The following is a 115343-nucleotide window of genomic DNA, read 5'->3' as shown; positions in this document are numbered from 1 at the left end:
TTTTGGGTGATGTAAGATAGACTTTGTACCATGTTGAAATGGATCATGAAAAAGAGGAAGAACGATGGCCTCAGTTTTGAATGTCCACTACCATTAGACACCAAAAAACAATGAAAGATGGAAATGATAGGACTATTAACATACGAAAAAATGATAATAGTTTAGTACAATGAAAATTATGGAACTTTTCTGAACTAAAGGAGGAAATTAAGGTGCCTCAAACATTATTATCTTCTAAAATAACAATGCCACATCATTCACCCACTTTAATAGAAAGAACTCAATTATTCGATTTATTCGATCAACATATACATGTTAAATTAACGATTTTACGAGCTCCAGCGGGTTATGGGAAAACCAGTATACTAACTAGCTGGTTGAAAAATAAAAAAGAAACCACTGCATGGGTTTCCCTAGATGCTGCTGATAATGATCCGATACGTTACTGGACATATATTTTACACGCTATTGCTAGGTCTTCTAAAAGTGAAATAGATCAGATTCTTGCACCGCTACTCAACTCGCAGGACCCTGCAACACTTGAATTTTTTATCTATTCTCTGTTAGAAGAAATGAATGCCATCCAACAGCCCATCTCGATTGTACTAGATGATTATCATGTCATAGAAAATCCAGTGATACATCAACTCATGACACAATTCGTAGAATATTTACCTAGTCATGCACATATCTATATGTCCTCTCGTTCCGTCCCTGCACTACCAATAGCTAAGTGGCGAGTTAAGCAGTGGATACATGAAATCCATTCGGGACATTTACGCTTTACGTTACAGGAGGTGAAGCGATTTTTTTCCTGCAAACATTTACCTGCTCTCAACCACCAACAGTTGCAAGCTATTTTAGATAAAACTGAAGGTTGGGTAGCCGGATTATTGTTAACTAGCTTTGCACATGACCCTGATATAGAAGCTTTGGAAGAAGCTGCACAGCCCTTTATTTCAGAATTTTTATGGCAAGAAATTATTCATAATCTACCTTCTGAAACACAACAATTTTTGCTGCGCACTTCCCTATTGCAGGAGCTGGACCCTGCTATTTGTGATCAATTGACCAAACAGACAAATAGTCTTGAACAATTGGAACATTTAGAAGCAAAAGGACTTTTCACCATTCGGTTGCAATCCAAACAGCCCATATTCCGTTACCATCATTTATTAGCGGAAGCATTGCAAATGGAATTAACAAGACAATTTTCGAAGCAGGACATACGTAATCTTGTTCTCGAAACATCTCAATTCATTTATGACCAAGGGGATTATATTTCTGCTATTGAATTAGCACTTAAACATGGACAATATGACCTAGCGACGCCATGGATGACCGATCATCTTGTTCAGCTTTTTTTATCAGGTCAAACAGCAACGTTTATGCGGTGGTTGCACCAGCTTCGTCGTGACCAATATAAAGTCTCTTATGAAATGCTAGTCATTGGCTTTTTGACATCGATTTCAACCACGGAAGTTGAAGCAGCGTCATCTCTTATGGAGGAACTTGAATTGCGGCAGCTGACTGAACAATGGATGGAGCAAGAGGAGCATGCGGCCATGACCTATATTTATGAAAGTGCAAAGGCTTTTGCTATCGTTGCCGCTGGTGGTGATTTACAGTTAGTGGAACAAATTATGAGAAAACAGCTCGCCAAAGGACATATCCCCTCTAGATGGGATCATGTGCCTATTCCCTATAATAGTTTTGAATATAAGCTTTTACGAACAAGCATTGGCTCAAAAGGAAAACTTCAAACAATGGAACAAGGAACAGTCATAAGTGAGCTTTTTCGAGAAACGTCTTTACAAACAGCTAATGTAACTGCTTTTAGCTATGGTGTTGCCGCCGAATCATTGTATGAACGCAACCTAATACCGTTTACCCATAAAGAAATCGAAATGGCACTTAAGCTTGGCCATCAGTTACAAGATCCTGGATTATGTATCCCCATGTATCTCCTGAAAGCAAAAATCTATATCCAGCAAAATCAAATAAGTTCAGCTGTTGCTATGCTGACCCAGCTATTAGAGGATGTGACGGAAAAGCACTGGCGTACATCTATACAAATTATGCAAGCCTACTGTCATATTATTGCAGGCGATAGTCATCAGGCTGAGTTGATCTTACAGTCTATCCAATCAAAGCAACCATTCTGGCTCTTAGTACATGCCCGTTTACTATTATTGAAGGAAAAGCCGAACGAAGCCTTAACGAGCTTAATTCAGATAAAAATGAAAGGTCAGCAGGAAGAGCAAATTGCTACAATTATTGAAGCCACAATTCTTGAAGCTATTTGTCAATACCGTCTAGGTCACCAAGAACTCGCCTTAGAATCTTTACACGAGGCTTTCGAACTCGCAGCACCCTTCTATTATGTTCGATCCTTTTTAGATGAAAAGGATTTAGAGCCGCTATTAGAAATTTATTTCGAACAGCTTCATCAACGATGGGAATCCATACCGACAGTTTATTTTAGTTACCTAAAAGAAGGGACCGCATTTCCTGCCAAAGCTCCATCAATGCTGACACAACGGGAAAAGGATATTTATGATTTGCTAGTAGATGGTATAACTAATCGTGAAATAGCTAAACGTCTGCATTTATCAGAAGGCACTGTTCGTGTTTATTTATCTACAATTTATAGTAAGCTAGGGGTTAACTCCCGAGCCAAGGCGATTGCCCTCAAAAAACATTAAAGCTCCTAAAAGGCACACTGATGCCTTTTGCTATAAAGATTCATTTATTTATAGTTGTACAAAATAATAATTTACCGCTCTTAGAAGATCTGGATATATTTAAATAAATTCCAAAAAAACTGCCCAAACTCAGTCTTACCTGATTGGGGCAGTTCTTCTTTTATTTTTGTATAAACATTTGCGTCCAGTAGTTGCCATCTGCTACATAACCTATACCGATATGTGTATAGGTTTTGTTGAGAATATTCGCACGGTGCCCTTCACTGTTCATCCAAGCTGTAACGACTTCTTGTGCAGAGCGTTGACCTTTGGCAATATTTTCACCGGCTGATCGATATGAAATACCGAAATTTTTCATCATCGTAAATGGCGTTCCATACGTTGGACTTGTATGGTCAAAGTATTTTTTATCATGCATATCTTGAGATTTGTATTTAGCTACTCTTGATAACTCCCAGTCGTCTTGTAATGCTGAGAGACCTGCTTTGGCGCGTTCCGCATTCACCAGTTTAATGACTTCTTGTTCAACGCTTGCTTGTTCCTTTACAGGGACATTTATTTTTTGTCCAGGATAAATTTGATTTGGATTGGCAAGCTGTGGGTTTACATCCATTAATTCTTGTACACCTGATTCCGTTTTCAATGCGATTTTCCAAAGAGTGTCACCAGATGAGACTGTATAGGATTCAGCCGCCATTGCCCCCACTGGTACTAATAATGAAGCTGCAATAACTGAAGCAAGTGCCGCTTTTTTTACTTTTTTCAACATGTCTATCATCCTTCCTGTTTGCTCTCCTATTATGGTAAATAGTTTTTGAGCAATAATCATCACAAAATATTTGGAAGGATTTTTACAAATACATGACAGATGAACAACAAAAATTTACGAATCCCAATTTAACACCATTTATCATGATGCACCTTGTCATCAAGTTGCAATCTAATTGTCATTAACAAACATTACCAACTAAATTAGTCTTCCATATTTACTGAAGAAACCCTACTTCGCTACTAATTTCCTCTTCATTTGGTAAATTAATAGAATATAGAGACAGTCATAAAAAAAGGTAGCTATAGAAATAATGGTAATAAACGGCGTACGGAAATAAAGATAAAAGCCAACTGCAGCAAACAATGTTCCAATCATCTTACAGACAGCAATGCCCATGGATTGACCATCTAAATTCCCTCTTCGTAATAATAAACCGATAAATAATCCTGACATCATGAGGTTTTGCATAAACGCTGCGTACTTCCCTTCAAAATCCTGAAATTGATGAATAATCCCTAAAATCATTAACATGCTGAAAATTAAAGTGACCAAAAAAGAGGCATATAATAATTTTTTAGACAGGATTCTCCGATATTCTGGTGGTGCAAAACGTAAAAATTGCATCAGTATAACGACATCTAATATGAGCCAAGTGAGCGTAATCAATCGTTGAAGGTCATTTTGTGGGTAAAGAAAAGTAAAGATAAATTCCCATGCAATATTGGCACAAATAGCAACCATAGGCATGCCGTATTTTTTATCCTTCCACCCTTTGTAAATAACTAATATATATGTAATAATCCAGAAAAGGCCCATGCCTATTTGGCAAATTAATAAAATATCTAGTTGAGCCATTTTTTACTCTCTCCCTCCACATATGATTCCTCATACTATATGTGAAGAAATCTATTCATTATGTCTAAAAGTTTGCTAGTAGAGTAAGGGAAAGTAGTAACAAATATTCAAGGGAATGGAACCTATACATTCGTAGTGGAATCCTATATAGTAAAGCGGGGTGATTGAATGAAATCAAAAATATATGTAGATAATGATCAATTTATCGCTGGCACTACCTTAAAGGATACGATGGAATTAGAGCATAATAATATGGCGTTGCATGTTTGCGATCATATCCATGATGTCATTGACAATCGTCAACAATTAGCAACAGCATTGAACTGCGACCTACAAGATTTTATTTGTACAGAACAAACACATAGTGCCAACTTCCATCGAGTGACCTTAGCCGATAAAGGACGTGGCGCCGTGCAAATGGATACGGCTGTGAAAAACACAGATGCTCTTTATACAGTTGAGCCTAATTTATTATTATGTAGTTTTACGGCAGATTGCGTTCCTGTGATTTTTTATAATGTGGCCAATGGTTTAGTGGGCGTCATTCATTCAGGGTGGCAGGGCACTATTAAAGAAATTACTCCTAAACTGTTCCAGCATCTGTTGGAAGAAGAACAATGTCGACCAGAGGATTTTCACGTTCAAATTGGTATGGCATTAAGCCAGCAAAAATTTGAGGTAGATGCTGATGTGTATGAGAAGTTCCACAGCCTTGGTTATGCAGAGGAATTTATGTATTTGAATACCGAGACGAATAAATACCATATTGATAATCAAAAAACGGTGAAAAAACAATGTGAACTTGCTGGTATTCCATCTGAGCAAATCCAAGTTGATGCCACTTGTACATTCCTTAGCCCTGATGGCTTCTCCTATCGTCAGGACAAACAGGCAGGCAGACATTTAAGCTTTATTATGCGAAAATCTTAAACAAACGAAAAGGACAATCCACTTCAGCATAAGGATTGTCCTGTTTATTTTAATGTACCAGTACTAATAATTGACGTCTCAACATGTACCTCTGTTTGTAATTTACTTATGACTTCCCTCGTTTTTTTGGTCGTCCACTTTCCATGATAGTACATTCTAAATTTTTCACTTAACCCACTAGGATCGACATCCATATTTTTTAGTTTATCTAAAAACTTGGTAATATCCACTTCTAGCTGCTTATTTACATCCTTCTCTAACCGACTAATGCTTTCAATCGTATTCAACTCGTATTCTCTCGCCCCTTTGTATTCACTTAACGTTCCTTTAATTTGTAGGTGAATGATGAGCTTAGGTGAGTCAATATTTTTATTACTTTGCATTTTAATAGAGCTCTCAATTAAATCAATCATTAATTTTTCCTCCCCATATCCCTCATGTAGATCTAAATGGAGAGGTGCTAGACTTTTTCTTCCTAGTAATGCTTGAACAATGAGTGCCTCCTCTGGCTTAATCACTTCATGCATATGGTTCCCCTTAAAAACAGCAACACCTTTAATTTCAATCTTCTCATCGCGTTTTTCAAGATATGGAATAATCGTATCCGTCACAGGATTCGTTATTGTATACATAAAATCATGGATATTCGTATTCGGATTAAATGCTGTATTTATACTGGGTTCCAATAAATCATTAATGTAAATATTAATGTTTGGTTTATCCGGGTAATTTCCCTTTATAATGGCTTCTGCTTTGTCCTTCACAATAGCAATGAGGACTTTATTGCCCACCTCAGCATTTCTGTATAGATGCTGAATGACATTTTGTATCTCACCTTTTCGTGCAAAATCTTCATTAACCAACACAACTCGTAATTGGTTAAAGACAATTTTTTTATCCGAAAGCTTTTCGATTTCTACGATGCCATTCGATACAAGATCTGTAGACACCGAAAAAATTTGTGTGTTTTGTTGTGCCTCTGGTGAATATTGAGGAATAGCGACCGTTAATTTCATTTGATCTTCATCAATATAATCAAACGCCATTGTTCCAACCATCCCTATATCCTCTAAAGGTACCTTCAGCTCTTTTCTTGAACAACCAGCCAATAACAATAAAAGCGCAAGTGTGATACTTAGTAGAAGCTTTCTATTCATTGTTGCACCTTCTTTTTTCGAACTATATAGATCATGCTTAAGAAGATTGGCCAAATAATTAGCATATAACCAATGTAATTACTTGCTGTAAAAAGTTTCTCTTGGAATTCTCGAGAAAATGGCATTCTAATAATCAAAAAAATGATAGCAGCAATCACATATAATTGATAACTATTTTTCTTTTTAAACAGCGTATCCACGCCTAATTTAGCACACCATACATAGGCTGTGGCTGTCGATAATATTAAAAATACCCATAATGTTATACCGATAATATCGATTCGTTCCACGAAGGTAAGTTCGCCGGCTTTAAATAAATTCAAAACGGAAAACTCTACGTTTTTCAACTGCCATTCAGAATAATAGATGACGCTTACTACTGTCGTGAAAAAACAAAGGAAAATACTAATCCAAATACCAATCAATGAATGACGAAAGGCTTTTTTCTGATCGATAATATATGGAAAGTAAAACATAATTAATTCATAGCCAAGGACTGATAAATAGCCTTCTTTAAATGCATTAAAGAAATCTAGCCCACTAAAATTGAATAAAGGGAGTAAATGACTTACCTCCCCTTTTTCAATAGCCCACTGTGTAAAATAGAACATGCCGATTGTAATAAAAAAACTCATCATGCAAAATCTAGCAATGGATTTGATACCACCACTTACAATATATATCAGTAACAGTAAGAAACACAGCACAGGTAAAGTGATGGTTTGCTCTTGTAACGCTGTACTTTGTATGAGATGCATATAGTTGCTAATAATTCCTGCACTAAAGATAATAAATTGAATGACAAACAAGAGATTAAGGCTTTTCCCTAAAACTTTCCCGAAAAGAATTTCATTGATACGAAATAGATGTTCATTCGGGTATTTCGAGCAAAGCCAAATCATGGGCCAAAGAGTTAAGGTAGCAATAATACCGAACAATACGGGCATAAACCACTCGGTATAACCCATAGCACTTAATTTTTGCGGCAATGATAGTATTCCTGTCCCTACCATAATACTCTGGGCCAAAAAAATGACGTGATAGCGATTTAACATCTTTACGTTAGCTGCGCCCAAGTCTTTTACCTCATTTCTCCTCTGTCGGTTTTTTCTGAGCACTTGATATGCCTGATTTTTTCGTTAAATAGTTGATAGGAAATCTGATGACATTATCTAACAAATCTGTTGGATTTCTCGGTATACCTGGTGTCATATAATGAGTTCCTAATGATTTTAAACTTAGTAAATGATGAATTAACCAAGCAAAGGCAAGCATTTGCCCAAATAGACCAAATAACCCAGCGGATAAAATGAAAATATAACGCACAAATCGGCTAGCATTACTCATCAAGAAAATCGGTGGTAGGAAAGATAATAGTGCAGAAGTGGCCACCAACACAATGAGAATATTACTAAGTAATCCTGCCTGCACAGCCGCAGTCCCAATGACAATACCTCCTACGATACCGATTGTTTGTCCTACTTTTGCCGGCATTCGAGAACCCGCTTCCCGTAATACCTCTACAATCAATTCGATAAATAACACTTCGATAAGAGGTGGAAAAGGCACTTTACTTCTCGATTCTTGAAGATTTAACAAAAGCTCATATGGCAATATTTCTGGATGAAAGGTTAAGGCAGAAATATACATGGGCGTAATCATGATCGTTAAGAAAAAACCAAAGAAGCGCAGCATCCTTAGTAATGAGGCTGTTGTCCATCGGTTATAATAATCCTCAATCGACACGAACATTTCAAAAAACGAGGTCGGACAGACAATCGCTAATTGGCTATTATCCATAAACATGACAATCCGGCCGTCAATTAAGTATCGACAAATACTATCAGGGCGTACCGTCATATAATATTGGGGAAAAGGGGATAGCGGATTATCCTCAATTAATTGCTTCAACACCGAAATATCTGTAAATAAAGGGAATTCCACCTGATCAATACGATTCCTAAGATCGTCTAAGTTTTTATGGTTCACAATATTATCCATATACATAATGGAAATTTTAATATTAGCCTCAGAACCAACAATACGATTTTCATTTTTTAGCTGAGCGCTTTGAATTCGTCTTCTCACTAGAGAAATATTGGTCTCCAAAGATTCCGTAAATGCATCCTGAGGCCCTATAACGGTTGATTCTGTTTCAGTATTTGTAATGGCCCTTGTAGGTGCACTATACGTATCCATACTTAAAAGTGCATTGGTTTCATGAAAAAACAGCAGTGTTTGCCCAGAGTTCAATTTTTTAATGACGCCTTGTATATCTTTAGGGTCCACATATTGAGCCATTTGATGAATTTGTTTGATATTATTGGTTAACGGAATAGATACCATTGATTGTAACGTCATTTTTTCTATAAGAGAGGAAAAATATATAAGGGTAACATCCCCTTCTTCTGTTGCAATCATATTTAGCTTTACATCATCTACATCATTTATTTCCTTCTTTAATTTAGCAACAAGCTGTTCAGGTATTTCGTGCATTCCGTTCAACCCCTTTTATTTCAACGAATACCAGTCTCCACACGTAGTTTTTTATAGTTTGGCATGTTTACGAATGTTTATGTAAAAAATATGCTAGCAAAAATAGGCAAAAAAAGATGCCTCTCTTGTTAAGAGAAGCATCTTTTTGCTATTCGCCCTGATCCGTACTGTAGCGATTTTTGCCAATACCAAATGCATAATAGCTAATAGTTACAATTACTAAAAATACAATTCCTACGATTAATGATATACGCGTATCGTCATTAATCCACATGCCAACCAGCACCATCATTAAGAAGATAATTGTTAAATAATTCGTAATAGGGGCTAGTGGCATTTTAAACGGGTGATTCGCTAATTGTTCACCTTTTACTTTTCTAAATTTCATTTGGCTAATTAATATAATGAACCATGGTATCATTCCTGGTAAAACACTTGCACTATACACATAGACAAATAAATTCTGTGGTGCAATATAGCTTAAAATGACACCAATCACTAAACCAATTAATACGCCAGCTGTACCAAATAAAGGTACACCATTTTTAGAAAGCTTCGCGAAAAATTTCGGTGCTTGTCCATTCATCGCAAGAGTATATAACATACGTCCTGCACTATAAATACCACTGTTACAGCCAGACATAGCAGCTGTAATAACGACAAAATTAATAATACCTGCAGCAGCAGTAATACCTACCTTGGCAAATGTCGCAACAAAGGGACTACCGATCGTACCCAATTCATCCCACGGATACACTGTCACAATGACAAAAATAGCTCCGATATAGAAAATTAAAATGCGCCAAATAATACTTTGAATAGCATTCGTAATTGTCTTTTGTGGATCTTTTGCTTCCCCTGCTGTAATACCAATAAGCTCTACACCTTGGTAGGCTGCAACTACTAACGATAATGCAAAGAAGAAGCCTGTCCAGCCACCAGTAAAGAAGCCACCATGACTCCATAGATTTGATAAGCCAATCGCAATACCATCATTACCAAAGCCAAAGAAGATCAGTCCAACCCCTGCTACAATCATTAATATAATGGTTACGATTTTAATCATGGCGAACCAAAATTCAAATTCACCAAAAGATTTAACTGAGATAAAGTTTGCCACACCTAATATGATCATTGCAATGAGACCCGGTATCCATGCTGGTAAATCAGGATACCAATACTGCATATACGTTCCCACGGCTATAATTTCAGACATCCCAACAATTACCCATTGGAACCAGTTGCTCCATGCTGTTAAATAGCCTGCTAAAGGGTGAATGTATTTATAGCCAAATGTTGCAAAAGAGCCTGTACTTGGCTCCATATAAAGCATCTCACCCATTGCTCTCATAATGAAAAATATAAAAATACCTGCAATTCCATAGGCAAGGAGTACTGAAGGTCCTGTCCATTGGATGGCACTTGCAGAACCCATAAATAAGCCCACACCAATCGTACCGCCTAGCGCGATCATTTGGATGTGACGTGCCTCTAATCCTCGTTGTAATTCTTTGTTGGCCACTCCATAACGCCTCTTTTCCTGTTGTTCTATCTACGTTGAATATACTTTAAAATCATAATCAATTTTTCTAAAAAAGACAATTGTATTTTTAGGAAAAACAAAAAATAATGTTTTTTTGATAGATTTAGCATATGGAGTAGCTCCCTTACTATTATTGTTCTAAAAATTCTAAATATATTAGTTTTTTCACTTTATTTCGACAAAAAGATTGACCTAATTATCAAAAAAGTATAATATTTTTACATATTTCTAAGAAAAAGAGGATTGAGCGTGAGTAAAATATTATTTAGAAGAAAGAAAATCGAGGAACTATTACAAAATAGCGGGACTATTCAACTAAAGAAAACGTTAGGTGCCTTTGATCTTATATTATTAGGAGTTGGTGCCATCGTCGGCACTGGTATTTTCATCTTGCCTGGAACGGTGGCAGCAACACATGCTGGGCCTGGGATCGTTTTTTCCTTTATTATCGCCGCCATTGTTTGCGCTTTTGCAGGCATGTGTTATTCCGAATTTGCATCAAGTGTCCCCGTAACTGGGAGCGCCTATACGTATGGCTATATTGTCTTTGGCGAGATTATCGCGTGGTTAGTAGGATGGGCTTTACTTTTGGAATATGGACTGGCTGTTGCCGCTGTTGCGACAGGTTGGTCATCTTACTTAACCTCACTTCTTGCCGGCTTTCATATCGTTTTGCCCCAAGCAATTTCAGGAGCCTTTAATCCTGCTGCTGGCACATATATGAATGTACCTGCGATTTTGATTATTTTTGCTACGGCATTTTTATTAACGCTTGGTATTAAAGAATCCACTCGATTCAATACTTGGATGGTTTTCTTGAAGGTCGCTGTCATCTTACTATTTATTGGCGTAGGGGTATTTTATGTAAAGCCTACTAACTGGGAGCCCTTTCTACCATTTGGCATAAGCGGCGTCTTCAGTGGAGCAGCACTTGTATTTTTTGCTTATTTAGGTTTTGATGCGGTATCTTCGGCTGCTGAGGAAGTTAAAAATCCACAGCGGAATATGCCCATTGGCATCATCGGTTCTTTACTTATTTGTACGGTGCTCTATGTTGTTGTATCAATGGTTTTAACAGGTATCGTTCCCTATCATGCGTTAAATGTAAGTGACCCTGTTAGCTATGTGATGCAGATGGTCCACCAAGATTGGATTGCGGGAATAATCTCATTAGGTGCCGTAGTTGGAATGATGACTGTTATATTAGTGATGTCTTACGGAGGAACACGACTATTGTACGCATTAGGCCGTGATGGTTTACTGCCAAAAAGTATGGCTGAGCTCAGTCCTAAATTTAAAACTCCCGTGAAAAACACATGGATTTTCGCAATATTAGTTGCCTTTTGTGCAGGATTTGTGCCACTTTCTAAGCTTGCCGAACTAGTCAATATGGGCACATTAGTCGCATTTACTATTGTATCCATCGGTGTGGTGTATTTACGTAAAAATAAAAATATCCCTTCTGGGGGCTTTAAAGTACCGTTTTTCCCAGTCCTACCGATTTTATCATTCCTATTATGTCTCTTTTTAATATCACAGCTTTCTGTCCTTACATGGGTTGCATGTGGTATTTGGTTCATCATCGGTTTGATTGTTTATTTGGTTTATGGTCGAAAGCATAGCGAAATGAATAAAGAATAAGAAAAAGGTGTCTCTCATAGGGACATCTTTTTTATTTTAATTGATGTCAATTCCCATAAAACTAAAGGCTTGCTCTGTTGTTACATAAAGAACTGGCAAACAAAAAACCTCTATCCATCCTTGGCGAATGAAATAGAGGTTACTTCGTTATTATAGTAAGGTTTGTTCCTGTAATTTTGCTGTGAAATACTTTCGTGCATCTGCCGTTAGAATTTGTAGTAAGGTCACTTCTTCCTGACGAGCAAATTCTACAAACATCCCACTTAAATTTTCGTAGACATATTTGATTTTAAAGCCGCTATCTAAATAAAGATCCACTTTTTGGATTTCCTCTTTGCTTTGTTGGAATTCAGACATGCCATCACCTCACCTTCATTTGAAAATGTCTTGATGTAGTGTCACTTATTCGGCACCTTTTATTTCTAGCAGAGGGTCTGGTTGCTCCACTAGCTCATCTTCCTCTTGATCTGTCAGTGGCGCATGTGCTTGTTGGCCAAATAATTCATCCAAATTATGTCCGACTGTAATACCTAAATACTTCGCATCACTTGGATCTACTAGCTCTGCTTGAGGGTATTTTTTAAACCACCAATACTTCGCTAAGACATAATAGACAATTGCTCCTACAAAGAACCCTACTAAAGAAGAATAAGTTGAAAAAATATTGGCGATAGCACCACCGATTACCCAGGCCACTAACCCGGCGATATTAAAACCTTTATAGTATTTAAATTGCCCATCTAATTCATAGAGTTCCTTGACATGTACACGTCGTTTGCGAATGAGATAATAATCCGCAAATAAAATCCCTACAATCGCCGTTAATATTCCACCTATAATCAATAAAACATTGACCATTACATCAAATAAATTCCATGGTTGAGCAAGAATACCAATAATCCCCGCAATAACAACCCCTACCCAAAAAGGTACTTTGGGGCCACCGATATTTGAGAAAATAGTAGCTGCTGGTACGACATTAGCAGACGTATTCGTTGACCATTGTGCTAACACAATCATCAGCAAAAGGATACCTAAAATAAAACCACTCGCACTTTGTTGTAAAGCATTGATAGGGTCAGCAGATGCTACCGCCATATAACAAACTGCACCAATTGTAACAATAAATGTGTTCGTTATTGGCATAACAATTAATGAGCCCACGAGCTGTGTTTTATTCCGTTTGAACCAATTGCGTTCATTTTTAGGTGCTTTAAAAAAGCGAGATAATGATGGCATATCAGCTGCCAGTGTTGACCAAAAGCCCATGTTTGCCATGACCACTACCATAAAAGCTGTAAAGGCAGCAAAGCCCGTTGTTGGCGTTTCTACCCACGTCCATATATTTTTCCCTTGGGACGTAGCATTATCAGCTAATGTGTAATACATCCAGCAAGAAATCAAAATAATGACAGGCGCTGCTAGATCAGCGAAGCGCTCAATGGACTTAATGCCGAGTGATGTATTAAAGAGCTGAAGCGCCGCAAATACAAGGAAACAAATGAACCAATTATCAAAATCAAACAATAAATTTAAAATGCCGTTTATGGCTAATGCGCCAAAATACGTATTAAGACCAAACCAACATGCGGCTGTTATGCCCCTTACAAGAGAAGGAATATGAGTGCCAAATGTGCCGAATGGTGCACGCATATAAACAGGGAATGATAATCCATGCTCAATACCTATATCACCAATTAACGTCATAAAGACACCGATCAAACAGGAACCTACCAACGTAGCTAAAATAACCATAGGTAAGGATAAATTCATAATGGCTGAACCGCCAATTGCAAAAGCCGCTAAAACAATCGCCATCCCTATCCAAATCACCGCAAAACCAAATGTTCCAATATTTCTTTGTTGATGTGTCACTGGAAGTAAATCTGGGGATTTTAAATAATTCCCTTCACGTTCCATAAAGTTTCTCTCCTTTTTTTCTAATTTCCGTGACAACCTACTTGAAGTTTTTCCCTCCTCCATCGCCACTTGATGAAGGAAGGTGGAATTTCGATTTTATTCATTTATCTTCATTCAGTTGGTGTTCGATAGGCTATAGCTCATCCCTATAAATGTCTACTACTGAATAAAGATGAAAAGTCTTTATTTTGAGAGACTGCTAATGAGCGATTGGCGTTCATTCCATGTCATCGGTGGAACGGTTGATTTACGTTCAACCATAGAAATGGCACCATCTACTGGACAAACAATAGAGCATAGATTACAACCAACGCAGTCTTCTTCACGAACTTTTAGCAATGGACGTCCATTTTCTGTATAAAGATCAATACATTGATGTGACGTATCCTCGCAAGCAATATGACACTTGTTACAATTAATACAAACATCATTATTAATTTCTGCGACAATTTTATAATTTAAGTCTAAATCACCCCAGTTTGAATATCTTGAAACGGAGCGACCTACTAAGTCCATGACGGAAGCTAAACCTTTATCGTCTAAATAATTGTTCAACCCATCAATCATATCCTCCACAATACTAAAGCCATGGTGCATCGCTGCTGTACAAACTTGAACGCCTGTTGCACCCATTAATATAAATTCTGCGGCATCCTGCCAATTAGAAATTCCGCCAATGCCCGAAATCGGTACATTGACTAATGGATTACGAGCACATTCTGCTACCATATTGAGTGCAATCGGCTTTACAGCTGGACCACAATAGCCACCATGCGCCCCTTTACCAGCAACATGAGGAACTGTATTCCAAGTATCTAAATCTACACCTGCCAAACTATTGATCGTGTTTATCATACTTATGGCATCTGCTCCACCTCTTTTAGCTGCTTCTGCCGTAACTGTAATATCCGTAATGTTTGGTGTTAATTTCACAATAACAGGTGTACGTGCCGCTTCCTTTACCCAGTACGTTTGTTTTTCCACCAGTTCAGGGACTTGACCAGAGGCAGAACCCATGCCTCGCTCTGCCATCCCATGTGGACAACCAAAGTTAAGCTCAAGACCATCAACCCCCACATCTTCTACACGTTTTACGATTTCATGCCACTTTTCTTGCTTTGGCTCCACCATTAAAGAGGCTATAATCGCGTGATTAGGAAATTTCTTTTTTGTCTCATAAATTTCTTGTAAATTTACTTCTAACGGTCGATCTGTAATTAATTCAATATTATTGAAGCCCGCTACACGCTGGCCGTTAAAACTAACAGCCGCAAAACGGGAGGATACATTTAAAATTGGATCCCCCAATGTTTTCCATACAGCACCACCCCATCCTGCTTCAAATGCGCGTTGTACTTGATAACCAGAATTTGTAGGCGGTGCGGATGCCAACCAAAATGGATTCGGCGATTGGATGCCTGCTAAGTTAATGCGTAAGTCTGCCATGTAAGTTCCCCCTTTATGCAATCTCACTTGGTTTTCTTAAACGTTCGTGAATCTTGTATGCTGCATCTTTTCCTTGCTGTACAGCAGTCACCACCATCGCTTCTCCCTGTCCATTGCCAAAGACAACGTCTCCACATGCAAACACTTTGTCATTGGACGTTTGCATCGTCGTCTCATCTATATCAACAACGCCATTTGTATGGGCTAAACCAAATGCTTTAATTAATGAAACAAAACGAGTTTGCCCAATGGCTTTAATGACCGCATCCACTTCAATAATAAAATTAGAGCCCTGTAATTCCTCTGGTCTTTGTCGACCATCAGGCCCAGGTTCACCAAGCTTCATTTTCACGCATTCAATACCTGTTACCCTGCCATCCTCATTGCCAATAATCTTCTTTGGTGCTGTGAGCCATTTAAATTCCACACCATCCTGCTTCGCAAATTCATATTCAAATTGATAGGCAGTCATTTCTTTTTGCGTTCTTCGATAAAGTATTTGGACATTCTCTGCCCCTAAACGCACTGCACTTGTAGCACCGTCTATCGCTGTATTTCCGGCACCAATAACAGCAACACGTTTTCCTACAATCTCATTTGTAAGCGGTCCCATTTTTGTTTTTCTGACAAACTCAATAGCATCGTGGACACCATCTAAATCTTCTCCCTCAATGCCTAGATTGGGAACAGCCCCCATACCGACAGCTAAAATAACATGGTCATATTCTCCCAAAATTTCATCGGCAGTAATATCGACGCCAACCGTCATATTAGTTTGAATATCCACTCCAAGCTGTTCAATTTGCTCGACTTCCCAATCAACAACATCATTAGGTAATCGGAACGCTACAATACCAAAACTACCTAAGCCACCTGCCTTCGCTTCAGCCTCATAGATAGTTACTTGATAGCCAAAACGACTTAGTTCACGTGCAGCCGATAAACCAGCAGGACCAGCTCCAATAATGGCTACCTTATGACCATTACTTGGCCCCTGTTTAAATAGCTGAGCATTCGTTTCCATTGCCCAATCCGTTGCATAACGCTGTAACTCCCCAATTTTGATTGGCTTTGTTGAAGAATTTAAGACACACGCTCCTTCGCATAATTCTTCTGTTGGACAAACCCTTGCACAGCTTGCACCAATAGGATTTGCTTCTAATATAGTCGTAGCAGAGCCCTTCATATTACCAGATGCGATTTTTTTTATGAAATTTGGAATTTGAATACTTGTCGGACAAGCTTTAATACATGGTGCGTCATAACAATAAAGACAACGATTGGCTTCCTCAATAGCCTCATTCTTTGTCATCTTGTTTTTTAATTCCACAAAATTACGTTTAAGCTGCAAGGTCATCGCATTTTCTTGAATCGGAACCATTCCACATCCCCCTCATGTGTTCTTTTTTCCGTGCACCAATTACGAGACCGATTGTTTTGTTCTCCAGCCAAAACAATCGGTCCTAAACTGAAGGAAGCTAAATCTTCAAGGCTTCCGCAGCTACTGTTTTTAATGGACGTTTAATATATTGTCCGCTACCTAGTACACCAACAAATTCTTTATTTTTAATGACATATTCGCCACGTACTAGCACACTAACAGGCTCGCCAGTCACTTCCCATCCCTCATATGGGTTATAGTCGACGTTCATATGATGTGTTTTAGCCGAAATTTGGCGTTTTGCCTCTGGATCAAAAATAACGATATCTGCATCAGAGCCGATGGCGATTGTTCCCTTTTGCGGGAATAAACCAAATATTTTTGCAGCACTTGTTGAAATCATATCGACAAATTCATGAATCGAAATTCTACCTTTGGCAACGCCTTCAGAATATAAAATACTGAAACGATCCTCAATGAAAGGCCCTCCATTTGGAATTTTTGAGAAATCATTTAGGCCTAACTGTTTTTTACCCTTAAAGCTAAAGGAGCATTGGTCAGAGCCAATTGTCTGAAGCTGTTTCGCCTTTAGGGCATTCCATAAATGTTCTTGATGATATTTCGGGCGAAGAGGAGGTGACCAAACATACTTGGCTCCTTCAAAGCCTGGCTGGGCAAGAGCTGATTGATCAAGTGTTAAATAGGGTGGACATGTTTCACCATAGACGTCATAGCCCTTTTCACGAGCAGCAATAATTTCATCCACCGCTTCTTTACATGTTACATGCACTACATATAGCTTTGCTCCAGCAATATGCGCTAATTCGATGGCACGTTTTGTTGCCTCTCCCTCTAATTCAGCCGGACGTGTTAATGCATGATAAATCGGCTCCTTATGGCCTGCACGTCTTGCTTCCTCGACAAGTTCATCAATCACAGAGCCATTTTCACAATGTACCATCACCAATGCTCCAAGATCTTTGGCAATTTTAAACGCCTTAAAAAGTGTTCGATCTGAAGCCTGGAACTCTTTAGCATATGCCATAAAGACTTTGACAGAGGTAATTCCCTCTTGCTCTAAAATTTGAGGTAATTCGGCTTCGGTTTCAGGCGTTAAATCACCAATCATTAAATGGAAACCATAATCAATAGCAGACTTTCCTTTGGCTTTGTCATGCCATCTTTCTACGGCCGCTGACAATTTTTCTTCACCAGCTGTTAAACAAAAATCTAAAATAGTGGTTGTCCCACCAAAAGCCGCCGCAATCGTTCCTGACTTCCAATCATCATCTGTCACTGTATTATTGAATGGCATATCTAAATGCGTATGAGGATCAATCCCCCCTGGCAACACATATTTCCCAGTTGCATCAATGATTTCAGCGCCATCCTCACTTAAATTTTGCCCGATTTGCACAATCTTGCCATTATCTATTAAAATATCTGCCTCATATGCATCCGCAGCAGTTGCTACTCTTCCACCTTTAATCATTTTTTTCACTGTGCCCCTCACCCTTCATCACAAAATTAGAGAATACTTCATGTTTAATGCAATGTATAAGTTTCGCCCATACTAAATTTTGTTTGTAGCGTTAGAACCGTTTCTAGCAAAATATCTGCTCCCTTTGCACAATCCTCAAAGGTTGTTTTCTCTTCCTCACAATGACTCTTCCCTTGAATACTTGGAACAAAAATCATTGCCGATGGAACCATACTCGCCATATACTGGGCATCGTGTCCTGCTCCACTAAACATGCGATGTACAGTATAACCGAAGCTCTGACAGGCTCTTTCTACCTCATTACAAATAGCTGTATCAAAATACACGGTGTCCCTACCCCATAACTTTACTGGGTGGATATTACATCCTCCTGCAGTTTCGGGTAGCGCAAGAAGAATATCCTCAACTTGTTCCATCACCTCAGGATTTTGATGACGAGAATCAATCGTAAATGTCACCTGATTAGGGATGACTGTGTGAATATTTGGAGAAACATTCAGACGGCCAAATGTAAACACTAATTGCTCATCAATCTTTCCTAATTGCTCATGTAACTCAGTTATGATCGTTGAGGCAACAATCATTGGGTCTTTCCGCATTGTCATGGGAGTCGTACCAGCATGATTCGATTGCCCTGTAATTGTAATTTCGTAGCAAACCATGCCAAGCACACCTTCTACAACCCCAATTTCATGTTGTTTCGCTTCTAACACTGGCCCTTGCTCAATATGCAATTCGATATAAGCAAGTGCTTCCTTCAGACGATTGGCTTGCTCTCCCTCATACCCACTTGCTTGTAACGCTTCGTGGAAACGAACACCATTTTTATCTGTGGATTGTAGCATCTTTTCTTTGTCAAATTTCGAGGTGATAACCCCCGAACTCATCATTGCTGGGTCAAAACGAGCCCCTTCTTCATTCGTAAAATTGACAATCATGAGCGGAATATCCACTTCAATTTCATTTTCTTTAATCGTTCGTATTGCCTCGATAGCAGTTAATATGCCTAATACACCATCGAATCTTCCACCCTTTTCCACCGAATCTAAATGGGAACCCATAACGATTGGTGGCACATCCTTTTTCCCAGCAAGAGTCGCATAAATATTGCCCATATCATCCACATGAATATCCATACCTAAAGCTTCACAACACTCACAAAAATAGTTTCGTGCTAATACATCCTCATCCGAAAGAGACAAACGTGTGACGCCACCATTTTCAGTAGCCCCAAATTGACTAAATTGTTCAATTAACTCTCGCAATCGTCTACTATTACATTTATACATATGCAAGTCCTCTCTTTCACAGTAGTTATTAAACATTCTAAAATAGATAAAATTTGAGAGATATGGATAGAAAACTAAAAAAATATGTGCAACTGCACATCATATATGGTAAGTTATGTTCATAATTAAGGGGGGGGAATATGGGTACGATTCGTAAAATCGTGGAGGGAGTTCAATTCCCAATGCTCACATTAGTCGCTGGACATAGTGGTACGTATCGAAGAGTTACTGGTATTAATGTTGTTGAAAGCAATGATTTAATCATGTTTTGTAGACCCAATGAATTAGTCGTCACAACTGGTATTCATTTAAATGCAGATGTAAATTCATTAGAACAACTTGTGAAACAAGCCTACGCCAAAAAAGTAGCTGGTTTTATTATTAATACAGGTCCATTCATTCCTAATATTCCAGAGGCCGTCATCTCATTTGCCAATCAATATGATTTCCCTATTTTTCAAATGCCATGGAATTATCGAATTGCCGATCTATTAAAAACGACCTTTCAGTTTATCGCCAACCACCATCAGGAGCTATCCATGGAAGAAAAAGTTCTGTTCAATTTATTATTCCATTACAAACAAAACGCTAACAGCATGAAGGATCAACTAGCACAGCTTGGTTTTCCTCAAGGAAGAGAATTAGCCATCATTACTTGCACAACAGTCGGCACTCAAGCCTCCATTGATCGATATGAGGTATTGGTGCAGTTCGCTTTTCAAAATCGCTATCAACGCTTCTTAAAATTAAAACATAAAAACTACCTCATCTTTTTAATTGATAAAACACAGATCAATACACCAAATATACCCTTCTCAAAAATCGTTGAAGAAATCTATGAAAAAATTACGTTAAAAAATGGTTGCTTGGATATGATTATTGGAAAAGGCAACTATCATAAAGAGCTTGAAAATGTCCGAAAAAGCTATGATGAATCATTAACGGTCATTCATTTAGCGCAGCTCCACAACAATCGTTTTTTATATAAATATAAAGAAATAGGTGCCTATAAAATTATTATGGCTGTGCAAAATCAAGCACTCATGAAATCCTTCAGCCAGGATATTCTTGGTCATCTCTACCACTATGATGATGTGCACAACACAGATTATGTACCATTTTTACGCATTTTTCTTGAGGAAAACGGCAGTACAAGTAGGATTAGTGAGCGTCAGTTTATTCATCGCAACACGGTTCTTTATAAAATAAAAAAAATTGAAATGCTTTTAGATATGGACTTGAGTAATCCCTTTACTAAGACAAATTTGTATATTGCCTTTTTAATAGAGGATGTTTTAACACATCAATAATGGCTATGTAGTCATTTAATTATCAGAATTTTCTATCACAAAATATTCCTTCTAAAACTGGTAAGGCATACATATAAAGTACAAATGGGGACGACTTTGCATTTTTTGTTGTCCACATCTGACTTAAGACGTATGCATGTTCAGCCATTACTTGTTTAAGGAGTGAATGTAGTGACCAATGTAACAAGACCAAATTGGCAAGTCAAAGATGAACAATTTGTATGGCACTCCATGAAGCCATACAACCCAAAAGCAACGATGATTGTCCAATCTTCTAAGGGTGCCTGGATTACCGACACTGAAGGAAAACGCTATTTAGATGCTATGGCAGGCTTATGGTGTGTAAATGTTGGTTATGGTCGAGAGGCAATTGCTAAAGTTGCCTATGATCAATTACTAGAAAATACGTATACACCGTTATCTGTTGGACATATCCCTGCCATTCAATTAAGTGAAAAGATTAGTGAACTATTAGGAGATGATTATGTCGTCTTTTACTCGAACAGTGGTTCTGAAGCGAATGAAGCTGCCTTCAAAATCGCTCGACAGTATCATCAACAAAAAGGACATGTCAATAGAACGAAGATTATTTCTCGTTATCGTGCTTATCACGGGAGCTCAATGGGGGCTTTAGCGGCAACTGGACAAGCTCAGCGAAAATACAAATATGAGCCATTGGCACCTGGTTTTATCCATGTCACGCCACCTGATTCGTATCGTGCCAATGAAGACCATATTAAAAGTAAAGATCCATGTGCATTGCCATCTGTGCAAGCGATCGACCATGTCATGACCTGGGAAATGTCTGATTCTATTGCTGCTGTCATTATGGAGCCAATCATTACTGGCGGCGGTGTGATCATGCCCCATGAGAATTACTTACAAGGGGTTAAAGCAGTTTGTGAAAAACATGGTGCATTATTAATTGTGGATGAAGTGATTTGTGGCTTTGGACGTACAGGCAAAGCTTTTGGTTTCCAAAACTACGGCATACAGCCTGATATTGTGACAATGGCTAAAGGCTTAACAAGCGCTTATATGCCACTATCTGCTACTGCTGTTCGACGTGAAATTTATGAGGCTTTTGCAGGGAATGACGATTATGATTTCTTCCGCCATGTTAACACCTTTGGTGGCTCGCCAGCTGCTTGTGCCGTAGCATTAAAAAATATTGAAATAATGGAAGAGGAAAATTTATTTAACTATTCCGCTACGTTAGGAGAAACGCTCCTTAAAACTTTACAAGAGCAATTAAAGGAACATCCATATGTCGGGGATATTCGTGGAAAAGGGCTTTTGATCGGTATAGAGCTTGTACAAGACAAAAAGAGCAAAGCCCCACTAGATGTCACACTCGTTAATAAGGTTATTGCGCAATGTAAGGAGCAGGGGCTAATTATTGGCAAGAACGGTGTAACTGTTGCAGGCTACAATAATGTTTTAACGCTATCTCCTCCACTAATCGTCTCCTCTGAGGAGATTAACTTCCTTGTGGAAAAATTCACACAAGCCTTACATGCTATAAAATTGTAGGAGGACAGCTCAATGATAACGAATACGGATATTCAAGAATTAGGCCATTTCATTAATGGACAAACTGTTTTAGGAAAAAGTGGACATTTTTCTGATGTATACAATCCAAGCACGGGTTCTGTCATTGCGCGAGTTCCCCTAGCAACACAAGAAGAGGTAAAAGAAGCGATCAATGCTGCCCAAAAAGCATTCCCTGCATGGCGCGCATTATCCGTTGGGAAACGAGCAGAAATAATGCTCAAGTTTCGACAATTACTGACAGACAATATGGATGAACTCATCGATATGATTTGTAAGGAAAGCGGCAAAACCAAAGAAGATGCGAAGGGCGAGATTACACGTGGTTTAGAATCGGTTGATTTAGCCATCAATGCCCCACACTTACTAAAAGGTGAGTATTCCGTTAATGTGGGTGGTCAAATTAATGCTTATTCCACAAAAGCACCATTAGGCATAGTGGCTGCCATTTCACCGTTTAACTTTCCTGTTATGGTCCCACTAGCCATTACAAGCATGGCTGTCGCTGTTGGAAACTGTGTAATTTTAAAGCCATCCGAGCGTGTCCCTTGTTCTGCGCTATATATATCAGAGCTATGGACAAAGGCAGGCTTACCAGAAGGCGTATGGACGGTCATTAACGGTGATAAAGATGCTGTCAATGAGCTTTTATCCAACCCACTAATTGAAGCAGTTTCCTTTGTAGGGTCCACTCCTGTTGCAGAAGCTATTTACGTCACGGCTTCTAAACATGGGAAACGTGTGACTGCGCTTGGCGGTGGGAAAAATAATATGGTTGTCATGCCAGACGCTGATTTAGAGCAGGTCGCAAATGCCTTTTTAGGTGCAGCCTATGGGGCAGCTTCTCAACGGTGTATGGCAATCTCTACCATTATCCCTATAGGGGAGGATACGGCAAATAAATTAGTCACGATCCTAGCTGATAAAATTGCCAAATTAAAAGTGGGACCTTATACAGACCCCGACGTTGATTTCGGTCCAGTTATTACAGAGCATTCGAAGGAAACGATTATTGGCTATATTGATCGTAGCCTACAGGAAGGCGCAACCATTGTTTGTGATGGACGACATCCGGAAATTGCCAAACAATCAAAAGGGTTTTATCTAGGTCCTACTCTCCTCGATCATGTTAAACCAGGTATGGAAATTTATGAGCAGGAGGTTTTTGGACCAGCCCGCAATATGGTTCGTGTGGATTCATTGGATGAAGCGATTGCCTTAATCAATGCACATGAACTGGGTAATGGCGTGACAATTTTTACGAATGATGGTGCAGCTGCTCGTAAATTCACCACTGAAATTGAAGTAGGGATGGTTGGCGTGAACGTACCTATCCCCATTCCAGTAGGCTATCATAATTTTGGTGGCTGGAAACGCTCAAGATTTGGTGAGGGACATATGTTTGGACCAGATCAAGTACGCTTCTTTACAAAAACAAAGACCATTTCAGAAAAATGGATCACACAAGATCATGACACTACATCATCCTTTGCCTTCCCAAGCAATCAAGCATAAAGATAACTTGCGTAGTCATTAAATGGACTACGCAAGTTTTTCACCTATTTGAAAAAAACTGACGAACCAAATATGGCCACCAGTTTTTATCATAAGCTTACATATTGTCTTTCTTGTCCACTTTTTTCACTTCAGTTGTCTTCTTTACTTCAGTGAAATCCGCTTCTTCCCCAGCCTCCATGCCATAGCTAGGATTTCGATCGATACGCGTATAAGTATCTATGTCTTCCTCGTCTTCAAATCGCTTCACCAAAATTGGTAAAGTAATTAAACCAGCGATTCCGACTAGTGCGTAAATCCATCGCGATAAAACCGCTGTTTGCCCGCCAAATAAATAAGCCACTAAATCAAACCTAAAGAATCCAATGAGTCCCCAGTTGATTGCCCCTATAATGACTAACACTAATGCGATTCTATAGAGCACGCTCATGAGTACACCTCCTTTATCATTTTTACTCCTAGCTAATTTTTTAGCAGAGAGGTGTCATAAGAAGCGATAAAATGATAAAGACTAATCATTAAAACCGCCATATTGACGGTCTTATTTTTTGCAATAACCACTTTTTTATACAGGTCGAGGTGGCCAGATGGACTAGGTGTAATTAGCCTTTTTTGGCATTGCCCTTTAATTGATGAGATTGTTCATGTTGAAGAAGCCATTCTTTACGCCACATTCCACCACCATATCCAGTCAAAGATCCATTAGAACCAATAATTCGATGACAAGGAACGACGATACTAATATTATTTTTACCATTGGCACTACCAACTGCTCTCACTGCCTTTTCATTGTGAATAGCCACAGCAATATCTTTATAGGAAGCTGTTTCACCGTAGCCTACGCTAGGTAAAGCATGCCAAACGGCTTGTTGAAAGTCTGTTCCTTTAAAAACATAGGGAAAAGTAAACTCACGTCGTTCACCAATAAAATATTCATGTATTTGCTTAGCACATTCTAGTAGCACTGCAGGTGTGTCTTGTTGATGAACATGGATGAGCTCTTGTCGTTCTGCAAAATTAATGCCATCAATTGCTTCTTCATTTCCTTCGATTTCAATCATGCCAATCGGTGATTTATAATCTAATTTAAACTGTTTCATATAGTGACCTCCATAAGTAAAAAGTTGCATAAGCCTGCCATCCTTGCCAATGTTGCGAATAGTGGGTAATTTCCTCAATCTTAGGTTTTCGTTCTAACCCTAATTGCCTTTTTAGAGCATTATGTAGACCCACATCTGCAATGGGAAACGCAGATAGCTCTTGGTAAGATTTCATTAACACATAGTCAGCCGTCCATGCCCCAATGCCCCGAATAGCCATTAAACTTTTTTTCATGTCCTCGTAATCCTTTTTTTGGCGTAGCATTTCTTTGGTCAATTGACCGTTTGCTATACTTTTCGCAATATCAATGATGTACTCTGCCTTTTTTTGCGTAAACTGAAGGTTCCTTAAATCCTCCACTTGAATAGTAGCTATTTTTTCGGGTGTTGGAAATAACCAGTGGCTTTCCCCTTCAAAGGTAACACTGTGTCCAAATTGTTCAACGAAGCGCTTTTTAAGTGTATAGGCAAACGTTAAATGAATTTGCTGTCCAATAATAGCCCACACGAGAGCCTCGAATAAGTCAGGTATTCCCAATAAACGTAATCCTCTATATTTTTCTGCCAATGGCTGTAAAATATTATCCTTGTTAGCCATCTGATAAAAACAAGCCAAATCCGTTTCTAAATCAAACCATTCTATAAGATAGCGTACAATTCCTTCTCTGTCATGGAGTGATGGCTGATTCATCGGAAATTCTACTTTCATTTTATAAGCTTGCTCACTTATTCTACATAAAATTAGCTGATCCTTTATTTTTAGTAATTTAAAGAGAACATCCTCTTTTATTTGGTGGAGAATTTCTTGATTGGATCGTTTTAAAAACATCCAACACTCTGTAAAATCAAATTCCGCTGGAGGTTCGATTTCTACAAAATGAGCGTGATTCATCCAGTTCATAGCCTTCCCCTTCCTATGAAAGATTTCGATATTGTGTGGGCGAGCAATTTTTTAATCGTCGAAACACTTTATAGAAGTTAGACGGACTTTGAAACCCAGCTTCATAGCAAATTTCCAAATTTGTATAGTCTGTATGTTTTAAAAGGTGAGCCGCCTTATCAATTCTTATTTTTTCAAGATAGGCTCGAGGCGTCTCCGCTGTCACTTGTTTAAATAGTCGCTCAAGATGGAATGGACTAATACCAACATGCTCTGCCATATCCTGCAAGGTTACCTTTTGTTTATACGCACTAATGATAAAAGCTGTTACCTGTTGAATCAATTGTGTATGCGGTGAACATTCGATTTCAGGCTGACATCGTTTACATGCACGATAGCCCGCTGTCTCGACTTCTTGAATAGATTCATAAAAATCAACATTCATCTTTTTTGGCTTTCTTGATTTACAGGAAGGACGGCAATAAATTTTAGTCGTTTTAACCGCCGTATAAAATAGGCCATCATAGGTTTGATCACAGGCTATAATCTTTTCCCACTTCTCCTCAAAGGATAAATGGATTGCATTGTCCACGAATGGCTCACCTCATTTTCATAGATTACACATATAAAGAAGAAGTATCTTGGTCTTTTACTAATTGTGCAGTATGCGCTGTCAAATAGGCAATGATTTTATCCGAAAGTGCATTGCCAAAACTCATGCGTCTTACCCCTAATTCTTTTAATGTTTGGCAATTTGTTAAACCTGGTAAAGAAAGGAGATTGATCGGTGCATCCACATTGCTTGTGATAGCTCTTATTTCATCCACATTTGTTAAGCCTGGGATAAAAACACCACTTGCTCCGCTCTCGACATAAGCCATTGCTCTAGTCATCGTTTCTTGATATGGCTGTTCAACTTGAAAATACGTATCTGTTCTAGCATTAATAAAAAAATTTTGATAACCACGATTATCTAACATAGACCTCATATTTGTAAGCAAATGACAGTGTTCTGTAAGACTTCTTAAGCCTACTTGATGTTTGAATGAATCTTCAATATTAATTCCTGCTACTCCAACATCAGCCGTCCTTAACACATTGTCAATAATGCTTTGTTCATCATGACCATATCCCGCTTCAATATCCGCTGATACGGGGATATTTACTTGCTCTGTTATAGCTTGAATAATGGCCAAATGACGCTGAAAATCAATCAGTTCCCCGTCTGCATAGCCCAGTGAATTCGCAATCCCCCAGCTAGTTGTACCAATCGCCTGAAAACCTGCTTTTTCTAATATGAGCGCTGATAACACATCCCAAGCATTCCCTAAAAATAAAAGCTCCTGCGATTCATGTAAATCATTGAATTTCTGAATGTTTGACATATTGAAAGCCTCCCTATCATTTACTAGACCTCATATTATCAGGAAGTTTCCATTTATTTCGTCCTCAATCTTGCTGTTATAGTCTATAATAAGGAGGTATCAATTAACTTAAATTTCTAAAAAGAGAAAATTAAACAAATGTTGTAGCTATTCAACTTCACCTAGTAATGGTAGAATGGGAGCAATGAATTTTTGATGAAAAACAAAAGGATCAGAAAAACACTGTTTTTGATTTGTTTTACCCTTTCTTTTATCATCCTTATACCACCTGTAAGTGCTATGAGCCCAACAGATGAGCTAGTAGACCCTATTATAGTAGGAGAGCATTATGAAATTTTTCGAGATCCATCAAAAAAGGTCCCTATTGAAGATATATTGAACGGCACTTATGACCATCTCTTTGTGGCCAGCAATCAACCCTATCCATTCTTTTGGCATACTCAAGATACCATTTGGTTACGCTTACCTATGGACAAGATTTTATTAGATAAAGAGGAACCTTATTGGCTAGAGGTGACAGATAAATTAGATAGCATTGAGTTGTTCTCGGTAAAAGCGGATGGCTCCTATGATGTGCAACGAAGAGGCATTGCTAATCTAGGGGAACAATCTCTTCCATCTCGTTCTAATTTATTTCACATCCAAGACCCTTCTATTCAAGAAATTTTTATTAAGTTAGATGGGACATTACCACTAAGTATTACCTCCTTTTTATATACGGAAATAAGTTTTACAAATAAGATGAGTGAATATAAATTTTTAACTGGCATTTTCTATGGTTTTTTATCAGCTCTTTTAATTTATAACTTATTTTTATTTTTTTCACTGAAGGATAAAGCTTACTTTTTCTATGTTTTATATATGTTAAGTTTTATTTTTTATCAAGCAACGTTAAATTCACTAGACATAGAATTATTAGGCAATTGGTTGTCGCAAGAATTTTTTATTAAATCATTAACAATTAGCGGCAATCTACTGCTTTTATTTATGCTCCTATTTTGTCTTCAGTTTTTGGAGTTAAAAAAATTTCTACCGTCATTCCATACAATCGGAAAACTACTCTTATGGATCACCATCTGTTCTTTAATGGCATCTTTTATACTCCCTGATGTTGCATTTATTAATAATTTCACAACTACCTTTGCGGTAGTAGTCTTTATCTTTCTATGGCTGTCTGGCATTTTCGTTTTCAAAAAAGGGCAAAAGATGGCTCGATACTATATCATTGGCTGGACAGTTTTACTAAGCTCCATCATTGTTCAAGCGCTGGCCTTTTTAAGTATTATTCCATTCCATCCACGAGTTTTTGAGGAAGTACCAGCCATTGGTGCTATTTTTGAATCCATTTTTTTATCTTTAGCATTGGGCGATAAAATCAACATTATAAAAAAAGAGCATCAACTCATGCAAGAAACACTAAATGAAACATTAGAATATAAAGTTCAAGAACGGACAAAAGAGCTTGAAGCAGCCAAACTTGAGCTTGAAGCATTAGCAAACACAGACCGACTCACTCAAATACCAAATCGTGTACGCTTAGATGACGTATTAGAAAAAGAATTTAAGCAAGCTACAGGAAACGGCACACCCCTATCGATTATCTTGTTGGATATTGATCATTTTAAAGCTGTGAATGATGAATTTGGACATCAAGTGGGTGATCTTGTGTTACGTCATGCAGCAGACATTTTAAAAAATCATGTACGAGTAGAAGACATTGTTGGTAGATGGGGCGGCGAGGAATTTTTAGTTGTTTGTCCAAACACTCGCTTAAAGGATGCTGTGCAACTGTCTGAAAATCTACGACAGCAACTTGAACAACATTCATTTCCAGTTGTTCATCAAAAAACGAGTAGCTTTGGTGTGACAAGTTTTGTCATTGGCGATACGATTCATTCCTTATTATCAAGATGTGATAAAGCTTTATATCAGGCAAAGGAATATGGTAGAAACCGCGTGGAATTTTTACAGAATGATATAAATTCAGAGACTAATCAAGAGGCGTCCACCCTGTGATATCTTTTGACGAAAAAGATGACTTCGGCTTATACCAAAGTCATCTTTTATTTCAGTGGAAGACATTCTATGAATTTTTTTTGATGCTAAATTAAGTAAGCACCTGTTCCTTCGCAAGCTTTCTTTGCAATGCAATCTCCTTGCGTTTTTCTTTCGTTACACGTTGCCAAATGACTACTGTAACGAATCCAATTATAGCTAAACCTAATAATATACCGAAGAATACTTTATAGCCTGCTGTGCCACCCCAATAATCTAAACAAGCGCCTGCAATGATTGGCATAAAGATTTCCCCACTATAGCCAATAATCATTAGCGGCATGGATACTGTTCCTGTTGATTCAACAGGATAATCCCCTTCTACTAAAATAGCAAAATGCATCGCCTGCAAAGCATACATTGATGTATAAATAATCCCGATAAATATTAAAAGCATCAGGATAAAGGAAGCTTTGCCTGGTAATAAGATAAGTCCCACTAAGCCTAGTGCTAATAATATATAGCCGATTAACACCATATTAGACACACCTATCCGGTCACCAATAATGCCTGCACTAAAACTGCCGATTGGTCGACAATACTGAGAAAAGTAGCCTAAAGCAGCAGCAATTAACGTAGATGCACCAAATGCGGCTGTTGCATAAGGTGTGATGTAATAATAGCTAATGATCATCGCATAAGACGTAAAAATAAGAATAGTTGCAAGCCAAGTTGTTGGCATCTTTAACACTTTCCAAAGGACGGCCCAATCAAATGATTTACTACCATCTTTATCCTCACTAGCTACAGTCCCTTGATCGGGGTCTTTATAAAGCATCATAATCATGAACCCCAACAAAAGACAAATGACAGAATACACCGTAATAACCGCTGAGAGTGCCATTTTATCACTCATATGCTTCGCAAAAAAAGCAAATATCCCTAAAATCACAGCAGATTGAATAATATTGGTTACGCCACGGCCACCTTCAAAAAATCCAAAAGCTTTTCCTTGTTCATTTTCAGAACCTAAAGAACGTACTGCTTTTACTAGTGCTCCCCAAAATGTCATAATGGACGTGATTCCCCAAGCAGCATGGATGAGGAGAAGCACTGGATATGGTGGATACAGTAATAATGTAAAACCTAATAACCCTGTGGCCACTAGAGAAATAGTTAATAAATATTTCGTTTTCCAACGATCTGCACAAAATCCTCCAAAAATATAGGAAATTAAACAACAAACACCGTATGCACTACCAAGTGTCCCCATTTGAGTATTCGTCAAATGAAATGCATCGAGAAAGACATCATAATAGTAATTTCTAAAATACGGTAATGCATAAATTAATGCACCTGAAACAGCTAAAATAACTAAAGTAGCTGTATTCTTTTTTAACTTAGCTTCCATATGTTTACCCCTTATATGTTATTTACAAGCCATGACGTTTAATTTTTTGATCCCATTCCTTATGGAAGACCTGTTTGTCATTTTCTTTGATCGCCATTTCCCCAGCAATTTGGAAGTTTTCTAGAGTAGATGTTTTAGTAACCGTAATATCAGCATCAATCCACCAACCCTCACGACCTATTTTCATTTTTTGATAGATTGTATACTGAGCTGACAATGGATCAGCATTCGTTAAGGTTAATTCCCGCTTCAAATTATGTTCTACCGTGACATCAATGTCATCAAAGCGATATATCCCTTCACCAAAAACGCCTCCAACCCCATCTGTAATACATGTCCATGTATCTGTTAAAATATCGTATGAAATAGAACGATCCACTCTTCCTTCTTGGAGAGTTGTTATAGGTGTTAATGGTGCACTCTCAGGATTCATATTTGGCCCAGCTATTTGATGTCCATGGAAGGTTGGTAATGTGAAAGTAGCTGTTTCAAGATTTAATGTCAATGTAGCATCTTCTGGCATCGGCCAAAACATAGGCCAAAATGTTGTTGCTAATGATAAGCGTAAACGGTGACCTGCTTTAAATTGATGTCCACAGCAATCTAATTGCACAAAGGCTTTTACTTTTTCACCAGGAGTTAACAGTTCTACATGGTCATGACCATTCAAATGTGTTAAATTCATCACCCCATAGGATACACGAGTAACAGCTCCATTTGGTGCTACATCTGACAACTGCGTAAATAACATCGCATGTGGTTTATCACTCATTAATTCCACTTCAAACTTCGGATAACCTACAATCTCTAGTGGATTCTCTAGCATGTCCGTTTCAAAAACCATAGCCATTCCATCATCAATTCGTTGATCTGCTGGACTTTCACCTAGTACTCCAGCACCCATCCATTCTCCCGATAATAGTCCGTGGTTTTGTGGTGTTTTTAATTGCACCTGTTCTTGTTGATCACTACGATGCTCTACTAATTTCCCGTGTGTCAGTTGATACGCTTTCGTTTGTACCTCTTCCGCTGTTGGCCATGATTCTAGTCCAATCCAATAGCCATGGCTGACTGGTTTCTTAACAGAAGGTTCCATGCTTTCTTCAACCCAAACATTCACCATTGGTCCATCCATTACATCATTGTCAATCCCTTTTAACCAATGATCCCACCATTTCACGGCCTCTTGTAAAAAGCCCATTGCTGGACCAGGAACTCCATCATGTGGGTAAACATGTGCCCATGGGCCAATAATGCCCTTTCTAGGAACAGAAAGCCCTTCCATTAAACTTAAGACTGTGTTCGTATAGGAATCTTCCCAACCATCTAGTGCAAAAACAGGGATTTCGATGTCATCGTAATTCTCACAAACTGAACCATGCTTCCAGTAGTCATCTCTTGTTTGATGCTCCATCCACTGTGCCATCCATAAGGGCATATTTTCTAAGCGCTCCATCCATTTCTCACGCCAGCTATCGCCAACAATGTGAGGATCAATCGGACGGAGTTGATACGCTAACATAATAGAGCCCCACCAGAAATTATCATTTAATAAACAACCACCCTTATAGTGAATGTCATTATTATAGCGATCATCCGTGAAGCCTACTGTAATAATCGCCTTTAATGCCTTTGGTCTGCGAGCAGCTACTTGCAGAGAGTTAAATCCGCCCCATGATTTCCCCATCATCCCGATATTGCCATCACACCAGCTTTGATTAGCGATCCATTCAATTACTTCAAGCGCATCATCCTGCTCTTGCTTTAAATACTCATCTTTTAATAAGCCATCTGACTCACCAGAACCTCGCATATCTACTCGTACAACAGCATAGCCATGTCCTGCAAAATACCCATGCATAGGCTCATCTCTCGCTCTCGTTCCATCTGTTTTGCGATAAGGAATATACTCCAGGATAGCCGGTACTTTTTGTCCTGCCGCCACGATCGGTAACCAAATTCGGCTAGAAAGCTTTGTGCCGTCTGCTATTTCAATCCATGTGTTTTCAATCGTTTCATATGTACACTCAAATTGTGTCACAATTTTTTTACTCATTAAATAAATCCTCCCCTTGTGTTTAAACTTTTTGTTCTTGCATCCACTTCGTCTAATTATTCCGAATCTTAATTATTTAGTAATCATGATTATAAAATAATTGTGATTAGTATATCATCTGAAAATCCAATGTACAACACTGAAAATGCTAAAAGCTAATGCTATAATGGGAGATGGAAATAAAAATTGTTATGCTATAATAAGGTTAAACTAGCTTATAAATGGTAAATATATGAATTAAACTAATAATTTTACATGACCATTGTACGTCGGGGGGATATTACTTTGAAAAAAAAGGAAATACAAAGGAGTCGTATGTGGAAATACTTTGTAGACGCCACAGCGGAAATTATTGAAGAAGAAGGAGTGGAAAATGTCACGATTAGAAAGGTTGCCGATAGGGCTGGTTATAACAGTGCAACCATTTACAATTATTTTTCAGAAATCTCTCATCTCCTCTTTTTTGCATCGATGAGATGCATGCAAGACTATACAAACGAAGTTGCTCGTTACATAGAAAGAGGCAAGGACCCTATTGATAAATATTTATTAGCCTGGGAATGTTTTTGCCAATACTCCTTCAAACAGCCACAAATTTTTCATGCCGTCTTTATTATGGATTTAGGGGAAACACCTGAAAAACTATTGGAAAATTATTATAACTTTTACCCCAATGATTTAATTAATATTCCTGAAGATTTAAAGACTATACTGTTTCAGCACAGTCTGACAAAACGGGGACGTTCTATGTTAGAGATCGCTTTAAAAGAAGGCTATTTAACCGAGGGTAATGTAGATGCCATTAATGAAATCACACTCTTAATTTGGCAAGGTATGTTTACTAATCTTTTAAATAATCGAAAAAGCTATGATGCCCAACAAGCAACAGAAATCGTTATGAGCTATATTACTAAGATTGTTCGAAATGCCAATCTTTTTGATGAGGAACATAACAACAAATAGTCATAACCCTCATCATAAATGTATAGGCAACCACTTAAAAAAACCCCTTCTAGCTCATGCTAAAAGGGGTAATTTTTATTTTTGCCAATGATTCAGTTCTTTTAATAATTCGGGTAGCTGCAATTTCTTTACATCGATTGGCGGTAGTGCTTTAATAAATTCTTTCCCATAGGATTTGCTAGTTATTCGACGGTCTAGGACGATAAATGCTCCTTTATCCTGAGAGGAACGAATTAAGCGACCAAAGCCCTGCTTAAAGCGCATAATAGCCTCGGGCAATGACAACTCTGTGAAGGAATTGCGTCCTTGCGCTGTAAGATGCTTCGCTCTCGCCTTAAAGACAGGCTCTTCTGGTGAAGAGAATGGCAGCCGTACAACGATAACAGAGGCAAGAGCATCTCCAGGAACATCGACACCCTCCCAGAAACTGTTTGTTCCAAAAAGAACAGCATGGCTAAATTTTTGAAATGATTTTAGAATGCGCATACGGCTACCACCTGTAACACCTTGCGCAAAAAGCATATAATCATCTAAAAGTTCACTATCTTGAATGAGCTCGACTGTTTTCCGCAGCATATCCTGAGCTGTAAAGAGCACAAAGCAACGACCTTCCGTCATTCTAACAGTCCTCGTAATCGCATGAGCAACTGCCTCAATGTATTCTTCTTGGCTGACATGCTGAATATCTGGCATATCCGTGACAATAAATGCTTTTGCACCTCCGTAATAGGCTGGCGGTGCCTGTAGTTTTATAACTTCAACGCTATCAGAAATTCCTAATTGTCGTGTAACAAAACGCTCATTGCCTGGTACCATTAATGTACCTGATGTCCATACAATGCTCGCTTGCTTGCGAAGAGGTGCTAGCACTTGTTCAATAATCGGTGTGACATTGGCTGGCTTCTTAAAAACATGTAAACTGCCAGGAACACTTCGAACATCGAATTCTAGCCAAACCGAACTTCCATCGTGCGATGACAGGAAAATGTCTTCCCACTCTGCAATTTTAATTTTCACTTCTCGAATCCAATAATGCCATTCGGATAAAATATACCTATCATTTTTATCTAATTGCTCAATATTATTTTCAAATCCTTGAGCTGCTTCAGTCGCAAGATCAAGCCATTGCTGCGTTAATTTGCTTACTTGTAAAAATGACTCTTTGGCAAGCGTTACATCCTCTATAAATAAGGTACACTTACTACTAGCTCGCTTGCCTTTCATCTGTTGTTGCATGCTTTGTGCCGCTCGTTGAATAGTCTCATCAAATGCACGTTGTAACCGTATAAATTGAGCATCCAGTCGCTGTAAACTTTGCATGGACACACGTTGTTTCTTCTTCGCCGCTTCACAAAAAAGTTGATAAAGTCCTGTGTCTTCCATTGTGCCAATTTGACCAAAAATATATTTCCATTGCGTATAGGAGAAGACAATTTCATCCTGTTGCATCGCAGCCTGTATAAATTGATGTGCCTCATCAATGACCCAGCCATCTATTTGTGTAAATATCGGCGTTTGACGAACTAAATCACTTAACACCATAGCATGATTTGTCACTATACAGTCAGCAAATGCGCTGTTCTTTAACGCTTGTTCATAGAAATCAAACCCTTTAGATGGTTTGTCATTTGGTATTTTGCGGATTTTCTCTAAAAACAGTTGTCCCCCACCTGAAACATTCAGCTCACTTAACACACCGGTCTCTGTTTTCGTCAGCCAAACGAGAATCTGTAAAATAGAAAACGTATCATCATAGGATTCGTCCGCATATGCCATGGATTGTTCAAAACGATCTAGATCAATATAATGCTGCATCCCCTTGAGTACACAAATATTTACTTTTGTTCCCAAGATTTTTTCTATCTTTGGTAGCTCTTCCTCTACAAGCTGTTCTTGCAGATAGGATGTATAGGTACTAATGGCGATTTTTTTATGGACAGTACGAGCATATACGATGGCTGGCAGTAAATATCCCGCCGTTTTGCCAATACCCGTAGAGGCTTCAATTACACATTCCTTTTGTTCATGTAGAGCTTGCCAAATCGTATCCATCATCTTAAATTGAGCTGGACGTTCCTCAAAATTGGGGAGGGCCTTTGTCATTAATGCCGTTTTATCAGCCACTGTTTGCGGATAATCAATCGTCTCTGATGCATGGTCATGTTTATTACGACCATTACAAATCGCAAAATTCCGGTAATAATGCACATTCTCATCGCTTGTTTTATGTTGACGTTTTATTTGCAATGCCTCGAAAAAAAGCTGAGAAATATTCGATTTTAAGCGAAATGAACGCTTATGCATTTGTTCTAATGTTAATTGAGGAAGATTTAAAAGCTCTTTCCAACAACATTTGAACAGCTCAGCAGTAGCACGGGCATCGTCGTCTGCTCGATGCGCATTGGCCAACTCTATATTTAAATCTGCCGCCAAGTCTCCTAGCTTAAAGCCGAGTGACATCGGAAACAAAATTTTTGCCAGCTCTACTGTATCCATTTTTTTACCTTGCCACTTTGGAAGGCCAGCCCGTTTAAATTCCGCCTGTAAAAATGATAAGTCAAAATCGGCATTATGGGCTACAAACACACAATCAGCCAGTAGCTCATATATGTAATCCGCATGTTCCTCAAAAGGGTATGAATCCTTAACATCCTCATTCGTTATATGCGTTAAATCTTGAATGAACGATGGAATGGCTTTTCCCGGGTTAATAAATTTCGTATAGGTACGCTCAATTTCCCAATCCTTCATAATAACAATGGCAATTTGAATCATCCGGTCCCCATTTGCTGGTGAATGACCCGTTGTCTCCAAATCCACAATGGCATATTTTTGACTTTCCATCATACATCTCAACTCACAGTCACATTAGATAAGAAGAATTTTATCATATATTTAGTTCAGCGGCATCCTTTCTCCCCTATATGCCGTCTAATATTCAATCCCTTTTACTGCCGTACAATAAAAAACCGCAACCTCAGGGTTATCCTTAAGGTTGCGGAAATAGCGATGTGACATAATTTAAAGCGAATGTCGTTTGTAAGCTATTCTTTCGAAGGGATTATTGCTTTTTAGCAACATCAACAATACGACCTTCTGCTGTTGTTTTCACTTCTTTTAATGATAGTAATTGCTCTTGTAGGTTTTCCCAATCAGATAAGCCTAAATCTGTTACACGACCTTCTTCATATGCTTTAGCAAACATATCAAAGCCGTCTCCACCTTTAGCTGTGAAGGCATTTGTTGCCACAGTATATGTTTTACCATCTTCTAGTGCAACATACTTGCCAGTTGCTTTATCTAAATATTCGATTGAAACAACACGTGAGCCTGCTTCTTTTGATGAATCATATTGTAATTTTGCTCCACCAATGTGTAGGAAACCACCATTTTCTTTAGGTGCATTTTTCAAGGAAACTTCAAATGCTGCTTTAAGCTCAGCTCCTGTAGCATCCATTAATGCTAATGTGTTACCGAATGGTAATACTGTAATCACTTGTCCAACAGTTATATTGCCGGCTGGGATCGCTGCACGAATACCACCACCATTTTGTAGTGCCATGACAACTGTTTTATCCGTATATTTTTGTGCTTTTGCCAACATACCATCTGTAATGATATTACCTAGAGCTGTTTCATTGCTACGTACACTTTCTAAGTTTGTTTCAGTTGCACGTGGATTTGCTAACTCCTCAGTAATTTTCACACCTATTTCCTTGTTGTTGACTTCATCAATTTTTGCTTTATATGGCGCTAGTAATTTTACTAATGCTGCATCTTCAGCAACTTTACCAAGGTCGATTAATTCGCCACCGTACTTAGTGACAACACCTTTGCCATCAAATGTTACATCCAGTGTTCCTAAATATTTTACATACTCATTAGCTTGTACGATTAATGTTGCATCTTTTGCTTCGCCTACAGTGTTCGTATCTACAACAAATGGCTCGTCTAATTTTGTATGGTCATGTCCACCAACAATTATATCGATTCCTGGTACGTTTTTAGCTAGTAAAATATCATTATCTACATTTGGATTATCATTGTAACCAATATGCGTTAAAGCGATAATTTTATTAACGCCCATACCCTCAAATGCAGCTACTGCCTTTTTCGCTTCTTCAATATAGTTAGTAAATTTCACTTTACCTGGAGAAGCAATATCCAAAGTTTCTTCTGTTGTTAAACCGAAGATACCGACTTTTTCTCCATCAATTTCTTTTACAATACCTGAATAGATTTTACCGTTTTCAGGCTCACTTGAAACTAAATCTGTAAATAAACCTTTAAATTTATCATCCGCTGAGAAATCTGTATTGGCACCCACAAATGGGAATTTAGCACCTTTAACAAAGTCTGCAAGTGCTTGATGTCCTTCAGGTGATGAACCTAAATCAAATTCATGGTTACCAAATACCATAGCATCAAAGCCAATTTCATTTAATAGCGCTAAATCTGCTTGACCATGGAATTCGTTGAAGTATAAAGTACCGCTAAATGCATCGCCAGCATGTAATGTTAAAACATTTTTCTTTGTTTCACGTTGCTCTTTTACAGCAGTTGCTAGTTTCGGTAATTCATTTGCGCGTGCATGTGTATCATTCACATGTAGAACTGATAATGTAAATGCATCTTCCGGTTTTTCAGGCGTTTCTGTGTTTAATTTTGTGAGAGCTTCTGCAATCAATGTTGCTAGTTGTCCACGTGTTACGCTTTTACTAGCTTCGTGATTTTTAGCACCTTCTAATTCTGGTAAGTTAGGAATAGATGATAAGATTTTTGCCAAATCACCATGTGTAATCGTTTGGTTTGGACGGAATGTGTTGTCTCCATAGCCTGAAACAACTTTTAATCCTACTAATGCAGCGATTGGGCCGTAATACGTATTAGCTGTATCAATATCCTTAAAGTTTGGATTCACAACTTCTTTCGTGTCTAGCTTTAATGCGCCTGCAATCATTTTTGCAGCTTGTCCACGCGTGACATTTGTATCAGGTTTGAATGTACCATCTGGGAATCCACTAATAATACCTGCCGCATAAAGTGTCGAAATGCCCTTATAATCCGCATGACTTTCCTTTACATCCGAAAATGGACTAGCTGCTGATGCTGGTGCCGCTGCTACCGCTGTGATAGCCAATGCTGCTGCAGTAGCTGTTAAAAATTTATTACGTTTATTTTCCATTACAAATGATACCTCCACTAGTAAAATGATGTACTAACAACTAAATTCTACATAAATATCTCATAAAATACTAGAACATTTGTAAAATTTTAATTTCACAAACTAGTTTAATAGTTAGAAAAACAAAATTTTACCAGTACTTTTGTAGTAGTTTTAATCACATAAAAAAGGAGGATGGCTATTCGGCTACACTAATTGAGCCTTGCCATCCTCCTATTTAATTCAATTTCCAGCAACTTTCCTCATTGTTGATTCTGGACAATTCTCTTGTCTTACATCACCGTTGCTTCAGGCTCATAGGAAATCATTTCTTTAATCGTATTGCTTTCTCCCATAATGGCCACAGTCGGTTTATGATTCTTTGCCTCATCATTATCCACATACGCATAGGAAATAATGATGACAATATCGCCACGCTGTACGAGTCTTGCTGCCGCTCCATTCACACAGATTACACCTGAACCACGCTCACCTGCAATAATATACGTTTCAAAACGAGCGCCATTATTATTATTAACAACATGTACCTTTTCGTTTGGCAGCATACCGACTGCATCTAAAATATCCTCATCAATTGTTATGGACCCCACATAATTTAAATCCGCCTGAGTCACTGTTGCACGGTGGATTTTACTATTCATCATCATTCGTAACATATTTATAGTCCCTCTTTCAAAGTAAAGATACTATTATCAATTAAGCGAGTCTGCCCAATATACACAGCAGCTGCCAGCAATACTTGTTGTGTCGTTTCAGTCACTGGTATCAAATCTGGGTAGGCTAATAATTCAATATAGTCAATTCGGCCATGAGTTCGTGCCTGAATATGGGCTTTGGCCTTTGCTAATGCGTACCCAACCTCTCCAGTCGCTAAAAAGCTATCCTGAGCCAATTGTAGTGCTTCTTGTATGGCAGGAGCCTCTTCTCTTTCCGATTCGCTTAGATAAATGTTGCGAGAAGACTTCGCTAGCCCATCTTCCTCACGAACGATAGGTACAACACGCATTTCTAACGGAAAATTAAAATCACGTACCATTGTTGTAATAATGGCCACTTGCTGGGCATCTTTTTGACCGAAATAGGCTCTTGTTGGAAGTGTAAGGTGGAATAGTTTGGCTACAACCTGTAACACACCATCAAAATGACCTTGACGACTCGCGCCACAAAGAATCATGGCCTGTTCACCAGCATGGATACGAATTCCGCCATCCTGCGGATACATTTCTTCTACACTTGGAGCGAAGATAAGATCAACACCGACAGACTCTGCCAACGCAATATCTCTTGGCAAATCCCGTGGGTAACTTTCAAAATCTTCATTTGGCCCAAATTGTGTGGGGTTAACGAATATACTCATAACAACTAAATCATTTTCTGCACGTGCTGTTTGAGCCAATGTTAAATGGCCTTCATGTAAATATCCCATAGTTGGAACAAGGCCAATAGTTTTATGGGCTTGTTTTGCTGCCTGAATTTCAGCTGTTAATGCTTGTATCGTTGTGATGACTTTCATGATTTGATGCCCCCATATAGCTGGTCTAGCGCATCCTCTTTCATTGTGAAGAAATGCTTTTGAGCTGGGAAAGCACCCTCTTTGACTGCTTCCACATAGCGAACCATTCCTTCACTTGCCTCTTTCCCCATATCCGCAAATTGTTGAACGAACTTTGGCACATGGTGTGAGCCATAGCTTAACATGTCATGATAAACTAACACTTGGCCATCTGCTTCGACACCCGCTCCTATACCAATAGTTGGTATTACTAGACTAGCAGACACCATTTCTGTTAACTGATGTGGGATACATTCTAAAACGACCGCACATGCACCAGCCTTTTCACACTGCTTGGCATCCTCAATCAGCTGCGTTGCCTGTTCTGCCGTTTTCCCCTGTACCTTATAGCCACCAATTACTCCCGCTGATTGTGGCAACAAGCCTAAATGAGCAACCACTGGAATTCCTGCAGCTGTTAGCTTTCGAATGACCGGAATGACATCACCAGCCCCTTCCACTTTTAAAGCGTCAGCACCTGTTTCTTGCATCATATAAATGGCTGTTTTCAATGTTTCATTGACATCACCATGATAGGAACCAAATGGCATATCCACTACAACAAAAGTGTCCTTTGCCCCACGTCGCGTTGCTTTCGCATGATGGATCATATCTGCTACAGTCACTGGCATTGTTGAATCATAGCCAAGGACAACCATTCCAAGTGAATCCCCTACAAGAATCATGTCTACATTAGCAGCCTCTGCAAATTGAGCGGCTGGATAATCATAGGCAGTCACCATCACAATTTTCTCGCCTGCCACTTTCATCTTTAAAAAATCTGTTGTCGTTCTCATTTTGTAGTCCTCCTTTTTAAGGGAAGAAAACAGAAAAAACCCTCGGTTCCAAAATGGACAGAAGGGTTGTGTTTCATTCGTTAGCAAAAAGCCTCTGCATAACTCAGCAAGAGGTACTAGCTTCACTTAGAAAGTAAGCTACTTTTTGAACGCATTGTTTTCTTCCGTCCCTGTCATATAGATCAAGGCAGATATTTGTTAGTATGAGATCTTACGTTTTGAAGGTGCCGTTCACAATGGATACTGCCCTTCAGCACATACTATAACAATAAAACTTGTAATCTTCAAATATTATTTTCTAATAGTAAAAACATTTATTTATAAAATTTGACAATCAATGCTATACGTCATATACTATCCACATACTATATGGCATATAATATAAAATGAAGTATAAGTAATGAATGTGAGGTGGAAAGATGACATTTCAGCTTGGCTCAGCTTTACTGGATGCTTGTGTATTGGCCATTGTTGACAAAGAGGATGCTTATGGCTATTCCTTAACGCAGCAAGTACAATCAGTCATGGATATTTCAGAGTCTACATTGTACCCCGTATTACGTCGCTTACAAAAAGCAGATTACTTAACTACCTACGATCAGCCCTATCAAGGTAGAAATAGACGCTATTATCAAATTACCGAGCATGGCCGTATACGCTTATTAGAGCTTTTAAAAGAATGGCGTGTCTATAAGGAAAAGGTTGATTGTGTACTTTTAGGAGGGAATATAGATGGATAGAGCTAGTTATTTGAAAAAGCTACGAGGGAAATTACGGCGCCTTCCTGCGCAAGAGCTAGAGGCTGCTCTTGCCTATTATGAAGAATACTTTGATGAAGCAGGAGAGAATAATGAGCAGCAGGTTATTTCAGAACTAGGCTCCCCTTCTCATGTTGCCTCACAAATATTGGCTGATTTTGCCTTAAAAGATTTAGAAAACACTTCGGAGAAATCGACTAAAAAGAATATGACAGCTTTATGGCTTATTATTCTTGCTATACTTTCTGCACCACTTTCTTTACCACTTCTTGCAACAGCTATCGCCCTTATATTATCATTTGGTGCTGTCATTATTAGTTTGATTTTTGCGATTGGAGCAGGTATTTTAAGTATTTTTATTGGGGGAATTGCAGCCCTTATTTCAGGCCTCTTTATTTTAACAGAGCATTGGCCAACCGCCTTATTATTTATGGGTATTGGCTTAATCATTACAGGGTTGAGTGTCTTACTCTTTCCATTCGTTGCCTGTTTTATTAAGAAAACCGTCCTTCTCTCTGTAGAAACATTGGGCAGATTGTTCCACAAAATAACGAAAACAAGGAAAGGGGGCTTGTAAATGGCTTCTAAAAATTCCCTTATTGCGATGACCATCATTGCGTTAGGTGTTTTACTAGCATTGGTCGGCTATTTTTCAGGCGGTCGATGGTTCATTATCAAAGATGAGGATGGCATTCACGTGCCAGGAAGCAATAAACTAGTTAGTGAATCGTATAACTTAGATAAGTTTACTAGTATAAATATAGCGAATGATTATGGGGATATTACCGTTGTCGCCACTGAAGACCAATATAAACTAGAAACGAATGTACTCGAACAACAAGACGTCTCATATCGTATTGAAAATGGAACTTTACAGATTGAAACAAAGGCTAAGAAAAAAAACGGGTTTGAATTTGGTTTCTCAAGCTTTTCTTCTCCCTCTATCAAAATCTATGTTCCAGCAAATACTAACCTCAAGTCGATTGTAATAGATAGTGATTTTGGCGATACAACACTTCGTGGTTTGCATTATCAACAGCTGAATCTGATGCAAAATTATGGAGATATTACCTTTAACAACATAACTGGAGAGAACACAGAGATTACACAAGACTTTGGTGATTTAACTTTCAAGCAATATTCTAGTAATGGTGTAAACATCGAAAGTGAACATGGTGATATTCATATTGCTGGAACTTTAAATGGGACATCAACCATTACATCTAGCTTTGGGGATGCAACACTTCACTTACAAAATAAACAAAGTGATCTTGGTTATGAAGTAAAAACAAGTTTTGGCGATATAACGGTTAATGGTACAGAAGAAAATGGCTCAATCACTCAGCTTTATAAAGGCGATGACCAGCTGAACGTTTCTTTATCTCACGGTGATGTCAATGTTTCACTCAAATAATAATAACAATTGAAGTCATCAAAAAAGCTGCAGGTACGCACCTTGCAGCTTTTTTTTTATAGTATTTTGATATCTCCTGCATAAATGGTTCGGACCAATCCATCATCTTGTGTAAGCTGTAGCACCCCATCATCTGTAATTCCACTAGCAATTCCTTCAAATCGCTCTCGTATAGTCGTCACCTCAATACGTTGACCAATTGTACAAGACAGCTGCTCCCATAGGGTTTTAATACTGGCAAAGCCTTCTTCGATATATAACTCTGTAAATTGCTCTAGATACTGTAAAATTAAGGCTACAAGTGCCGCACGATTAATTTCTTCTCCTGCTTCTAATCGTAGTGAAGTAGCAATATCCGCAATATCCGGTGAAAAATCAGCCGCCCCCTGGTTAACATTTATTCCAATCCCAACTAGCAATGCCTGAACCAAATCTGCCTCTGCCTGCATCTCCGTCAAAATACCTGTACATTTTTTACCATTAATTAATAGATCATTTGGCCATTTAATAGTTGGCTCAATATCGCTATATAGTGTTTTAATGGCCATTGTGACAGCGACTGCTACGACAAGCGTAAAAGAGGATGCCTGTTGAGGTGTGACATCAGGTCGAACGATAACGGTCATCCAAATACCACTACCATGAACTGATTCCCATGGACGAGCCATCCGACCGCGTCCTGCTGTTTGCTCTTCACCAATAATGACTGTGCCATGTGGTGCGCCTTCCTGTGCCAGCTTATGGGCAATCGTTTGTGTTGAATCTACGACATCGAAATAATGAATTTCTCTTCCGAAATGCTCTGTTTTTAAAAAAAGTTCAATTTGTGTGGGACTTAAACTATTTGGTACACCCGTTAATACATAGCCTTTTTTCTTTATTGTTTCAAATGTGTAGCCCTCTTCTTGTAACGTCTGCATATGTTTCCAGACAGCCGTCCTTGAGACTCCAAGAGAATCCGCTAATTCTTGACCTGAAACAGCTTCTCCATTGGCAGCTAGTATTCTTTTTAAAATTTCATCTTTCATGGACATTGTCATGTTCACATCAATCCTTTTGTAAACTCTGCTTTTTATGTAACTAAATTTAATCATACTGTAAATCAATTGAAATGACCATCAGTGATATAAAAAACAAGCCGTCCCACACTTTCCTGAGACGGCTTGTTGTAAGGTATATATACTCATGTTTCATGGAAATAGTTATGCTCCAGCCATTTTTTTATCTGCTGTTGATCATTTGCAAGCTCATTATGAATAATCGCTTCGAGTATGTCCTCTAATGCTTCTTTTACCCAAGGGCCTCCTTTTTTGCCAGACCATTTAAGTAAATCCGCCCCATTCACCGCAATTTCTTGCTTTTGTCGAATCGGCAGCTTGTCCTGCAATATACGAATAGGCTCACTTGGTAAACAAACGTCCGCTTGGAGCAGTTTTGCAAAATATATCGCTGCTTCCAGCTCCTGTTCTTTATAGGTAAAATAATGGGAGTTTGTCCAGCCACTTTTTAACGCTCCATATGCTGTCAAAACAGATTTAACAAACGCCATTTCTTTATTGGACAATCGATAATCCCCCAAAATCTCGCGCCAGTTTGCTCCTTGAAGTAGCGCAAAATAGGCCCAGCCCACATGCTTGTCCTCAGTCTGAAATTCATACCAGCGATCAGCCTGAAAACTCCCTTGTAAATACGCTGCCAAGCCACTTTCCTCTAATTTTTGTAGGCCACTAAAAACAGTCGTTCCTAGCCATAGCTTATCTAGCTCTGCCTTGATTCGCTCTTTGGCAATAAAAGCGATATCGGCCGCTCTATGTTGTATCGCCATCAATGTATCTTCCGCTATTGTGAAATCAAGCTGCGCTGAAAAACGGATTGCTCGTAACATGCGCAAGGCGTCCTCAGCAAAGCGTTTTTGAGCATCTCCAACAGCTCGAATAATACGAAGATCAATATCTTGACGACCACCATAATAATCAACAAAAGAGCCATCACGTCGCATAGCGATGGCATTCATTGTGAAATCACGGCGTTGTAAATCATCTTGTAGAGAGCGAACGAATTGCACTTTATCTGGTCTTCGATGGTCTGTATATTCCCCATCTGTACGATAAGTAGTTACTTCAACTGGCCCAGCAGGTACGATAACAAGTACCGTCCCATGCTGAATTCCAATATCAACTGTTCGTTGAAAAACTGTTTTTACCTCTTCAGGCAACGCATTTGTCGCTACATCGACATCATGTGCAGGACGATTCAGTAAAGCATCTCTAACAGCTCCACCTACAATAACCGCCTCAAAGCCTGCTTGTTCTAATTGTTCTATTACTGAATAGGCTGTTTGCCATTCTTTATTGTTTTGCATGATTTCTTTCCGCAACCTTCTCGTACAGATTTTCGTATTGTTCTACAATTTTGGACGAGTGGAATTTGTCACTGACTGCATGAATGGCCGCTTCTCTGAAACGCAGTAATTTTTCCTCATCTTGCAATAACTGAACAGCATATTCAGCGACGGCTTCCGTATCTCCTAATTCCACAATAAAGCCGTCCACGCCATGTTCAATGACTTCCGGGATACCTCCTACATTTGTTCCAATACAAGGCACTCCACAAGCCATTGCCTCTAATAAAACCAATCCAAACGATTCCTGCTGAGATAGTAACAGCTTTAGGTCACTAATTGCATATAGTTCAGCTAAATTTTCTTGCTTCCCTAAAAATAGAACATCCTTCATATATGGACTTTCCTTTACTTGGTCCATTACACGATGTTTTTCTGGCCCATCACCGACTAATAAGAGTTTCGCCTTCACATTAGTACGTATTTTCATAAAGGCGTCAATGATATGCGGAAGATTCTTAATTTTACGGAAGTTAGAGACATGGATGAGGACTTTTTCATCTTCTTGTATACCAAATTGCTCTTTTAGGTTTCCTGAATTACGAGGGAAGTACTCCCGTTCATCCACAAAGTTATAAATTGTTTCAATGGGCTTAACTGTATCAATTAATTCATAAGTTTGTTCTTTTAATGCATGTGACACGGTCGTCACAATATCAGATTTATCAATCCCATACTTAATGGCCTGTGAAAGCGTAGAATCCTGCCCAAGCACCGATATATCTGTGCCATGAAGTGTTGTAACGATGCCAATATCTCGCCCACTCATTTCACGTGCTAGCACAGCACATACTGCATGTGGAATTGCGTAATGCACATGCAACACATCCAACTCTTCATCCTTGATGACGTCTGCCATTTTACTCGCTAATGCAATATCGTATGGTGAATATTGAAACACTGAATAATTATTAACTTCGACTTCATGGAAAAAGACGGTTGGATAAATTTTATTCAATCGAAATGGTACGCTTGAGGTAATGAAATGAATTTCATGTCCTCTTTCTGCAAGCATTTTGCCTAATTCTGTTGCTATTACACCAGAGCCTCCAACTGTTGGATAACAGGTAATGCCGATTTTTAGCTTTTTCATTCGATGATCATCCTTTCTAAATCACGTCTTTTATTAGTTACGTCTTTCTTGTATCAGTCTCCAATCCACAAAGCCTTCTTGTAGGCCTTTTAATAATATTTCTGCTGTCCCCATATTTGTCGCCAGTGGCACTTGGTAAACATCACAAAGACGGATAAGTGCAGAAACATCTGGCTCATGTGGTTGTGCTGTTAATGGATCACGGAAAAAAATAACCATATCCATATCATTGTTGGCAATCATTGCGCCAATTTGTTGGTCGCCACCAAGTGGACCTGAACGAAAACGTGTTACCTCTAAACCAGTGGCTTCAATGACACGCTGTCCTGTTGTACCGGTAGCATAAAGTGAATGTTCAAGCAAAATTTCTTTGTAAGCAATAGCAAACTGTACTAAATTATCTTTTTTACGATCATGTGCAATTAATGCGATTTTCATATAGCTTCCATCCCAATCTTTAGATGATGTTTTCTAAACCATAAACAAGCTGATCCATTTTCATAACCTCTTCTACGCAAAAGGCAATGCCTGACATAAAAGAATTTCGATTCAATGAATCATGGCGAATCGTTAAAAGCTGCCCATCTCCACCAAATAATACTTGCTGGTGTGCCACTAAACCAGGTAAGCGAACAGAGTGAATGCGCATGCCTTCAAAATCTCCACCTCTTGCACCTTCAATGGTTTCTTTTTCTTCTGGATGCCCCTGAGTCTTTTGCGTACGTACCTCTTGAATTAGTTGAGCAGTTTTCACTGCTGTTCCAGATGGTGCATCCAGTTTTTGATCATGATGCATTTCAATAATTTCTACATCTGGTAAGTATTTGGCCGCTTCTTTCGCAAATTTCATCATCAGGATAGCGCCAATCGCAAAGTTTGGTGCAATAATGCAGCCCAACTCTTTTTCTTTAGCAATGGTTGATAATTCTTCTAGTTGTGCGTCAGTAAATCCTGTTGTACCAATTACAGGTCGTACATTTAAATTCAATGCTTCTTTAGTATGATTATATACAGCATGTGGGTTCGTTAAATCCACTAATACGTCTGGAGAAGTTGCTTCTACAAGATCATGCATTTCCGTAAATAAAGGTACTGTATAGCTCGCTGGGAACATGTCTAAATCAGCTAATGTTCTTCCTACTTCCTTATAATCTAGTACAGCTACTAATTCCATTTTGTCATGTTTCATGACCGTATGTACAGCCTCAGCCCCCATTTTTCCTCTTGCTCCTGCAATAGCTACACGAATCGACATCATTCTTCATCCTTTCTCGTCCAACGATCCTTATCCCTTGTTTCAAATTTATGTATGACTCTTAATAGAGCTTCATCTAATTTAATGCCCTGAGCATTGGCAAAGCATACTAAAACAAAGAAAAAGTCACCAAGCTCTTCTTCAATACTGTTTATTTCCTCTGTATTCTTTTTCTTTTTTTGTCCATATACATCCTGAACCTCGCGAGATAGCTCTCCTAATTCCTCTGTTAAACGAGCTAGCAGTTCGAAAGGTGGGAAATATCCTTCTTTAAATTGTCCTATATAATTATCAACACGCTGTTGTAATGCTTGCATAGTTAGTTGATCGGTCATTTAAATCACACTCCTATTTACCATCCTATATAATTTACACCGTTGTTGTCAAAACCAATAAAATGTCAGATAATAGATATCACTACTTCATTTGTTTGGAACTACAGGAGGTCAAATGTTAAAACAGATTAAAATACGTAATATTATCGCAATAATGCTCGGAGCAGCCATTTTTAGCTTCGGCTTTGTTCACTTCAACATTCAAAATCAGCTAGGTGAAGGTGGACTAAGTGGAATTACACTCATACTATACTTTACATTAGGATGGGACCCCGCCTTAATGAACCTATTATTAAATATTCCCATGTTTATAATTGGTTATCGATTACTCGGAAAGAAATCTTTTGTCTATACGCTTGTTGGCACTTTATCTGTTTCTCTTTTTCTAAAGATTTTCCAGAAATATCAGTTTACCATTCATTTAGAAGATGACATGTTACTCGTTGCTCTGTTCGCGGGTATATTCGTCGGTCTTGGCCTAGGAATTGTCTTCCGCTTTGGTGGCACTACCGGTGGCGTCGATATATTGGCACGACTTGGGCATAAATATTTTGGCTGGAGTATGGGTAAAACGATGTTTGTCTTCGACGCCATCGTCATCATCCTTTCATGGCTTACATTCTTAGATGCGCGTTCCATGATGTACACATTAGTCGCTGTATTTGTTGGCGCTCGTGTTATTGACTTTGTACAGGAAGGTGCCTATGCAGCGCGTGGTGCTCTCATTATATCCGAGAAGTCAGGTGTTATTGCGGAAACAATTGCCCTACGAATGGAGCGCGGGATCACTATATTAGAAGGTCATGGACACTTTACTAAACAGCCTAAGGAAGTTATTTATTGTGTGATCGGTCGCAACGAAGTTGTACGCCTAAAATCCATTGTTCATGAAGTGGATCCGCACGCTTTCGTTTCTATTATAGAAGTACGTGATGTGGCAGGAGAAGGCTTCACTCTTGATGATCAAAAACAACCGCTTCATTAAGTGTTTGAAGATAAAAAACTTGTTATAGTGGTGTACCACCATAACAAGTTTTTTTCTTAGTCATCGCTACGCATATTCGTAAAAATTAAAATTAAACGTAATAACTCTAGTACAGCTACCGCTGCCGCTGCTACATATGTTAATGCTGCAGCACTCAATACTTTTCGTGCTGGTCGTTCTTCTTCATTTGTAATAATGCCAAGCGAATTCATTTGAACTAATGCTCGCTTTGAAGCATCAAACTCCACTGGAAGTGTCACTAATTGGAAAACAACACCTGCTGCTAATAATATGATACCTAAAAGCAAGAAATTCGTACTACTTGCAAAAATACCAATCATTACAAAAATCCAAGACGCATTAGAAGAAATATTTGCCACTGGGACTAGCTTACTACGTAATGTAAGCATAGAATAAGCTTCTTTATGTTGGATGGCGTGACCTACCTCATGGGCAGCTACCGCAGCACCTGCAACACTCGCTTCATAAAAGTTACTTTCTGATAAAGCAACTGTTTTGGTTGCCGGATTGTAATGGTCAGACAACACACCTTGTGTTGGCACAACTCGTACATCATATAAGCCGTTCGCATCTAAAATCGCACGCGCTACCTCTGCACCTGTTTGGCCCTTCATTGTACGTTGTTTCGCAAATTTATTATACGTGCCTTTTACTTTCATTTGTGCATAAAGTGGCAGCAGCATAATAATAATAAAATAAACAATATACATGCTTGTTGACAATATTCTAACCCCTTTCTACCTCGATACTATAATTCTATAATTTATACCCTAATTCGGCAAATATTTACGCCACCTAATTGAGAAAATCGCAAGGAGAATACATGCAATTGATAACCAAAATGTAAAGTAGCCAATATAGCTTGTGTACTTGACTAAATCCCCATACATAGGCATTTGTCCAAACACATAGTCAATGACATCATTATGGAGCGTCCAGACAGCTGCTATCACTACATGCGAATAAGTGAATACATATTTCTTCATATATAATATAGCTTGAACGGCCATTGCAAAATGTGAGCCAACTAGCATCCAACCTTGCCAACCGATCGATCCTGTTTCAACTAATGTCCAAATATTCATGACATCAGCCCACAGACCGTATTTCACTAATGTTACAAGCGCTAATACTTCCATTAGCGGCCATCTTTTTCCCATAATCCAAGCCATTAACACAAAGCAAAAGAATAAGCTAGCTGTCGGGCTATCAGGAACAAAAATATAAAAAATAGGCTTAGTCATGGCTAGCTGCCATCCATACCAATAATAGCCATAAATTGTGCCTAATAGATTAATAATAAGTAGCGCAATTAAGAATGACTTATGGTTTAGAAGATACCAAAGATTTGCACGTGTTATTTGCATAAATTCAACTCCTTGCGCTTTACTAATAATTCTTTGTTATGTATAGGGAAAATTCTTATTTCCAGGTGAAATTATTTCCACAACTTCAATATGTGCTAATGGATTGAATTCATTCGCTTTTATCTATTTTTCGACATTTTTCGCTAAATTACTGAGGACAAGGGAACCTTTTCGGCTAGCTTTCAGTCCCAATATTATAACAAGGTCGAAAAAAAAGAGCCAGTTTCCTGACTCTTTTACTATTACTCAGCTTTTAAACTTTCGATAAATTCAGCAAGTTTCTGAAGATCTTCATCTGAACCTGTCCATAATCCTGGTGGCATGTTACCACGACCATTATGAGCAATGTCCTTAATTTCATCAGCTGTTAATCCAGTGTTCATTAGAGATGGTGCACCTGCTCCACCTTCTAAGCCTTCACCGTGACATGTAATACATGCTGAACCAGCGTATAGTTTATAACCTTCTGATTCTTTATCGAATTCAACTGTTTCTACGATTGCACCCATAGCTTTTTGAGCTTCCCAGTCGTGGTTAACAACTGACTCCCAAGTTAGGTAGAACATAGCAGCTAGAGTTAATAACATAAACGCTGTCGGTAATGGACGTTTAGATGGACGACGTTCTGGACCCTTGTCTAAAAATGGCATTAATAATAGCGCTCCAAATGCAAGACCTGGAATTACAATTGCTCCAATTACATTGTATGGACCAGAAGCAAATGAGTATTTTAAAAGTTGATACATGAATAAGAAGTACCAGTCCGGTAGCGGTGTATATGCTCTAGTTGGATCTGCCGGCCCTTCAAGTGGTGACGGGTGAGCGACAGTTAATAATAAGTATCCAATTAAAAATACAGCACCTACCATCCATTCCTTCAGTAAGAAGTTCGGCCAGAAAGCTTCCGTCTTACCTGGATATTCGGAATAATCCTTTGGAACGTTCGGCATTCTGTGATTCGCTTTAATACGAGAATCGCCGACAAATTTCATTCCTTTTCCGCGATGCATAGTGTCCCCTCCTTTTAAAGATCATCGAACCGTCAAGACAATCACAACGGCCCTGAAATTCCTTGACGACGAATCATGATAAAGTGTGCTGCAAGTAACCCAAACAATACTGCAGGCAAGAAGAATACATGAATCGCAAAGAATCGAGTTAACGTTTGAGCACCAAGAATTGTAGTGTCACCCGCTAATAATACTTTAATCATCGAACCGATAAACGGTACAGATGCTGCAATTTCGATACCTACTTTAGTAGCGAATAATGCTTTCATATCCCATGGTAATAGGTATCCTGTAAAGCCAAGACCCATCATTACACCAAAAATACCTACACCAACCATCCAGTTTAACTCACGAGGTTTCTTATAAGAACCTGTGAAGAATACACGAAGTGTATGTAAGAACATCATTACGATAACTAATGAAGCTCCCCAGTGGTGCATACCGCGCACGATTTCACCAAACGCTACTTCGTTTTGTAAATAATAAACTGATTTCCAGGCATTCACAACGTCTGGTACATAATACATTGTTAGGAACATACCAGATAGAATTTGAATTACTGTGATGAAGAATGTTAATCCACCGAAGCAGTAAACGAATGCTGAAAAATGATGTGCAGGGTTAACGTGCTCTGGCACTTCGTGGTCGGCAATATCACGCCAAATAGGTGTAATATCTAGGCGTTCATCGACCCAATCATAAATTTTATTTAGCACTGTTGTCGTACCCCCTTACTTATTTAACTAGAGTATTTGCTTTAGCTGGACCAATCATTAAATAGCCATCTTGTTCTTGTACTTCAAATTCATCCAACGGACCTAGAGGCGGTGTACCTGCAATGTTTTTCCCGTTTTTCTCATAACGTCCTGCGTGACATGGACAGAAGAATTGACCTGGGTGTGCAGAATCTCCATTCCAGTCAACCATACATCCTAAATGCTTACAAACAGGTGAAAGGGCAATGATTTGATCGCCACTTTTATAAACCCAAGCTACATCTGTAACCTGTGATTTGTACCATGCATCCACTTGTTCATATGAAAAGTCAACTTTTACAGGCTCTTCAGTCAAGTCAGCGATTTTATGCTCTGTTTTTACAAAATCTCCACCCTCATGCTTTTGTAGCACAGGATCAATTGCAAAGCGAAGCATTGGCATTAGCATACCTGCCGCCATAAATCCACCTACACCAGTAAGAGTATAACTTAGAAATTGACGACGTGAAACTCGATTATTACTCATTATTTTCCCCCCTCTAACTTAAAGGTCAGTCCAACGGACATACTTTTACAAATAGTAATACTAGGACATATATATGATATATCAAGTCCATAGCTTGGTCAATATAGCATTCTGTGGAAAGCTGGAGAATGTGAACATTTATTGAAACTAATTGTTAAATCTGTGCCCATTTGGTCGAAAGCATCGGAACCACTTGTCGTAATTGATCTTCGAGAATGGATTTTTTCACACCTGCATCCATACTTTCTAACGGAATTGCTGGTAACCAAATAATATTTACTATATCTCCAATATTTGTCCAAGAGTGGTCACAAGTAATGAAGAACACATGCTTAAAGCCAGCATTATGTAATTGTGTTTCAAATTGCTTCGGTAATTCTTCGTTTTTTAAAGAAGCCATATAAGAAAAAGGTGGCATGACTAGTAAACGGCCTTTAAACTGTTGTTCTATGAAAGAAGTTAAAGACATTAGAAAATCTACCTCAGCACCACTTTGTTTCATTTTCTCAGGAGCCAAATCGATGGATATGAGCGGAACTATCGCAGTATCGATGAAATCCTTCTGTCCCAAAAACGATGTCACATCGTTTGCATTAAAGTACATTCAACAAACCTCCTTTGTCGCATAATAAAAAATGCCCTTTTCCACTCTTCAAATAGGATACCCAATTAAAAGTGAAAACAATCATTCATTCACTAGTAATGTTACCATATTGAAGTGGGTAAAGGACATTCAATTTTTACCTATAACTAAGGTAAATTAGCCGTTTCCTTTAATGCTTGTAACAAATTAGACAATTCATAAAAACGTTCTTCATCTCCCTGATCGAGGGCTTCATCAATTTGTGCAAGTAATTTTTCTTCTTGGAATACGAGTAAGCTATTGGAAAGCAGTTCTTCTGCCAGTAAACGATCTTTTTCACTAACTAACAGTGTCTCTGGCATATAAGGGTTTTCTTCTAGAACTGCTAAGTATTGTGCACTTGGTGGTATATTTGGAAAATTCAACTGTATATACATATCTTCTTGCTCGTGTAAGCGTAAATCATGGAAAGACTTTTCGGCGTCTGCTGTCATTACATTGCCTTTATAGAAACGAAAAGGAACACCTGTTGAATCAACTGTTGACATCACCATTGCTCTCGGACAATAGTGAGCTTCTTCCACGAATCGGATTCGTTTTAATAAGTCATCATTGCTAAGTAAGTAATTTAAAATCCAAACACACTCACGACGTTTCAATTGATAATTTTTTAAAAACCATCGAACAAATGCTTTTTTATCAACAACTGATACAGAAGCAGTCATACCCACTCCCTCCTTTACTCAAATTCTAAGGCTTCTAACTTCTCTTGCCATTCTGGTTCACCTGGTTGAATGTTCATTAATTGTTCAAGAACCACTTTCGCCTCTGAACGTTTTCCTTCCTCTAATAAAAAGTACACATATTTTTCTAAAAATGTTGCGTCTTCCTTAAAATCATTATATGCCAAACGGTAAAATTCGTATGCACGGTCGTACAATTCTAAATTTTCATATGCCTCCGCCGCAAATGGGTATAACGTGCTCCATTCAAAATCATTTTGCTGTAGAGTCTCAAATAATTCGATAACATCTTCATTCCGTTCTTGTTGACCTAACACAGAAATAAGTGCTAATACGGCTTCCATATATTCAGGATCTAACGCTATTGCTTCTCGTAAATATTGCTCTGCATCTACTGGCAAACTATTTTTCAATGCCATTTTCCCAGCAAATAAATAGAGTGTTTTATCATATTCATCGCGCTTTAATCCCTCTTGGATTGCCGCATAGGCTTTTGGATTTTCCTCTGTCATCGCATAGCTTTCTGCCAGCAATAAGTAAGCTGAGAAGTAATCAGGATCTAACTCTTTCAATTCCTCTAATTGTTTAATAGCCATCTCGTATTTTTGGGATTGGAAGGCTGAATACGCAGCACCAAATAAAATATCCGGTTTTACCTCATCGTCAAGCGCCTTTAAATAGTAATCCAATGCCGTTTCGTAGGCAGCCCCGGCACGATAAACCTCCGCCAATCGCTCCACAAGATGAATACCAGCAAATTCAGCTTGTTGTTCATATAATTCTTCATACAATCTTGCAGCTTCTAAAAAACGACCTGTTTCAAATAACAGCTCAGCTTTGGCAAAATGCAGTAATGGCTCGTCTGGTAAAATTGCTAGTGCTTCATTTATACGTATCTCAGCTACTTCAAATAACCCCTGCATCTGATAATAATCAGCTAAAACTAATAATGCTTGAGGATATTCTGGTGATGCTTCTTCAATTTCAAGCAATAAATTTAATGCTTCATCTTCATCACCAAGCTCCATTAAAACATTTGCACGATCTATTTTTAACTGTGCCTCTTCTGGGAATAAAAATTGTAAATGCTCCAGAACGCGGTCAGCTTCTTTCATGTACCCATATTGCATAAAAATTTCTGCAAGTGCGTAAATTTCCTCGGGTAGCTCCTTCACTAAAAATGTTTCAAGTAGCTGATCTATTAATGCTAAGTCTCCCTGTTCAAGTGCTTGCATCATTTCAGTCATCGCATTGTTCACAGTCATTCACCTATTCTTTCTTTGATACCTTTATGCTACAAAACATTTACCACCGAAACAAGAAAAAACTCCCCAAAAACTTGGAGAGTCAATCTTCAATTGTTACCTTACTGCCTCAATATGTTCAAAGAATGATGGATACGATACAGCAATACACTGTGCATCATCTAAAGTGACTGAGCCTTCGGTAATTAAAGCAGCCACAGCACCCATCATGCCAATTCGATGATCGCCATATGTTTTGAGACTTGCACCTTTCAATGGTGTTGGCCCTTCAATAATCATACCATCATTTGTTGCTTCGATGTTAGCACCCAGCTTTTTTAATTCAGTTACAACCGCTGTAATACGATCTGTTTCCTTTACTTTTAACTCTTCGGCATCTTTAATAATCGTTTGACCGTGTGCCTGTGTAGCAAGTAAAGCAAGGATTGGTATTTCATCAATTAAACGAGGAATCAATTCTCCCTCGATTGTTGTACCGGATAAAGTAGATGTTTGAATTTGAATGGTCGCTGTCGGTTCAGCTTGACGATCATCATTTGGGATCACTGTCATCGTTGCGCCCATTTTTGAAAGAACCTCGATAATTCCATCACGCGTTGGATTAACGCCAACATTTTCAAGAGTTAATTGACTAGTATTGCAAATTGCCCCTGCCACTAAGAAAAAGGCTGCTGACGAGATGTCCCCTGGTACAGAAACATGGGTCCCACTTAATGTTTGTCCACCCTCTAATGAAACGACTCCATCCTTCACTTCGACATCGGCACCAAATTGACGCAGCATTCGTTCAGTATGATCTCTTGACACTTCTGTTTCTCTAACAATCGTTGTACCCTCAGCACGCAAGCCTGCAAGTAATATAGCAGATTTAACTTGAGCACTTGCTACTGGCATTTTGTAATCAATGGCCTGTAGTTTTGTACCTTGAATGGCTAATGGTGTATATTGACCGTCTGCACGTCCCGTAATATGGGCTCCCATTTGACGCAGTGGATCAATGACGCGTCGCATTGGTCGCTTGCCGATTGATGCATCCCCTGTCATGACTGAATGAACTGTAGAGCCTGCTAAAATTCCAAGCATTAAACGTGTAGTTGTACCAGAGTTACCTGTATATAACACGTCAGTAGGCTCCTGCCAGCTATTCATCCCTGGACTTTCTATCGTTACATTCGTTCCTTCCACCTCAATATGCACACCAAGCTTCTGGAAGCAATCAATGGTACTTAAACAATCTTCCCCAAGTAAAAAACCTTCTACTGTTGTTGTCCCAGTAGCAATGGAACCGAACATCACAGAACGGTGAGAGACCGATTTATCGCCTGGAACAGTTAGTGATCCCTGTAAAGATGGCTTATTGTATTGTAAAACTTTTTCACTCATTAATTTTTCCCTCCAATATGAAGACAGAAAGCGCCGTAAAGCCGACGCTTTCTTTTTCTATGAAATATACGTTTCAAAATTGGCACGTTTTTGAATACATGCTGCGGCACGTTCACGGTCATTTTCGCTTTGGAAACTAATGACCAAAATACCGAAAACATCCTCTCTTGACTCGACAATCCTTAAATTCGTAATACTTATTGCCTCATCAGCCAGCAAACCTGTTACCTCGGAAATGACACCTGGATAGTCTGGAACATCTACGTATAAGTCGAACGCTGTATACATAGCTCCTGCGCTAATTGGTAATTCATCTCTCAGTTCTTTGGCAATAGAAAAATAGTCTTCAATATCCCGAGAAGTACCATTCGTCAGCAATTCCTTAATACGGCCCATTTCTTTTTCCCAGCCTTCTAGCTGAGTCAGTAGCTCATCACGATTTTGTAAAGTGATATCTCGCCATAAAACCGGGTTGGAAGAAGCTATACGCGTGACATCACGGAAACCACCCGCGGCAAGGGAGCGAGTCATAGGGTATTCCCCATTCTCCTCTCCTAATTGATGCACAAGGGAAGCTGCAATGATATGTGGGAAATGACTTACCACAGCTGTCATATGGTCATGCTCATTTGCAGAAACACTAACCACTTTTGCATGCGTGAATTTTAAGAGGCTTTCCAGCTGTGCCATATGAACAATTTCTTCACCAGCAAGCGGTGTAAGCATATAGTATGCATTTTCAAAAAGATGCGCCTTTGCAGCTAATACGCCACTTTTATGTGAACCTGCCATTGGATGTCCACCAATAAACGTAATGCCAAGTTCACGTAATTCGCCAGCTTTTTGCATAATTAATTTTTTTGTACTTCCTGTATCTGTTACGATGACTTTATTTTTTAATGGCCATGATTTTAATTGCTCCATCCATTCAAGCGTTGCATTAACTGGTGTACCGAAAATAATGATATCGACATCACCTGCAATTGCCTGTGGATCCGTTACAGTGTCATGTACAATATTTAATGCTTGCGCATGCTCACGCGTTTGAGCATCCATGTCATAGCCAATAATCCTTGTGTCTGGTGCCTTCTGTAAAGCAAGGGCGATGGAACCACCGATTAATCCTAGCCCAATAACGAGCACATTGCGTGTCATGCAAATACTCCTTGCTCTTTTAATACATTGTCAAGTTGAACTAGCAATGCTGCATTTTGGGCTTCAGTACCGATTGTAACACGGATAAATCCTGGTAATCCTAAAGCATTACCACTGCGCACAATAAAGCCCTTTTTCATAAGCTCTTGGAAAATGACATCACTATCAGCCTTTGTATCAAAGAAAATAAAGTTCGTATCAGATGGGAAGTATTTTAGATTATGTTTTTCACAGAATTCAACATATTGCTTTTTACCATTTTCATTTGCTTCACGACATGCTTCTATATATTCCTGATCGCTTAGTGCAATAGCAGCTACAGCTTGGCTTAAACTCGTATTATTAAACGGACCTCTGACCGGATCAAGCTTTTCAATGACAGTTGGCTGTCCAATCGCATAGCCAACTCGGAACGATGCCAAACCATATGCTTTAGAGAATGTACGTAATAAAAGAACATTTGGATATTGATCGATGATTGGTAGAGTATCCTTATGTTCAGGATGTGTCACGTATTCAATGTACGCTTCATCTAATACGACAAGTACATCATTTGGTACCTTGGCAAGGAAGGCACGTAAAGCCGTATCTGGAATTACAACACCAGTAGGATTATTCGGACTACATACCCATACGACAGCTGTTCGATCATCAATTGCAGCCGCCATTGCATCTAGATCATGTGCACCCTCTACACAAGCAATTTTACGTATTTCAGCACCTTCAATTTCAGCATTATGCCAGTATTGGGAGAATGATAGATCAGCCATAATGGTATTTACCCCTGGATACAACAATGCACGAGTAATAATAGCAATGATATCGTCAGAGCCGTTACCAAACAGAAGCTGTGTCTCTTGAACGCCTAGATGATTTGCAACAGCTGTACGTAAATTTTGTGCATAGCCATCTGGATAAAGGGCATGATTCACTGCATTATTTTGTAAATATGCTGTCACCTTAGGTGAGCATCCAAATGGATTTTCATTTGATGCCAATTTAATCACTTCTTTTAAGCCATATTCACGTTGCACTTCTTCAATTGGTTTTCCTGGTTTATACGCTTGCATACCGTCCAATTGTTGTTTCCACTTCATCTAAAACATCTCCTCTACTTATTTAGCTTGTGCTAAATCTGGTCTTAATTTCACTGCATCATTGAGATACAAGTGCTTCACGTCTTTTTGTGCTACCTCTACATTTGCATGAATTAATACTCGAATACATAATGGTAGTGCATTCGGCACATCCATTTCATGTGTACACATTACTGGAACATATTGCCACCCTTCCATCAAGCGTACTGCACGAGCAGGAAATGCTGAGGTAATATCCGGCGTAGTAGAAATTAAAATGGATGCAATATCATCTATTTCTACATTATTTGCTGCCACAACCTCACGCACTAATCTTGCTGTCTCATCCCATACAAGCTCTGGCTTGTCAGATTCAATTGTAATTGCCCCTCTAAGTCCACGAATCATACAAGCACCTCCGCTAATAACTGTCTATATTCGGCATCTACTTCTTGGCATTCTTCTAAATCAATTGCCCGCACAAATGGTTTACCAATTTTTTCCAATAAAACAAATTGTAAAATGCCATATTCCGTTTTTTTATCTTTCATTAAATAGCTTGTTAATTGTTCAAATGTATAGTCATTAACAGCCTCAAAAGGATAGCCATTTTTAACTGCAAATTGTAAAAACGCTTTGCTAAACGAACGATCTAGCTCCCCATAACGTTCACTCAATAATAAGCAATACACAAGACCAATCATGACTGCCTCACCATGAGCTACTTTTCCGTAGCCTGCAGCTGCTTCAATCGCATGTCCATATGTATGGCCCAAGTTTAAAAACTTTCGAACAGATTGCTCTGTTTCATCCTCGGCTACAATTTTTGCTTTAACCTCAATCCCTTTTTTTAACTGACTCGCTAATTCCTGCCGATTAAAATGTATAACGGAATCTACTGCCATTAATTCCTCTAACCATGCTGGATCAGAAATCATCGCATGTTTGATTAACTCAGCTGTTCCTGAACGGATCTCGCGTACAGGTAAGGTTTCAGAGAAAACTGTATCGTAAATAACACCTTCTGGCTGATAAAATGCACCAATCATATTCTTTCCTAATGGATGGTTAATAGCGGTCTTCCCGCCTACTGCTGAATCATGCGCCAAAATAGTTGTTGGAATTTGAATAAATGGAACTCCACGCATATAGGTTGCTGCAACAAACCCCGTTAAATCTCCAACAGCCCCGCCACCAAAAGCAAAAATAAATGATTTCCGCGAGCATTTTTGCTCTAGTAAAAAAGTTTGAGCTGCATAATATTGCTCAAAGGTTTTGCATGCTTCGCCACCAGGCAAAATAAACACTTCAAAATCATATGGGAAATTTGCCTTGAAATAGTCTCCCTGTGCCTCCCATACATGAGCATCTGTAAAGACAAACAGTTTATCTGCTTTTTTTAGCTGATCCGCAAATGTTTGAATAGCTTTAGTAAGAAATCGATGGCCAAGTACAACCTCATAATGATGTGATTTTGTTGCAACTGGAACACGCATAAATTAGAACCCCTTCGTATATTGACGATGTTCATCAATTTGAGCTTTTAGTTGTGGTAATTGATCACTATGGAATTGCTCCAAAATAACATTCGCTATTTCCCAGGCAATAACATGCTCAGCTACTACTGATGCCGCTGGTACCGCACAGCTGTCAGAACGCTCAACGCTTGCTTTAAATGGCTCTTTTGTTTCGATATCCACACTTTGTAATGGTTTATATAATGTAGGGATTGGCTTCATTACACCGCGTACAACAATTGGCATACCAGTAGACATACCACCCTCTAAGCCACCAAGTCGATTAGTCGCACGTGTATAGCCTTCTTCTTCAGTCCAAATAATTTCATCATGAACTTCTGAGCCTTTACGACGTGCCATCTCGAAACCAAGCCCAAACTCAACACCTTTAAATGCATTGATAGATAGCATCGCTGCAGCCAACTTAGCATCGAGCTTACGATCATAGTGTACATATGACCCTACACCTGCTGGCATACCTTCCACAATGACTTCAACAACACCGCCGATAGAATCGCCAGCTTTTTTTGCTTCGTCAATCGCTTCTACCATCTTGGCAGAAGCGACAGGATCTACACAATAGCAAGGATCCGCTTCTACGATGGCACGAATTTCATCGACTGTTTTCCCTTCCACTAAAGATGTATCAGCCTTAATTCCAACAATCTCCGTAACATGTGCGACAATGGAAATACCTAATTCATTTAATAAAGCCTTCGCCACTGAGCCGACCGCTACACGTACAGTTGTTTCACGAGCTGAAGAACGCTCTAATACATTTCGTAAATCACGATGTCCGTATTTCATGCCACCAACTAAATCCGCATGGCCTGGACGAGGTCGTGAAATTTGACGTTTGATATCCTCAGGATTCACATCTTCTGCTAATGGCTCAGCACCCATAATTTTTGTCCAATGCTTCCAATCATCATTGGTTACAACTAATGCGACAGGTGATCCAAGTGTTTGTCCATGACGAACGCCTGCGACAATCTCTACTGTATCTGTTTCGATTTGCATGCGTCGTCCACGTCCATGACCTCCTTGACGTCGTTTTAAATCGTGATTAATTTTTTCTGCTGTAATGGGTAAGAGTGACGGTAAACCTTCAATAATAGTTGTTAGTTGGGGGCCGTGTGACTCACCCGCTGTTAAGTAACGCATAAACGCTTTCTCCCTTCAACTCGCTAAAGTATGTATTTTTCACTATAACATATATTCTTTAAAAAAACAGTCCTTTTGCAAATGTCTTTTAAGTTCATTCTATTTACATAACCTAAATGCGAATATTCTGAACGACTTGCATAAAACCTTACTACACTACTGAAGTGAAGTGCTAAAATTTATAAAAAATACGCCTTTGCTTAGGATAAGCGAAAAGCGTACGAATTATCTATGTTAATGCTTTAGTTACTATATGTACATGATGAAACCAGTCATTTGTACAAAGCTTTTCATTCATATTATTAACTGTTTTTTCGATAGAAGAATGTATCCTCTACTTCAAATTCGTAACGAGATGGATTAAAAATTTGCTCTGTCGATCCTACAAATAGTATGCCATCCTTGCGTAAGGCTTTACTAAAATCGTTATAAATTTGATCCTTGGCTTCTTCCGTGAAATAGATCATTACATTGCGGCAAACTATTAAATCATAATTGCTATCATAGGTATCATTAAGCAAATTTTGTTTTTTAAAGGTCACACAACGCTTAATCTCATCCTTCACGCGGTAGAAGGAGCCCTCTTGTTCAAAATATTTAGCTTTAATGTCATTTGGCACTTCTGCTAATGAGCGTTCTGGATAGACACCTAATTTCGCTTTTTGAATGACATTTTCATCTAAATCAGTAGCAATAATTTGAATTTGAGATAAAGGCACTAATTGAGATAAGACCATTACTAATGAATACGGCTCTTCTCCTGTTGAACAAGCAGCACTCCAAATTTTTAAACGCTTATTTGTTTGTAATAGCTTAGGTAATATTTTCTTTTGCAATACGTCCCAACGCTTTCCATTACGATAAAATTCAGAAACATTAATCGTCATACGATCTAAAAACTCATTCATTAAATCACGATCTTGTTCAAGTACCTTTAGAAAGTCAACAAAATTTCGATAACCTTTTTTTTCATAAAGTGAGGTTAATCGTCTTTTCATTTGCGCTTCTTTATATAACGCTAAATCTATTCCTGTTTTGCGCTTGATACCTTCTATAAACTGTTCATAATCAGACATATGGTCATCTTCCCCTCTAGCGTCGTAGTTCCATTATAGCGGAAAAGAGACAATCCTGAAATAGTCTTTCTCATGTATACCCATCTACTTGCTTGAGTTTTGTTTTTCCTCTAATAGTAGCACCTTCGACTGTTCTAATTCAAGGCGCATTTTTTCCGTTTCAATCGTATAGGTTTCTAATCGAAGTTTTTCTAATTCCACTTCTTTTTCGATAGCCTTTAATTTAATTTTTTGCTGTCTCGTACGGGAATCTGTAAAAATCCCAGCTAAAGAAATAATAACCCCACCAATAATCGCTACAATGGCAATTGACAATACGACCACTTCCTTTCGTTATTCAAATTATACGGCAAAATGAAAAAAATAGTTTCACTTTTCAGGAATTTATTTCAATTAAAAAAAGAAGGTAGCTTTTCACTACCTTCATTCTAGCTAATTGACTAAACTTGTACACGGTAATCTTTTAAATCTTCTCGTAATTTCGCCTTCAAAAATTTACCTACAGATGTTTTTGGTACTTCCTGAATGAAAACAATATCATCTGGAATCCATGTTTTATGGAATTGCGCTTGTAAATTTTCGATGAGCTCCTCTTTAGAAATGGAATCCTTATATTCTGGCTTTGGCACTACACATGCCAAAGGACGTTCCAGCCATTTTTCATGTGGGATAGCAATCACAGCAGCTTCAAAGACTTTTGGATGAGACATTAAGGCATTTTCTAACTCAACTGACGAAATCCATTCACCACCGCTCTTAATTAAATCTTTTGTACGATCGGTAATTTTTATATAGCCATCCGGCGTCATTACTGCAATATCCCCTGTATAAAGCCAACCATCCTTAAAGGCTTCATCTGTACGCTCATCTTGATAGTACTCATTTGCGATCCATGGACCTCGTATCGTTAGCTCTCCCATTGTTTCGCCATCCCATGGGACCTCGCCATTTTCATTCACAACACGAGTTTCAAGAAGGGGCATGGTCATCCCTTGGGTAATGCGAACATGCATTTTTTCATCAGCCGTGTAGTCCTGCATATGGGTTAAATACGTTGATAAGCTTACAAGTGGAGAGGTCTCCGTCATCCCATACCCAGTCATATAAGGAATCTTCAGCTCCTCCTCGAAGCCCCTTACAAGACCAATAGGTGAGGCAGATCCGCCACAAACAATTAATCGCATTGACGATAGGTCACGAGGGTGTAGACGTTGCTCCTGTAAAACACCGAGCCAAATAGTAGGTACACCTGCCGTCAAGGTTACTTTGTACACGTCAAAAAGCTCAAGTAAAAGCTGAGGCGTAAACATAGGCCCTGGTAATACCTGAGTGGCACCAAAGGCTACACTAGCAAAGGGGAAGCCCCACGCATTGGCATGAAACATGGGTACAACAGGTAGCACAACATCCGACTCACAAATGGCAATACTATCTGCAAGCCCAGCAGTTAAACTGTGAAGGACGATACTGCGATGTGTATAAACTACTCCCTTCGGCATACCAGTCGTTGCACTCGTATAACACATGCCAGCAGGTGTATTTTCATCTAAATCATCTGGAAATGTGAAATGCTCATTGGCATCTGCAATTAGTGCTTCATAGGACAAAGCATTTGGAATGGGTATAGATTCTAGTGCCACAGCATCTCCCATAATAATAATGTGTTTAACCGTTTTTAACTGTGAAACAAATGGTGCGATAAGGGGCACTAAATTGTCGTCAATTAATAATATTTCATCCTCCGCATGATTAATAACATAGACAATATGCTCTGGTGCAAGTCGAATATTAATCATATGCAGGACTGCTCCTGCACATGGTACAGCAAAATAGGCCTCCAAATGACGATGATGATTCCAAGCAAATGTCCCAACCTTCGTGCCCTGCTGCATACCTAATTTTGTAAGAGCATCCGCTAATTGACGAGTTCGTTTGACATACTCTTTATACGTAAATTCATGAATAGTTGTAGCGCTTGTTCGCGAATATATTTTCTTTGACTGAAAAAATCGTTCTGCCCGATTCAAAAAACTTGTTAATATTAAAGGCGTATCCATCATATGCATGTTACCGCTCCCCTTTGCTGACAAATTTTCGAAACAACCAAGGCTGACTGCTGCTACAATTAAAAAGATTTACTTCGGCTGCATCCGAATGGCTCCATCCAAACGAATGACCTCACCATTTAACAAACCATTTTGGATAATGCTTTCTACCAGAAGTGCATATTCGGATGGCTTGCCAAGTCGTTTAGGGAATGGCGTCATTTGTGCAAGAGCCGTCTTTGCAGGCTCTGGTAAAGATGCAAACATAGGTGTTTCAACTAAACCGGGTGCAATAGTCATCACACGCACACCAAACTCCGCAAGCTCACGTGCAATTGGTAATGTCATGGCTGCTACGCCACCCTTTGACGCACTATAGGCAGCCTGTCCAATTTGTCCGTCAAATGCTGCTACGGACGCCGTATTAATAATAACGCCGCGCTGTCCATCCTCGTTTGGCTCATTACGCTGCATTTTCTCAGCTACTAGACGGATGACATTGAATGTACCGATTAAATTAACCGTTATTATTTTTTCAAATAAACTAAGTGCATGAATTCCCCGCTTGGAAATTACTTTGCTCGCATCTGCAATTCCTGCACAGTTCACCGCTACATTTATATGGCCAAATGCATCTATGGCTTGCTCAAGACCTGTTGCTACATCTTCCTCCTTCGTAACATCTACTCGTACATAGATTACATTTTCCCCTAATTCCTCTACTAGAGCTTGTCCACTTTCATCATTCACATCAAAGATGATGGATTTACCACCTTGTTCGACGATGTGACGAACAGTCGCCTCTCCTAAACCGGATGCCCCACCTGTTACAACTGCAACTACTTCATGCTTCCTCATTGCACATACCCCCCTTTACATTTTTTCAATAATCGTAGCATTAGCCATCCCCATACCTTCACAAATAGCTAGTAAGCCGTACCGGTAATTTTCTCGTTCCATGCGATAGAGCAAAGTCGTTAACAATTTTGTTCCGGTAGCACCTAATGGATGTCCTAGTGCAATTGCTCCGCCATCTGGATTGAGCTTCTTTGGGTCCCCACCAATTTCCTGCAACCACACAAGTGGCACAGGTGCAAAGGCTTCATTAACCTCATACGTATCGATATCCTCTATGTTCAAGCCAGATCGTTCTAACGCCTTTCGAGTTGCTTCGATTGGTCCCGTTAACATCAATGTCGGGTCAGAACCTACAACAACTCTTGTGATAATTTTAGCGAGTGGCTGAATACCAAGTTCCTGTGCCTTATCCAATGCCATCACCACTACTGCTGATGCCCCATCACTCATCTGACTAGCATTACCAGCCGTAATGACGCCATCCTCTTGAAAAACAGTTTTTAAACCATTTAAAATGTCAACCGTAGTTTCAGCACGAGGTCCCTCATCCTTAGCAACCGTTGCGACAGTGCCATCTTCTTGAATGACTTCAATAGGTAGAATTTCATCTTTGAAAGACCCTGCTTCAATGGCTGCTAGTGCTCGTTGATGACTCTCGTAGGCATAACTATTAAGCTGCTCTTTTGATAAGGACCATTTTTCGGCTATTTTCTCTGCTGATAGTCCTTGATGTATAATATTATAATTTTCCTGTAAGCGATTACCTAAATGAGCATTTTTCATGTTAGTTCCCATAGGCACCCTAGACATACTTTCCACACCGCCAGCAATTACTATATCCATATCCCCCGCTAATATAGCTTGTGCAGCGAAATGCACAGCTTGCTGACTTGAACCACATTGACGATCAATGGTCACACCCGGCACACTATCAGGAAATCCAGCCATTAACAGGGCTGTCCGCGCAATATTTCCTCCCTGCTCTGCAGTCTGCGTCACACAGCCTAAAATGACATCATCCACTTGTTCCTTATTTATGCCTGCCCGTTGTACAGCCTCCTGCAACACATCGGCTGCCATATCATCCGCTCGAACATGACTTAATACTCCCTTACTTCGCCCAACAGCCGTTCGCACAGCCGCAACAATCACCACTTCTCTCATCTCCATTGCCCCTTTTCCTCGTCATCCTTCACAGTTTATTGACAAGACTATTAATATATTCCTCACTTAATTATCAGAATATTATAGCATTTATTGTACATGAACAAGAAGTTTTTAACAATTCTATATGGTTATAGAAATAAATGATTCACTAAGATGACTGGCCCATCTAAATAACCACTATCCTACTAACCATCTCCATTTTTAAGCAAAAAAAAAGCAACCTCAATTATATTGAGATTGCCTAATCTATTCGCAAATTAAACTAAATCTTCACCGAAGAATAAAGCGATTTCGCGCTCTGCAGAAGCAAGAGGTACTATTTTTTTACCTTCTTAGGTCCAAAATATATACAACTTCCGCAAATATTTAAATGATAAATCGCGTCTTATCTTCAATTTATTTAATATTTTTTCTTTTTGCTTCAAAATCCCTGCCTCTTTTAATTGAGAAAGCGCTCTGCAACTCCATTAAATGGTCATCTTAAGGCAACAGGTCAGCGCTAGATTTCTGTATCTTCTGTAACTTCTGTTTCTTCTTTGTTCTTATTTTTATCAACGTATGTTTCATATTCTTCTTTTACATCTGCTGGCATAGTGATTAAATATTCTTCAAATAGACTATTAAATTTAGAATATAAATCATTTGTTTTGTTGTTAAAAGATAATAGTGAACCTGTTGGTGACTGAGCTTGGTCAGCAAATTCAACATATACTCCATACATTTCTTTCAAAACTCCGTAAACCTCTTCATAACCTTCTGGAACGTCTTGTAAATACTTCATGCTATGTTGGATTTCAGTTTGAGTATCTGTTAATTCTTGCAATATTCCTTTTTCTTTATACGCATCTTGTAAATTGGTTAATTCAACATTAAAATCTTTTCTATCATCAATCGCATCACTCCATGTTTCTGAGTACATAGAGATAACAATCGCATTCTCTAAGACTTCTAAATACATGTTAAAAGAGTTAATCGCCATTTCTTCAACATACTCTTGAACTTTTTTTTCTTCTTGCTTTTTCTGATAAACAATAAAGGCTCCTATGCCACCTATTACTAATAATAATCCTATAATAATGCTAATAATTAATTTCTTTTTTGAACCTTTTTTTTCAGAAATATTTCTTTCATCTTCCTTTGTTCCAGTATCAGTAATTAAAGAACCTCCACACCCCGAACAAAACTTACTATCCTCGGGATTATCACGTCCACATTGATTACAAAACACTTAATCACCTCATAATATAATAGTACTAATATAATACCATAGCAGACTTTCTTACAGTTCATTTTTTTACATTCTTCTACCAACATAGCCAAATACTACGTTTTTACGACCAAGTTAAAATGTCCTAGTGCTTTAGAAATTATTGCAATACTTGCTCTTCTAACAGCAAATACATTATATTCTCTGTTTCAAAACTCTTGGCATATTTGTTCAATTGTTTTCGATATTGCCCGGTTTGATGATTTACTTGTATTCATTTATCAGACATTCTGCGTGATAAAGAAATTCCGATTATCCGTGCGGTCGATTCCCTGAAATAATTTGCCCCTTTACATTTTTGTTGTGCAACCTCCATGGATTTCTCGCTCTACATCCCATAATAGTCTGTCATAGACTCTTTTCACTGTGACTGCTACTTGGGATGTGGAACACTCCATAAATGGTGGTTGCCGCAAAACAAAAACTAAACTATTATGTGTCTTAAGACTTGACTTATATCCATCGATAAGCTTAAATCAATGGTTGTGTTAACTTTATTAAATGATTTTGACAAATAAAAAACCCCCTAACATTTTTTGTTAGAAGGTAAAAGTTACATCGGAAAAATAGATGATTTTTTTATTAAGTTCTATTCGTAGTTATTTTCGCTACGCTTCTTCTATTCGCAAATTAAACTAAATCTTCACCGAAGAATAAAGCGATTTCGCGCTCTGCAGAAGCAAGAGAGTCAGAACCATGGATGATGTTGTGAGAAACAGTTGTTGCATAGTCACCACGGATTGTACCTGGGTTAGATTCCTCAGGTTTTGTTGCACCCATCATTGTACGTGCAAGTTTAATTACGTTTTCGCCTTCCCATACCATAGCGAATACAGGACCAGAAGTGATGAAATCAACTAGTTCACCAAAGAATGGACGCTCAGCATGTTCAGCATAGTGTTTTTCTGCTAAATCTTTTGAAATTACCATTAATTTAGCACCTTTCATTACAAAACCGCGACGCTCGAAACGATCAACGATGTCTCCAACTACTTGACGCTCAACGCCATCTGGCTTAACCATTAAAAAAGTTTGTTCAATTGCCATGTTTAAAACACTCCTTAAATTCTTCTAACAGGTTTTACACCTACCGATAAATATTAACAAAAAATGAGGCTTTGTACAACAAAAAGCTAGAATTTGCGCTTACCCATAAACAATGCGACATCACGTAGCTTTTTCTTTACGGGATGTTTTGGCAAAGCATCTATTTCTTGTAAAGCCTTTTTCAAATATTTATCACTCATACGATTAGCTTGCTCAATTGCATGAGATTTACGCACATACTGCAACATATTTTGACGTTCGACTTCTGTTAATGTACCCGCAAATACTTTTACCAAGAATGGTTGCATCTCCGGATCATCCTTTAACAAGAGAATCGGTAAGGTAATATTGCCTTGTAATAAATCACTACCTGCTGGCTTTCCTAGCTCCTTATCTGTTGCCATAATATCTAACACATCGTCGATAATTTGGAAGCTCATGCCCACAAAGTAGCCGAAGCGTTTTAAATGACCTACAGTTTTAGCATCGACGCCTGCCGCAACAGCCCCTAGCTCACAACTAGAGGAAATAAGTAGAGCTGTTTTGCGTTTGATTCTTCTAAAATAATCCTTTAAACCTTGATCGAGTCTAAATTTATCTTCAATTTGAATAACTTCACCGTTACAAATCTCAACCATGGTACGTGCTAAAATCTGATGAACTAGTGGGTCTTCTATTTTGGTAATATATTCGAGAGCACGTGCAAAAATAAAATCGCCCGTGTACATTGCTACTCGGTTATTCCATTGCGCTTTGACAGTTGGGCGTCCTCTTCGCATATTGGAATCATCAATAACATCATCATGGACAAGTGATGCCATATGAATGAGCTCTAAAGGGACTGCAACATCCTTCATCTTCTCAATGTCATATTCACCAAATTTTGCACCTAGTAATACAAAAATTGGTCGTATACGTTTGCCACCAGCTTGTAATAAATGGAGAGAAGCATCGTTGATCAAATATGAAGATGAGTCCACCGCATTTTCTAACTCTCGTTCAATGATATCGATATCTGATTTCAAATCGGAATAGAGTAGTTTTAACTTCATCTTTTCCACGTGTGAAAACCTTCCCCCATTAACGTATCTTTTTAAAGCCTATATGCATTGCCGCAGCCCCGCCACTGTATGCTTTGTACGATACTTTTTCTAATCCTGCCTGCTCAAACAATGCCGCTAACTTTTTCATACCTGGGAAATCATTCGCAGATTCTTGAAGCCAAGAATACTCCTTATAACTTTTCGCAAATATTTTACCAAATATCGGCATTATAAATTTAAAATAAAAACGGAATAATTGACGGTAACCAGGAATTTCAGATTGAGATGTTTCTAAACAAACAACCATTCCACCTGGTTTTACGACACGGTGCATTTCCTTTAAGACTTGCAAATAATCTGGTACATTGCGTAGACCAAAGCCAATTGTCACATAATCAAACGTATCATCTGGGAAAGGTAATTCCATAGCATTTCCATGAATCAGTTCAATTTGTGGATATGATTGTACTTTTTGTTCGCCAACTTTAAGCATGTTTTGACTAAAGTCGAGTCCTTTTACTTCTCCTTTTTCTCCAACTGCCTCAGCCAATGCGATCGTCCAATCTGCCGTACCACAGCAAACATCCAATGCCTTTGATCCAGGTTTGACACCCATGTGTTTCATCGTATCATTACGCCAACCAATATGCATTTGGAAACTAATAACACCGTTCATTTTGTCATAATTATCCGAGATACTCTCAAACACTTCATGAACGTGCTCTGCTTTCGTTTTAGCCATTTTGAAAAACCTCTCTTATCCGTTAGTAGAAGCAATAGAAGCCTCTACATGTGCATGTAAAGCTTGTTTCACATCACTTTGTAAAAATGATGCACTCTCCACCATCTTCGACAGCTCTATTTTTAAATGCACTATTTTTTCCTTGATGACGCTATTAAAAGTAGTACCATGACGTTGAACACTTTCTTCAAGTGCCTTACCTATTAAGGACGTTTGTCCACGTTGATAGGCTACCATTTCTTTTTCTAAACGTAAGATCAATAAACTTTTTTCCATCAACGGTATATATTCACTAAAGGAATAAAGCTCGAAAAACTGAGCAATTAATCCTGATTCAATATTGCACATCGAAGCATACCATTGCTCGATTGTTCTTTGTTCGGTCTCATACACCTTTATCTGGTTTTCACATCGTGTCACAATTCCTTGTGACAAATTTCGTATCAATGCGACATTTCCAGACATCGCTAATATTTCATAATAACGACCACTATAAAAATCCCCAGCTAATACTGTAAGCTGCTGTTCTTTAGAAGTAGCATCTAATTCTTTTATGTGATCGTGTGCCGCTAATGCCGCATACACAATGCCAACAGTAATGGCAGCCTCTTGTTGCTCTTGTTGCCACTCTTCACCATTCAAAAACGGGACTAACAAATAAAACAATTGATTTTCATCTACCACAGGCATTCCTGTGTATTTTTGCAAAGTTCTATGACGAACATCCATGAAAATCTCTGTTTTTAACTGGGCAATTGAATTTTGAATGTATGTTGCATTCATAGACCTTACTCCATTTCACTTTCAAATACGTTAATCCTATTGAAGGCTTAACGTTTGCTTACTGAGTCATTATAGCATACGCAACGATGCGGAATAAAAAAATTTTGCTTTCTTCAAGAGGATAGGCAGTAGAGCTTTCCCATAAAAAGGGACTGCTACTGCCCATATAATTAGTTTTTCACATCTCACTCTTTTATATGTGCCTAAATGGCACGGGCTAAAAACTATTATGAAACCATATCTTGTCTATTTATTATTTTTTTGCTTCGCTATGAATCACACCATGTGCTGTATGAATCTGTGCTTTCCCTCGAATCTTCATCGCAGAAGTGTGTTCTGTAAATTGAGCAATCATAACTTCGCCGGCATCTAATTTTTCAGAATGATGGAACTTTGTATCTGTTCCACGCGTTAAACCAATGACATGTACACCATCTTCTTCAGCTTGAATAACAATATAATCTTGTGACATTCTTGTACACTCCTTAAATCCGACAAATTCTTAGTTCATCATAACATAATTAGACAAGCAATTTAAGACATTTGAATAAATGATAGAACTTCTCTACGCTTCACTTCATCTTGCTCATAAACACCACGTGCTACAGATGTTACTGTCTTAGAGCCTGGTTTTTTCAGCCCTCGCATAGTCATACACATATGCTCAGCCTCAATCACCACATAAACTCCTTTTGGTGCGAGCATTTCCATAATGGTATCAGCGACTGAAGATGTAATACGTTCTTGCAACTGTGGTCGACGAGCAATGGTTTCTACTGCACGCCCTAATTTGCTTAGTCCTGCAACAATGCCGTCATTTGGTATGTAGGCGACATGTGCTTTTCCATAGAACGGAACTAGATGATGCTCACACATCGAATAAAAAGGAATATCTTTAACAAGAACCAATTCTTCATGATCCTCGTGGAACACTGTTCTAAAATAGTCTTTGGCATCTTCATGTAAGCCACTAAACATCTCAGCATACATTTTTGCGACACGTTTTGGTGTATCTAATAAACCTTCTCGATTTACGTCTTCACCTACCGCCTCTAAAATCATTTTTACTGCTTCTTCTATTTTCAATAAATCTATATTCGACATTCGAAAAAACCTCCTGCGTATCAAAACATTACACATTTCCCTATGCATCGTAGCACATCCAAAAGGTAAGCGCAAAATGACTTACTTGTTTCACAAAAAAATTGCTGCAAGTTAGCAAATCTAGCTTTTATTATCATTATGTATAGTCAACTTGAAGTTAAAAAGAGCAGTCTTCATGTTGTTCACATGAAGACTGCTCTATGTAACTACTAGACGAGTATTATTTTACTGCGTCTTTAAGCGCTTTACCTGGTTTGAAAGCAGGTACCTTGCTAGCAGCGATTTCGATTTCTTTACCAGTTTGTGGGTTACGACCTTTACGAGCCGCACGTTCACGTACTTCGAAGTTACCAAAACCAATTAATTGTACTTTGTCACCCTTTGCAAGAGCATCTTGAATTGTATCAAATACAGCTTCAACTGCTTTAGAAGCGTCTTTTTTAGAAAGACCTGCAGCTTCAGCAACAGAGTTTACTAATTCTGTTTTATTCACACCATTCACCTCCTCTCAAAGGGTCATGAACCAATTCTGTAAAAAGAGTAACACATAGAAAACCGCTACGCAACTGTATTCATTCATGATTATAACCAAAAAATCAGTTTTTCACCCAAAAAATCAAAAAAAAGGACTTTTCGCATAAAAACGAAAAGCCCTTTTCCTATTTTTTACACTTCTTATTATTTTTTATCACTATAAAATAAATGTGACTAACCCACGATCACCTTCGTTTACCATACGTTCGATCGTTTGACGCATGCGTTTTTTGGCTGTATTTGGAACTGCATCCATTTTATATCGAATACCTTCTTTTAATACTTCATGTAATGGTGTTCCAAAAAGTTGTGTATTCCATAGAGCATCACGATCATGTAAATAAGCATGGTTCAAATCTTTTAAAAGTTGCTGACTATGGAACTCAGAGCCGATTAGCGGGGCAAATTCTGAATCCATATCGACACGAATAATGTGATAAGATGGCGCCTTCGCTTTCATTCGTACACCAAAGAAATTATTTTGCTTAATTAATTCTGGCGCTGTTGGCTCAAATTCCTGCATCATTGGTAATGTAACACCATAGCCTGTTGTATCCGCATCATGAATGGCACTTTTAAAGCGCTTTTGAGCTTCTTTTGCCTCTGCTGCTTCTTTAATAAACAGTAGCCAATCTTTTTTCGTTTCAATTGGTTCTTCTAACCACTCATTACAAACCGATTTATATAGTTCACCCTGTAAGGACACACGAATTACAGCTGTGCCAATACCAGCATCTACATGGACTACTTCACTTTGATCAATAAAATCAATAGCTTTAAAAGCATCGGATGCTTGTTGCACATCTCTAATTTTCATAACAGAAGAAAGTACTTCTTCCATCGAATCAATCAATGCAACATTTAATGGATGTGAGGCATCTAACACATCTAACCAATCTGGCTTCTCCACCTCTATCGTACGGATTGGGAATTCAAATAATGCCTCTTGTAAAATATACTGAATATCAGTTTCTCTCATTTGATCAATTGCAATGGCGATAACGGGAACATTATAACGTTCAAACAACTCATTGCGCAGTTGAACAGTTTCTTCTCTAGCTGGCATTTGGCAATTAAGTAGAATGACAAAAGGCTTGCCAATTTCCTTTAGTTGCTCAACAATCTCTTCTTCTGCCCTCTCAGCAGCTCGACGACTAATACCGTTAACCGTTCCATCAGTTGTCACTACAATTCCAATATTCGCATGATCGCGAATTACTTTATCCGTACCTATTTTCGCTGCTTCTTGGAACGGAATAGGCTCTGTATGCCAAGGAGTATGAACAAATTTTGGACCATTTTCATCTTCATAGCCTTTTGTTCCTTCGATAATGTAACCTACACAATCTGCTAATCGAATTTGAAATGGCATTTCATCGTCACCGACCACAATACGGGTTGCTTGGGCAGGCACAAACTTCGGCTCAGCAGTCATAATGACTGGCCCCGGAGAACTTTGTGGCAACTCATCCTGTGCTCGCATTCTTTCTGTTTCATCCACAATGTTTGGTAACACGACGGATTCCATTACCTTTTTTACAAATGTTGATTTACCTACACGTACTGGACCGACAACACCAATATAAACATCGCCATTTGTTCGCTCTGCAATTTCTCTAAATACTGCTTCACTCAAGGTTTCTGCCTCCTTTATCTACGCTTTTTCACTATATGCGAGCTTGTAGACAAATATGAAAAAGCCCCTCACAAATGTAAGGAGCTTGTTGATTATTCTTCTTTTTTCTTGGCGGCTTCTGCCTCTTGTTTTTGTCGTTCTTGAGCCTTCTTGACATCTGCCTTATAAGTGTCCATATCATAAACTGGCTCACCCTTCTCGTCCACTGTATACGGAACAGAGTAGGCAGGTACTACAGGAAATTTATCGACAAGTAATTGGCGAATATCATCGCCCGGTTTGACATCCGGCTTGTCTTCTTTTAGAAGTTGTCCTAAATCAATGGAATAATCTACATGCAATTCACCGTCACCAGTCATAAAGAGCGGTAATTCGACGCCAGAATAGGGGCTTTTCACAGTAACCTCTGTTTTATAGCCCAAATCCTTATAATTAATTTGGTACACATTATCAGATGATGAACCTGTTATTGGTAAATATTGTGTAGATAGTTTCCGAATTCCTATTTCGCGAATGCGCTCTGCAGCATTTAAATCTACTAGTTTAACGGTCGCTTCATGCTCAGGATCCCAAATAATATACTGATATATACCGCCTTTTTCATAGGCGTTTCCAGGGATCGTCGACAAATACTTCGGCATAAGCTTTTCAAAATCAATTAAATACTTGATATATAAATCTGTATCTAATTCGCTATTTTTAATGGGTACTAGCCCACCAGTTGCTTCACGGTATTCATTAACAGCACGCTGTACAGCTGCAAGTTGGTCCACATCAGGCGTTACCTTCGCCCTTTTCTCGTCTTCTGGGTACGCACACCCTACTAACAATATGGCGGTTGCAATTACCAACAGAAAAGCACTTAGTTTTTTCATGTTACTGACACCTCGTTATTTATTATGCTGGCCATGTGGCAACTATAAGTACCATTAAAAATGTGCCAAGTCCAAACAGTATGTATGCACATAAATTTACGATTGTTCGTAAAAATACATTCGAAATCTTGTTACGAGCTAAATAAATTAAGCCGACTGATATAATCATAAAGCCTATACAATAAAACGATACCCACATTACATCCAAAGCAGGCATATGAGCTAACGGGCCCATTTCAAATAACCACCTTTCTTTCTATGTCAAGACACAATCAAAGTATATTATACTATGTGCCTTTGTTAAAAAGAAATAGTTGTCCCATAACTATCAAGAAATGGACAACCTTTTAAAATGCTTTAACTATTCAATTACTAGCACATAATAAGGTGTCTCAGTAGATTCACCGAGACACCTTATTTATGTCCGTTTCATGACAAATTTAATCATAAAAATAATATTAATGCTTCATCTCGTCAATTTCACGTTTCTTCATGCGCATCATAAGTGCGTCTACTGCCACTTTCGGTGCTACTTCATTAAAGAGTACACTATAAAGCTCTGTAGAAATGGGCATTGCCACACCATACTTTTCTGCTAATTGAAAGGCAGCCTTTGTAGTACGTACACCCTCTACAACCATCCCCATTTGATCGAGAACCTCTTGTAACTTCATGCCCTGCCCTAACATATTACCTGCTCGCCAGTTTCTTGAGTGAACGCTTGTACACGTTACAATCAAATCACCCATGCCTGTAAGCCCTGAGAACGTAAATGGGTTACCACCCATTTTTACACCTAAACGAGTAATCTCCGCAAGTCCTCGCGTAATTAATGCGGCTTTCGCGTTATCCCCGTAATTCAAGCCATCGGTAATGCCTGCAGCTAAAGCGATAACATTTTTCAGTGCCCCACCAATTTCTACACCAATTACATCGTCATTTGTATAAACACGGAAAAATTGATTCATAAATAAATCCTGTACTTTTTCAGCAGCATCTATGTCCGCACATGCAGCTGTAACCGTTGTAGGATGATGAAGGACTACTTCCTCAGCATGACTTGGCCCTGAAAGCACTACAATTTCATCCACTTTTTCAGCAGGTAAGCTCTCTGCTAATATTTCAGAAATTCGCTTTAAAGAGTCAGGCTCAATTCCTTTTGAAACATGTACAAATAAAACTTTTTTAGTTAATTCAGCCGTCAATTTTTCACAAACCTCACGAATTGCTTTTGTCGGCACAGCTACAACGATTGTTTCAGCATGTGTTGCTGCCTTTGCAATATCACTCGTAGCATGTAAATTTGTTGGCAAGACCGTTTCAGGTAAATATTTTTTATTGGTATGCATACGGTTGATTTCTTCTGCCTGTTCAGCTCGATGTGTCCATACAAGCGTATCATGGCCATTTTCCGCCAGTACCATTGCCAGCGCAGACCCCCAAGAGCCTGCCCCTAACACACAAACTTTTTCCATAAAAAAAATCCTCCCTTATTGTGGGTTGTCTACACTACTTTATTTTCTTGTAAAAAGACGCCACCCAACAATTGTGTCGGGTTGGCGTATTGTATGTGTATGACGATAACTTTAAGCACGAGCACGTGTAATTAAACGAATCGGCGTTCCTTCAAAGTCGAATGTTTCACGAATACGATTTTCTAAGAAACGTTCATAAGAGAAGTGCATAAGCTCAGGTTCATTCACAAATACCACAAACGTTGGTGGCTTAATTGCAACCTGTGTAGCGTAGTAAATACGTAAACGGCGACCTTTATCGGTTGGCGCAGGATTACGTGCTACAGAATCTTCTATGACTTCATTTAAAATAGAAGATTGAATACGCATCGCATGATTCTCACTAACACGTTGGATAATCGGTAAAATTTGATGAACACGCTGTTTCGTATTAGCCGAAACGAAAATTATCGGTGCATAGTCTAAAAATAGGAAATGCTCACGAATTTGCTGCGTAAAAACATTCATCGTTTTTTCGTCTTTCTCGATAGCATCCCATTTATTTACAACAATCACAACTGCTTTTCCGGCCTCATGTGCATACCCAGCAATTTTCTTATCTTGCTCCTGAATACCTTCTTCCGCATTCATAACCACTAACACAACGTCTGAACGTTCAATCGCACGTAACGCACGCAAAACAGAATATTTCTCGGTCGTCTCATAAATTTTCCCTTTTTTACGCATACCGGCAGTATCAATAATGACATATTCCTGATCATCATACGCATAAGGTGTGTCAATTGCATCGCGTGTCGTACCCGCAATATCACTAACAATTACTCGATCTTGACCTAAGAAAGCATTCACTAAAGATGATTTCCCCACATTCGGACGACCGATTAATGAGAATTTAATTACATCATCTCCGTACTGCTCTTCATCTTCTTTCGGGAAATGTTTCGCACATTCGTCTAATAAATCCCCTAAACCTAAGCCGTGAGAGCCAGAAATTGGCCAAGGCTCACCGAAGCCCAATGCATAAAAATCATAAATCATTTCACGCATATCAGGATTATCGATTTTATTGACTGCTAGTACAACGGGTTTCTTAGTTTTGTATAAAATTTTAGCTACTTGCTCATCGGCTGCCGTTACTCCTTCACGACCATTTGTCATAAAAATAATAACGTCCGCTTCTTCAATGGCGATTTCAGCTTGTTGACGAATTTGCTCTAAAAACGGCTCGTCCCCAATTTCAATCCCACCTGTATCAATAATATTAAAATCGTGTGTTAACCACTCTGCCGAACTATAAATACGATCACGTGTTACGCCTGGGATATCTTCCACAATAGACACACGCTCTCCAACGATACGGTTAAAAATCGTCGACTTACCTACGTTCGGACGACCTACGATGGCTACTACTGGTTTCGTCATCTGTACTTCATCCTTCCAACTTCTTGTCTTTCGCTATTATACACGAAAAATGCCATTATATCATATCATATCCATAAAGTAGAACGCTATGTATGGCTTTACCAATCCAAACGATTTATTTTCGCGGTTTTATGATGTATTTTGAGTACGTAGGTGGAGGATTTTTTGAGGGTAAATCCGTCGCTTTTTGGTTTCTATTAATTGGAAGGCTTTTTCGTTATATTGCGGGCTGTATCCGTCACTTTGAGAGTTGTATCCGTCATTTCGAACTTCCTATCCATCACTTTGTGAGGTCTATCCGTCACTTTTGGGATTCTATCCGTCATTTTGCAAGGTTTATCCGTCACTTTATGGATTTCCGTCTTCGATGCTTTTAACTATCACTTTTAGAGGTTTATCCCACTTCGCTGCCTCACCGTCATCTTGTAAGATGTATCCGCCATTTTGCCAGTTCTATCCGCCACTTTTTGACTCCTATCCGTCACTTTATAGGTTTTCTCCCATTTCATTGATTCTATCTATCACTTTGCAAATCCTATCTCATCACTCCAACAAAAAGCGAGGATACAATCTTGTATCCTCGCGTTCTTCTTATTTAAAGTTTTTTAATTGATCGCCAATAACGTCTCCGAATGAGAAGCCTGTGTTTTCTTCTGGTAATTCGTAGTCAATCACTTCTTCTGCTTCTGGATTTTCGAGTAATTCTTTAATGCTTAGCGCTAATCGGCCGTCTTCAGCATTGACATCAAGGACTTTTACTTGTACTTCTTGTCCTTCTTTTAATGCTTCATGTGGTGTATTGATATGTTTGTGAGCGATTTGCGAAATGTGCACTAATCCTTCAACACCTGGGAAAACTTCCACAAATGCGCCGAAAGATGTAAGACGTTTCACTTTCCCGTCTAAAATAGCACCTTTTGCTGCACGTTCTTCGATATTAGACCAAGGTCCAGGGATCGTTTCTTTGATTGATAATGAAATGCGTTCATTTGCTGGATCAACAGATAGAACTTTTACAGTTACACCTTGTCCTTCTGATAAAACCTCACTCACATCGCTTACATGCTCATGAGACACTTGTGAAATGTGGACAAGCCCATCGATACCACCAAGGTCAATAAATGCTCCAAACGATGCTAAACGCTGTACTTTACCATCTAAAACATCGCCAGCCTTAATTTGATTAATAACATTTTGCTTTTGTGAAGCTTTTTCTGATTCCACTACTGCGCGATGAGATAAAATTAAGCGATTCTTTTCTTTATCAAGTTCAACAATTTTAAAGCTTAATGTTTTGCCTTTATAGCCCTCAAAATCATCGACAAAGTAGTCTTCTACAAGCGATGCTGGTACAAAGCCACGTACACCTAAATCTACGACAAGACCACCTTTAACAATATCCTTCACTTCCGCTTCGAAAATTTCTCCTGCGGTAAATTGTTGCTCAAGTGTATCCCATGCTTTTAAAGCATCCACTTTACGTTTTGATAGGACAAAATTTTCTTCCTCAACCTTTGTAATCATCAAATCTAACTCATCCCCAACAGAGATGACATCAGAAGCTTTCTCAATGTGCAAGCTTGATAATTCACTGATTGGGACAATACCATCAAATGGTGCACCTGGAATTGATACAGATACTGCTTTTTCATCAACTTGCTCTGCAATACCTTTGACGATATCACCCTCGTTAAACGTTTGTTCTGCATAGTTCATTTCTTCAGACATATGTAACCCTCCTTCGCATCTTCCCTTACTATTTTATTCGATATTGAAGACAAAGACAAAAATAAATCCTTTAAATTTGAAAAATGTCTGAAATTTTAGGATTTATAGCATTTTTTCTTCTGCTAATTTTAAAATAGCTTGTGCTGCATCTTCGATAGACAACGCTGTCGTATCTAAAAATACGGCATCTTCTGCTTGGATAAGTGGTGATGCTTCACGCTCACTATCTTTTTTATCACGTAATGCAATTTCTTCCTGAAGTTTTTCAAGTGAAGAGTCGATTCCTCTTTTTTGATTATCTATAAATCGTCTTCTTGCGCGTTCCTCTACAGTTGCAGACATAAAAATCTTTAGTTCTGCATCTTTCAATACATGTGTAGCAATATCGCGGCCATCCATAACGACGCCACCGTTTGCTGCCAGCTTTTGTTGTTGAGCTACTAATAACTCACGAACCTTTGCATGGGCAGCTACTTGAGAAACTGATGAAGTGACTTCATTTGATCGAATATCAGCTGATACATTGTGACCATCTAAAAAGACAAGCTGTCCCTGTGGAGATGGCTTTAAATCAATGGTACTTGCTGCTAACATTTCAGCTAATTTTGCTTCATCATCTAAATGTATGTTTTGTTGCATCGCTTTATACGTAACTGCTCGATACATTGCACCTGTATCGATGTAAGTAAAATCAAGTGCCTCAGCAACAATTTTTGCAATAGTACTTTTACCGGCACCAGCAGGCCCGTCTATCGCAATTTGAATGTTTTTCTTCATATTCTTCCCTACTTTCTGTCACCTCATATTGTATCATATAACCTATAAAAAGCCCTCTGCTAGGAGAGGGCTTTTAAAAAATTACTATGCAAAATATTAAGCATTAAAGGGATTCAATTCTTTACGACGATTGCCTAATTGACGCTCAAAGCAAAAGCGCACGATATGTTGTTGGTCAACATCATCTGAATCCGTTAGCTGGATTGTTGCAATTCGTTTAGAATCTTTTTCAAAAATACGCACGACAATTGCCTCTGTTATCACGTATTTCACATCACCATTGGCAAATGGTAAGGCAACCGTTAATTTCACCTCATCCCCATCATTGAAAGCCACTTCACCTTTCAAAATGAGGGCCAAGCCTCCTGCACTAATATCCGAAGCAACTAACTGATATTTGTGATCCTTGAACTGAACGGCCACATCCACGGGTGTTTCAACTCGTACATATTCTCGTCGTTGAATTTTAATAAATTCCTCTGGCTTTGGGCAATGCAACATAATCATAGGTATATGGCCCGCTTTACGGCCTATTACCTCCGTATTAAAGGCAAATGATTGTTTGTCCTCAGTGCGAAAGGTTGCTCTAAATTCTGAGCCATCTATCAAAAATGCTGTTTTCTTTGTCGCCATATTAATTGGATAATCAATATAAAGAATATTGTCTTGTTGCTCTACAACTTTACAGCGGAATTTCTCCACACGCTCTGTATAAGTCGGTTCAAGTTGTAATTGTGTGCCAATTTTAATCTCCATGAGCATCTCCCCGTACAATAAATATGGTTTAATTATCTCATGAGATATTAATTTTGGCTATAAAAATTGGTAGTATTTTCTTATTATTAAGTTAAATATTCCACTTTTAAAACATTATGATTTTCTGCATCAATGACGATTCTAAATGTTTCTTGTGTTTTACCATCACGCAAGGCAATGACCTCATAGCATAGACGTTGTTCAAATTCACCATTATCTGTATAAATATTTTTTACTTCTTGCACTTGAATATCATCCTGGAAGAATGTTTTCCAATCGATTGGTTTTGCTGTTTGCTTTTTAATATTTTCTTCTTGAATGTATTCCATCGCGTTTGCCCCTAACAACTCACCTGTATCTTTTGCTAATTTAAGTTGAACACCATCAGCATAAATTAATGCGTTATCCCCTGGATGTACACGGGCAAACGTTACATGCCATGCCTGATGGTTTTCACGCGATTCCACATAAGCTAAATCGTTCATGCCTAATTTCTTGACATAATCTTCGGCTTTTTTGAGAATTTCCTCTTGTGACTGCTTCGCTTCGTCAACAGGGCGTTCTACTAAATAGGACAGTAAATGCCCTCCTTTTACCGTTAAATCCGCATACCCTAAACGAATCCCTTGATGGAATTGTATGTGATAGAAAGGATATGGTGCGGTGTCACTACTTTTTGTGACTGTAAATGTTGCATCTTTAATAACTGGGAATAAATGCTTCACTTTTTCCAACGCTTCTTTTTCTGTAATTTCAGCATCCTGTAAAGCTTTTAATGCAATTTTTTTCTGCCAATCTGACTCAGATAATGTCAGCGGGAAATCTTTTTCTCCATAACCTTTTAACGTGTCTTTCACTTTATCAAAGTTCGTGTTTGGATTTTTATTATCGACTTGCTGCAGCCAAACATCCATTTTTCCATTATGTTTATAAAAATCAACGGTTGCAGCTGTCCAATCATCAGAAAGAGCTTGTAAATTCGTAGAGACCTGTGGCATTTTTTCACGCCAAGCTTCATAATCGCCTGTTTTTGCAGTTCTCTTCGCTTCATCGCCAAGTCGTCCTAAATAATTCATCCATTCATTGGATAGTTCTTGCCCTATCGGAATATTTGCAATGGAAGAACGAACTTCTGAGCTCAAACGCCAAACAGAATCTAATTCACTGTGAATGGCTTGCTCATCTTGAAACAGTAGGGATTGTGAGACTGATCGCTGTAGATGAGATAGTTTTTCAGATGCATCTGTTAGCTTATCGGTATACTGCGCTAGAACAGTACGTTGTAAATCTTCTTTATCACCATGTAAATCTATACTATATGCCCCTAACCCGATAACAGCTATCGTTAAGACCACGAGCCAAGTTTTCATCTATGTTCCTCCTTTCTATGAACAGAAAATATGCTCTCCAATTTGTTTAATTTGTGGACGAGACCAAATCCATTTACTTGTTGCCGTTTTCGGATTGAAGTAATACAAAGCATTTTCAGATGGATCCCAGCCATTCATTGCATCAATAACAGCTTCTTTTGCTCTATCATTAGGCTCTAACCAAATTTGTCCATCTGCTACAGCTGTAAACGCTAAAGGTTGGAATATAATACCAGAAATAGTATTCGGGAAATCGGGACTTTCTAAACGGTTTAAAATAACTGCCGCTACGGCTACTTGTCCCTCATATGGCTCTCCCCTTGCTTCTCCATACACAGCATTCGCCATTAGCTGTAAATCTCGCTCTGTATATTTAGGAGGAACTTGAGTTTGTGTTCCATTGTTATTAGTAGTGCCACTACTATTTCCTCCACCACTACCGGCACCACTACCTGTACTAGTCCCTTTATTCACTTGCTGATCAAGAGGAACACCACCATAGTAGGTAAATTGATTACCGGCATTTAATTGCGCTTTCACCCATTTTTCATCGTAATCAGAATAGCCAGCTATCGTTTTTTTGGTTTTCGCTCCAGCGATACCATCTACTGGTAAACCATATTTCTCTTGGAAATTACGTAATGCCCAGTATGTGTTATAGCCAAATTTCCCATCAATTTTACTCTTATAAAAACCTAAGTATTGTAGCCTTGCTTGTAATTCAATGACATCATCTCCATAGGCACCACGAGTAATTTGCTGGTCACTAAAGGCAATCACTTCATTTTGAGGAATCGCAATTATACTAATTCCTAATATCAAAGCAAAAAGTATGCTTACTAAACGCACTTTTATCACTCCTTTTTTTTATAGCTTGAAACAAAAGAGGCAATTTATACATGATAAAAAAGAATAAAGCGTAGAAATCTTGACGATTTCTACGCTTTAAATTTTTTTATGCATATGCAAATGTTGTACTAGATGATAATGCGCTAGTTTCACCTTTCGTAGGCCAAACCACCATAAAAACAGCATAAAAGGAATCATTAAATAAATCCAGTGACCTTTAAATGATAATATTGTATTGTATAGAATGTGAAGTACCACTGGTGCACAAAGCGCCATAGCAATCATTTCTTTCGTCTTGGCAAACTTTGAAAACTTAGCACGTCCATAATAGTAGCCCATGACTACGCCAAATAATGCATGACTTGATACAGGCAATAAGGCGCGCATAAATGCGGTATCCAAGCCAAAGGATAATAAATAAAGTACGTTCTCGATTGTGGCAAAACCAAGTGATATACTTGCCCCATACAATATACCGTCATATGGATCATCAAATTCAACATGATTGTAGATGGCAATTAATAGCACAAACCATTTAAAAAATTCTTCAACAACACTAGAGAAAAGAACGTCTTGAAGGTAAAAATATCGAAAAACCCCTTCCTCTGTTAGTACATATTGTAAAAACAGAATCGGGAACGTTAAAAATGCACCGTATAAAAATGTTTGTAATAAAGTTCTTCTTGGCTCCGTAGCCATTTGATTGCGCAAATAGAAATAACTAAAAAGCGCTAGACCGGGAGCAATGGCAGCAGATAATAAAATGATCATGATGCCGGCTCCTTTCAACAATAGACTGCTATTATTATACCATGTAATGACAAAAAAACTTTTTAAAAGGAGATTTTATTTTTTATGAAAAAAACAATTTTATTAATTCATACTGGCGGCACAATCTCCATGGCGATGAGTGCTGAAGGAGCAGTTATGCCCAATAAAGAAAATCCGCTCATGAAAGAGAGCAATAAACTTAATTCATTAGCAACCATTATTGAAATAGAAGCTTTTAACCTACCTTCTCCACATATCACGCCAAAAGAAATGCTTCAATTACGCAACTTGATTATGGAGCAAACTACAGCAACGCAAATCGATGGTGTTGTCATTACACATGGTACAGATACATTAGAAGAAACTGCCTATTTCTTAGAACTGACTACAAATTTAGCCATTCCCATTGTATTGACAGGGGCGATGCGCTCATCCAATGAGCTTGGAGCAGATGGTATTTATAATTTAATGGAGGCAATCCGGGTAGCGGTCGATGATGAAGCTCGCGACAAAGGCGTTCTCGTTGTGATGAACGATGAGGTACATCTTGCCGTCAATACAACGAAAACGAGCACAAGTTCGGTCAATACCTTCCAATCCCCACAATATGGACCAATTGGGCTGATTACAAAATCACGTATTTTGTTCCATCATGCACCAATTCGTCGTCAATACGTAGACATTAATAATTTATCTAAACGCGTAGCCATGCTAAAAGTTTATGCTGGTATGGAAGAAGATTTACTAGATGTTGTGCTCGCATGTAAATATGAGGGGGTTGTGCTTGAAGGGTTAGGTCAAGGAAATGTCCCACCTTCTGTTGTTAAAGGCATTGAGAGTCTGATCCAACGAAATATTCCTGTAGTCCTCGTTTCCCGCTGCTTTAATGGAATAGCAGAAGGTGTCTATGGATATATTGGTGGCGGTAAAATGCTGGAAGACTTAGGTGCGATATTTGCCACGGGAATAAATGGTCAAAAGGCACGATTAAAATTATTAATTGGACTTAACACAACTGGAGAGCCTTTAAATTTAAAGGATTTTTTCCTGTAAAGTCAATGTATTCATATTGAGCACTTGCTTATGCCTCGATTATTTGTTCATAGTAGTGCAGCATTTCATTAAGACGTACAAGAGCATCGTCGAAATCTGGCTGAATGACAGCAAACTGAAGAAATCCTCTTTGAAGTAAATATGGGCTATCACCATGAACTAATAGTCCATTTAAGGCTAAATCGATGTGTAGGTTTGAAAGTGTCTTTGGCAGTTGAATGGTTATAAGCATTGGGTACCGAGTTGTTGGTAATTGAAAGTGCATATAGGGCAGCTGCAGTAGTGCCTCAAAACGTTGCTGTAGCTGCTCATAGCGGACAGGATAGGCTTGTAAAGACTCATCTAAATTACCAAGCAATACGGCTGGAAGCGTAAAAGGTATGGCACCTTGCTGGTAATTTGCTAAGTCCAAGTATGCAGGCAATGTAGTGGCGGATTGTGCTAAGTATTGTGAAAATACAAATGCGAGCCCACTTACTGCCCCAATTGCTTTCCCACTCACTGCAGTAGCCAAATAACAATCCTGTAACGAAAATGGCATAGCACCGAACGTACTGATGCTATCTACACATAGCTTCACATTATAACACTTTGCCAATTGACTAAGACCATCTAAATTATTACAAGTCCCCGTCGAGGTTTCCCCATGCACGACCAACATCCACTCATATGCTCTAGTTTCTAATAATAACGCTATTTTCTCGCAATCAAATAGTGTTCCCCATTCTTGTTCAACGACATCAAAATCTAATGACCAACGGACTGCTTGTTTTCTCAACCGCTCACCAAATTCCCCATTTGTTAGAATAAGACCTTTCCCTAATTGCTGTGCCTGTAATTGAGCAAGCATCACCTCATTGGCCAATGTTCCAGTTCCAACGATTATTCCAACATGCTTGGTATTCGCTAATTGTAGTAACTTTTGCTGTACTCGTTCATAGATTGCCTTAAAACTTAGCGAACGATGCGATAAATTGGTATATCCTATAGTCTCTAATTGCTTAACTGGTCCAGGATAAAAAGTATAGTTATCTTTTGCAAGCCTACGTTGTAGGTCATGTTCAAATACATCTCTAATAAGCACCATAGGTAAAAACTGGGCATCCGTTACTCCAATAGCTGGAGCAAATTGTTGAAAACCCATTTGCTTATAGAGCTTTTCTTCACGCGTTGTTCCCGAAATTACGGCTGCCGTATAGCCCTTTTCATAGGCAAATGTATTTAAAGCTTGAGTGAGCTTCAATAGGACTCGCCCAGTTCGATAATTTTTTTTCACAGCAAGTAAGCGTATTTCACAAATCTTGTCACAAACCTCTTGCGGTAAAAATTTCTCCACCTTCCCAATTTTTTCATCAATTGAAAAGGGTCTTTCATCTCTAAATGCTACCATTCCAATTAATTCTGTTTTTTTATACACCACTATATATGTATTTTGCTCATGGAATCGGTCAACTTTTAGTCTTTGCGTATTTGGTTCATGCTGTGGTATTTCCTCCACAAATGTCTCATAATTCAATCGTGCAATCGCCTCATACTCTTCATTTGTTTGAGCTATTTTACACCAATACATCTCTTTACTTCCCTCTTTTCCATGACTCCTTAATATTAGACATATGTCTTATGAGCATACACACGATTGCAATTATCAAAAGTGCGTAGGGCTTTAATTGGCCAGCCTGAATGATCGCGCCAACATAAAAGATAAAACCACCAACCATGCCTAATGTTAAGCTCCTTGTCAACATCAGTACGGCCGCAGTACCTGCAATCATCCATAAAAACAAGCCTGGTGATAAAGCGAGACCAACTCCAATAAAAGTTGCTACTCCCTTTCCTCCCTTATATTTTAGCCAGAAAGGATATAAATGACCTGCAATCACACAGGCTGCACCACTAACAATAACCCATTCTTCTAAATACCATAAACGGCCTAAGCCTACCACGAGCACACCCTTCAAGGCATCGCCAAGAAATGTCAGAAGAAAGGCCCTCTTGCCAAGGACGCTTCCTGCATTGCGCGCACCTAAATTTTTACTGCGTTCTTCCTGCAAATTGACACCATATATCTTTCCAACGAAAAATGCTGTCATGAAGTTTCCTATTAAATAACTGAAGAGCCAGTACAAACCAATCAATCCTATTCCTCCTTACTAAAAAGGCTGTATAAGCTACACGCCTATACAGCCTCACCATTATCCTTTTCTTTGAGCAATAGTTTGAGCGATACAATCCCCATGGAAACGTCCGTTTTCAATAAAAATTTCGTTGGCATTATTCCCCGCAGCAATTACGCCTGCGATAAACAAACCTTCGACATTTGTTTCCATCGTTTCCGGTGTAAAATAAGGGCGGCCCGTTTCTTCGTCAATATCAACACCCATGGCTTTAATAAAGGAATGATCAGGATGATAGCCAGTCATGGCAAAGACAAAATCATTGTGCAACACCTTTTCTTGGCCATCTATTTCTAAAACCACTTCATGCTCACGAATCTCTAACACATTCGTATTAAAATGCATGTCAACTTCTCCCGTTTTGACTACCCCCTCAAATTCAGGTAATACCCATGGCTTAATACTTGGAGAGTATTCACTTCCACGATAGGCAACCGTTACGCGAGCACCTGCCTTATTTAATTCCAATGCTGCATCTACAGCTGAATTTTTGCCTCCTATAACAAGAACATCCGTATCAAAAAATTCATGCCCCTCTTTAAAGTAATGGAAAACTTTAGGTAATTGTTCACCAGTGATATTTAAAAAATTAGGATGATCATAATAGCCTGTCGCAATAATGACATGAGGTGTTTCATATTTATCCTTGTCTGAAGTAACAGTAAACATACCATTATTTTTCACGACACTTTGCACTTTTTCGAAGCGGTTAACTTGAATATTTTTTAATCGAACAACTTCTCGATAATATACAAGCGCTTGATTCCGCTTGGGCTTACGTCCTTCAATAATAAATGGCACATCGCCAATTCCTAATCGTTCACTTGTACTAAAAAAAGTTTGATGTGTAGGATAATGATAAATCGCATTGACGATATTACCCTTTTCAATGACAATGGGGTTTAATCCAATATTTTGCAAAGCTATTGCTGCTGCTAAACCACATGGGCCTCCTCCAACAATAATGGCATCTGCTTGCTGCATTTCTTGACACTCCAATCGAATTTGGACAGCTTTAGTGGCTGTTCCTTGCTTACATCCATTATGAAAATAGACGATTCCTATATATTATACGCCTTCTAGCAAGTTTTGTTTGTTTATTTACTTGAAATATCGATGTCGATTATATGACATTGTGGTTTGGCACCAAGTCTCATGGGCAATAATGTAGTACCATAACCATTGCTTACTAAAGTCATGACACCATCTCGCTCTCGATAAGAACCATTAGGATGGACACCATATGGACCAAATCGAATCTGCCCTCCATGTAAATGTCCTCCCATCATTAAATCAGCACGGTACTTAGCGCGGACTTTTGCAAAAACCTCTGGATTATGCGCAATAAAAACAACTAGATCACGCTCTCCAACTTTTTTAAAGGCTTTTTCAAAGCTATATTCTTTAATCGTTGTATCCTCAATTGCACTAAGCCAGAAGCGGTTTTTCGTAGGTAACAGCACCGCATCATTGACAATAATTTGAATATGATATTTCTGCAAAATACTCTTCAGCCGATCTTCTCCCACTTCTCTATCATTATTTCCCCATACAAAATAAGTTGGTCCAATGGAGGTTAATAATTGTAAATTGTCATGAATACGTGAAATGGGTGTGCGATTATCTGCTAAATCTCCACCAATAATGACCGCATCAAAGTGTTCTGTTAGCTGTGCAATCATTCTTTTATTAATTTTACGCAAATGAACATCTGAAATAAAAAATAAACGTACCTTTTCCGGCTCTCCCTTTAATAATAGCTGGTGATGTAAAACATTGTTCTCATGCGCCACCTTCCACATATAAAGCAAAAAGATGACCACTATGATAAGCAATAGCCCTATATAAAGCATTCTCTCACTTCTCCTTACGACAGCAAAAAGACGATTCGTTTCTTATGAAGAATCGTCTTTTTGCTAAATCAGACGTACGTTTTGGTGTGAACGTTTGTCCTTTATTTTATACTTGCTAAACTATATGACCATTATATGGCTTTTATTTAAGGAAGTTTAATTACTTGCCCAACCATAACGGTATTTGAAGACATACCATTAGCAGCACGAATTTTAGCTAAAGTCGCTTCACTACCATCACCATAATGATTTAATGCAATACGGAATAAGTTCTCATTTGCTTTGACAGTGTGTGTACTTGCTTTAGCATTTTGTTTCGCTTCTTCTGCTTTTTTAGCCTCTTCAGCCTTTTTCGCTGCCTCTGCCTGTTGCTGAGCTATTCTTGCTTCTTCAGCTTTACGTGCTTCTTCAGCATTTTTTGCCTCTTGTGCTTTTTTCGCTGCCTCAGCTTCTTTTTGATCTGCCGTTACTTTATCAGCATCTTCTTTAGATGGCTCGTTTGATTTTTGATCAGCTTGATCGCCTTTGTCTTTATTTTTGTCTTTGTCAGATGCGGAAGCCTCTGAAGAATCCATTTCGACGACCTGTTCAGCTGAGTCCTTCTCAGCTTGCTCTATTGATTTCCCTGGTTCGTAAAACTTCCAAAAATAAACAAGAATAGTTAATGGGATAAGGATAAATATCACAAAAAGTATAGTCATTAACGGTGTTCTTCGTTTCGGATTTTTTGGCTTTTTGTTTTTATCTCCATTTTTATTCATTCTGGAAACTCTCGACAATGTTTGCTGTTCGTTTTGCTCATCTTCAAATGATTGTCGATGTTCTTCTATTTTATCGCGATAATCTTCTTTACTCATTCGTCTTTCCCCCAAACCTTACTACGCTTTCTGTCATTCTATTATGACGAATTTTACGAAAAAAGTAAATGACCGTCAGATTTAGTCTAATTACCCATTAAAAGTTGCTGCAATCGACGTTCCCACGAAATCATTTCTATTTTTTTCTCGGCAGTTAAGCGTTCTTTCTTGATTTCATCATAATGGATTCCACAGTTTTCACAACAGTTTTCCGGTTTTTTTTGCAATTTTTGCCCGAAATACCCGACAAGATGTTCACGAATACAGTCTTTTGTCTGTATAATCTTCAACATTTCATCGACTGCATGGTATTTTTCTAGGGCTAAATGATTTAGTCGAGCCTTCACTTGCTCCTTCGTTTCTTGTTGCATCCAATAGTCTAACACACGAAATGCCGTCTCACCTAGTTCCCCATTTTTTAACATCTGTGCTGGCAGTACCTGCTGGGAAATGAGTTCCTCATAGCGATCAACATGCTGTGGACTCGGAAGATCACCCGTAACAACGAACTTCGCTAGCTCTTCATCACCATCACTATAGAGTAAAATGGCAAGCGCAGACTCACCATCTCGACCTGCTCGACCAATTTCCTGCATATAATTTGCAATATTAGCAGGCATTGATTCATGAATGACCTGACGAATATCTTGTTTATTAATACCCATACCAAAAGCGTTTGTTGCCACTATCCAGTCCAATTCGCCATCAATAAACTGCTGCTGAATAAATTGGCGATCCTCAGCCCCATAGCCTGCATGATAGGCTGCAGTACGAATACCCGCTTGTAAAAATGCTTCACTATATTGTTGCGCTCGTTTGCGTGAGGAAACATACAGTATTCCTGGGCCAGCAGTTTCTTTGACATGTCGCATAAGCCAGCTCGCTTTATCTGCCTTATCCTCTAGAACAATGCGTCCTAAATGAATATTTGGCCGATCCACATTATACATAAATTCAAATGGTTCCTTTAACGATAATGTTTCCCGAATATCTTGCATGACCTTACTTGTTGCAGTCGCGGATAGTGCTAGCAGTGGAGGTCGATTGTGCCTTGATAGCCACTCACCTATCCGTAAATAATCTGGTCGAAAATCATAACCCCATTGCGATATACAATGAGCCTCGTCCACTACGATTAAACCTAATTTCACTTGCGCTAATTTGTCTTGCACCTGCTGTTGAAGTAGCATCTCTGGAGAGGTAAAAATAAAACGATATTGTTCTAAATAATGTAATACATACCGTTTTTCAGTGAGAGATAAAAAGGAATTTAAGGCGACAACCCTCTTTTCTCCAAAACGTTTCAATTCCTCTACCTGATCTTGCATTAAAGAAAGCAATGGAGAAACGATTAGCACAGGTTTATCTAAAATGTAGGCCGGGAGCTGATAGCACAATGATTTTCCCATTCCTGTGGGCAATAAGGCCATTACATCTTTCTCTTGAAGTATTGCTTCAATGACTTCCCTTTGCCCTGGTCGAAATGATGAGTAACCAAAATGTTTATGCAATAGTTCTTCCAGTTCCATTTATACTTCTCCCTTCGCAAGGACAAGCCTTAATTGAAAATAACTCAATTCCTTTAAAGCCTCATGTAAGATTTTCAATTTTTTCGTTTGAAAATGCTTCGATGCCTGCCAAACTTTTTCAGCTTCCTTATATGAGACGAATGGACCAATAGAAAAGTTCGGTTCATACATCGCTAATTCCACAAAATGGTCCTCAATAGTACTTTGTTTCAGCTTTCTTATTTTCACTATTTGTTCAATTGAATATCCTTGTTCATATAATTGTGCTGTTTGTTGTGCAGAATCGGTTAGCAATATTTTCACTCTTAGTCCTTGTGCCACTTGTTTAAGCATTGGATAATCATTGCTTTGTTGCACTTCGTTTAATAATATATGTAGTGTTTCAATAAAAGCTAATTGACTATCCAGCACAGTTTCCTTCCGTTTATCGGCAAGCTGTTGCCATGTCCATCCAGGTAAGCGATATCCACTTAAACGGTAAAGGACAAGCTGTTTGCTACCATCTGAAACTGGAAGATTCTTTAGCGCACTGGTACATTCGTCTAATAATTGTTGTTGTAAATGACCTTGTAGGTAATGATGATCCTGCAAAAAGGATCGCACCCAAGTTTGAATCGCAGGATCTCTACTGATGGGCGAAAAAGAACGAACATCTGCAGTTTGATGTGACAAACTTTGCACAATTAATGAAAGACGTGCAAAAAACACATGCTCATTTCCTCGATAATGCCATCCATCAAAGAAAAATGTTGGCGTTTGTTGTGCTCTCTGTAAACCTAGGTTTTCCATGTGAAAATGACCAGAATCCTGCACTTTTAACCAACTATATTGCATAAATAACGTTACAGCCTCATCAAAGGTAGTCCGTGGTAGTTTAGGTAATAAGCCAAAATATTGATGCAATTGAAAAAGGCCAATGTCTTGAATGGTCTGACCTGAACGCTTTCCTCTCAGGACATGGTAGGCAGCCGAAATCGTCCGTTCCGTATTGAGTTTTTGAAAGATTTGCAATAGAATTTGATGAAACATTGACGCAAATTCCTCCAATTTAATAGTATTTAAGTTGAAATGTAAGATAAACATCTTTAAAATGAGTATGAAGCTTTGTAGGAACATCGTTAAAGGAGAGAAAAAAATGGCTAAATACACAATAGTTGATAAAGATACATGCATCGCTTGTGGCGCATGTGGAGCCGCAGCGCCAGACATTTATGATTATGATGATGAAGGTATTGCCTTCGTTATTTTAGATGATAACATGGGAACTGCTGAAGTGCCAGAAGATCTATTAGAGGATATGCAAGACGCATTTGAAGGGTGTCCAACTGACTCTATCAAAGTAGCAGATGAAACTTTTGATGGTGACTCATTAAAATTCGAATAGTCCTTTAATTTGTATGTATACCCAAAAGGCATCCTTCAATGGGTGCCTTTTCTTTTGAATGAAATATTTTGCTACCTTTTGCAACATGATAATCCATCATATAGCTCTTTTCTATACGGACCAATCTATTGGAGGAATGATGATGATGTTTGAGCAGTTACAAGTAGAGCATAGTTTATTTCATATCGATCAAGACCATATTGATCAATTTAAAAATCTTGCGGCAAAATGGCAAATGATTTTTCCACAGGTTTATGCTAAATGTTTAAATACACTCGATTCATGGGCCATAGTTTTAAATAATTGGGTATTTTTAAAATCTCAGCATACCGATGAACTGATACTCAATCCCTCTAAGGCCATATACTACTCTATCAATACATTTTTGCTGGAAGAGCTCAAAAAAATTCAAATAATTCAAAAAATAAATCATTGTAATAATGATGATTTACAATATTTTGCTGCATTCCAATTAGGAAATGCCATTGATTTATGGGTTTATAAGACCGTTGGAAAGAGTACTGAGGCAGATTTATTAAATTCGCAGGAAGATAAACCTTATTTTCTTGCATATTTAGATGATGGGTTTCAAACGGACAACACTCCTTTCCATAGAGACCAAACAAGAGCCATCAAAATTCTTGCCCAAACCATTCGTAGCCAAAATTGCTTTAGAATCACTATCAATAGTGCTGTTTATCAAGCAGTAGATATGTATGAAGATTATATAGCTCTTTAGGTTGCTTTTTTATTCGTCTCTCACATAGAAGAGATGAATTTTTTTTGCCCGATAATCGGCTACTCTATTGCAACAGTTTTTTATGTATGATAAGATTTTAGTAGTTGGTACTAATAACAGATATTATCTCACAAAGGAGTTCTTCATAATGATGGATAATTTATTACAATTAAAAGATAAAAATATTGTTGTCATGGGTGTAGCGAATGATCGTAGTATCGCATGGGGCATTGCAAAACGTTTATTTGATGTAGGTGCAAACGTTATTTTCACTTATCGTCAAGAACGCTCATTGAAAAAATTACAAAAACAATTAGACAATATTGGTCAAACTGATTCCCTTGTTGTTCAATGTGACGTTAATAGTGATGAAAGTACAAAAGCAGCATTTGATGAAATTGGCTCAAAGGTTGGCGTTATTCACGGTATTGTCCACTCAGTAGCATTTGCTCATGCTGAAGATTTACACAACCGCTTCTTAGAAACAACACGTGAAGGCTATGCTTTTGCACAAGATACAAGTGCCTACTCTCTAATTTCAACAGCCAAAGCAGCTCATCCGTATATGACAGAGGGTGGCTCTATCGTTACAATGAGTTACTTAGGTGCGGAACGAGTGCTTGATGGCTATAATGTGATGGGTGTAGCAAAGGCTGCATTAGAAGCTTCTATGCGCTATCTTGCTGCTGATATTGGTCAAAACAATATTCGCGTAAATGCTATTTCAGCCGGTGCTATTCGTACGCTTGCTGCAAAAGGTGTCCCTTCCTTTAATACAATTTTACACAAAATCGAGGAAACAGCTCCTTTAAAACGAAATGTTCAACAAGATGAAGTAGCCGATATGACAATTGTTATGCTCTCTCACCTATCACGTGGTGTCACTGGAGAAACTATTTACATCGACGCAGGCTACAATATTATGGGTTAATAAAGCAGGATGGAAGACTAGGTCTCTTCCATCCTTTTTTCATTTATCTTCCTACTTTCATGTTTGAAACTTTGTGTAAAACACTCTTCGAACGGAGTATCTTTCTTAAGGCAATTTCTTTAAATTCATGGCTGCAAAAGCTCACCTTTACATAGATTTGATTTATTTCATAGGAGTGCTAAGAATGGCGTTAATGTTCGGCCTCTTCCACATATAGTTTTCCAATATTACATAACAGCCTCTAGCTTTTTCGCTAAATAAACTTTGAAATTGATCAATCGTTAACATTTCTAATTGTTGACGCTCATGGATTTGATTTTTTGTCATGGTTGATCACCTCAAAAGTACACTTTAATAACATATGAAAGGGAGTTCTTTATGTAAAAAATTGATTGGAACGAAAGGCGGTGACTCCTGCGGGAAAAGCGGGAAGTTGAGATCCTGGACTGAGCAGAGCGAGGGAAGCAGCTCAACTCCGCCCGCGGAAAGTGTCCGCCCGTAGTGGAAATCAGCAGCTTTACTTCGTTTCATGGTAAAAGAAAAAAGACTGTAGGCAATCTCAAAATTCAGTGAGAGTTTGTCTACAGTGTGAAAGGATGGAAGACTAAGCCTCTCCATCCTTTTTATCGTTTATAGCATCGCCCAAATGGATTGTATAAATAGCATAATACCAGAGGCAACTAATAGTACATAAATAAATGTTAAAAATAGCTTCTGATTGAGCTTGCGAAATAATAATTGTCCTACTATCAGACCAATCAAAACAATCGGCAAGGCATATAAACTATAGAGCCAAACGGTTTTACTTGTACCTTCGATTGTTAATTGTGATAGTAAGCTAATCAAATAAATAAAAATATAATAAGCTAATGACGTTGCCCTAATCGTTTCTTTCTTTTTATGTGTGCTTGCAAAATAGAGGAGCAGTGGCGGTCCAGCCATCCCAATACTTGTTGTAAACATCCCTGATATAAAGCCAACACCATAATCTCTTCCATTTGTTTGTTGAATGGAAAGGTTCTTTATCAGCAAAATTGTTAACCCAATTAAAAGAATTGCTATGAGCAGCTTGAATGTAGTGACATCCACGATGGCAAATAAAAGACTACCAACAGGTGCGCCTACAATACTCCCAATCATAATCTTTTTTAGCAACGCGAACTCAATATCTTTTTTAACCTTCCATAGCAACGAAAATGAAATAACAAGGGATAAAATAATATTCAATTGCATCGCCTGTGGTGGTGAGAAAAGCAACAGTAAAAATGGTGTAGCCATAATAGAGAAGCCGAATCCCGTGCTTGTTTGCAAAATGGCTGCGGTAAAAATAATAAAAAAATAAAACGTTAATTCCAGCAAAACAACACCTCACATCATTAAGTGGTTGTAATTCTTTGTCTAGTAATAATAGTTTTTAATAAAAATGATAGGCCACAAGCAATTATTAAAAATAAGGCAATCATTGCTATGACACCTACCCAACCGTATTTCATCCAAAATAGCCCACCTACAGTTCCTCCAACACTAGAGCCAAAGTAATAAAAAAATAAATAGAGGGAGGACGCTTGTGCTTTATCATGTGATGCCCGTTTACTTACCCAGCCACTAGCAATTGAATGAGCTGCAAAAAAGCCAAAGGTAAAAACGGTGATCCCGATTATTTTTAAAGATAGAAAACTATGAAGCGTCATGATGGCGCCTGCAAACATGATGGCAATCGCTAGTAATAGCATGCGCTGTCGCCCATAACGGTCAGCTAAACTGCCAAACCACGCTGAGCTGAATGTGCCGACTAAGTATATAACAAATATCCAGCCAACAATTGTGGCGCTTAGATTATAGGGGGGTGCCATTAATTTAAAGCCTATATAGTTATAAAGAGTGACAAAGCTCCCCATTAAAACAAAGCTAATTCCATATAGACAAAGCATCGAAGGGTCCTTCAAATGCTGAAAAAGAGTTTTGGATAATGCCCTTATTTGTAAGGGACGGGGGCTGAAATGTTTGGAGCCTGGTAATATCCAGACGAACACCACACTCACAAGTAAACTAATTCCCCCTAGTATAAACATCCCGATATGCCAATTATAGTGGTCCGTTAATGTGCCGATAATTATTCGGCCACTAAGACCGCCTACTGAATTTCCACTAATATATAAGCCCATGGCAACCCCTAAACTTGCTGGCTCCATTTCCTCTCCCAAATAGGCCATAGCGATGGCAGGTAATCCTGCAAAAACAATACCCTGCAATACTCGTAGCACAATTATTGTTTCAAAATTAGGAGAAAATGCTAGCGCAAGTGTAAAGATAGAAGCAGCAAAAATCGAAATGGTCATTAACGATTTCCTTCCCCATGCCTCTGATAATGATCCAACAATGACTAAACTCACCGCTAAAGCTAAGGTCGTTACTGAAAGAGATAAACTAGCAACGGCTGGTGATACTTTGAACACTTCCGCGAAGGTTGGCAATAATGGTTGCGTACTATATAAATTTGCAAACGTAATAAAGCCTGCTAAAAACAAAGCCCAATTAGCTTTATGAAACGACTTTGTCCCCTTTTGTATATATTCCATGAAAATCTCTCCTTCATTACTACACATTTATTATTCTAATACAATATTCCATAAAAAACACACCTCTTCGTCAAAAAATGGACAAACTTTCCCTATCTTTTGGCACTAAATGACTAATTTACATTGACAGTAAAAAAAGAGACATTTTCTAGTTTCAACAAAAATAAAAATAGAATTTGCTATTTTGACTTGGCAAATATTGTGCTACATTAAAAGTAATCATCTAGCACCATTGTCATATTGAAAACAGATGAGCCAACCATTTTTCATTGACTAGACTTGGAGGAAATTTTATGAAAATTATTGAAGCTTTAGCCCTTTCAGCACCTTATATTCATCTAGCATTAAAACAAGAAGCTATTGTTGCTATCATTGAAAAGGAAAGTGAAACAGTCATCAAATATTTAGCAGGTAAACGCGTGGATTCAGGCTACCAGGATGGACAAAAAGTAAATGCCAATGATCAAAATGTTTACATTGCCTTTACTGGACAAAATGCAGATGTGGTCATTCCTAAGGATGTATACGGTGTAGCCATCAATGCTTTTTCTTTCCCCATTCGTGAAAACGGTCAAGTCGTAGGAGCATTGGCTTTCGGACTACCTATTGATAATGAACTAAAACTCGAAGATTATATGAGTACAATGGACAATATCGTTAACAATCTTCAAGATAAAGTACATACAATCGCTTCACATTCAGAGGAATTAGCGGCTACGAGTGAGGAAATTAATAAGCAGGCACAACATGCATTAGAGGATTCGGAAAAAACAAATGACGTAACTGATCTAATTAAAAGTATTTCTCGCCAAACCAATTTACTTGGATTAAATGCTTCCATTGAGGCGGCTCGAGCTGGGCAACATGGTGCTGGCTTTAATATCGTGGCACAGGAGGTTCGAAAATTGTCCTTTGAGACGTCTAGCGCAACCGAAAATATCGAAGCTTCCTTACGAAATATTAATAGAAATCTTGAAAATTTAAAACAAAATATGGGTCAAATCAATGATGCAACGAATGAGCAAGCACAGCTCGTACAGGATTTTAGCGAAATTATCGAAGAGCTGACAGTGCTAAGCCGAGAGATGAAAGGCTTCATGCATGATGCCCTAAAATAATAATGAGGTGATGAGATGGAAATTTACATTAACGATGATTTATCTTTACGTACAATTACCTTAGAGGATGCAGAGGCAGTTTTTGCATTAACCGATGCTTCAAGAAAGCATTTAAAGGAATGGCTACCATGGTTGGATTATACAAAGGAAGTAGCAGATACAATCGCCTATATTGAAGGCTGTATCAAGGGGCATGAAGCTAATAATAGCCTTTCTCTTGTCATTCTCTTTAAAAATGAAATTGTCGGCATCGCTGGCTTCAATACTATTCATCCTACTAATAAAATCGGTACGATTGGCTACTGGCTTAGTGAAGGTGCACAGGGGCATGGCATTATGACCAAAACTGTAAAAGCTCTTTTACAATATGCCTTTGAAACATTACAGCTTCACAAAGTAGAAATTCGAGTGGCTGTTGGCAATGAAAAAAGCAACGCTATCCCTGAGCGCCTCGGCTTCATAAATGAGGGCACCCTCCGAGCAGCAGAATGGCTGTATGATCATTATGTAGATCATGTTGTATATGGCATGCTTCTAAGTGAGTGGCAGCAACAAAAATAACAAAGCGACCTGATGCATGAATCATCAGGTCGCTTTTACTTATGGTTGTTCCACTGTTTCTTTCGTTTCCTCAGCTTCAACCGCTGTTTGTTTTTTTTCAAGCCCTAGAGCAATTTGCTCTAATTCCGGACGCAATGTATGCTTACCAGCATAACTTTCAATCAGTTCCTTCACATCAATACCAGAAGTTTCTTTTAACGTTTCTTGTAGTGTAGACATTAAATTAGTAGCATAAGACGTTACTTTATTGGCGCCACTACCTTCTCCACCACCAGTATCAACGACAGTAATCTTATCGATATTACCAAGTGGGCTCGCTAGCTCTTTTGCATATTCTGGCATCATACGCACAACCATATCCAGTACAGCTGCTTGACCATAATATTCAAAGGCTTCAGCAATTTTACGTTTAGCTTCAGCTTCCGCAAGACCACGAAGGCGAATAATATCTGCCTCTGTCTCCCCTTGTGCTCGTTCTGCGTCCGCTTTAGCAAGACCATCTAATCTGATTTTTTCTGCTTCCGCTTTAGCTAAAGATTCGATACGGTATTTTTCTGCATCTGCTTGAGCAAGCTCTCGCATTTTTTCAGCTGCGGCATTTTGTTCCACCGCATAACGATCAGCGTCAGCCTTTTTCTTCACCTCAGAATCATATTGCTTCTCACGACGTAAAATCTCTTTCTCTTCTAATTCAATTTGCTTTTGACGCTCAATAATGCGAATTTGCATTTCTTGCTCCGTCACTTCCTGTTTAGCTCGAGCTGTTTCGAGCTCATAGGCTTGGTCAGCACGCGCTTTGGCAATATCTTGCTCACGGCGGAATTCAGCAACCTTTAATTGATTTTCTTTTTCCGCTTCCGCAATTTCTGTCGCACGCTCTAGCTCTGCCTTTTGCGCTTCCTTCGATGCTTCTGCACGTTTAATACGTGTTTCTTTTTCCGCATCCGCTGTTGCAATATCAGCATCTCGTTTTACCTGTGCAATTCTCGGTTTACCGAGTGAATCTAAATAACCATTTTTATCACGTACATCCTTGATCGTAAAGGAAACAATGATAAGACCCATTTTAGCTAAATCCTGTGAAGCAACACGTTGAACCTCCTGTGAGAATTTATCACGGTTTTTATAAATTTCCTCAACCGTCATGGAGCCTAAAATTGAACGTAAATGACCTTCTAACACTTCACGTGCTTCCCCTTCACGCTCTGCCTTTTGCTTTCCTAAAAACTGCTCTGCTGCAGTCGCAACTTCTGAAATAGAACCACCAATTTTAATAATGGCTGTACCATCAGCCATGACAGGAACACCTTGCTCCGTATACACTTCAGGCGTTGTTACTTCTAATTTGCTAGATAGTAAACTTAATGGCTTTGCTTGCTGGAAAATAGGGAATACAAATGTACCGCCACCGCGAATAATTTTTATGCGATTGCCCGACTCATCTTTATGTACATTTTTAGAGCCGAGATAGCTACCCGTCACAATCAGTGCTTCATCCGGACCTGCTGTTTTATATTTTGTTACATATAAACCTACTAGTGCAATTAATACAAATGCTACAATTCCTAAAACAATTAGAATATCGATTGACAAAGACATAGACATATCTCCCCTTTAGACAAATTTTTTCTCATATGCTCTAACAAAAAGTGTACCTTCCTTCACGTCCACGATAAGGACTGTTTCATCATAGTCAATGGCTTCATTATCGTAACCTGTTGCCCGTTTCGAAATCATACCACTTGTTGTTTCGATAACAACTTCTCCAAACCCATCTACAGGAATTGGTACAATGACTTTGCCCAATTGCCCACCTAGTGATTCTTCCGTATAAGCCAATGAAACATCCGCTGACCGTAGTGGAACGAGAATAAATAAATAAAATAAAGTACTTAAAATAGCACCGATGATACATGCAGCAATAATGTTCCAAACGCTAGAGAACCAGGCTAGTTTTTCTAAAATAAATCCTGCTGCAGACATCAACGTAATGAAAGAAAGAATGACACTCGGATTAAAAATGGGCAGTCCTTCCCCAATACCTTCGACTGCATCACCAAAAAACATAACTAGTATTGTGGCAAGACCAGCAAAAATCAAAACCACCAAAAAGATTTGCTCGAGTGAATAGCCAAATAGCGTCAAGTTGCTCACCCCTTTTCATCATATTACCTACTATACGGATGTCACTCAGGAAAAGTTTCAAAAATTTTCTTAATTTTTCAATTAAAAAAAGGAGCATACATGGACTATGCTCCAACACATTATGTAAAAATCAAGTTGTATTGTATGTTAAGTAACGATTGGTTTTTCAGAGTTATTGAAAACGCCAATTTTATTCCTCTAGCTTTCCTATATGTATTCATTTACCCTTTTTAATAAACCTTCTATAATTTTATGCGCCTCCCACTCTAAATGATCCATCTCCATTGAAATAAGTAGATTTAGTTCGCCCATTTCTTGATAACCTAATGCCATTGCATAGCTATCAACCTTTAAAGCAATTGTTCTATCGTTTTTTACTATGTTCATTTAACTCATTCCCTTCATTAAATGAATACAATTCACTAGTTGTAACAGCAATTAAGTGTTGGACTCTGCATTTAATGCTAAATGAGTAAGCTCATTTTTATTATGTAATTCAAAATATGTCCGTTCAACAAGTTTAATAGAATTCAATAAACCTACTTGAAGTTTTATACATTTATTCAAACATTCCCTAAAATTTTGTTCATCTTCAATCCCCCTGCCTTGATTAAGCATATACAGAACTTCTATAAAATTAGTATCTAGTGTACCTTCTGTTTCATGTTTATTAATTGCATTCATATGTAGGCCTCCTTTTATGAGATATAAATATGTACTAAAGGTTGTGTACCCCTTTTTGAAGGATTTTTCTTAAGCTATAGGGTGGATGGATAGATTTCATTTTTGCTATATAAACAATCGCCAATGCTTCTGCATCTATCGTACTTATTCTGCCTTTCGATTGTTCAACTATTTCGGATGCGAACTCTTTAACTAAAAACTTCTCCATTAAAACACCTCATTTTTTTACATTAATTAATCTATTTATGAATAACTAACAATGACCCAACTTAATTCATTCTTTCTAAAATTTTATGTTTTGGATAGTTAGTATTTAAATATTCTTTAAGACTATTTAGACATGTAATATTGTTATCGATAATGGATTTTCTTTGGTACCCATTATATAAATAAACAATATTTTGGAACTCAACAACAGAAAAAATATTATCTTTATGATCATCCAACTGGACTAAACTATCATAATGGATATCTATAGCCTTGGATTTTTTATAAATAAATTTAGTATCACCCATTGCCTTTATGAGCTCTTCCTCATCATCATTCCATTTATCCATTAGAATTAAACTAGAAAGCGAGCTATCCATACATTCACAAATCAATGTATTTCCCCCTTCGTCGTTTAAAATTACATTGGAAATACTGCCATAGAAATTATTCATTAACTCTAAAGAAATATCACTATCTTTATAAATAACAAGCTCCAATACTGCTGTTGTCTCCTTATCATTCATGTAAATCGCTCCTTATAGATTAAACCAATTATATTGTTTTTATATTAACACGAACAGACGTTCGTTTTCAAGCGATTTACTAGAGAATATTTACAAATTTAAATCTATTAGTATTTTTCGGCAAATAAAAAAACTGGTATACACCAGTTCTATAATCCTATATTGATCAAACCATAGTTAGTTTTAATAAAATCAAAATCCAGTTTATGCTGTAGGATAGAATAACTAACATAATTACTATCTTTATTTACATATCCAGTATCATATTTACTTGCAACTTTCTCTAAAATTTCTTTATTTAGTATCTTCTCTTCTTGATGCTTAAGCAATTCCCATATATACCACATCATCCCTGATACTTGAATGGTACTAGCGATTAAATTGCTATTGTCAAAGATTGATTTTGCTAAATCTAATGCTCTATTTCCAAAGGATGCCCTAAGCTGAATATCTTCTCCTTTTGCATTCGCCTTTTTAAAAATATACGTACTATCTGAAAAATATTTTTGGCCTTGCTTTGGCTGTAAACTTGTTGAAGATATTTTATCTAACCTGTCTAACCGCCAATATAATTCCTCGGATATTTCAATAAGTCGATTATATCCCTTGCTATTCGTCAATTTAGCCAGAAAGACACCGTTGTCATCTTTTAAATCTTCCATCTTTAAATTCAAGATCTCGCTATAGCCTTCACCTTTTATTCCTTCAAATAAACATAGTAAAAATACTGCATGTCTTTGATCTTCGAATAACTGCATATATGTTAATAATTGTTCTCTTGTATAACGTACAATAGATGCTTTATAAACAAACCTACTACAGTACTCCATATCAATAATACTTGGTAGTCTCTGCGATCGGTTATTTGTATAGCCGTTCATGATCGCCCAATCTATATATCTTCCAAGAAAACCGATAGATGCACTAATAGACTGCGGGCTAGGCGACTTCAAACTATAAAACAGCTCTTCCAACTCTACTTTATTCATATCAAAGATATCTTTATTTTTTTGATTTTCAAGTATTGTTGCCTTATTAAATAGTGATAAATAAGTTGTAAGACTGTTATCTTGTATATCTAACGACTTTAGATACCATTCCTTAATATCTTTATTTAATACGTTTTCTTTAAGCACCTTTTACACCTCATTCTAAAATTATTTGCTGAAATATTTTTTGGATTTTCATTCTATTACGAGAGCTGATATTACCATATTTAAGAATTCCAACTTCTTCCCACAAAGTATTAGTAATGGAGAAATCTATTTTGTCTAAGTTCATTTTTAAATTTTCAAATGGAATACTATACTCATACATTTTAGCAGCCAATTCAATGTGTCCTATAAACATTCTACTTTTAAACATTAATGAATGTTTATCCATTAAGTTTGTCTTATGGTGCGCAAAGAGGTACATCATATATTCATTAATGATTTTGGCTATATTAATAACTTCTAAGCGATTTTCTATCGAAAAACTATTATCAATCGCATTTGATAATTCAGAAAAAGTGACTACTTCACCATAAGAATATTTTACGTTGGAGTTCGAAGTAATTCTCCCCTTTAACTCTCCCTCAGCTTTTAATTCAATGACTACTTCATCGGATAATTTATCTTTAGCTAATTCTTGTAGACGTGGTTTTGGTATAGGATTTGCTTTGGCCATATCTACCTGAACTCGTTTACATTGAGCTTCCGTCATATTTGAAAAAATAACAATCATAGCACCTTCTAAATTGACTTTCTTCATATAAGCATTATAAATAGAAAATGTTCGATGTGCTCCATCTAAAACATCTAATGACGATCCCTCCAATAAGGTAAGGGATTTCTCACGATCGTCATAAATAAATTCAATTCCATTTTCACCAGAGCCAACTTTAGCATTATAGCGCAAAGTAGAGGTTATTAAATCTCCTTCTAATGCTTGTTTTTCAATATCTCGCAAAGACTTTGGATTTAGGTTCATAACCTCTATAATTCCATTTTTTATCTTTTTCTTTTTTGCCTGCCTTTGAATATTTGGATTATACATCGTAATACCACTCATCCAAAGCTTACCAATAATTGCATTAGGAATTACTGCGACATACTCATTGTGACCGGTTTTAACAGCATTCTCAAAAGTATATGGCAATGTAATTACTTCTTCATATGGTGATTCCTTTATGTACAACCTCAACTCTTTAATCTCTGATGCATTAAGCCATTCCTTTATCCAATCATCATCAGCATCATTAAATTTTATATAAAGCTGTTCTCCCAGTAATAAAAGTTCTTGCAAATTTGCTTCATATAGCCTACTCTCATCATTAATTAATTCAAGAATATTACCAATACTTATTTGATGTTTATGTAGTTGTGCGGAAATTTCATCTAATTTTAAATTGCTTTGAACTAACAAAGGAATTTTAGTTTTAATCTCATCTATTAATAACTCTTTAGTTTTCCCAACCTTCAATCCTCTTTCCTCCTCTTTTTTCCAATTATATAAATTTACTTTAATAGTAACACATAATAATTTCAATTATAATATTTTTAAATTAATTAATCCAATTATATTATCATTACCAAGAACCTGTTAAACCCCTTTTAATAAATTAATTAATTTAAAATATTGATTTATTTATTAATAAGATTATAATATAAAAGCATAAATATGGAAAAATAAAAGGAGATGGATTTGGCATGGCTTTTCAAACTAGTAAGGATACGAAATATAATCAGTTAGTATTATCTGATATAACAGTTATAAAAGAGTTATTAACTTTTAGAGGATCGATTGATGATACAAATTTTAATCAAGGTGCTTGTGCAACAAATTCTTTAAAAATGAACACAGATGTTATCAGTCTATTTGCAGATTTAGATGAATTAATTAAAAAATCATTGAATGAAGAGCAAATTAAACTACTTTCCTATATTACTAAAGATTATTCCAATTATACTATCGCAAAAATTTTAGGAATTCCTGTCAAAACTATTGGAAGTAAATTTAACACAATCTGTCTAAAAATTAAGCAAGAGAATGATAGACAATGGCGAAAAGTAACTTATATAAATAAATTAAGATTAAAAACAAAAATATGTAGTAAATGTCGTGAGTTTCTTCCTGCTACAGATGAATTTTTTAGTTTGAATAATAGCAGTAAAGATTTATTCCATTCCCAATGTAAAAAATGTAAAAAGTAAAGGCATTAGATGTTTGGGCGAAAAAATTGGATTATCCCCTACACCAGTCACCATAATAAGTAGAAGGAGAATTAATATGAAAATACAATTACCACATACGATAATTGAATTAAATTTAGAGCTTCCGATAGAAGAACGAGTGTTATACATACAATCCATATTAGAAAATGAGAGAATTGTTTATGGTGGTGAAGAAATATCTTTAGAGATCTATTTACATATTACCTCGCAAGCTCATCATACAATCGTATTATTAGATATGCTTGGGTATTATATGACCAAGGGATATTTTACTAGGGAAGAGCTATTATTAGAAGAAGAAAGCTTAAAGTATATTAAGGAAGCTAAAAGGCGAAATAAAAGACGGAGAGAATTAGCAAAATTACTTAAAAATCAAAGTACACCACATCAATTACAAGATAATTATGTACTCTCCCACTATAAACAGAAAGAAATAAAAAAAGGCTCTCACAGACATAATACATTTTCAAATACCTCCTATTTTGAAGCTCTTACACTCGGCATTGAGGAATTAGACGAAGAATCCACCCAATGAGTGAATTAATTTAAAATACATATTAAAAATGAAATTTTCTAATAGGTCTGTATGGCTCCCTTTTACAGACCTATCATGAAGGTTTCATCTTCATAATAGTGTAACTTTTAATTTTGAGATGCAGTTTCACTAGATTAGTATGAATCCTTATCATTAAATGAAAGAAGGTGATGCCTATTGGTTGTATAAATGGATCTAACAAATTTTTAATGAAGAAACCTTCAAAGTGACACTCTTCTTTAGGAGGCTGAGGATAAAGGAGAATGAAAATTGTAAAAAACATAACTGAATTTTATCACTCATTAATCAATAATGAAAAACTTCTTCGTTTGCTGTACTACATACCTAAAGATCCATTCGATGATCCACTTGACGAATCAAAATTGGATGTCTCTCAATTACCCGAGAAAGAACAAATACTTAATAATTTAATCGTTATTGGTGATAAATCTAATGATTTATCGCTAGAAACAAACTTTTGCAGAATTTGTTTATATACAGGACCTCGGTTGCCTCAAAAAAATTATCTAAAAAACATCAATCAATTTACGGATAATCCCTACTCAAGCACCCAGCAATATATTTTTGATATTTATACACCTGATTCTGTCAATAATATTGATTTTCGTATTGATTGGCTTGGTGAAGTGCTAAATGAAGTGCTGTTTCAAGAGGATATTGAAGAATTTGGGGATTTAAGATTCCATAGTGGACTGCCCATCACCAATTTACCAAAAGGTTTCGTTGGTTATCGCTGGAGTTACATTATGCCCTCAGGACAACAACCTACAGGGTATAGATCATGAACATCAACACTAAACGGGCTTTTGGGAAACCTCTTAATTATAAAGGTTTAAATATTTATCCTGTAAAAATGAAGGATGTAGATGAATTTTATGATGCCGTGCAATGTTTACTTTTACCTAAAAACGATTTTCAACAACCAGAAATAATTAGAATGTCCTACTTGCTCTTTTTAATTTCTGTGTCACAAAACGATGGTGGGCATGAAATTATAGAGAAATTAATTTCATTATATCGATTAGTTTTTAATACCAAGGATATTCATATTGCGATGAATGAAAAAGGCATGGTCTTTATGGAAATCGATGGTATTACTCTGTATGAGCGAGATTTCGATAAAATCAAGACCATTATTAGTGAACAAAATCTTATTGACTTAGATGATGGTTTTATTGATCCTGGTACAAAAAAAGCCATACAAGAAGCACGTGCATTTATGGCGAAAAGAAAAACAAGACAAGCAGATTTAGAGCAACAAATCATTGCCTACCATTGTAAATCTGGTTTACCCTATCATGAAATTGAACAGTTAACTTTATACCAATTCCATAAAGGATTATCACGCATGGACTATATGGTAAGTAGCGATGCCATTCTTAACGCACGCTACTCTGGGATGATTGAATTTAAAAATGACCAAGATCTCCCCCATTGGTTAGGCTTTATTGAAGAACCGAAGAAAAACGAAGATGTCATTATTACAAAATCGGCATTTGATCAACAAATGAAAAAACTAGGGCTTGAACCTAGTTAAATAAAAAATTAAAACTAAAAGGATGGTAATTTATATGTCACAACAAAATCAATTTTTAACTTCAGTAGCAAATGTTCGTTTATTTGATCGTTTAACAGATGAATTAATTTTAAATGGTAAAACATTACTTAACTCATCTATGACTCAAGCTATTCAAACACAGGCCATTCATGCTGGTAAAGGCTCTAAAAAGGTGTACGAATTAAACTATCAGAAAGAATTAACGTTCTCTATTGAAGATGCTGCTTTTGATACTGCCTATATTGCTTTACAAAATGGTACTGAAATCAATCATCGATTAGCTGAATATTATACAGATGAAATTATTTTACTTGATGCTACTGGTAAAGGTACATTAGCTGAAACTCCTCTAGGTAAGGTACATGTGGAGCAACTAAACGGTACATTCACACAATTTATGCCAACTGGTAAGGAAATTAGTGTCCCTACATTAGCTGGTAAAGAAATCCAGGTTATCTACGCTGTTCAGGAAATGATGGATACAATTGAAATTTCAGCTGACTCATTCCCTAAAGCAGTTCGTATGGAATTAAACGTAGATATTCGATCTAACAATGGAAAAACTGGGGAAGTTATTATTGAAGTACCAAACTTCAAACCGAATGGTGCTGTAGAAATTTCAATGACACATGAAGGTGTTGCTTCTTCTTCACTAGCTGGTAGCTCACTTGCCGATAAAAAAGGAAATTATGCTTATATTAAATTGCGTAATTTATCTGAGGATAAAGTACAGTTTAATGCACTTGCTGCCAACCCATCTCATGTAGTTCTAGATTCTACAGTCGCTGGAGACAAACAACTAATTTCAGTGTTAGGTATTCGTGGGGCAGGCTATAGCAATGTATTGCTACAAAACAAAGATTTAACTTGGACATCTAAATCTCCGTCTGTCGCAACTGTAAATGCAGATGGAGTCGTTACTTTAGGATCTTCTTCAAAAGTCAATGATCAAACAATTATTGAGGTAACAGATGGTACTTACAGCGAAAAAATTATTGTAGATATCGTATAAGTGAATTAATTTAAAAAGGGTAGAATTATTCTACCCTTTTTACTTTTTAATCAGTAAAGGAGTGTACTATGACAAAACGTGAGACGAAATTAACATTGACAGATATACATAAAAATGCAAAAGAATTAAATAAAAAGCAAAAATTTTTCATTGATAAAGATCAAGGAAAATTTATTTATTACTACCCTAAATTTAGTAAGCGTAAAATAACTATTTTAATCAAAGATTTATCCGATACGTTGGCCTATGTAGAGCAGCATAAGCTAGATTTTTTCAACAATGATGATGAATTAAATAATTATATTCTATTTTTAATTATTAAACATTTTACTGACTTACAAACTGAATTAAAAGATAAATCCGTTGAACTTCATTTTGCTACTATGAATGAACTAGTTGACATCGGTTGGTACGAAATGTTCCTGCTGAAAATGTTCCCTATGCAAGAAATTTCTAGTGTTTTAGATGAAATTAAAAAGCGACTAAATGTAAGTTTTAAATATTTAGCACTAGAAGAAGAGCTCAGTCGAGAAGGACAAACTGTTGATTCAATTCTTAATGATAAAGATAATTAGAATTTTGAACTACTCCCCTACCTAATTGGGTGGGTATTTGAATATTTTAGAGCAATTATTGTCATCTAAAAAAATATGCAAATTAAAAACAGCTACCATCTTAAATAACATAGTAGCTGATTTTTCATTTGATTTAATGAGGAGGGAATATTGATTGAGTACTGGTGGTGAACAAAAAAAACCCACAGAGTTTCTAGTGGCTCTAAAAATTAACGACAGGATCTCGAAACAAAATATTTCTACATACTTAAAAAAATTAAAGAACATCCCCAATCTATCGATCAATTTAGACGTTACAGGATCAAATACTCAAATATTTAATGAGTATGGAAAGCAAATTAAAGCTTTAGAACAGCAATTAGAAGCATTTCATTTAAAGCTGCAAAATGTGGGAACTGAATCATCCGCTCCCCTTACCATTTTCGAAGATTTCAAGCAAGGAATTACTAATTCTTTAAAATCTCTCGATACTCTTAATGAAATGTTTGATGATGTACATATAAATGTGAAAGAAATTTCTAAACAGCTGGCCAAAATTCCGACTGGCGATCTTCAATCTCTACAAAATTTAGCGTCACAATTGAAAGTAGAAATGGAAACAATCTCTACAAATCAATTTAAACTCTATGGAATCCAAGAAGCGCAGCAAAATTTGCAGGCTTTAGAATCTAATTTATATAATATCTACGAACTCCAAAAAGCCTATGCGAATACTACTGATTTTGACCAATTAGCATCACAAATCACCGATTTAAATACCCAACTGACCAACATCCAGCTTGGTGAAGGTTTAAACATAGCAGGCATTTCTGATATTTCAAACCAAATTGACAAGATGAGTCAGAGTATAGTTGATTTTGGAAACAATGCTAATACAGCCGCTCAAAGTTCAAACAAAATGGGTACCATCTTAATTGATGGAACTAAAAGGGCAATCGAATTAACAGAATTATACAACAATACTGTAAATAAAATTAAACCACCCCCAGCTATTGTAGAAAACCAGAATACAACCTCTGAAGGAGGAAGTACTGGTGCATCGGCTTTAAGCGGTATTACAGCTCTTTCAAAAGGATTGTTGGCAACAACTGGTGTTGGTGCTTTATTATTATCAGCGGAAGCAGGATTAAATTTTTTATTTGAAAAGCAAGCTAAAACCAAAGCCGAGGCAGAAAAATTTGCAAATGATGTAGCGATGGCCAATAAACAGTTACTCGCATCCTATGAACAAAATGCAGACACAATCGATAAATTACTTCCAAAATATGAAAGATTACATGAAATAGTCAACAACGGAAATGCTGATACGAACACACTTTCTGAATACTACGATATACAAAACAAATTAACTACCCTTTTACCATCTTTAATTTCAGATGAAGATGAATATAACAGGAAAATAGTAGGCTCTGTTGAATCAGTCAAAATTAAAACCGAACTATTGAAAGAGCAACTAGCAATAGAAAAAGAAAAGGCATCTCTGAAAGAAAATGAAAATAACTCTAAAATAATTGATAAATATGAAGGAAATATTACCGATTATAATTCACAAATACAAGAACAATTAAAAAAATTTAGTACTATTTATAATAGTTCTTTCAGCCAATTTTCATTACCTCTTTTGGATGAAAAAGGCGATTTAATTTATAATTCCTTTGAAAAGCTAACAGAATTAAAAGAAATTTTAAATCAGAAGCGTAATGAGGCTTTGGCTTTAGGAAATAACGAATTAGCAAATGAATACGAAAGGTTAGAACATGAAGTAAATTACACTAGTAATCTAATAAACAATACTAATCTTAATTTAGCAGATAGTACTTCCAAATTAAAAAATGCCTATATAACAGAGTTAGAAAGTATTATAAATAAAAATGAAGATTTAAAAGGCAGTACTAAAGAGTTCGCACAGACAATTAGCTCTGAACTAATATTTGATTCTAATGCGGATGGAATAAAGAACCTACAATTAGCCCTATCAACACTACTGAGTGGGAATAATACCTCTAATTTAATAGAAGAAATGAATTCCCAATTCAACAAACTATATTATGCAACTCCAGAAAAGTTTAAAGAAAAAGAGAAAGAAGTGTCTAAATATGTAGACAACCTAAAAGACATATTTAAAACTGCTAATCCAGATATGGACGAATCACAACTTGAGTCTATTCAAACTGGTGCCAAAAATAAATTAAATAATATAATAAATGAATTCAAGAAATACAACAATGTAATGAATGTTACTGGGCTTTCTCTAGTAAATTTCACTTCAAAAACTTCTTCTTCAGGTAATGAGCTGGATAATCTGGCATCTAAGATGAGAAATTATAAGGATTCATCTGAAGAGGCCCTCGGGATTTCATCTTCATATATTAATGTATTAGATGATTCTTTATTTACTTATCAAGAAATCTCAAAACAATTAGAAGATTATTCACAACAAACCTTAGTTGATTTATTAAATAAAGAAAAATTAACAGCCGCAGAACAAAGAATAGTAGACCTTTATAAAACTAGGAATGAAATATTAAGAGACTTATCATCTGTCTATCCTAATATAGTAAATGATGAATCTATATTAATGGGTATTTCAGCAGAAAAAATCAATTTGATGATTGCTGAAAATAAAGCAAATGATGCTTTATTAAAAGCCCATAAGTTAAATCGTGAAAATAAATTATCTGAAGAACAAAAGGCTACTCTGGAACTTGCAATTGAAACGAATAAACGAATTAGCATCAGAAACATCGAAGTTCAACAACTAGAATCAAAATTAGCGGAACATGCAAAAAAAATAGATGAAAAGCCTACTTCTTCTTCTGATCTAGCAAAGCTACAAAATGAAATGGCTTACCATAGAGCCGCTGCAACATACGAACCTAAAATAAAATTGAAAAACGCTGAATTAATTGATTTAACCAATTTAAAAATAAATTATGGTGAACAATTAAGTAAAGTTGGTAACTCTGTTACTAAATTAACTAACGCTGAAAAAAATGCCAACAAGTCAACAACGCAATCAATATACATAACCGATAAATACAAACAAAAACTTGAAGAGTTAAATCTCGGAATTGAAAAACAACAAAGATTGCTGTCTAAGCTACCTGAACATTCTAGTGAGTATCGAAGAGCTTTAGAAACTCAAATTCAATTTGAAAAAGAAAAACTTCGAGTGATGCAACAGCAAGAGGCTTCTTTAAAAAATCAGATTGCCTCAGGGAAAATTCAGCAAACAGGTAATATAACAAGCAAGTCCCTCACTTCTTCTACAACTACTAATCTAAACGGTTGGTCTGGCAAAATCACTAGTGCATATGGAGGCCGTAAAGACCCGATTTCAGGAAAACCTGATTTCCATCTCGGCATGGATATTTCTGGGTCTAAAGGGACTAGCTTAGATGCGAATGTTGCAGGCAAAATAATAGCTAGTGGTGATGCTATTAAAAATGGCTATGACGACTCTTATGGAAATATTGTTGTCGTACAAGATGCAAATAATTTCAAACATCTTTATGCCCATCTAGATAAAGCTATTGCTAAAATTGGTGATTATGTTGATGTGGGCACACAAATAGGTAATATTGGTGCTTCTGGTACTAGAGTGACAGGCCCTCACCTACATTACGAAGTAAAGAATGGTAGCGGACAACGCTTAGACCCAACAAGTTACTATACTGCTGCAAAAAATGGAGCCACAACTTCTACATCCTTTGCAGTTGACACGACACAACAAGCTATTGATCAAACAAAATCTGAATTAGTAAGTTTACAGCAACAGATTTTAAATCAAAAAGATTTAGTAGAAGACCTTGAGCGAGACATAATTGATAGTTATCTTTCCTCTTTTGAAAACAAAAAGACAACAATTGATAACTTATTGGAAACTAGTGATAACAGATTAAGGAAACTCACTGTCACATCAGAATCCTATCGTAAAGAACTAGACAGACAAACAGCTGCTTTAAATGATAAAAAGAAAATTAACCAAAATGAAATTGCTTATCTGGAAGGCGTTATTAAGAGTGGTACTGCTTCAAAAAAGGTCATTGATGAGTATACGCAACGTCTTCATGAACTGAACAATGTCAATAGTGAGATAGATTTTGCCATTTGGGATGTTGGCTCAAAAAAAGTTGAATCCTACATGTCAAAGTATGAAGAACAACGTCAAATTCAGGATAATGTTCTCGCCTATGAAAAAGCAAAACTTGGAGAATTAGATACTTCCTCTGCTAGGTATGTAAAATCACTTGTAAATATTAATAATGCGATGAAGGAAAAACAGAATGCCAATCTTTATGAACTAACTCAATTAAAAATCCTAGTAAACGGAAATAAAGCGTATGGCGATGGTTTACAATCTGCGAAAAAACGCATTGAAGAGTTAACGATCGGTATGAAAGAGTTACAGGTTGATATTCAAGATAGTGACTATGATATTTTAATCAATATCAAAACCCAATCGGATGAGAAAATAAATAATATAGAATCCGAAATAAATCGAGCTGAATTGATTCGTAAAATGTTTGATGAGGGTTCGGCAGATTATGAGAAATATACAAACATTATGATTAATGCCCAAGAAAGAATTGCTCAACAGCATTTAGAAACTAGAGATAATTTGCTAGAAGAATTAAAACAGCGTGATATCACTGCTG

The 115343-nt window shown here is 37.8% G+C and carries 112 protein-coding genes (1 of these 112 only partly in view); 25 read left to right on the top strand and 87 right to left on the bottom strand.

Annotation, left to right across the window (positions count from 1 at the left end; all coding sequences use genetic code 11):
- Window positions 1–212: 212 nt before the first annotated feature.
- Window positions 213–2705: a winged helix-turn-helix domain-containing protein gene (locus tag AC1Q6O_RS05940; RefSeq protein ID WP_342550875.1), complete on the top strand. Its 2493-nt coding sequence runs from the start codon at window positions 213–215 to the stop codon at window positions 2703–2705.
- A 160-nt stretch (window positions 2706–2865) separates the two neighbouring features.
- On the opposite strand, the gene AC1Q6O_RS05935 is transcribed toward AC1Q6O_RS05940, so the two are convergent.
- The gene (locus tag AC1Q6O_RS05935; protein WP_043990164.1) at window positions 2866–3474 is read right to left on the bottom strand and encodes a CAP domain-containing protein; all 609 of its coding nucleotides are present in this window, start codon (window positions 3472–3474) and stop codon (window positions 2866–2868) included.
- 231 nt (window positions 3475–3705) lie between these two features.
- Window positions 3706–4332: a transmembrane-type terpene cyclase gene (locus AC1Q6O_RS05930; protein ID WP_008176587.1), complete on the bottom strand. Its 627-nt coding sequence runs from the start codon at window positions 4330–4332 to the stop codon at window positions 3706–3708.
- A 168-nt stretch (window positions 4333–4500) separates the two neighbouring features.
- On the opposite strand from AC1Q6O_RS05930, the gene pgeF reads away from it, so the two are divergent.
- Complete coding sequence (gene pgeF, locus AC1Q6O_RS05925; RefSeq protein WP_008176588.1) at window positions 4501–5262, top strand: peptidoglycan editing factor PgeF; 762 nt, start codon at window positions 4501–4503, stop codon at window positions 5260–5262.
- A 44-nt stretch (window positions 5263–5306) separates the two neighbouring features.
- Here pgeF and AC1Q6O_RS05920 read toward each other — a convergent pair whose 3' ends face one another.
- From AC1Q6O_RS05920 to AC1Q6O_RS05905, 4 genes are all read right to left on the bottom strand, one after another.
- Entirely contained in the window at window positions 5307–6419 is a 1113-nt protein-coding gene (locus tag AC1Q6O_RS05920; RefSeq protein ID WP_342532397.1) for a Ger(x)C family spore germination protein, read from the bottom strand.
- On the bottom strand, window positions 6416–7495 hold the full coding sequence (locus tag AC1Q6O_RS05915) for a GerAB/ArcD/ProY family transporter (RefSeq protein WP_237068757.1): 1080 nt from the start codon (window positions 7493–7495) through the stop codon (window positions 6416–6418). The genes AC1Q6O_RS05920 and AC1Q6O_RS05915 overlap by 4 nt, the downstream gene beginning before the upstream one ends.
- Window positions 7496–7505: 10 nt before the next feature.
- The gene (locus AC1Q6O_RS05910) at window positions 7506–8915 is read right to left on the bottom strand and encodes a spore germination protein (RefSeq protein WP_089986566.1); all 1410 of its coding nucleotides are present in this window, start codon (window positions 8913–8915) and stop codon (window positions 7506–7508) included.
- 148 nt (window positions 8916–9063) lie between these two features.
- On the bottom strand, window positions 9064–10437 hold the full coding sequence (locus tag AC1Q6O_RS05905) for an amino acid permease (protein ID WP_008176592.1): 1374 nt from the start codon (window positions 10435–10437) through the stop codon (window positions 9064–9066).
- A gap of 270 nt (window positions 10438–10707) precedes the next feature.
- Here AC1Q6O_RS05905 and bcaP point away from each other — a divergent pair, with 270 nt between their 5' ends.
- Window positions 10708–12099: a branched-chain amino acid transporter BcaP gene (bcaP, locus tag AC1Q6O_RS05900; RefSeq protein ID WP_107921777.1), complete on the top strand. Its 1392-nt coding sequence runs from the start codon at window positions 10708–10710 to the stop codon at window positions 12097–12099.
- A 150-nt stretch (window positions 12100–12249) separates the two neighbouring features.
- Here the strand turns inward: bcaP and AC1Q6O_RS05895 are convergent, their stop codons facing one another.
- From AC1Q6O_RS05895 to AC1Q6O_RS05870, 6 genes are all read right to left on the bottom strand, one after another.
- A complete protein-coding gene (locus AC1Q6O_RS05895) occupies window positions 12250–12456 on the bottom strand; it encodes a hypothetical protein (protein ID WP_089986569.1) in 207 nt (68 codons plus the stop codon).
- A gap of 45 nt (window positions 12457–12501) precedes the next feature.
- Window positions 12502–14019, bottom strand: a complete 1518-nt coding sequence (locus AC1Q6O_RS05890) for an NCS1 family transporter (RefSeq protein ID WP_043990166.1) — start codon at window positions 14017–14019, stop codon at window positions 12502–12504.
- A 183-nt stretch (window positions 14020–14202) separates the two neighbouring features.
- Window positions 14203–15465 carry an NAD-dependent dihydropyrimidine dehydrogenase subunit PreA gene (gene preA / locus AC1Q6O_RS05885; RefSeq protein WP_043990168.1) on the bottom strand — a complete coding sequence of 421 codons (1263 nt, stop codon included), beginning with the start codon at window positions 15463–15465 and terminating at the stop codon, window positions 14203–14205.
- A 13-nt stretch (window positions 15466–15478) separates the two neighbouring features.
- The gene (locus AC1Q6O_RS05880) at window positions 15479–16846 is read right to left on the bottom strand and encodes an NAD(P)-dependent oxidoreductase (protein WP_492401003.1); all 1368 of its coding nucleotides are present in this window, start codon (window positions 16844–16846) and stop codon (window positions 15479–15481) included.
- Window positions 16847–16943: 97 nt separating this feature from the next.
- On the bottom strand, window positions 16944–18347 hold the full coding sequence (gene hydA, locus AC1Q6O_RS05875; protein ID WP_043990169.1) for a dihydropyrimidinase: 1404 nt from the start codon (window positions 18345–18347) through the stop codon (window positions 16944–16946).
- A gap of 44 nt (window positions 18348–18391) precedes the next feature.
- Window positions 18392–19636, bottom strand: a complete 1245-nt coding sequence (locus AC1Q6O_RS05870; RefSeq protein WP_043990170.1) for a Zn-dependent hydrolase — start codon at window positions 19634–19636, stop codon at window positions 18392–18394.
- 140 nt (window positions 19637–19776) lie between these two features.
- Between AC1Q6O_RS05870 and AC1Q6O_RS05865 the strand changes: the two genes are divergently transcribed.
- The 3 genes from AC1Q6O_RS05865 (at window position 19777) to AC1Q6O_RS05855 (ending at window position 24012) form a co-directional block, all read left to right on the top strand.
- The gene (locus AC1Q6O_RS05865) at window positions 19777–20946 is read left to right on the top strand and encodes a PucR family transcriptional regulator (protein ID WP_446935539.1); all 1170 of its coding nucleotides are present in this window, start codon (window positions 19777–19779) and stop codon (window positions 20944–20946) included.
- A gap of 171 nt (window positions 20947–21117) precedes the next feature.
- On the top strand, window positions 21118–22479 hold the full coding sequence (locus AC1Q6O_RS05860) for an aspartate aminotransferase family protein (RefSeq protein WP_089986573.1): 1362 nt from the start codon (window positions 21118–21120) through the stop codon (window positions 22477–22479).
- A gap of 12 nt (window positions 22480–22491) precedes the next feature.
- Window positions 22492–24012 (top strand): CoA-acylating methylmalonate-semialdehyde dehydrogenase, encoded by a 1521-nt coding sequence (locus AC1Q6O_RS05855; RefSeq protein WP_089986574.1) that lies wholly within the window; start codon window positions 22492–22494, stop codon window positions 24010–24012.
- 97 nt (window positions 24013–24109) lie between these two features.
- On the opposite strand, the gene AC1Q6O_RS05850 is transcribed toward AC1Q6O_RS05855, so the two are convergent.
- The 5 genes from AC1Q6O_RS05850 to AC1Q6O_RS05830 form a co-directional block, all read right to left on the bottom strand.
- Window positions 24110–24442, bottom strand: a complete 333-nt coding sequence (locus AC1Q6O_RS05850) for a DUF378 domain-containing protein (protein WP_008176610.1) — start codon at window positions 24440–24442, stop codon at window positions 24110–24112.
- A gap of 172 nt (window positions 24443–24614) precedes the next feature.
- Window positions 24615–25112, bottom strand: coding sequence for a methylated-DNA--[protein]-cysteine S-methyltransferase (locus AC1Q6O_RS05845; RefSeq protein ID WP_492401002.1), 498 nt, complete (start codon window positions 25110–25112; stop codon window positions 24615–24617).
- Window positions 25099–26013, bottom strand: coding sequence for a DNA-3-methyladenine glycosylase family protein (locus AC1Q6O_RS05840; RefSeq protein WP_492401001.1), 915 nt, complete (start codon window positions 26011–26013; stop codon window positions 25099–25101). The genes AC1Q6O_RS05845 and AC1Q6O_RS05840 overlap by 14 nt, the downstream gene beginning before the upstream one ends.
- Window positions 26014–26026: 13 nt before the next feature.
- Window positions 26027–26584 carry a bifunctional transcriptional activator/DNA repair enzyme AdaA gene (locus AC1Q6O_RS05835; RefSeq protein ID WP_008176615.1) on the bottom strand — a complete coding sequence of 186 codons (558 nt, stop codon included), beginning with the start codon at window positions 26582–26584 and terminating at the stop codon, window positions 26027–26029.
- 25 nt (window positions 26585–26609) lie between these two features.
- Window positions 26610–27377: an isocitrate lyase/PEP mutase family protein gene (locus AC1Q6O_RS05830; RefSeq protein WP_486346886.1), complete on the bottom strand. Its 768-nt coding sequence runs from the start codon at window positions 27375–27377 to the stop codon at window positions 26610–26612.
- Between the two features lie 228 nt (window positions 27378–27605).
- Between AC1Q6O_RS05830 and AC1Q6O_RS05825 the strand changes: the two genes are divergently transcribed.
- Entirely contained in the window at window positions 27606–29393 is a 1788-nt protein-coding gene (locus tag AC1Q6O_RS05825) for a sensor domain-containing diguanylate cyclase (RefSeq protein WP_427533423.1), read from the top strand.
- A 91-nt stretch (window positions 29394–29484) separates the two neighbouring features.
- Here AC1Q6O_RS05825 and AC1Q6O_RS05820 read toward each other — a convergent pair whose 3' ends face one another.
- On the bottom strand, window positions 29485–30783 hold the full coding sequence (locus AC1Q6O_RS05820) for an MFS transporter (protein ID WP_008176621.1): 1299 nt from the start codon (window positions 30781–30783) through the stop codon (window positions 29485–29487).
- Between the two features lie 22 nt (window positions 30784–30805).
- The gene (locus AC1Q6O_RS05815; protein ID WP_492401000.1) at window positions 30806–32839 is read right to left on the bottom strand and encodes a CocE/NonD family hydrolase; all 2034 of its coding nucleotides are present in this window, start codon (window positions 32837–32839) and stop codon (window positions 30806–30808) included.
- A 255-nt stretch (window positions 32840–33094) separates the two neighbouring features.
- Between AC1Q6O_RS05815 and AC1Q6O_RS05810 the strand changes: the two genes are divergently transcribed.
- Window positions 33095–33802, top strand: coding sequence for a TetR/AcrR family transcriptional regulator (locus tag AC1Q6O_RS05810; protein ID WP_342532395.1), 708 nt, complete (start codon window positions 33095–33097; stop codon window positions 33800–33802).
- Between the two features lie 75 nt (window positions 33803–33877).
- On the opposite strand, the gene dinG is transcribed toward AC1Q6O_RS05810, so the two are convergent.
- The 5 genes from dinG to panB form a co-directional block, all read right to left on the bottom strand.
- Complete coding sequence (gene dinG, locus AC1Q6O_RS05805; protein ID WP_492400999.1) at window positions 33878–36649, bottom strand: ATP-dependent DNA helicase DinG; 2772 nt, start codon at window positions 36647–36649, stop codon at window positions 33878–33880.
- 214 nt (window positions 36650–36863) lie between these two features.
- The gene (locus AC1Q6O_RS05800) at window positions 36864–38987 is read right to left on the bottom strand and encodes a 5'-nucleotidase C-terminal domain-containing protein (RefSeq protein WP_089986581.1); all 2124 of its coding nucleotides are present in this window, start codon (window positions 38985–38987) and stop codon (window positions 36864–36866) included.
- Between the two features lie 272 nt (window positions 38988–39259).
- Window positions 39260–39643, bottom strand: coding sequence for an aspartate 1-decarboxylase (gene panD, locus AC1Q6O_RS05795; protein WP_090001314.1), 384 nt, complete (start codon window positions 39641–39643; stop codon window positions 39260–39262).
- Window positions 39644–39645: 2 nt separating this feature from the next.
- On the bottom strand, window positions 39646–40500 hold the full coding sequence (gene panC / locus AC1Q6O_RS05790) for a pantoate--beta-alanine ligase (protein ID WP_342532394.1): 855 nt from the start codon (window positions 40498–40500) through the stop codon (window positions 39646–39648).
- A complete protein-coding gene (gene panB / locus AC1Q6O_RS05785) occupies window positions 40497–41336 on the bottom strand; it encodes a 3-methyl-2-oxobutanoate hydroxymethyltransferase (protein ID WP_492400998.1) in 840 nt (279 codons plus the stop codon). The genes panC and panB overlap by 4 nt, the downstream gene beginning before the upstream one ends.
- 419 nt (window positions 41337–41755) lie before the next feature.
- On the opposite strand from panB, the gene AC1Q6O_RS05780 reads away from it, so the two are divergent.
- The 3 genes from AC1Q6O_RS05780 to AC1Q6O_RS05770 are packed head-to-tail and all read left to right on the top strand — an operon-like array spanning window position 41756 to window position 43508.
- Complete coding sequence (locus AC1Q6O_RS05780; protein WP_008181900.1) at window positions 41756–42076, top strand: PadR family transcriptional regulator; 321 nt, start codon at window positions 41756–41758, stop codon at window positions 42074–42076.
- A complete protein-coding gene (locus AC1Q6O_RS05775; RefSeq protein ID WP_492400997.1) occupies window positions 42069–42671 on the top strand; it encodes a DUF1700 domain-containing protein in 603 nt (200 codons plus the stop codon). The genes AC1Q6O_RS05780 and AC1Q6O_RS05775 overlap by 8 nt, the downstream gene beginning before the upstream one ends.
- Window positions 42672–43508: a DUF4097 family beta strand repeat-containing protein gene (locus AC1Q6O_RS05770; RefSeq protein WP_089986586.1), complete on the top strand. Its 837-nt coding sequence runs from the start codon at window positions 42672–42674 to the stop codon at window positions 43506–43508.
- Window positions 43509–43564: 56 nt separating this feature from the next.
- Here the strand turns inward: AC1Q6O_RS05770 and AC1Q6O_RS05765 are convergent, their stop codons facing one another.
- The 6 genes from AC1Q6O_RS05765 to AC1Q6O_RS05740 form a co-directional block, all read right to left on the bottom strand.
- The gene (locus AC1Q6O_RS05765) at window positions 43565–44548 is read right to left on the bottom strand and encodes a biotin--[acetyl-CoA-carboxylase] ligase (protein WP_492401029.1); all 984 of its coding nucleotides are present in this window, start codon (window positions 44546–44548) and stop codon (window positions 43565–43567) included.
- A 143-nt stretch (window positions 44549–44691) separates the two neighbouring features.
- Complete coding sequence (locus AC1Q6O_RS05760; RefSeq protein WP_492400996.1) at window positions 44692–45870, bottom strand: CCA tRNA nucleotidyltransferase; 1179 nt, start codon at window positions 45868–45870, stop codon at window positions 44692–44694.
- Window positions 45857–47002 carry an N-acetyl-alpha-D-glucosaminyl L-malate synthase BshA gene (gene bshA / locus AC1Q6O_RS05755; RefSeq protein WP_008181556.1) on the bottom strand — a complete coding sequence of 382 codons (1146 nt, stop codon included), beginning with the start codon at window positions 47000–47002 and terminating at the stop codon, window positions 45857–45859. Before bshA ends, AC1Q6O_RS05760 begins: the two co-directional genes overlap by 14 nt.
- 33 nt (window positions 47003–47035) lie before the next feature.
- On the bottom strand, window positions 47036–47440 hold the full coding sequence (gene mgsA, locus AC1Q6O_RS05750) for a methylglyoxal synthase (protein WP_008181558.1): 405 nt from the start codon (window positions 47438–47440) through the stop codon (window positions 47036–47038).
- 19 nt (window positions 47441–47459) lie between these two features.
- Complete coding sequence (gene dapB, locus AC1Q6O_RS05745; RefSeq protein WP_043990815.1) at window positions 47460–48257, bottom strand: 4-hydroxy-tetrahydrodipicolinate reductase; 798 nt, start codon at window positions 48255–48257, stop codon at window positions 47460–47462.
- Complete coding sequence (locus tag AC1Q6O_RS05740; RefSeq protein WP_008181563.1) at window positions 48257–48592, bottom strand: nucleotide pyrophosphohydrolase; 336 nt, start codon at window positions 48590–48592, stop codon at window positions 48257–48259. Before AC1Q6O_RS05740 ends, dapB begins: the two co-directional genes overlap by 1 nt.
- A 115-nt stretch (window positions 48593–48707) precedes the next feature.
- Here AC1Q6O_RS05740 and AC1Q6O_RS05735 point away from each other — a divergent pair, with 115 nt between their 5' ends.
- Window positions 48708–49577, top strand: coding sequence for a YitT family protein (locus AC1Q6O_RS05735; protein ID WP_008181565.1), 870 nt, complete (start codon window positions 48708–48710; stop codon window positions 49575–49577).
- Window positions 49578–49633: 56 nt separating this feature from the next.
- Here the strand turns inward: AC1Q6O_RS05735 and AC1Q6O_RS05730 are convergent, their stop codons facing one another.
- The 39 genes from AC1Q6O_RS05730 to prsW form a co-directional block, all read right to left on the bottom strand.
- Window positions 49634–50308: a zinc metallopeptidase gene (locus tag AC1Q6O_RS05730; protein ID WP_008181566.1), complete on the bottom strand. Its 675-nt coding sequence runs from the start codon at window positions 50306–50308 to the stop codon at window positions 49634–49636.
- A gap of 60 nt (window positions 50309–50368) precedes the next feature.
- Complete coding sequence (gene lhaT, locus AC1Q6O_RS05725) at window positions 50369–50965, bottom strand: lipoprotein heptaprenylglyceryl N-acetyltransferase LhaT (protein WP_090001306.1); 597 nt, start codon at window positions 50963–50965, stop codon at window positions 50369–50371.
- A gap of 242 nt (window positions 50966–51207) precedes the next feature.
- Window positions 51208–51975: a menaquinol-cytochrome c reductase cytochrome b/c subunit gene (locus AC1Q6O_RS05720; RefSeq protein ID WP_004232669.1), complete on the bottom strand. Its 768-nt coding sequence runs from the start codon at window positions 51973–51975 to the stop codon at window positions 51208–51210.
- Window positions 51976–52016: 41 nt separating this feature from the next.
- Window positions 52017–52691 carry a menaquinol-cytochrome c reductase cytochrome b subunit gene (gene qcrB / locus AC1Q6O_RS05715; protein WP_008181573.1) on the bottom strand — a complete coding sequence of 225 codons (675 nt, stop codon included), beginning with the start codon at window positions 52689–52691 and terminating at the stop codon, window positions 52017–52019.
- 19 nt (window positions 52692–52710) lie between these two features.
- The gene (locus tag AC1Q6O_RS05710) at window positions 52711–53217 is read right to left on the bottom strand and encodes a QcrA and Rieske domain-containing protein (RefSeq protein ID WP_025114703.1); all 507 of its coding nucleotides are present in this window, start codon (window positions 53215–53217) and stop codon (window positions 52711–52713) included.
- 154 nt (window positions 53218–53371) lie between these two features.
- On the bottom strand, window positions 53372–53821 hold the full coding sequence (locus AC1Q6O_RS05705) for a DUF2487 family protein (RefSeq protein WP_008181955.1): 450 nt from the start codon (window positions 53819–53821) through the stop codon (window positions 53372–53374).
- Between the two features lie 146 nt (window positions 53822–53967).
- Window positions 53968–54525, bottom strand: a complete 558-nt coding sequence (locus tag AC1Q6O_RS05700) for a ReoY family proteolytic degradation factor (RefSeq protein WP_008181956.1) — start codon at window positions 54523–54525, stop codon at window positions 53968–53970.
- A 14-nt stretch (window positions 54526–54539) separates the two neighbouring features.
- On the bottom strand, window positions 54540–55808 hold the full coding sequence (locus tag AC1Q6O_RS05695; protein WP_107921770.1) for a tetratricopeptide repeat protein: 1269 nt from the start codon (window positions 55806–55808) through the stop codon (window positions 54540–54542).
- A 96-nt stretch (window positions 55809–55904) separates the two neighbouring features.
- Window positions 55905–57191, bottom strand: coding sequence for a 3-phosphoshikimate 1-carboxyvinyltransferase (gene aroA / locus AC1Q6O_RS05690; RefSeq protein WP_008180386.1), 1287 nt, complete (start codon window positions 57189–57191; stop codon window positions 55905–55907).
- Window positions 57192–57248: 57 nt separating this feature from the next.
- Window positions 57249–58346, bottom strand: a complete 1098-nt coding sequence (locus AC1Q6O_RS05685) for a prephenate dehydrogenase (protein ID WP_089986589.1) — start codon at window positions 58344–58346, stop codon at window positions 57249–57251.
- Window positions 58343–59443, bottom strand: coding sequence for a histidinol-phosphate transaminase (gene hisC / locus AC1Q6O_RS05680; protein ID WP_089986590.1), 1101 nt, complete (start codon window positions 59441–59443; stop codon window positions 58343–58345). Before hisC ends, AC1Q6O_RS05685 begins: the two co-directional genes overlap by 4 nt.
- Window positions 59444–59461: 18 nt before the next feature.
- Complete coding sequence (gene aroH / locus AC1Q6O_RS05675; RefSeq protein WP_008180391.1) at window positions 59462–59830, bottom strand: chorismate mutase; 369 nt, start codon at window positions 59828–59830, stop codon at window positions 59462–59464.
- Window positions 59827–60918, bottom strand: a complete 1092-nt coding sequence (gene aroB / locus AC1Q6O_RS05670; protein ID WP_090001296.1) for a 3-dehydroquinate synthase — start codon at window positions 60916–60918, stop codon at window positions 59827–59829. Before aroB ends, aroH begins: the two co-directional genes overlap by 4 nt.
- Window positions 60919–60921: 3 nt before the next feature.
- Window positions 60922–62103 carry a chorismate synthase gene (aroC, locus tag AC1Q6O_RS05665; RefSeq protein WP_008180396.1) on the bottom strand — a complete coding sequence of 394 codons (1182 nt, stop codon included), beginning with the start codon at window positions 62101–62103 and terminating at the stop codon, window positions 60922–60924.
- A gap of 302 nt (window positions 62104–62405) precedes the next feature.
- The gene (locus AC1Q6O_RS05660; RefSeq protein WP_008180397.1) at window positions 62406–63179 is read right to left on the bottom strand and encodes a CheR family methyltransferase; all 774 of its coding nucleotides are present in this window, start codon (window positions 63177–63179) and stop codon (window positions 62406–62408) included.
- Between the two features lie 84 nt (window positions 63180–63263).
- Entirely contained in the window at window positions 63264–63494 is a 231-nt protein-coding gene (locus AC1Q6O_RS05655; protein WP_008180398.1) for a hypothetical protein, read from the bottom strand.
- A gap of 125 nt (window positions 63495–63619) precedes the next feature.
- Window positions 63620–65245 (bottom strand): long-chain fatty acid--CoA ligase, encoded by a 1626-nt coding sequence (locus tag AC1Q6O_RS05650; protein ID WP_008180399.1) that lies wholly within the window; start codon window positions 65243–65245, stop codon window positions 63620–63622.
- 69 nt (window positions 65246–65314) lie between these two features.
- Window positions 65315–66082: a 3-hydroxyacyl-CoA dehydrogenase gene (locus AC1Q6O_RS05645; RefSeq protein WP_492400995.1), complete on the bottom strand. Its 768-nt coding sequence runs from the start codon at window positions 66080–66082 to the stop codon at window positions 65315–65317.
- A gap of 15 nt (window positions 66083–66097) precedes the next feature.
- Window positions 66098–67246, bottom strand: coding sequence for a thiolase family protein (locus tag AC1Q6O_RS05640; protein WP_089986593.1), 1149 nt, complete (start codon window positions 67244–67246; stop codon window positions 66098–66100).
- Window positions 67247–67748: 502 nt separating this feature from the next.
- A complete protein-coding gene (locus AC1Q6O_RS05635) occupies window positions 67749–68477 on the bottom strand; it encodes a zinc ribbon domain-containing protein (protein WP_089986594.1) in 729 nt (242 codons plus the stop codon).
- Between the two features lie 669 nt (window positions 68478–69146).
- Window positions 69147–69563, bottom strand: a complete 417-nt coding sequence (gene ndk / locus AC1Q6O_RS05630) for a nucleoside-diphosphate kinase (protein ID WP_008180402.1) — start codon at window positions 69561–69563, stop codon at window positions 69147–69149.
- Window positions 69564–69649: 86 nt separating this feature from the next.
- Entirely contained in the window at window positions 69650–70624 is a 975-nt protein-coding gene (hepT, locus tag AC1Q6O_RS05625; protein ID WP_492400994.1) for a heptaprenyl diphosphate synthase component II, read from the bottom strand.
- A gap of 19 nt (window positions 70625–70643) precedes the next feature.
- Entirely contained in the window at window positions 70644–71348 is a 705-nt protein-coding gene (locus tag AC1Q6O_RS05620) for a demethylmenaquinone methyltransferase (RefSeq protein ID WP_089986597.1), read from the bottom strand.
- Between the two features lie 15 nt (window positions 71349–71363).
- Window positions 71364–72131 carry a heptaprenyl diphosphate synthase component 1 gene (locus AC1Q6O_RS05615; protein WP_008180406.1) on the bottom strand — a complete coding sequence of 256 codons (768 nt, stop codon included), beginning with the start codon at window positions 72129–72131 and terminating at the stop codon, window positions 71364–71366.
- Window positions 72132–72384: 253 nt separating this feature from the next.
- The gene (gene mtrB, locus AC1Q6O_RS05610; protein WP_008180408.1) at window positions 72385–72603 is read right to left on the bottom strand and encodes a trp RNA-binding attenuation protein MtrB; all 219 of its coding nucleotides are present in this window, start codon (window positions 72601–72603) and stop codon (window positions 72385–72387) included.
- 62 nt (window positions 72604–72665) lie between these two features.
- Entirely contained in the window at window positions 72666–73235 is a 570-nt protein-coding gene (folE, locus tag AC1Q6O_RS05605; RefSeq protein WP_008180410.1) for a GTP cyclohydrolase I FolE, read from the bottom strand.
- 220 nt (window positions 73236–73455) lie between these two features.
- Complete coding sequence (locus AC1Q6O_RS05600) at window positions 73456–73728, bottom strand: HU family DNA-binding protein (RefSeq protein WP_004232618.1); 273 nt, start codon at window positions 73726–73728, stop codon at window positions 73456–73458.
- 198 nt (window positions 73729–73926) lie between these two features.
- Complete coding sequence (gene spoIVA, locus AC1Q6O_RS05595; protein WP_008180413.1) at window positions 73927–75405, bottom strand: stage IV sporulation protein A; 1479 nt, start codon at window positions 75403–75405, stop codon at window positions 73927–73929.
- Between the two features lie 92 nt (window positions 75406–75497).
- Window positions 75498–76280 (bottom strand): YphF family lipoprotein, encoded by a 783-nt coding sequence (locus AC1Q6O_RS05590; RefSeq protein WP_008180415.1) that lies wholly within the window; start codon window positions 76278–76280, stop codon window positions 75498–75500.
- A 22-nt stretch (window positions 76281–76302) separates the two neighbouring features.
- Complete coding sequence (locus tag AC1Q6O_RS05585; protein WP_008180416.1) at window positions 76303–76515, bottom strand: DUF2768 domain-containing protein; 213 nt, start codon at window positions 76513–76515, stop codon at window positions 76303–76305.
- Window positions 76516–76738: 223 nt separating this feature from the next.
- Entirely contained in the window at window positions 76739–77755 is a 1017-nt protein-coding gene (locus AC1Q6O_RS05580) for an NAD(P)H-dependent glycerol-3-phosphate dehydrogenase (RefSeq protein ID WP_089986599.1), read from the bottom strand.
- A gap of 111 nt (window positions 77756–77866) precedes the next feature.
- Window positions 77867–79177, bottom strand: a complete 1311-nt coding sequence (gene der, locus AC1Q6O_RS05575; protein ID WP_008180419.1) for a ribosome biogenesis GTPase Der — start codon at window positions 79175–79177, stop codon at window positions 77867–77869.
- Window positions 79178–79374: 197 nt separating this feature from the next.
- The gene (locus tag AC1Q6O_RS05570; RefSeq protein ID WP_301337916.1) at window positions 79375–79503 is read right to left on the bottom strand and encodes a hypothetical protein; all 129 of its coding nucleotides are present in this window, start codon (window positions 79501–79503) and stop codon (window positions 79375–79377) included.
- 265 nt (window positions 79504–79768) lie between these two features.
- A complete protein-coding gene (gene rpsA, locus AC1Q6O_RS05565) occupies window positions 79769–80905 on the bottom strand; it encodes a 30S ribosomal protein S1 (RefSeq protein WP_008180421.1) in 1137 nt (378 codons plus the stop codon).
- A gap of 102 nt (window positions 80906–81007) precedes the next feature.
- Window positions 81008–81682 (bottom strand): (d)CMP kinase, encoded by a 675-nt coding sequence (gene cmk / locus AC1Q6O_RS05560; protein ID WP_008180423.1) that lies wholly within the window; start codon window positions 81680–81682, stop codon window positions 81008–81010.
- Between the two features lie 96 nt (window positions 81683–81778).
- A complete protein-coding gene (locus AC1Q6O_RS05555; protein WP_342532390.1) occupies window positions 81779–82438 on the bottom strand; it encodes a flagellar brake protein in 660 nt (219 codons plus the stop codon).
- A gap of 86 nt (window positions 82439–82524) precedes the next feature.
- The gene (locus AC1Q6O_RS05550; protein ID WP_008180427.1) at window positions 82525–83808 is read right to left on the bottom strand and encodes a PepSY1/2 domain-containing protein; all 1284 of its coding nucleotides are present in this window, start codon (window positions 83806–83808) and stop codon (window positions 82525–82527) included.
- 15 nt (window positions 83809–83823) lie between these two features.
- Complete coding sequence (sleB, locus tag AC1Q6O_RS05545; RefSeq protein ID WP_008180429.1) at window positions 83824–84657, bottom strand: spore cortex-lytic enzyme; 834 nt, start codon at window positions 84655–84657, stop codon at window positions 83824–83826.
- A gap of 96 nt (window positions 84658–84753) precedes the next feature.
- Entirely contained in the window at window positions 84754–85428 is a 675-nt protein-coding gene (gene prsW / locus AC1Q6O_RS05540) for a glutamic-type intramembrane protease PrsW (protein WP_043990729.1), read from the bottom strand.
- A gap of 84 nt (window positions 85429–85512) precedes the next feature.
- Here prsW and AC1Q6O_RS05535 point away from each other — a divergent pair, with 84 nt between their 5' ends.
- Complete coding sequence (locus tag AC1Q6O_RS05535; RefSeq protein ID WP_089986600.1) at window positions 85513–86481, top strand: asparaginase; 969 nt, start codon at window positions 85513–85515, stop codon at window positions 86479–86481.
- A 28-nt stretch (window positions 86482–86509) separates the two neighbouring features.
- Here AC1Q6O_RS05535 and AC1Q6O_RS05530 read toward each other — a convergent pair whose 3' ends face one another.
- The 7 genes from AC1Q6O_RS05530 to AC1Q6O_RS05500 all read right to left on the bottom strand — a co-directional run bounded on the left by AC1Q6O_RS05530 (window position 86510) and on the right by AC1Q6O_RS05500 (window position 93923).
- Entirely contained in the window at window positions 86510–88051 is a 1542-nt protein-coding gene (locus AC1Q6O_RS05530) for an aminotransferase class V-fold PLP-dependent enzyme (RefSeq protein WP_492400993.1), read from the bottom strand.
- A 4-nt stretch (window positions 88052–88055) separates the two neighbouring features.
- The gene (locus tag AC1Q6O_RS05525) at window positions 88056–88616 is read right to left on the bottom strand and encodes a glycerol-3-phosphate acyltransferase (RefSeq protein ID WP_089986602.1); all 561 of its coding nucleotides are present in this window, start codon (window positions 88614–88616) and stop codon (window positions 88056–88058) included.
- Window positions 88617–88673: 57 nt separating this feature from the next.
- Complete coding sequence (locus AC1Q6O_RS05520) at window positions 88674–89639, bottom strand: YpdA family putative bacillithiol disulfide reductase (RefSeq protein WP_036124550.1); 966 nt, start codon at window positions 89637–89639, stop codon at window positions 88674–88676.
- 113 nt (window positions 89640–89752) lie between these two features.
- The gene (locus AC1Q6O_RS05515) at window positions 89753–90508 is read right to left on the bottom strand and encodes a metallophosphoesterase (protein ID WP_043990730.1); all 756 of its coding nucleotides are present in this window, start codon (window positions 90506–90508) and stop codon (window positions 89753–89755) included.
- A gap of 146 nt (window positions 90509–90654) precedes the next feature.
- The gene (locus tag AC1Q6O_RS05510) at window positions 90655–91365 is read right to left on the bottom strand and encodes a LysM peptidoglycan-binding domain-containing protein (protein ID WP_008180442.1); all 711 of its coding nucleotides are present in this window, start codon (window positions 91363–91365) and stop codon (window positions 90655–90657) included.
- Between the two features lie 86 nt (window positions 91366–91451).
- Window positions 91452–92894 carry a RecQ family ATP-dependent DNA helicase gene (locus tag AC1Q6O_RS05505; protein ID WP_008180445.1) on the bottom strand — a complete coding sequence of 481 codons (1443 nt, stop codon included), beginning with the start codon at window positions 92892–92894 and terminating at the stop codon, window positions 91452–91454.
- On the bottom strand, window positions 92895–93923 hold the full coding sequence (locus AC1Q6O_RS05500; protein WP_089986604.1) for a YpbB family protein: 1029 nt from the start codon (window positions 93921–93923) through the stop codon (window positions 92895–92897).
- A 106-nt stretch (window positions 93924–94029) separates the two neighbouring features.
- On the opposite strand from AC1Q6O_RS05500, the gene AC1Q6O_RS05495 reads away from it, so the two are divergent.
- The 3 genes from AC1Q6O_RS05495 to fabI all read left to right on the top strand — a co-directional run bounded on the left by AC1Q6O_RS05495 (window position 94030) and on the right by fabI (window position 95948).
- Window positions 94030–94278, top strand: coding sequence for a ferredoxin (locus AC1Q6O_RS05495; protein ID WP_004232564.1), 249 nt, complete (start codon window positions 94030–94032; stop codon window positions 94276–94278).
- Window positions 94279–94336: 58 nt separating this feature from the next.
- Entirely contained in the window at window positions 94337–95017 is a 681-nt protein-coding gene (locus tag AC1Q6O_RS05490) for a hypothetical protein (protein ID WP_258955247.1), read from the top strand.
- A gap of 148 nt (window positions 95018–95165) precedes the next feature.
- On the top strand, window positions 95166–95948 hold the full coding sequence (gene fabI, locus AC1Q6O_RS05485; RefSeq protein ID WP_008174288.1) for an enoyl-ACP reductase FabI: 783 nt from the start codon (window positions 95166–95168) through the stop codon (window positions 95946–95948).
- Between the two features lie 162 nt (window positions 95949–96110).
- Here fabI and AC1Q6O_RS05480 read toward each other — a convergent pair whose 3' ends face one another.
- From AC1Q6O_RS05480 to AC1Q6O_RS05470, 3 genes are all read right to left on the bottom strand, one after another.
- Window positions 96111–96275: a hypothetical protein gene (locus AC1Q6O_RS05480; RefSeq protein WP_164908686.1), complete on the bottom strand. Its 165-nt coding sequence runs from the start codon at window positions 96273–96275 to the stop codon at window positions 96111–96113.
- 303 nt (window positions 96276–96578) lie between these two features.
- Window positions 96579–97304 carry a sulfite exporter TauE/SafE family protein gene (locus AC1Q6O_RS05475; protein ID WP_175445515.1) on the bottom strand — a complete coding sequence of 242 codons (726 nt, stop codon included), beginning with the start codon at window positions 97302–97304 and terminating at the stop codon, window positions 96579–96581.
- A gap of 20 nt (window positions 97305–97324) precedes the next feature.
- The gene (locus tag AC1Q6O_RS05470; protein ID WP_043989735.1) at window positions 97325–98527 is read right to left on the bottom strand and encodes an MFS transporter; all 1203 of its coding nucleotides are present in this window, start codon (window positions 98525–98527) and stop codon (window positions 97325–97327) included.
- 293 nt (window positions 98528–98820) lie between these two features.
- Between AC1Q6O_RS05470 and AC1Q6O_RS05465 the strand changes: the two genes are divergently transcribed.
- Together AC1Q6O_RS05465 and AC1Q6O_RS05460 are read left to right on the top strand one after the other, a co-directional pair.
- Window positions 98821–99645 (top strand): methyl-accepting chemotaxis protein, encoded by an 825-nt coding sequence (locus tag AC1Q6O_RS05465; RefSeq protein ID WP_492400992.1) that lies wholly within the window; start codon window positions 98821–98823, stop codon window positions 99643–99645.
- 15 nt (window positions 99646–99660) lie between these two features.
- Window positions 99661–100206 (top strand): GNAT family N-acetyltransferase, encoded by a 546-nt coding sequence (locus tag AC1Q6O_RS05460; protein WP_492400991.1) that lies wholly within the window; start codon window positions 99661–99663, stop codon window positions 100204–100206.
- A 39-nt stretch (window positions 100207–100245) separates the two neighbouring features.
- On the opposite strand, the gene floT is transcribed toward AC1Q6O_RS05460, so the two are convergent.
- The 8 genes from floT to AC1Q6O_RS05420 all read right to left on the bottom strand — a co-directional run bounded on the left by floT (window position 100246) and on the right by AC1Q6O_RS05420 (window position 106232).
- Entirely contained in the window at window positions 100246–101805 is a 1560-nt protein-coding gene (floT, locus tag AC1Q6O_RS05455; RefSeq protein ID WP_008174299.1) for a flotillin lipid rafts scaffold protein FloT, read from the bottom strand.
- A gap of 15 nt (window positions 101806–101820) precedes the next feature.
- Window positions 101821–102351 carry an NfeD family membrane protein gene (locus AC1Q6O_RS05450; protein WP_008174302.1) on the bottom strand — a complete coding sequence of 177 codons (531 nt, stop codon included), beginning with the start codon at window positions 102349–102351 and terminating at the stop codon, window positions 101821–101823.
- Window positions 102352–102558: 207 nt separating this feature from the next.
- Complete coding sequence (locus tag AC1Q6O_RS05445) at window positions 102559–102738, bottom strand: hypothetical protein (RefSeq protein WP_089986609.1); 180 nt, start codon at window positions 102736–102738, stop codon at window positions 102559–102561.
- 51 nt (window positions 102739–102789) lie between these two features.
- Window positions 102790–103035 carry a hypothetical protein gene (locus AC1Q6O_RS05440; protein ID WP_492400990.1) on the bottom strand — a complete coding sequence of 82 codons (246 nt, stop codon included), beginning with the start codon at window positions 103033–103035 and terminating at the stop codon, window positions 102790–102792.
- Window positions 103036–103069: 34 nt separating this feature from the next.
- Window positions 103070–103243, bottom strand: a complete 174-nt coding sequence (locus AC1Q6O_RS05435) for a hypothetical protein (RefSeq protein WP_170844153.1) — start codon at window positions 103241–103243, stop codon at window positions 103070–103072.
- A gap of 61 nt (window positions 103244–103304) precedes the next feature.
- Window positions 103305–103769: a hypothetical protein gene (locus AC1Q6O_RS05430; RefSeq protein WP_089986611.1), complete on the bottom strand. Its 465-nt coding sequence runs from the start codon at window positions 103767–103769 to the stop codon at window positions 103305–103307.
- Between the two features lie 149 nt (window positions 103770–103918).
- On the bottom strand, window positions 103919–104905 hold the full coding sequence (locus AC1Q6O_RS05425; RefSeq protein ID WP_089986612.1) for a phage lytic cycle repressor MrpR family protein: 987 nt from the start codon (window positions 104903–104905) through the stop codon (window positions 103919–103921).
- A 10-nt stretch (window positions 104906–104915) separates the two neighbouring features.
- Entirely contained in the window at window positions 104916–106232 is a 1317-nt protein-coding gene (locus AC1Q6O_RS05420; RefSeq protein ID WP_089986613.1) for a ParB N-terminal domain-containing protein, read from the bottom strand.
- Window positions 106233–106459: 227 nt separating this feature from the next.
- Between AC1Q6O_RS05420 and AC1Q6O_RS05415 the strand changes: the two genes are divergently transcribed.
- The 7 genes from AC1Q6O_RS05415 to AC1Q6O_RS05385 all read left to right on the top strand — a co-directional run.
- Window positions 106460–106963 (top strand): hypothetical protein, encoded by a 504-nt coding sequence (locus AC1Q6O_RS05415; RefSeq protein WP_171365198.1) that lies wholly within the window; start codon window positions 106460–106462, stop codon window positions 106961–106963.
- Between the two features lie 76 nt (window positions 106964–107039).
- A complete protein-coding gene (locus tag AC1Q6O_RS05410) occupies window positions 107040–107519 on the top strand; it encodes a hypothetical protein (protein ID WP_089986615.1) in 480 nt (159 codons plus the stop codon).
- Between the two features lie 263 nt (window positions 107520–107782).
- On the top strand, window positions 107783–108325 hold the full coding sequence (locus tag AC1Q6O_RS05405) for a hypothetical protein (protein WP_089986616.1): 543 nt from the start codon (window positions 107783–107785) through the stop codon (window positions 108323–108325).
- Window positions 108322–109077 (top strand): hypothetical protein, encoded by a 756-nt coding sequence (locus tag AC1Q6O_RS05400; RefSeq protein ID WP_492400989.1) that lies wholly within the window; start codon window positions 108322–108324, stop codon window positions 109075–109077. Before AC1Q6O_RS05405 ends, AC1Q6O_RS05400 begins: the two co-directional genes overlap by 4 nt.
- Before the next feature lie 34 nt (window positions 109078–109111).
- On the top strand, window positions 109112–110110 hold the full coding sequence (locus AC1Q6O_RS05395; protein ID WP_492400988.1) for a YomU family phage tail tube protein: 999 nt from the start codon (window positions 109112–109114) through the stop codon (window positions 110108–110110).
- A gap of 68 nt (window positions 110111–110178) precedes the next feature.
- A complete protein-coding gene (locus AC1Q6O_RS05390) occupies window positions 110179–110685 on the top strand; it encodes a YomO family phage-derived protein (protein ID WP_089986619.1) in 507 nt (168 codons plus the stop codon).
- Between the two features lie 154 nt (window positions 110686–110839).
- Window positions 110840–115343, top strand: partial view of a peptidoglycan DD-metalloendopeptidase family protein gene (locus AC1Q6O_RS05385; RefSeq protein ID WP_492400987.1) — the 5' portion only. Its footprint extends 1895 nt past the window's final position; the window shows 4504 of its 6399 coding nt (coding positions 1–4504); its start codon is at window positions 110840–110842; its stop codon lies off the right edge, out of view.

It is taken from the genome of Lysinibacillus sp. GW823-FHT06C08 (assembly GCF_058795135.1).
Note: the sequence above shows the minus strand (reverse complement) of the source record. Positions and strands in the feature narration are given on the sequence as shown.

Coding starts and splice junctions, on each gene's coding strand:
- AC1Q6O_RS05935 (WP_043990164.1), bottom strand. CDS start 3,474: ATGTTGAAAAAAGTAAAAAAAGCGGCACTTGCTTCAGTTATTGCAGCT.
- AC1Q6O_RS05930 (WP_008176587.1), bottom strand. CDS start 4,332: ATGGCTCAACTAGATATTTTATTAATTTGCCAAATAGGCATGGGCCTT.
- pgeF (WP_008176588.1), top strand. CDS start 4,501: ATGAAATCAAAAATATATGTAGATAATGATCAATTTATCGCTGGCACT.
- AC1Q6O_RS05920 (WP_342532397.1), bottom strand. CDS start 6,419: ATGAATAGAAAGCTTCTACTAAGTATCACACTTGCGCTTTTATTGTTA.
- AC1Q6O_RS05910 (WP_089986566.1), bottom strand. CDS start 8,915: ATGCACGAAATACCTGAACAGCTTGTTGCTAAATTAAAGAAGGAAATA.
- AC1Q6O_RS05895 (WP_089986569.1), bottom strand. CDS start 12,456: ATGTCTGAATTCCAACAAAGCAAAGAGGAAATCCAAAAAGTGGATCTT.
- AC1Q6O_RS05890 (WP_043990166.1), bottom strand. CDS start 14,019: ATGGAACGTGAAGGGAATTATTTAAAATCCCCAGATTTACTTCCAGTG.
- preA (WP_043990168.1), bottom strand. CDS start 15,465: ATGGCAGACTTACGCATTAACTTAGCAGGCATCCAATCGCCGAATCCA.
- AC1Q6O_RS05880 (WP_492401003.1), bottom strand. CDS start 16,846: ATGGTTCCGATTCAAGAAAATGCGATGACCTTGCAGCTTAAACGTAAT.
- AC1Q6O_RS05870 (WP_043990170.1), bottom strand. CDS start 19,636: ATGTATAAATGTAATAGTAGACGATTGCGAGAGTTAATTGAACAATTT.
- AC1Q6O_RS05865 (WP_446935539.1), top strand. CDS start 19,777: ATGGGTACGATTCGTAAAATCGTGGAGGGAGTTCAATTCCCAATGCTC.
- AC1Q6O_RS05855 (WP_089986574.1), top strand. CDS start 22,492: ATGATAACGAATACGGATATTCAAGAATTAGGCCATTTCATTAATGGA.
- AC1Q6O_RS05850 (WP_008176610.1), bottom strand. CDS start 24,442: ATGAGCGTGCTCTATAGAATCGCATTAGTGTTAGTCATTATAGGGGCA.
- AC1Q6O_RS05845 (WP_492401002.1), bottom strand. CDS start 25,112: ATGAAACAGTTTAAATTAGATTATAAATCACCGATTGGCATGATTGAA.
- AC1Q6O_RS05840 (WP_492401001.1), bottom strand. CDS start 26,013: ATGAACTGGATGAATCACGCTCATTTTGTAGAAATCGAACCTCCAGCG.
- AC1Q6O_RS05830 (WP_486346886.1), bottom strand. CDS start 27,377: ATGTCAAACATTCAGAAATTCAATGATTTACATGAATCGCAGGAGCTT.
- AC1Q6O_RS05820 (WP_008176621.1), bottom strand. CDS start 30,783: ATGGAAGCTAAGTTAAAAAAGAATACAGCTACTTTAGTTATTTTAGCT.
- AC1Q6O_RS05815 (WP_492401000.1), bottom strand. CDS start 32,839: ATGAGTAAAAAAATTGTGACACAATTTGAGTGTACATATGAAACGATT.
- AC1Q6O_RS05810 (WP_342532395.1), top strand. CDS start 33,095: ATGACCATTGTACGTCGGGGGGATATTACTTTGAAAAAAAAGGAAATA.
- dinG (WP_492400999.1), bottom strand. CDS start 36,649: ATGATGGAAAGTCAAAAATATGCCATTGTGGATTTGGAGACAACGGGT.
- AC1Q6O_RS05800 (WP_089986581.1), bottom strand. CDS start 38,987: ATGGAAAATAAACGTAATAAATTTTTAACAGCTACTGCAGCAGCATTG.
- panD (WP_090001314.1), bottom strand. CDS start 39,643: ATGTTACGAATGATGATGAATAGTAAAATCCACCGTGCAACAGTGACT.
- panC (WP_342532394.1), bottom strand. CDS start 40,500: ATGAAAGTCATCACAACGATACAAGCATTAACAGCTGAAATTCAGGCA.
- panB (WP_492400998.1), bottom strand. CDS start 41,336: ATGAGAACGACAACAGATTTTTTAAAGATGAAAGTGGCAGGCGAGAAA.
- AC1Q6O_RS05780 (WP_008181900.1), top strand. CDS start 41,756: ATGACATTTCAGCTTGGCTCAGCTTTACTGGATGCTTGTGTATTGGCC.
- AC1Q6O_RS05775 (WP_492400997.1), top strand. CDS start 42,069: ATGGATAGAGCTAGTTATTTGAAAAAGCTACGAGGGAAATTACGGCGC.
- AC1Q6O_RS05770 (WP_089986586.1), top strand. CDS start 42,672: ATGGCTTCTAAAAATTCCCTTATTGCGATGACCATCATTGCGTTAGGT.
- AC1Q6O_RS05765 (WP_492401029.1), bottom strand. CDS start 44,548: ATGACAATGTCCATGAAAGATGAAATTTTAAAAAGAATACTAGCTGCC.
- AC1Q6O_RS05760 (WP_492400996.1), bottom strand. CDS start 45,870: ATGCAAAACAATAAAGAATGGCAAACAGCCTATTCAGTAATAGAACAA.
- bshA (WP_008181556.1), bottom strand. CDS start 47,002: ATGAAAAAGCTAAAAATCGGCATTACCTGTTATCCAACAGTTGGAGGC.
- mgsA (WP_008181558.1), bottom strand. CDS start 47,440: ATGAAAATCGCATTAATTGCACATGATCGTAAAAAAGATAATTTAGTA.
- dapB (WP_043990815.1), bottom strand. CDS start 48,257: ATGTCGATTCGTGTAGCTATTGCAGGAGCAAGAGGAAAAATGGGGGCT.
- AC1Q6O_RS05740 (WP_008181563.1), bottom strand. CDS start 48,592: ATGACCGATCAACTAACTATGCAAGCATTACAACAGCGTGTTGATAAT.
- AC1Q6O_RS05735 (WP_008181565.1), top strand. CDS start 48,708: ATGTTAAAACAGATTAAAATACGTAATATTATCGCAATAATGCTCGGA.
- AC1Q6O_RS05730 (WP_008181566.1), bottom strand. CDS start 50,308: ATGTATATTGTTTATTTTATTATTATTATGCTGCTGCCACTTTATGCA.
- lhaT (WP_090001306.1), bottom strand. CDS start 50,965: ATGCAAATAACACGTGCAAATCTTTGGTATCTTCTAAACCATAAGTCA.
- AC1Q6O_RS05720 (WP_004232669.1), bottom strand. CDS start 51,975: ATGCATCGCGGAAAAGGAATGAAATTTGTCGGCGATTCTCGTATTAAA.
- AC1Q6O_RS05710 (WP_025114703.1), bottom strand. CDS start 53,217: ATGAGTAATAATCGAGTTTCACGTCGTCAATTTCTAAGTTATACTCTT.
- AC1Q6O_RS05705 (WP_008181955.1), bottom strand. CDS start 53,821: ATGTACTTTAATGCAAACGATGTGACATCGTTTTTGGGACAGAAGGAT.
- AC1Q6O_RS05700 (WP_008181956.1), bottom strand. CDS start 54,525: ATGACTGCTTCTGTATCAGTTGTTGATAAAAAAGCATTTGTTCGATGG.
- AC1Q6O_RS05695 (WP_107921770.1), bottom strand. CDS start 55,808: ATGACTGTGAACAATGCGATGACTGAAATGATGCAAGCACTTGAACAG.
- aroA (WP_008180386.1), bottom strand. CDS start 57,191: ATGAGTGAAAAAGTTTTACAATACAATAAGCCATCTTTACAGGGATCA.
- AC1Q6O_RS05685 (WP_089986589.1), bottom strand. CDS start 58,346: ATGACACGCAATGTGCTCGTTATTGGGCTAGGATTAATCGGTGGTTCC.
- hisC (WP_089986590.1), bottom strand. CDS start 59,443: ATGAAGTGGAAACAACAATTGGACGGTATGCAAGCGTATAAACCAGGA.
- aroH (WP_008180391.1), bottom strand. CDS start 59,830: ATGATTCGTGGACTTAGAGGGGCAATTACAATTGAATCTGACAAGCCA.
- aroB (WP_090001296.1), bottom strand. CDS start 60,918: ATGCGTGTTCCAGTTGCAACAAAATCACATCATTATGAGGTTGTACTT.
- aroC (WP_008180396.1), bottom strand. CDS start 62,103: ATGCGTTACTTAACAGCGGGTGAGTCACACGGCCCCCAACTAACAACT.
- AC1Q6O_RS05660 (WP_008180397.1), bottom strand. CDS start 63,179: ATGTCTGATTATGAACAGTTTATAGAAGGTATCAAGCGCAAAACAGGA.
- AC1Q6O_RS05650 (WP_008180399.1), bottom strand. CDS start 65,245: ATGCATATGATGGATACGCCTTTAATATTAACAAGTTTTTTGAATCGG.
- AC1Q6O_RS05645 (WP_492400995.1), bottom strand. CDS start 66,082: ATGAGGAAGCATGAAGTAGTTGCAGTTGTAACAGGTGGGGCATCCGGT.
- AC1Q6O_RS05640 (WP_089986593.1), bottom strand. CDS start 67,246: ATGAGAGAAGTGGTGATTGTTGCGGCTGTGCGAACGGCTGTTGGGCGA.
- ndk (WP_008180402.1), bottom strand. CDS start 69,563: ATGGCAATTGAACAAACTTTTTTAATGGTTAAGCCAGATGGCGTTGAG.
- AC1Q6O_RS05620 (WP_089986597.1), bottom strand. CDS start 71,348: ATGGCTAAAACGAAAGCAGAGCACGTTCATGAAGTGTTTGAGAGTATC.
- AC1Q6O_RS05615 (WP_008180406.1), bottom strand. CDS start 72,131: ATGAATGCAACATACATTCAAAATTCAATTGCCCAGTTAAAAACAGAG.
- mtrB (WP_008180408.1), bottom strand. CDS start 72,603: ATGTCACAAGATTATATTGTTATTCAAGCTGAAGAAGATGGTGTACAT.
- folE (WP_008180410.1), bottom strand. CDS start 73,235: ATGTCGAATATAGATTTATTGAAAATAGAAGAAGCAGTAAAAATGATT.
- AC1Q6O_RS05590 (WP_008180415.1), bottom strand. CDS start 76,280: ATGAAAAAACTAAGTGCTTTTCTGTTGGTAATTGCAACCGCCATATTG.
- AC1Q6O_RS05585 (WP_008180416.1), bottom strand. CDS start 76,515: ATGGGCCCGTTAGCTCATATGCCTGCTTTGGATGTAATGTGGGTATCG.
- AC1Q6O_RS05580 (WP_089986599.1), bottom strand. CDS start 77,755: ATGGAAAAAGTTTGTGTGTTAGGGGCAGGCTCTTGGGGGTCTGCGCTG.
- der (WP_008180419.1), bottom strand. CDS start 79,177: ATGACGAAACCAGTAGTAGCCATCGTAGGTCGTCCGAACGTAGGTAAG.
- AC1Q6O_RS05570 (WP_301337916.1), bottom strand. CDS start 79,503: ATGACGGATAGAATCCCAAAAGTGACGGATAGACCTCACAAAGTGATG.
- rpsA (WP_008180421.1), bottom strand. CDS start 80,905: ATGTCTGAAGAAATGAACTATGCAGAACAAACGTTTAACGAGGGTGAT.
- cmk (WP_008180423.1), bottom strand. CDS start 81,682: ATGAAGAAAAACATTCAAATTGCGATAGACGGGCCTGCTGGTGCCGGT.
- AC1Q6O_RS05555 (WP_342532390.1), bottom strand. CDS start 82,438: ATGGAGATTAAAATTGGCACACAATTACAACTTGAACCGACTTATACA.
- AC1Q6O_RS05550 (WP_008180427.1), bottom strand. CDS start 83,808: ATGAAAACTTGGCTCGTGGTCTTAACGATAGCTGTTATCGGGTTAGGG.
- prsW (WP_043990729.1), bottom strand. CDS start 85,428: ATGATCATTTTATTATCTGCTGCCATTGCTCCCGGTCTAGCGCTTTTT.
- AC1Q6O_RS05535 (WP_089986600.1), top strand. CDS start 85,513: ATGAAAAAAACAATTTTATTAATTCATACTGGCGGCACAATCTCCATG.
- AC1Q6O_RS05530 (WP_492400993.1), bottom strand. CDS start 88,051: ATGTATTGGTGTAAAATAGCTCAAACAAATGAAGAGTATGAGGCGATT.
- AC1Q6O_RS05520 (WP_036124550.1), bottom strand. CDS start 89,639: ATGCAGCAAGCAGATGCCATTATTGTTGGAGGAGGCCCATGTGGTTTA.
- AC1Q6O_RS05515 (WP_043990730.1), bottom strand. CDS start 90,508: ATGCTTTATATAGGGCTATTGCTTATCATAGTGGTCATCTTTTTGCTT.
- AC1Q6O_RS05510 (WP_008180442.1), bottom strand. CDS start 91,365: ATGAGTAAAGAAGATTATCGCGATAAAATAGAAGAACATCGACAATCA.
- AC1Q6O_RS05505 (WP_008180445.1), bottom strand. CDS start 92,894: ATGGAACTGGAAGAACTATTGCATAAACATTTTGGTTACTCATCATTT.
- AC1Q6O_RS05500 (WP_089986604.1), bottom strand. CDS start 93,923: ATGTTTCATCAAATTCTATTGCAAATCTTTCAAAAACTCAATACGGAA.
- AC1Q6O_RS05495 (WP_004232564.1), top strand. CDS start 94,030: ATGGCTAAATACACAATAGTTGATAAAGATACATGCATCGCTTGTGGC.
- AC1Q6O_RS05490 (WP_258955247.1), top strand. CDS start 94,337: ATGAAATATTTTGCTACCTTTTGCAACATGATAATCCATCATATAGCT.
- fabI (WP_008174288.1), top strand. CDS start 95,166: ATGATGGATAATTTATTACAATTAAAAGATAAAAATATTGTTGTCATG.
- AC1Q6O_RS05480 (WP_164908686.1), bottom strand. CDS start 96,275: ATGACAAAAAATCAAATCCATGAGCGTCAACAATTAGAAATGTTAACG.
- AC1Q6O_RS05470 (WP_043989735.1), bottom strand. CDS start 98,527: ATGGAATATATACAAAAGGGGACAAAGTCGTTTCATAAAGCTAATTGG.
- AC1Q6O_RS05465 (WP_492400992.1), top strand. CDS start 98,821: ATGAAAATTATTGAAGCTTTAGCCCTTTCAGCACCTTATATTCATCTA.
- AC1Q6O_RS05460 (WP_492400991.1), top strand. CDS start 99,661: ATGGAAATTTACATTAACGATGATTTATCTTTACGTACAATTACCTTA.
- floT (WP_008174299.1), bottom strand. CDS start 101,805: ATGTCTTTGTCAATCGATATTCTAATTGTTTTAGGAATTGTAGCATTT.
- AC1Q6O_RS05445 (WP_089986609.1), bottom strand. CDS start 102,738: ATGAACATAGTAAAAAACGATAGAACAATTGCTTTAAAGGTTGATAGC.
- AC1Q6O_RS05440 (WP_492400990.1), bottom strand. CDS start 103,035: ATGAATGCAATTAATAAACATGAAACAGAAGGTACACTAGATACTAAT.
- AC1Q6O_RS05435 (WP_170844153.1), bottom strand. CDS start 103,243: ATGGAGAAGTTTTTAGTTAAAGAGTTCGCATCCGAAATAGTTGAACAA.
- AC1Q6O_RS05430 (WP_089986611.1), bottom strand. CDS start 103,769: ATGAATGATAAGGAGACAACAGCAGTATTGGAGCTTGTTATTTATAAA.
- AC1Q6O_RS05415 (WP_171365198.1), top strand. CDS start 106,460: ATGGCTTTTCAAACTAGTAAGGATACGAAATATAATCAGTTAGTATTA.
- AC1Q6O_RS05410 (WP_089986615.1), top strand. CDS start 107,040: ATGAAAATACAATTACCACATACGATAATTGAATTAAATTTAGAGCTT.
- AC1Q6O_RS05405 (WP_089986616.1), top strand. CDS start 107,783: ATGAAAATTGTAAAAAACATAACTGAATTTTATCACTCATTAATCAAT.
- AC1Q6O_RS05400 (WP_492400989.1), top strand. CDS start 108,322: ATGAACATCAACACTAAACGGGCTTTTGGGAAACCTCTTAATTATAAA.
- AC1Q6O_RS05395 (WP_492400988.1), top strand. CDS start 109,112: ATGTCACAACAAAATCAATTTTTAACTTCAGTAGCAAATGTTCGTTTA.
- AC1Q6O_RS05390 (WP_089986619.1), top strand. CDS start 110,179: ATGACAAAACGTGAGACGAAATTAACATTGACAGATATACATAAAAAT.